Raw genomic sequence first — 115343 nt, forward strand, 5'->3', positions numbered from 1 at the left:
CTTTCTTGACAGAAGACCAAAATATCCAATTTTTGCGTTTTTCGAGTCAATAGGCGGAATCTCTCCGTCTGTTTAAGCTATTTTCTATGCTATTTACTTATTAAGCGGAATTTGTCCGTCTATTAATAAGCTTGGGTGCTTAACCTGATCCCACAACTACTAAGGAAGCACCCGAAAACGGAACCTTTTATGTTCATTTTGCCTTCGCATTTCTATTCTAATTTAGTATTCAATTGTGATGATATTTAAGGTGTTAAAACCTATTATATTTATAGCTTTATTTTGCTATTTGCACCTCAAAACAGAACCTGATAATTTTTAATGGGTTTCTTTCTTTTTTTTGAGCTATTATATGATTAACCTTTTGAAAAATTTGATATTATAAAAATATTAAAATACTCTTCTGAAAATTGAAAGGAGCCATAAAATGGTTGTTCAGCTTGAACATGTCTCTTTGAGACGCAACGGAAATTGGATCCTACAGGATATACAGTGGGATATAAAAAAAGGAGAAAACTGGGTTTTGTTTGGCTTAAATGGCTCCGGGAAGACTGCTATATTAAATTTAGTAAATGCCTACAACTTCCCAACTGAAGGAAAAATAACGATTTTAGGAATGAAATTTGGCAAAACCTATCTTAGTGAGAAGCTTCGAAAGCAGATTGGCTTTGTATCATCTTCACTGCAAGAGAAGTTTTATCCAAGTGATAATGCATTTGAGGTTGTTTTAAGCGGTGCCTTTGCTTCTATCGGTCTATACGAAACACCAACGGATGAAATCAGGAGTAAGGCTATCAGCCTTCTGGAGAATCTGGGATGTATAGAATATGCCAACAGAAATTATGAAACATTATCCCAAGGTGAAAAGCAGCGTGTTTTAATTGCCCGTGCATTGATGTCAGACCCTTTATTGCTAATACTAGATGAGCCGACAAACGGTCTGGATTTTATTGCTCGTGAGCAGCTGTTAGAATCAATTGAAAAAATGGCTAAGAGCCCGGGAGCGCCAACATTGATTTATGTCACCCATCATGTCGAAGAAATATTACCTGTGTTTAATAAAACTTTGCTGTTGAAGGATGGACAAGTTTTTGCAAAAGGAAATACAAATACCATGATCTCAAGTGAACAGCTGAGTACATTCTTCGGTCTTCCTGTTCAAGTCTTTTGGGAAAATAATCGGCCAATGCTATCAAAACTTCAAACAATAGAACAGTAAAGAAAAAAGGACTTCAAATGAGGTCCTTTTTGTTTGGTTCTGCTTTTGGTTTGGTGCCTGACACCCTTTTTACTCCTTCCAAGGTGTAAATGGTGCTTTCTCTGCCCGTTATGTGCGAGATTTTTCAAGGGCTAGTTTTAGGCCAAAACCGAGCAGGGCTATCCCGGTTATTCCTTGAACCACTTTTTGGGTGGATGGCTTTTTCATAAATGCGCTGATTTGATTGATTAAATGGATAAATAGAATGAACCAAAATAGCGTAAGCACTGTATAGGTGATGCCCATTATTAGAAATGGAAAAAAGGTGTCACTTCCTCTGTCCACAAATTGTGGTAAAAAGGTTAAAAAGAAGATCGCTACCTTTGGATTAAGGAGATTGGTGAGAAACCCTTGACGGAAACATGATTGTTTTCCGTATTTATTTTCCCCATTTGCCTCAACGCTTGCGGCAGCTTCATTGTTCTTCAATGACCATAGTGTTTTAAAGCCAATGTACGTTAAATAAATGGCACCAGCATATTTAAAAATAGAAAATAAAAATGCTGATTTTACAATAATGGCAGATAGCCCGACAACTGCGGCAAAAGTATGAATTAATAGGGCGCAGCATGTTCCAAAAAGGGTTTTCATGCCGCCAGACCTGCCCACTGCTAATGTATTCTTTGTAGTCATCGCGGTATCTGGCCCGGGTAAAATAATGAGAAGAATACACATCAGGATAAATAAATAATAATGCTGCAAACGAACAGCCCCTTTCAGATTATTTTTAAAATTCAGTTGTTACTAATTTAACATAATTGGAAGCGATTATGTATATAAAGAGATGATTTTTTACAAAAACAACTTGATTATAGGTATAATGGGAGGGAGTTTGTAAAGGGGAGAATGTGGAATATGAAATTTGCAAAAGTGCTGCTTATCGCGGTGGGAATAATTTCTTCCATGGTATTAGCCGCAGCGTGCTTAGATCCATCTGTAGAGAAACATACTGACCAGGTGAAAGTAGTATCAGAGAATAAAGATGCTAAAGTAAAAGCTAAAGAAGAGAAAGAAGGAGTAATAGAAGAAAAAGACAAAGTAGAAAAGGAGAACCGGGAGAAACAAGTAGCTTCAAAGCAGTCGCAAGAAGAATTGGCAAAGAGTATGGGGTTAGAGCTGATAACGGTTGGTAGAGTTGTCGATGGTGATACCTTTGTCACCTCTGATGGAAGGAAAGTCCGTTTAGTAGGCGTGAATACACCAGAATCAACCACAAGGCATGAGGAATATGGCAAAGAAGCAAGCAATTATACAACCTCAAAGCTGAATGGAAAACAGGTATGGATCCAAAAGGATGTATCAGAAACGGACAGGTACAGCCGCTTGCTCAGAATTGTTTGGTTAAGTGTGCCGACAAATGATATGGACGAAAATGAAATTCGTACGAAAATGTACAATGCTGATTTAGTGTTAAATGGTTACGCTGAACCCTCCACCTATCCACCTGATGTGAAATATAGCGAGTATTTTGTGAAATTTGCCCGTGAGGCAAGGACGGCCAGTAAGGGATTATGGGCCTTCGGCGAACAAGGTACAACAAAAGGTGATCTAGATTCCGGACAAAAGAGCAGCACAGGATCCTCCCCATCAAGTGGAAATACCTCTGGCGGTACAACTCCTGACAGCGGATCTTCGAACACTAGTAAAGAATCTTTTAAAAATTGCACTGAGATGAGAAAAGTATATCCAAAGGGTGTTCCATCCACACATCCCGCCTACGAATCTAGGCATGATCGTGATAAGGATAACTGGGCATGTGAACAATAATAAGTATATCGGTTAAAAGATTCATGACATGTTCATGAATCTTTTTTTATGGAAAGAAAAAACGTGAACAACTTCACAGATAAAACGATGATAGAAGGATAAAGTGAAAATAGATGTAATTATCTTGGTAGAATAACTTGAAAGGTTGGACATTACATGAAAAAAATATCTGTTTTCATCATAAGTCTTTTAATAATTTTAAGTACCGGATGTGGGGCATCGAATAATTTAAACGTAAAGCTTTCAGCATCAAAAACGTATACTCCGGGAAAACCTTACGCAATGCAAATTAAAATAAATGATAAGGAGGGTAATCCCGTTGAAGGTGCTATGGTAAGCGCTAATTTAAATATGAAAAATATGGATCATGGAACCATTTCTGTAACCGCTGAAGACATTGGTGATGGAAAATATATTGGGACAGCTGATTTACCGATGAATGGCGACTGGGTGGCTAATATCTTTGTCGAACATGACGGAGATAAATTTGAGGAAGAAAAACAGTTTTCGGTTGAGGTGAAAACCGCAGAAAATGCTCATAAGGTTTCAAAAGATGTCACGCTCCCCGATTTCAACTTAATCGATGAAAATGGGAACAAAGTGTCGAAACAGAATCTCTTGGGAAAAACAGTGGTGATGACCTTTACTTATGTAAACTGCATTGATCCTAATGCCTGCCCAATATTATTGGGCAACTTCAGTAACCTGCAGCAGGATCTCAAGTCGAAAGGTAGTAACACAGATAATCTCGTCCTTGTTTCTGTTTCACTTGATCCGGAAAACGATACGCCTGAAGCAATGAAAGAGCACGCACAGAAAATGAATTTTGATATGGCCTTTGTAAAATTGTTGACTGGGGACATGAGTGATATTCAAAAATTGACCAGTACATTAGAGGTAAATTTTGAGAAAAAGGACAATGAGGTACTACATGATAACAAAACCTTTATTTTTAATAAAAACGGGAAGTTAACACATGAATTCACTGGCAGTTATATTGACCGTAATGAATTGCTGCAGGTTGTAACTGCAAACGGATAAGGAAAACCGTTATTGTTTTTCTTCCATATCATGGATCAGGGTTTCAAGCCAAATTTAGGCGGAAATATATAAAAGCTTTTTACGGCCATTCTACACGAGGATTTTTCCCTCAGTTTGAATGGTTTTTTTCTACAAAAGAAAAACCCTTTTTATTTAAGGGTCTGTTTTTGTGAATTTTCATTCAGGGAGGCATCGTCGTTGTTCTCTTCCAGCTTTGGAGAGGGTTCATGATTTGTTAATGAGGCGGTCGAATGAGAAAAGTTGTTGCTGTCACCGTGAATATTTCCTAATCCCTGATAATGTTTTTTATTGCTCTTAAAGTCCTCAATGAAGTTATTTCCAATACTAAAGCAAGATGCTCCTTCAATGCTTCCGATTTTGATGGTACCGATATGAAATGTAGGAGAAAGAATGGGGGATGCCACGTATGATTCATCCTTCCTTCATTTTGTTTGTAATCCAAACACTTTGACTTAACTTATTTTTACTTCCTGATACGCTTCCAATGACTTCATTTACGATTGTTTCGTGATGAAATTGTTTAATGGTATTAGTTTTTCCAATGAAAACCCCTGCAGATTTCCCTATGCTTGTAATGGAGATATTCTCTAATGAAAGTTTCATCCAGTATCATCCTTTTTAATAAAAATAAAACTTGTCAACACCGTAGCCAGCCATTTTCTTATTAGTTTATTCAAATTCTTGGGCGAATGACACAAATATTTCTCTGTAATAGTCTGTCATCACAATGCAGCAAAATGCTTTGGTTTCGATAGGGGAACGGAATGTAACGGGGAAGGATGCTAACAAGAAGGTGAACCAAGCGCAAGGAAGTACGTACGGGAATCAAAATCAATTGTTATGTAATCTAAATGTAAATAACAATCATGATAGGGTGGATGCGATTATCGAGGATGGAGATGTTAAAATCGCCAATGTCAAACAGGGAAGATTATTGGCCGTTATGAAAACGGAAGCCTTTCTCCGTTTTTGTCATCTTTTGCTGTGAGGTCATGTCTTCGTCAGCTGCCTCTTTTTTCGTGTTTTCCTTGTCAATTTTCCCAAGAAGTGAAACGGCTAAGTCATCTGAGCCGGTAATATTCGTTCCAATCAGTAACTTACCGCTTAGCTCATCAATTTCGATATGATCTAAGCGAAAAATAATATTTTCTAGATGATCAATCTGAACATGTTCAAGATGAATATTCTTTCCGTTTTCAGTGGATTCCCGCGGCTGCTGTTCCAAAAGCTCAATCATCCGGTCTAATTTTTCTATAATCAGAGAGTTTATTTTTTCATCTTTTTCAATTGGTTTCTTCTTTTTTAAAGAAAAAAATTTAAACATAAACTCCCCCCTTTCGAAACTGTAGACTACCCCATTCTTAACTATATGAGAGTGAGGCAGTTCTTATTCAAGGGGCTGAACATAGTAAAAAGGAAGGCTGCTATCCAAAGATAGTGGCCTTTTTACAATGGAAAATATTGTGCCCGTAACACTGTGTTTGATATACTTTTATCAAATACATAAGAATAAGAGGTACCCATTTTGCGAAAGTCAAAATTACAATTCTGGTTGATTCAAATTTTACTTTTCTTCACCATCATTTTTGTCTCAACAAAAATTTCGTTTTTGTTTGCACCGATTGGCATCTTTTTCTCCACGATCTTCTTTCCAATATTGATTACGGGCTTTTTATTTTTCATGTTGAATCCAATTGTGAATTTTCTGGAACGTCAGAAACTACCAAGAATAGCGGCCATCCTGATCATTTATATTGTCTTTGCTGGTATCCTGGTACTAGCCTTTGGTAATTTGGTACCCGCTATTACCAAGCAGGTAACGGCTCTTGCTAATGAAATCCCGGTCTATGCTGATAAGACCATGAAGTTTTTTGACAATCTGGCGCATTCGTCGGAATTCAAACGATTCATGACCCAGCAAAGCGATTTAATTGAATCAATGCAAAAAAGGTTAATGCAGTTTGGAAACACCCTGCCAAACCGGGTTACAGGTGCAATTGGGAATATTTTTGGCGTCATTGCTAATATTGCAATTATTTTAGTCACCGTACCGTTTTTATTATTTTACATGTTTAAGGACGGGCACAAATTTCCGACAGCGGTTGGAAAATTTATTCCGAATGAGTACAGGGAAGAAAGCTTATCGATTTTAAAAGAAACGGGAGAGACGCTTTCGGCCTACATTCAAGGTCAGGTGACAGTGGCTTTGGCTGTGGGGACACTGGCATTCATTGGCTACTTGATCATTGACATGCCCTTTGCGCTCGTATTGGCTCTGACGGTGGCCTTCACCAACATCATTCCATATGTCGGTCCGATCATAGGCGGTGCACCTGCAGTACTAATCGCACTCTTCGATTCCCCGACAAAGGCTTTGCTTGTTGTGTTGGTAATAGTCATAGCACAGCAAATCGAAGGGAATGTTTTATCACCGCTGATTCTTGGAAAAACCCTGGATACCCATCCAGCAACCATCATCATTATATTGCTGGCAGCCGGAAACCTTGCTGGCGTACTAGGAATGGTATTAGCCGTCCCGACCTATGCAGTTTCGAAAACGATTGTTTTAAATGTGGTGAAATTTTTAAGGGCGAGGAAGAGGGCAGCTAATAGTATTGTTGAGGAAACATAATATTGTAGAGAGATGAAAATTCGTAATTCGAATACAATTTAGTGACTTTTATAATATTTCGGAAAATAGATTGACACGATTTAATGAAAAATGATATAAACACAATAAGATTTTAATAAATAAAAGCGTTAAAGTTAAAAAATTAGTAAAAGAGGAACAAGGGGGTTACATCATGGAACAACGCTGCAAAATATTAGATTGTACCATACGTGATGGAGGTTTGGTTAATAATTGGGATTTCAGTATCGAATTTGTTCAGGACTTATATAATGGCCTAAGTGCAGCGGGTGTTGAATACATGGAGATTGGCTATAAAAATTCGCCAAAGCTCCTTAACGCAACTGAACCCAATCCATGGAGATTTCTTGACGATAACTTTTTGAAAGAAATTATTCCTGAGAAAAAGTTCACGAAGCTATCGGCTTTAGTAGATATCGGGCGTGTAGATCCAAATGACATTCTACCAAGAGAAGAAAGTGTTTTGGATATGATTCGTGTAGCATGCTATATCCGAGAAGTGGACAAAGGCTTGGAACTTGTACAAATGTTTCATGATTTAGGGTATGAGACTTCCTTAAACATTATGGCTTTATCAAGTGTTCCAGAAAAAAAACTTATTGAAGCATTTGAATTAGTACGAAATAGTCCTGTAGATGTGGTCTATATCGTTGATTCGTTTGGAAGTTTAGATCCCGCAGATATTGAGCATCAAGTGAAAAAGTTTAAGGAAATGATCCCTAATAAACAGCTTGGAATTCACACGCATAACAACATGCAGTTAGCGTTCGCCAATACACTTTCTGCGATGAAAAACGGGGTAACTTTCTTAGATTCCTCTGTTTACGGTATGGGTCGTGCGGCTGGTAACTGTCATACAGAACTTCTCGTCAGCTATGTACCAAAAACAAGCTATGAGCTCAAGCCAGTTCTAGGTATTATTGAAAAACATATGCTTGAGATGCGTCAAAAGTGGGAATGGGGCTATATCATTCCTTATATGATTTCAGGTGTACTGAATGAACATCCACGTGTCGCCATGGCTTACCGTGAAAGCGACGATCGTGATAAATTTTTAGATTTTTATGACAAGGTTACATCACCTGAAGTTGCCTTGGCATCAGTTCGAAATAGATAGTATTGCTAAAAGTACCTTAATAGAAAAGGGTACTTTTTTTATATTCACACTATATTAGGAGATTGAATGTTACTTCATTTCAAAATGAATGTACTCGTTTAGGATGGTTTTTCAATACAAAAAGAATAAACCTCTTAAGGTCTAATGATTTTCTTTGGGTGGGTGGCATCACAATGCTAGTGCATCAATCATAATGTAATGTAATGAAAAAATGTATGGTGAAGCGTGGTGAGGAACATGAACCATTCGTTTGAATTTAAATTTGCCGGAAATATTAATGTGCAGTCTATGGAGCGGCAATCCGGCATTTTCATTGGCGAACATAATAATGCGGTGGGCTGGAGTGCCCATGGAAAGGCAAATAATGTAATTGGGGAAATTGGAGGACACTCCAATCTTCTATATCAAAATGTAAACATTTTAAATGACCCGGATTTTATTGATACCCCGATTGATGATCGTGATATCAATATTTCTGTTGAAAATCCAGGTGCAGAAAAAACATCAAACCTAACCTTTGAAAGTTTTAATGTAAATACAATGGAGCAAAATGCCGTGGTATCGATTGGGGAAGGGCATATCACGGGGATGGATGCAAACGAGAAGGTAAACCAAGCGCAAGGAGGTACCTATGGGAACCAAAATCAATCAGTATGTAATTTAAATGTAAATAATGATAATGATCTGGTGGATGCGATTATTGAGGATGCCGATGTAAAAATTGCGAGTGTAAAAAAGGTGGATTAAAGGGCGCGGTGAAAACGAAAGTCTTTCTCCGTTTTCGTCATCTTTTGTTATGAGGTCGTGTTTTCATCAGCGGCCTCATTTTTTATATTTTCTATGACTATTTTCCCAACAAGTGAAGCGGCTAAATCATCGGAGCAGCTAATGTTCGTTCCAATCAATAACTATCCGTTCAGTTTTTCTTTAATAGAAATAAACTAAACAATGGTCAAAAACAGTCCCGTCAGTATGTAGTAAATAACTGAAACAAGCCGTATATTTGATAAAAAATCGTGATATACGGCTACTTGTTATGCGTTTCGCATAGATCCGATTATTTGTGTTTACGATACACCTTGATTTTCCCTTTATACATTACCGACAACACCGCCAATATTTGGCTTAAAATCTTGATCAAAAATAACCCCATCTAACACTTCAAAGCTATCTACAATATTATTTATATTCCCTATATTTAGATTGTTAATACCATAGTTCCCCCCCATGTTTAAATTATATTTCCTGTTTGCATCCATGCCATTTACCATACCTTCTCCAACAAAAACTGCGGCGCTTGGTTGGGGAGAATTAACATTCAACAATCCTATATTAACAATACTAGGCACTCGAATTTCCCCCTATAATAATCTGTAAAATATCCTATGTTCAAAAAATAAAACATGTGAAGAAGTAACCTGAAATGTTCAAGTTTAAAGTGATACCTATCCCCCTTGACCATGGGTACCAATTTAATATTGATGCAATTTTATCTACAGTCACAGATCATACTAAATTGATTTATATCTGTTCTCTAAATAATCCAATGGAAACGACAAAATCAATCGACGGAAATTAACGGCTCTTACGATTTTCAATAATATGGTGCCAAATCTGCTGATCGACATAGTAAAATCCTGCAATACCTGGAGTGGTGTTTACTTCAAAAATCTTCGGGTTTAGATTCGTGTCGACCCCAACATCTAATCCATATTCTCTAGTTGGGTATTCGCTTGCTATTGTTTTAGAAACCTCAATGGAAACAACTCTTATTTTTTCTAAAAAACCTCTTTCCTCTTCAGGATTCAATCTAAGATGATGATTCAACAGTTCTTGTATAGATAAATTCTGTGAGCCACGGCTTCTATTTACGATTCCACTTTTCTCAAGCTGTCCAAAGCTAATCGTTCCGAGCATGCCGCTAACCTGCCAATCACCTTTGACACATTGAACATGAACACGAATAATAAAAGGTTGTCCACTTTTAGTTACGCTTTGAATCCCTTCCTGAATAATATAAGGGCTTAATCTCCCCAATCTTTCAAATGGTTGTAATTGCCTATGAATCTGTTTAATTGTGAGCTCTTGATTTATAGCCTTTCCATGGATAGAAAAACCGTCAAGGGTATGGATTTGTTTTTTCCCCTTAGTGAGCTTGAAAACCCCTCGTCCTTGGCCGGAAGTAGCGTGTTTAATATACACTACGTTAAATTTAGTTAAGAAAAGATGTAAATTTTCCAGTGAATATTCAGCAGTTGCTGGAATGTATAGGGGGTTTATTTGACTAGAGTTTAAAAGTTTATACTGTTCCAGTTTCCCTACTTTTTGAACCAACGTTTTTCACCTCTTTCACAAAAAATACTTTTTCTATTCACTTTATTCAAATTCATTTGACAGGTACGGGTTAATTGGTAATTGTTCGATAAAATAAAAAATCCCGTAAACGTTGTTAAACAACATTTACGGGATTTAACATTACGTCCCAAAGAGGATACAAACCTCCGACCTACCGTTTAAGAATGTGTTGTATCTTCAATCACATTAGTTTTTTGCGATTTCCAATACCATTTTCCCATTGGCTTTGCTGCTTACAATCTGGGTATGTGCTTTGGCCGCTTCTTCCAGCGGCAGTATTGTTCCTACGAATGGTTGTAGTCCACCCATTTTCAGAGCCGCTTCAACAGCAACTAAACTTTCATTGTATTCGTCCAATGGTGCATTCCATACGGCCATGCCGAAGATATCCGCTTCTTTGGCCATGATTAGGCGTGGATTGAAATCCAATGATCCGCGGTTGCCTACTATGACTATCCGTCCATACTTGTTGATCAGCTTTACGTCTTCTTCCAGATTTACATTGGCCAGCATCTCAATAATAACATCAACTCCTGCACCGTTTGTAATGGAAGGGATTTCCTTCAAATAATCAGCTTGATTGTGGTTAAGGACTGCATCGGCACCGGATTTTCTTACTATTTCCATATTTTCTTCTGTGCCGGCAGTTCCGATTACTTGTGCGCCAACATATTTTGCCAGTTGTAAAGCCAAGATCCCTACACCACCGGAAGCACCATGGATCAATACCGTTTCACCTGGTTTTAAATGTGCCCGGTGAAAAAGTGCGCGATAGGCAGCAGTGACAGGGATGCCAAGTGCTGCACCTTGTTCAAAGCTTAACGATTCCGGCAATTTATGCACGGCAGTGACATCACAAACTACTTTTTCCGCATATGTTCCCGTTTTTCTTTTTGCCAATGCTGAAGCGACAAATACACGGTCGCCGGTCTTGAGCCTAGTAACACCGGAACCAACCTCATCCACTACACCTGAGCCATCAAATCCGGGGATATATGGCAGCTCCGGATTGAAAAAGGCATAACCTCCTGCCCGTATATACGTTTCAGCTGGATTTACCCCGGCATAATAAAGCTTTACACGGATTTCGTTTTCTCCAGGTACTGGTTCTTCAACTTCTACCAGTTTTAACACTTCAGGTTCCCCAAAGGACGACATTTGAATAGCTTTCATTCGGCTTCCCCCTGTTTATGTAAAATCATTTCTTCTTAATGATAGACTATCTTCTTGGCAAAAAAAACCTTTTAGGCAAAATGTGAATTTGAAATTTTGGTTATTTCTTTTTTGGCTAATCAAATTGATTTTTGGAAGAACCACTCATTGTCTAAATACTTAATAAAAAAGATAGCCAACATAAAAATACTTTAACTAGCTCTTTAATTATTTTGTTATGCCCCAGCATTGCATTAATTGGTGAATGCCTTCCTCAATTTTCCCAAATGGGATGCCGCCAAACCCTAACAAAAATGTTGGATACTTATATTCTACTGGCTTTAACAGGTAATCGGTTACAGGGTAAATGGCGATAGAGCTTTCTGCCGCGATTATTTTTAACTCATTTTCACTTTTTTGCAGGGGGAGGGAAATTAAAATGTGCATCCCGGCATGGTCTCCGGTGATGATGACTTCAGAATAATACGTTTTAAAGATATGGGTCAGTTTATCAAGTTTTTTATGGTAAATTTTCCGCATGCGATTTAAGTGTTTTGAAAAATTGCCGTCTCTCATGAAGCTGGCTACAATATGCTGGTCGAATCTCGGGACAGTCGCTGAATAATAACTGAATGATTCCTTATATTTTTTCAGCAATGTTGTGGGCAAAACAAAATACGCCACTCGCAATGATGGCATTAATGACTTGGTAAAAGTACTCAGATAAATAACCTTATAGTTTTGGTCCATCCCTTGTAATGCGGGAATGGGTTTTCCGGTGTAACGGAATTCACTGTCGTAATCGTCTTCGATAATATAGCGATTTTCAGCTTTTGCTGCCCAATGCAATAGCTGTGTTCTTCTTGTTGCGGAAAGGATCGCACCGGTAGGAAATTGGTGGGAAGGCGTAATGTAAACCACATTCGCATTTGTTTCTTCAAGTTCATCCACAATCAATCCATCTTCATCAACCGGAATTGGGATCGCTTTATTTTGCAAGTGAATTCTAGGGATTGCCGAATATCCGGGATTCTCGAGGGCGAAGTTTGAATTATTTTCAAGCAGCCTTAAAATCATGGGAAGGAGTTGTTCCGTTCCCGAACCAATCACAATTTGCTCCGGCTTACACACAATCCCCCGCGATTGATAAAGGTATTTTGCTATTTCAGTCCGTAACATATATTCACCCTGGGGTTCTCCAATCTGTAACAACTCTTTTGATGGATGATCATATAAATCTTTAGCATATTTCCTCCACTGTGAAAAAGGAAAGGAGTCTGTATCGATTTTTCCGGGGTGAAAGTCAAATTTGATTATTTTGTCCTCCGAGTCCTCTACAGGCAACTCTACCTGTTCTGTATCGATATATGGTAATTCATTAATATCCTCTACAAAAAAACCAATCCGCGGTTTTGACATAATAAAGCCCTCTGCAATCAGCTGGGCATAGGCAACTTCAATAGTTGTTTGGCTGATGTTTAAAAAATCGGCTAATTTTTTTTTGGAGGGTAGTTTCGTACCAACTTCAATTTGTTTGCTCATAATAGCAGTTTTGATTCCAACATAAAGCTGTTCATACAAGGGTTTTGCTGTGTTTTTATTCAATTCAAACATAAGCATATCCATTCGGGATTCCTCCTCTCTGACCATGGTGATTTTTTAAAAAGTGACACTTTTTATATTGTCAGATTTTATTATACTAGTAATCATTAAAGAAGAGGAGATTCCTTTTTAATAAACTGAACACTAACACTTGAAATGACGAGGGGGATTTACATGTTTACGACAGAACAAAACAAAACGAGAATCCTGGTTCTCAATGCACTATTTATTACTTTAACATTCCTGGCTACAATGTTTATCAACATCAGGCTGCCGCTGATGGGAAATGGGGGCCTGATTCATTTAGGCAATGTGCCGCTTTTAATTGCCGCGTTTGTTTTTGGCAAAAAAACAGGTGCGATAGTAGGTGCCTTCGGAATGGCTCTGTTTGATATTGTTTCAGGATGGGCATTATGGGCTCCGTTTACGTTTGTTATCGTTGGTGCCATGGGATATGTAGCTGGACTTATTGCTGAAAAGATACCCGGCAAAAAGGTTTTCGTACATGTACTGGCAGTGGCTGCTGCCCTGATTATCAAAGTTGTCGGCTACTATTTTACAGAAGTCATCCTTTTTGGTAACTGGATCCAGCCGTTCGGTTCCATACCAGGTAACATCATGCAGCTCGTCATCGCCGGCATCATTGTCGTGCCACTGGCAAATGGGTTTAAGAAAAGGGTTGGGCATACTAATTCAATATAGTTTTGAAGACCGGCGCTGACCGGTCTTTTCATCTTCTACAATTTGCTATTTGCATATTTTTAACAAAAATAAAAAGCCTTGATAAGTTTTTCAAGGCTTTTTTACGTCCCGAAGAGGATTCGAACCTCCGACCTACAGTTTAGGAAACTGTTGCTCTATCCTGCTGAGCTATCGGGACACTTATTAGGAACGTTATTTATTATAATCAGTTAATCGAAAAAGGTCAATAAAAAGATGTAATTATTGGAACAGAACATCCCGGGACGCTTCCTTTTTTACAGCGGACCTCTCCCTGAAAATGACCCAAACGATTAAACCTAATGAAAGTAACAATCCTTCCATCGATACAATATACCAAGGGTATGGTCCAAGCACATCTAATAAACTTGCACTGTCAGGCTTGTGGCTTAGGAACATATAATTTCCGCCGACTAGTTTATTGATGACTATAATAATTGGCATTAATATATTCAAAAAGATAAACAATTTAAATACAGACCATATCGTTGGCCGGTAGCCTTTTGCCCACGTAAAGTAGAGCGGTACCCAAATAATCATTAAATGGGTATAAAAAAAGTGAAAGAATCGAAAATGAGGGAAGTCATAATTTAATAATGGAGTAAATAATGCCTGTGATGCGCCAAGTAAAGCGGTAAATAATAAAATTTCATATATTATTTTTTTCCTAGTTAGTAATAAAATCACTGTTAATATCAGGCTGATGCTACATAGCTCCAGTGGAATGGCATGACTAACATTCCAGCTGCCATTGATTAACATCCAAAAATGATAAGTTACTTCTATTAAAATTAACGAAATTGCAATCCCAATTTCAGCAGCCCGCCATTTTTCTGTTTTCAAATTTTCCCTAAATAAAAATAGTAAAACTGAAACCACTACACAGATTGATATAATGACAAAGTGGCTGATTGAAAACATTTCAAAATCAAAGTTTTTGTAACTGCGGCCAAACCAGCCTGTCATTTAATAACCTCCAATATTATCAGATTTTATACATTATATTCGATAAATTCTCCTCTTACTCCTTTTAAATACTCTATTGAAAAATATAACCATTTCCTTTCTTATGGAAAATATTCGATGTATGCCTGATACCATCCATGTATGATATAATAGTTTGTCGAAGATACTCGAAATGAATTTTATAGTGGAGGTCATTATGGCTGCTTACACGCCGATGATACAGCAATATTTAACCGTTAAGGCAGATTATCAAGATGCCTTTTTATTTTTTCGCTTAGGCGATTTTTATGAAATGTTTTTTGACGATGCGATTAAGGCATCGCAAGAATTGGAGATAACTTTAACAAGCCGTGATGGCGGTTCAGAGGACAAGATTCCAATGTGCGGTGTTCCGTATCATGCTGCTCCAAACTATATTGAACAACTGATTTCAAAAGGGTACAAAGTGGCGATTTGTGAGCAAATGGAAGACGCCAAACAAACCAAAGGCATGGTAAGACGCGAAGTTGTTCAGCTGATCACACCTGGAACGGTAATGGATGGCAAGGGGTTAAATGATAAAGAGAATAACTATATTGCCTCGATTACTGCATTTGACGATCAAACCTATGGTTTTGCTTATAACGACATCTCAACGGGAGAAAGCAGAGTAACCTTGCTATCAAGTAGTTTTGATGATGTATTGAATGAACTTTCGGTTTTGAATGCTAAAGAGGTAGTTGTTGCAAGCAGTTTTGACGAGGATCTGCAAAAGAAAATGCAGGAGCGTAATGTCCTCGCCATTTCAATTGAGGATAATAGTTCGCTAGATATGAATTTTTCTCATCTTCTCGAAGACCTTAATCAAGATAAATTGAAGCAAACAGCAGCAAGGCTTTTTAACTATTTATACCGGTCGCAGAAAAGAAGTCTTGACCATCTACAACCAGTTACCACCTATCAAATTCATCAATATATGAAAATTGATTATTTTTCAAAGCGCAATCTAGAATTAACCGAGACGATCCGTTCCAAAGGAAAAAAGGGCTCATTATTATGGCTGCTCGATGAGACGATGACGGCCATGGGCGGCAGGATGTTAAAGCATTGGATTGACCGCCCGTTAATTAATCAGGCCGAAATTGAGCATCGCCAAACGATCGTTGAAGTGTTGATGAATCAATATTTTGAACGTCAGGAGCTTCGGGAAAAATTAAAGGAAGTATACGATTTGGAGCGATTAGCAGGTCGGGTAGCCTTTGGAAATGTCAATGCCCGTGATTTAGTGCAATTAAAGCGCTCCTTACTGCAGGTACCATTTTTAAAAGAAATCCTGCAGCAGATGCAGAATGAAGAAGTAAAAAAAATCGCTTCAGACCTTGATCCTTGTGAAGAGGTTACCGATTTGTTAGAGCAGGCGATTGTTGAAAATCCTCCATTATCTTTAAAAGAGGGGAATATGATTCGTGATGGCTATCATGCTCAGCTTGATCAATATCGTGATGCCAGCCGAAACGGAAAGACTTGGATTGCCCAGCTTGAGCGTGAAGAGCGTGAAAAAACAGGGATTAAATCATTGAAAGTTGGTTATAACCGCGTTTTTGGCTATTATATTGAAGTTACGCGTGCAAACCTGCATCTTTTGGAAGAAGGGCAGTATGAGCGCAAGCAAACATTAACGAATGCTGAACGCTTTATTACCCCTGCTTTAAAAGAAAAAGAAGCGTTAATTTTACAGGCGGAAGAAAAATGCGGTGTGCTTGAATACGATTTGTTTACTGAAATCCGCGAGATTGTGAAGGAGCAGATTCCTCGCTTACAGGCATTGGCGAAAACAGTCAGTGAGCTGGATGTCCTGCAATGTTTTGCGCAAGTCAGTGAGGAGCGCCGCTATGTGAAACCGCAGTTTTCAATGGAACGGAGTGTAGCTATTAAGGACGGACGTCATCCTGTTGTTGAAAAAGTGTTAAACTCCCAGGAGTATGTACCCAACGACTGCCAGATGGATAGCGATCGTGAAGTCTTGCTGATTACGGGGCCGAATATGTCCGGTAAAAGTACGTACATGCGTCAGGTAGCCTTGACCGCCATTTTAGCGCAAATCGGCTGTTATGTACCAGCATCTGAAGCCGTTCTGCCGATTTTCGATCAGGTATTCACTCGGATTGGTGCGGCCGACGATTTAATTTCTGGCCAAAGTACGTTCATGGTTGAAATGTTAGAAGCAAAAAATGCGATTACGAACGCAACACAAAACAGCTTAATTTTGTTTGACGAAATTGGCAGGGGAACATCCACCTATGATGGAATGGCACTAGCGCAGGCAATAATTGAGTATATTCATGAGCGGATTGGGGCGAAAACATTATTTTCTACCCATTATCATGAGTTAACTGTATTGAATGAAGAGCTTTCAAAGTTGAAAAATATTCATGTCAGTGCCATTGAACATAATGGCAAGGTCGTCTTTCTTCATAAAATTAAAGAGGGACCAGCTGACAAGAGTTACGGAATCCATGTGGCACAGCTTGCGGAATTGCCTGCGGAATTAATCAGTAGGGCAAATGAAATTTTAACCGCATTAGAACAGTCAGATGTACCAGCTGTTCCAGCTAAAACGGCAGAAATAATCAAAGAAAAACCGCAAGAGCAGCCGGCGCAGCTGTCATTTTTTGATGAACCGAATGAGCCAAAGAAGCACGATCTCACTTCGAAAGAAAAACGAGTGTTAGAGAAAATAAAAGAATTAGATTTATTAGATGTTACTCCACTCCATGCGATTAATGTGTTGTTTGAGCTCCAGAAAAAGTTAAAGTAGGGGGTATAGGCGATGGGAAAGATAATCCAATTAGATGATGCCCTATCCAATAAAATAGCGGCGGGGGAAGTGGTTGAACGCCCCGCCTCCGTTGTAAAAGAACTTGTTGAAAATGCGATTGATGCTGGCAGTACTGTCATTGAAATTGAGGTTGAGGAAGCGGGACTTGCCAAAATTCGCATTACCGATAACGGATACGGAATTGATGAAGAGGATGTGTTAATCGCCTTCCACCGCCATGCCACTAGTAAAATCAAGGATGAAAATGATTTATTCCGCATCCGCACCCTTGGATTCCGAGGTGAGGCATTGCCAAGTATTGCATCGGTATCAAGGCTTGAAATGAAGACCTCTACGGGGGAAGGTGCCGGAAATAGAGTGGTGATTGAGGGCGGGAAGGTAGAAGTGTTTGAAAAAGCTTCGGCTAGACGCGGTACCGATCTCACAATAACCGATTTATTTTTCAATACGCCTGCACGCTTAAAGTACATGAAGACAATTCACACAGAACTTGGGAATATTACAGATGTCGTCAACCGGCTAGCCCTATCCCATCCCGAGGTGGCCTTTCGTTTAATTCATAATGAACGGAAACTGTTGCAAACAAACGGAAACGGTGATGTTCGTCAGGTTCTCGCGTCGATTTACGGGATGGCGATTGCCAAGCAGCTTGTTCCAATCCAGGGGCAGTCGCTTGATTATAAAATCAGCGGCTTTGCTTCGATGCCTGAAGTAACTAGGGCGTCAAGAAATTATATTTCGACGATGATCAATGGCCGCTTTATTAAAAATTATCCGTTGGCAAAAGCGATACAGGAAGGCTACCATACCTTGCTGCCGATTGGCAGATTTCCGATTGTGCTCCTGAATATTGAGATGGATCCACTATTAGTGGATGTAAACGTCCACCCATCGAAAATGGAGGTTCGGATTAGTAAGGAAGCAGAGCTGGATGAGCTAGTTACTACTATTATTAAGGATACTTTTAAATCGAAGATCTTAATACCGACAGCCTACACTCATATGAAAAAAGAAGAAGTCAGATCGGAACAGACATCGTTCATTTTGGATGAAGGAACTTCAAGTACGAAAGAAATTCAAAGGGAATGGTCTGTTCCCATGCAAACTGTTCGGGAATCTAGAACATTATCGGTTTCGCCAGTGGAAACGATTCCTGTAAGATCGGAAATGGATGAAGAAAGAGTGGCTTGGCAATCACCAATGCCGTTTTTTGAAACAGATGAACAAGTCGTAGAATCCAAGATGGATCCAATTGATCAAAAGCTGTCAATTAATTCAACTAGTGATCAATCTGAGAGCAGGATTCCACGTCTTTATCCAATCGGGCAAATGCACGGGACATATATTTTTGCCCAGAATGAAAATGGCTTATATATCATCGACCAGCACGCGGCACAGGAACGGATGAAGTATGAGTATTTTCGGGAAAAAGTGGGACAGGTTCAATCTGAACTACAGGAAATGCTCGTTCCGATTACGTTTGAATATTCAACAGATGAATATGTGAAAATAATGGAGAATTTAAATGAGCTTGAAAACGTCGGCGTATTTCTTGAGGAATTCGGCATGAATAGCTTCATTGTCCGCTCTCATCCCCAATGGTTTCCAAAAGGGGATGAAAAGCAGATTATTGAAGACATGATTGAGCAGCTATTATCAATGAAAAAAGTTGATATCAAAAAGCTCCGAGAAGAAGCGGCGATCATGATGAGCTGTAAAGCATCAATTAAAGCGAACCGCCATTTGCGGAACGATGAAATCCAAGCATTGCTGGACGATTTACGGAAGGCTTCTGATCCTTTTACCTGTCCGCATGGAAGACCGATCATCGTGCATTATAGTGTTTATGAAATGGAAAAGATGTTTAAACGGGTGATGTAATTAATTGTTGGTCACAAAAAGAGGCTGAAGGGCAAATGTCCCTTTCAGCCTTTTGTTATATCCTCATTATTTTACTAAAGCATGCAACTTGCTCATATATTGCAATGCTTGTCCGGTTCCAATCGCCACAGATTCTAGCGGGCTTTGTGCAAGCTGAACCGGAACTACAATTTCTTCACTAAGCCATTTTTCCATTCCATTCAATAGGGCACCGCCGCCAGTTAAAATAACACCACGGTCAACAATATCCCCGCTAAGCTCAGCAGGACAGTCTTCGAGCGTAGCCCTAATGGCTTCCAAAATTTGCAAAAGTGATTCCTTTATGGCTTTACGAATTTCGTAGGAAGATAATTTAATAGTTTTTGGCAAACCAGTTACAAGATCACGACCGCGAACATCCATGAAAAGTTCCTCATGGTCAATAAGGGCATACCCAATTTCTATTTTTATATTTTCCGCTGTTCGCTCACCGATTAACAAATTATATTCTTTGCGCACATATTGAATGATTTCATCATCGAGGCGGTCGCCGCCGACTTTAATCGAATGACAGGCCACCACACCGCCGAAGGAAATAATCGCAACCTCGGTATTGCCGCCGCCGATGTCAACCACGACATTGGCAACCGGTTCGTCAACAGGTAAGCCCGCGCCAATTGCTGCCGCTACTGGTTCTTCAATCAAGGAGATTTTTTTAGCACCAGCGTTTCTTACGGCATCATGGATGGCTCTTCGTTCCACACTTGTTGAACCTGATGGAATACATACGACCACATTCGGTTTACGAATCGCGAAGCCTGCTTTTTTAGATGCCTTTTTCATTACGTGCTTCAACATGTCAGTTGTTACATCAAAATCAGCAATGACTCCATCCTTTAAAGGGCGGATGGCCATGATTTTTTCCGGTGTTTTTCCGATCATTTCTTTTGCCTCAAGCCCAACGGCCACTACATTTTTTGTTTCTGTATCGATGGCCACAACGGATGGCTCGTTTAGGGTGATTCCTTTGTTTTTGCTATACACTAATATATTTGCTGTTCCTAAATCAATTCCAATTTCAAAAGTTGAAAGCATTTTTTCACCTTATTCCTCATTTTTATCATTCAAAATACACTACGAATAAGCCTAACATGAATGTGGGGGTGAAGAGCCGTTTGTAAATGAACCGTTATTGAATTGTAACCTTACAAGAAATATTTCACATCTTTGTGACATAAATGGATATCTAAATATATCATCAAAAACGCATAGAAAAATAAATTTTTGTCCATACTTAATTGATGTTCAACTGCTTTTTAAATTATGTGGTACGATAGAATAGTGGAGAAGGGATACTAGAACCCCAATTCGCTGAAAATGGAATAAGGCAGTGTGAAAATAGTGGATTCGAAACAAAATTTATTGGTAATCATTGGCCCGACCGCAGTAGGAAAAACAAAATTAAGTATCGAAATGGCCAAACAGTATAATGGTGAAATTATTAGCGGAGATTCGATGCAAATTTATCGGGGAATGGATATCGGGACAGCAAAGGTCACGAAGAATGAAATGGATGGGATTCCTCACTATTTAATCGATATCAAGGAGCCTTCAGAAAATTTTTCCGTTGCTGAATTTCAACATCTTGTTCGGGATAGAATAAATGAGATTGCCAAAAAGGGAAAGCTTCCCATCATTGTCGGCGGGACAGGATTGTATATCCAGTCCGTCATTTATGATTATCAATTTTCCGATGTTCCCGGAAATGAAGCATTCCGCCATAAACTAGAGGAAAAAGTAAAAGAAATAGGTAATGAAGCACTTTACAAAGAACTACAAGAGGTGGATCCAGAAAGTGCTGCCCAAATTCATCCAAATAATGTTAGAAGGGTGATTCGTGCCCTTGAAATATTCCATCTAACAGGGAAGACGATGCATGAATTCCAAAGCACACAACAGCGAGACCTTTTGTATAATACGGCACTTGTCGGCTTGACAATGGATCGGGAAAAACTTTATGAACGGATCAATACTCGTGTTGATTTGATGCTAGATGAAGGTCTTTTAAAGGAAGTAACCGGCTTGCATCAACAGGGTCTACGCGGCTGTCAATCGGTTCAAGCAATCGGGTACAAAGAAATTTATGACTATTTGGATGGGAAAATTCCATTGGAGGAAGCTGTAGAAAATTTAAAACAAAATTCAAGAAGATATGCCAAAAGGCAATTGACTTGGTTTCGGAACAAAATGGATGTACAATGGTATGACATGACGGATGTGAATAATTTCTCAAAAAAAATAGCGGAAATTTCACATTATGTTGAAGGAAAGCTTCAACTAAAATCGAATACATAGTAGTAGAGATTAAAGAGGAGGATATACAAATGAAAACAACCATTAATATTCAAGACCAATTCTTAAACCAGTGCCGTAAAGACAACACCCACGTAACGGTGTTCCTTTTAAACGGTTTTCAATTAAGAGGGCAAATTAAGGGCTTTGATAATTTTACCGTTCTTTTTGAATCAGAGGGGAAACAGCAATTGGTATTTAAGCATGCCATTTCAACCTTTGCGCCACAAAGAAATGTCCAGCTTGAATTAGATAATCAATAACCTATTCGTCTAAATCGGAGTCCACACCATGTGGACTCTTTTTATTTTTCGAAGAATGCAACTTTCACAAAAAATTCTTTTTAATGAATTTCAATATTTGTGAATACATATAGAATGAAGGATTTTGTCTAAACGAATACACTTCTGAGTAGCTTAAAACTTGCTACCTTACGTATACTGTTTGCAGAATGAGAGGTGATAGCTTTGGATCAACCATTCCGAATGAAAAGCAACGGCCAAATAAGAGTTGTTCTTAATTCACAAAAGAAAAAAACTGTAACAAAGGAGTTACCTGACTTTCAAGTTGTTCCAAAGGACATTCCTCCTGAACACGCGGCCCTAAAGGAAATCGAAGAGGAGCTTGGGTCTTTGGTTGGCATGGAAGAAATGAAACGCATGATAAAGGAAATTTATGCCTGGATTTATGTGAACAAAAAGCGCGAGGAGATGGGGTTGAAGGCACGGAAGCAAGCCCTTCATATGATGTTTAAAGGGAATCCAGGAACGGGCAAAACAACCGTAGCCAGGATAATTGGAAAGCTGTTTCAAAAAATGAATGTCTTGACAAAGGGTCATTTAATTGAAGCAGAGCGTGCCGATCTTGTTGGTGAATATATTGGTCATACAGCACAAAAGACGAGGGACTTGATTAAAAAGGCACAAGGAGGAATTCTGTTTATTGATGAGGCCTATTCATTAGGACGTGGAGGGGAAAAGGATTTTGGCAAAGAGGCCATTGATACATTGGTAAAGCATATGGAGGATAAGCAACATGAATTTATCTTAATTCTTGCTGGATATTCACGTGAAATGGATTATTTTTTAACCTTAAATCCCGGTCTTCATTCTCGCTTTCCGTTGGTGATTGATTTCCCTGACTATAATATTGAACAGTTGATGGATATTGCGGGCAGAATGTTGAATGAAAGGGAATACACGTTTAGTCATGAGGCCGAAAAAAAATTACGGGATCATTTAATTTGGGTGAAGGCTGTGTTAAATCCAAATAGTTTTTCAAATGGAAGATACGTTCGCAATGTGATTGAAAAATCAGTTCGGGCGCAGGCGATGAGGTTGTTAATGTTAAATAGCTATGACAGGCATGAATTGATGACCCTAAGAAGCAATGATTTGGTATTTGAGGAAGATTAAAAAAATCGGCGGATGAGGAATCCGTCGATTTTTTAATGTGCTCTAAGCTTTCGGGTTGGCAGCTTCCAATCAAAGGTATAAGATAGGACCCGCAAACTGGTAACTAATGCAAAGAGTGTATACATTTCCCAAGGGTGCGTGGCAATTTTAAGTCCGATTATCAAGCCAGCAAAAATTGCCCATACAGCATAAATTTCAGCCCTTAAGACAATCGGTTTTCTTCCGGCTAATAAATCACGGATAATCCCGCCGCCAATCCCAGTCATGACCGCTGCAACAATCACGGCGCTTAGCGGGTGATTCATGTTGGCAGCATACATGGCGCCTTGGATAGCGAAAGCGGATAAGCCAATGGCATCGAACAGGTTTCCCCATTTTTGCCAGTGCTTAAGAAGATTGCTTGGAAATAAAAACACAGCAGTAATCGATAACAGGGCAATTTGAAAAAATAAACCTTGTTCCCATAAGGCGGAAACCGGTACGCCGATTAACAGGTTTCGAATTGCCCCGCCGCCAAAAGCAGTGACAATGCCTAATATGTAAACTCCTAAAATATCATATTCCTCTTCCATGGCCACAATTGCGCCGCTGACGGCAAAGGCAATCGTGCCAATCATACTCAGTACTTCCCATGTCATGTTTATCTGATTTCTCCTCGTTGATCCATATAAAAACACTATAACAATAGTAAAAAACGTTTTATTACAAACATTAATATTTTAACATGTAAGTTGAAAATTACAATCACTTTTTTATGGGGAAATTAGTGATTAAGGCAGTTTTTTGATATGATGAATAGTAGAGCTCATTTGGGAAGGAAGGATGTTTTTTGGAACAAAAGGAAACGAAAGAGAAAGCGATTCTTGTTGGCTGCCAAACCAATAATAATGATGATTTACGTTTTCATTATTCGATGGAAGAGTTAGGCTCGTTAACGGAAACCGCTCAGGCCGAAGTGTTGATTTCGGTTATCCAAAAACGGGATCGGGTTCATCCGGCAACTTATATAGGAAAAGGGAAAGTGGAGGAACTAAATGCGCTGGTTGATGAACTTGATGCAGATATTGTCATTTTTAATGATGAACTTTCTCCAAGTCAAAAGCGAAATCTGTCATCCCAGGTAAATGCACGGATTATTGACCGTACCCAGCTCATATTAGATATTTTTGCTCAAAGGGCCCGTTCCAAAGAAGGGAAACTCCAAGTTGAACTTGCACAGCTGCAATACATCCTGCCGCGGCTTGCTGGTCAAGGGATTGCGTTATCACGACTTGGTGCAGGGATAGGAACAAGGGGTCCCGGGGAAACGAAGTTAGAATCGGATCGCCGGCACATCCGCCGCAGAATTGATGATATTAAAACCCAGCTATCGGTCATTGTTCAGCATCGCGATCGCTACCGGGAAAGAAGAAAGAAAAACAAAACTTTTCAAATTGCGATTGTCGGCTATACAAATGCCGGAAAATCAACCCTTTTTAATCGATTATCCGAAGCAGAATCATATGAAGAAAATCAATTGTTTGCGACCCTTGATCCGATGACACGTAAATTAATTTTACCAAGTGGATTCATCTCGTTGATTACCGATACCGTTGGTTTTATTCAAGACCTGCCAACATCACTTATAGCGGCATTTCGCTCGACGCTTGAGGAGGTAAAGGAAGCGGATTTGCTCCTCCACGTGGTCGATATGTCGAACCCGGATTATTTTCAACATGAAAAGACGGTAAAGAAGCTGCTTGATGATTTAGAAGTAAAAGATATTCCACAGTTAACCGTTTATAATAAAAAGGATCTACAGCATCCTGATTTTGTTCCAACTGCCGATACGCCGACTGCTTTTATCAGTGCTTTTGATGAAAAAGATCGTCATGCATTAAAAGAGAAGATGGAAAGGGTAATCATTGAACTAATGACTCCATTCGAGGTTCAGGTTCCTTCGACAGCAGGTAAGCTGCTCTCGCAATTAAAAAATGAAACCATCTTAAGGGAACTCACGTTTGAAGAAGAAGGTCAATGCTATCGCTGCAAAGGTTTTGCGCTGAAAGATCATCAAATTACAGGGCAATTACAGAAATTTAACATATAGATTGGAGTAACAACATGTTTCAACAGCTAAAAAATGGGGAAAAACTTCATCCGATTGTAAGTGAAGTCGAAAAACAGATCGCAAAAGTACATAAAGAAATAGATGAGAAAATTGAAATCAATCAGTTTCGGGTATTAAGAAGTTTTCAAAACAAACGGGTAAGTGATTCGCATTTTATCCCTTCAACAGGGTATGGTTATGATGATATTGGCAGAGATACATTAGAATTAGTCTATGCAGATGTGTTTGGCGGTGAGGCAGGACTTGTCAGGCAGCAAATTATTTCCGGCACGCATGCCATTTCAATTGCCTTATTCGGTGTTCTCCGCCCTGGCGATGAGCTTCTTTATATCACAGGTAAGCCTTATGATACCTTGGAAGAAATCGTGGGAATCCGCGGGAATGGGGTTGGATCATTAAAGGAATTCGGAATTTCCTATGATAGCGTCGCTCTTACCAACGATGGCGGGATCGATTGGGACACGGTCGCGAAGAAAATAAAACCAAATACGAAAATGATTGGCATTCAACGCTCCAAGGGCTATGCGACTAGACCGTCTTTTACGATAGCGCAAATTGGGGACATGATTGATTTTGTTAAAGAAATCAAGCAAGACTTGGTTGTATTTGTGGATAACTGTTACGGGGAATTTGTAGAAGAGCAGGAGCCTTGTCATGTGGGGGCGGATTTAATAGCAGGCTCCTTGATTAAGAACCCTGGAGGCGGGATTGCTAAGACTGGCGGATACATTGTGGGAAAAAAACAATGGGTGGAAGCCTGTTCGTATCGAATGACATCCCCTGGGATTGGAGCGGAAGCAGGTGCATCCCTTTATAGCCTGCAAGAAATGTATCAAGGTTTCTTCCTGGCGCCGCACGTGGTGGGTCAGGCGTTAAAAGGAGCGGTATTTACCGCCGCAATGCTGGAGAAATTAGGAATGAATTCCTCCCCCAGATGGGATGCCAAGCGGACAGATTTAATTCAATCGGTTCAATTCGATGACCGTGATAAAATGATTGCCTTTTGCCAAGCAATTCAATTTGCTTCACCAATTAATTCTTACGTCACCCCGCACCCTAGTTATATGCCGGGATACGAAGACGATGTTATTATGGCAGCAGGTACGTTTATCCAAGGTGCGAGCATTGAATTAACAGCAGACGGGCCGATCAGACCGCCATACGTTGCCTATGTTCAAGGCGGTTTAACCTATGCACATGTGAAAATGGCCATCTGTCTTGCCATAGATCATTTAGTGGAAAAAGGATTAATAGAACTGAAATAGGTGAAAAAATTCTTGGGCAACTCTAAAAAGTGTTGTCCAATTTTTTTATTAAAAACCATGTTAGAAAACCTAACATAAGATTGACATCTTTTCTAACACCAAATATAATACAAATATGAATTAACAAAAAGGAGGAGAAATTTGGTGAGTGGAAAGGAAATACGTCGTTCCATGCCGCTGTTTCCCATTGGAACTGTCATGCAGCTTACAGAATTAACAGCAAGGCAAATCCGCTATTACGAAGAACACCAATTGATTTCTCCAGCAAGAACCGAAGGGAACAGACGGCTTTTTAGTTTAATCGATATTGATAGGTTATTAGAAATCAAGGATTTAATTGACCAGGGTGTGAACATGGCAGGAATCAAGCAGCTATTCTTGGTCAAAGAACAACAGTCAAACGCTGCAGAACGACTGAAGGAAAAGGTAAAACGCGATCTTTCGGATGATCAGCTTCGAAAGCTTTTGCGGAATGAATTATTGCACTCAGGCAGACTGAATAAGTCATCGCTCCGGCAGGGTGATATCTCACGTTTTTTTCATTAAAAACTTAAGTTTTTCAAAATTGGAGGGTTTTATTATGACAAAGTATTCAAGAGAAGATATTAAACGGATGGCAACAGAAGAAAATGTAAAATTTATTCGCCTACAATTTACCGATATTCTTGGAACCATTAAAAACGTAGAGATTCCCATCAGCCAATTAGAAAAGGCGCTTGATAACAAAATGATGTTTGATGGCTCATCGATTGAAGGATTCGTTCGGATTGAAGAGTCTGATATGTATTTGTATCCGGATTTAAATACATGGGTTGTCTTCCCATGGACAGCAGAAAAAGGAAAAGTTGCCCGTCTAATTTGTGATATTCATAATTCTGACGGTTCACCATTTGGCGGTGACCCGCGTAATAACTTGAAGCGTGTGTTAAATGAAATGCGCGAAATAGGCTTTACAGATTTCAACCTCGGCCCTGAACCAGAATTCTTCCTGTTTAAACTAGATGAAAAAGGCCAGCCAACATTAGAGTTGAATGACCAAGGGGGATATTTTGACTTTGCACCAACCGATCTTGGTGAAAACTGCCGTCGAGATATCGTGCTAGAGTTAGAAGGAATGGGCTTTGAAGTTGAAGCATCTCACCACGAGGTCGCACCAGGACAGCATGAAATTGACTTTAAATACGCTGATGCTTTAACAGCTTGTGACCAAATCCAAACGTTCAAATTAGTAGTAAAGACAATCGCCCGTAAACACGGGTTGCATGCTACATTTATGCCAAAACCATTATTCGGTGTTAATGGATCCGGAATGCATATGAATCTTTCTTTATTTAAAAATGGAGAAAATGCCTTCTTCGAACCAACTGGTGATTTACAGATGAGTGACAATGCCCGCCATTTTATTGCAGGAATCCTAAAGCACGCACCGAGTTTTACAGCGGTAACCAATCCAACTGTAAACTCTTATAAGCGCCTTGTTCCAGGATATGAGGCACCATGTTATGTTGCTTGGTCTGCACAAAATCGTTCACCATTAATTCGTATCCCAGCTTCACGCGGGTTAAGTACTCGTGTTGAGGTACGAAGTGTTGACCCTGCAGCAAATCCATATTTGGCAATGGCTGTACTTCTAAAAGCAGGCTTAGAAGGAATTAAAAATAAATTAACTCCACCTGAACCGGTAGACCGAAACATTTATGTGATGAGCAAGGAGGAAAGAATTGAAGAGGGGATTATCGATCTTCCTGCTACATTAGCTCAAGCATTGGAACAATTAAAGTCAGATGAAGTGATTGTCTCAGGTCTTGGGGAGCATATCTTCGAACACTTTGTTGAAGCGAAAGAGATTGAATGGGATATGTTCCGTACGGTAGTACACCAATGGGAAAGAGATCAATATATGTCCATGTATTAAGAATAAGCCTCGGCGCTCTAAGCGTCGGGCTTTTTTAGTGTTAGTCTCTGTTTTAACTGAATTTTGATTTCACTGTGTTTGTAAATAAACGGAAAAGTTCCGTATATTTTGAGAAAAACCCCTATTTCCTTAAAAATAAAGGGAGTTTTTCCGTTAATATTATCCAAATCATTGAATTTTATCTTATTTAGAGCAGTTAATCGGAAATTCTCCGCTTATATCTGCCTCTAAGCATCCTCTATACACATTAGCCGGAAATTCTCCGCCTATGATTTCTCATACCTACACGAAAATCAACAATGAATAATAACAGAACCTAGTTTAAAAAAAGAGAGTCGGCACCCCGACTCTCTTAAGCTTAATGAATATGTCGATAAACGCCAATGACTTTACCTAGAATCGAAACATTTCTTAATATTATAGGATCCATGGTAGAATTCTCAGGCTGCAGGCGGATATAATCCTTTTCCTTGAAAAATCGTTTACATGTTGCTTCGTCTTCCTCCGTCATCGCGACAACAATATCACCGTTATTAGCAGTTTGCTGCTGCTTAACAATAACGTAGTCCCCATTAAGAATTCCTGCTTCTATCATACTTTCACCCATGATTTCGAGCATAAAGACATGTTCGTCAGCTGGTGCCATAGTCTCTGGAAGGGGAAAATATTCTTCCACGTTCTCTATTGCCGTAATGGGAAGACCTGCGGTTACTTTCCCAACTACCGGGACATTTACAACCTTGTTTCTAGGAATATGTGCTGCCTCATCTACTTCCAAAATTTCAATTGCCCTAGGTTTAGTAGGATCTCGTCTAATTAATCCCTTACTCTCCAACCTTGCCAAATGTCCGTGAACAGTAGAGCTGGATGCGAGTCCAACTGCTTCACCGATTTCCCTGACCGATGGTGGATACCCCTTACTTCTTACCTCATTCTTAATGAAATCCAGGATATCCTGCTGCCGTTTTGATATTTTTACCATGATAAAATGCACCTCGCCTGGTTAATGTTGTCTTTATTATAGCATGTTCTCCTATTTTATACAAACATAAGTTCGAAATAATAGTTGACAACAAACAGATGTTCGGATTATAATAAAATTATCCAAAAGGGAACATATATTCTTAATAGAGGTGCGGAAAGATGAAAAAGTTATGGTACAAATACTCTTATGCTATTACACTAATCATTTTAAGCTGTTCATTGGCTTTCATCCTATCATTTCAACATCATACGAACGACCGGGATCAATATGTAAAGATCACAATATCTGAAGGGGACTCATTATGGAAAATTTCAAATCAATATTCCGGTCAGCATTCCTTATCAAATGATGACTTCGTAAGCTGGGTGAAGAAGCACAATGAAAATGTCAGCGATCAAATTTTTCCGGGCGAAGAAATCGTCATTCCTGTAAGTAAAAGAACTTCAACGGCACAAACAGAACTAGCAAGTGCCCCTCAAGAATAGAAAGGAAGCTTTATGAAAGCAATTATATACTGCCGTGTTAGTACGAATAAAGACACCCAGGAAACCTCATTAAATCGTCAAGAAGAGGAATTAATCCTACTCGCCAAACAGTGCCAATTTGAAATTGATTCCATTATAAAGGAACAAGCGAGCGGATATGATTTTGAGAGAGAAGGAATACTAGAAGTATTAGAACGTATAAAAGATCCCCAGGTACAAGCATTGTTAATCCAGGACGAAACGCGGCTTGGAAGAGGGAATGCCAAAATAGCCCTTCTGCATTGTATATTGAAAGAAGGGATTAAACTTTATAGTATTTCTCATAATGGAGAATTGGAGTTATCAGAATCAGATTCCATGGTATTGAAAATCGTCAGTATGGTGGAGGAATACCAACGAAAACTTCATAATGTGAAAATTAAACGGGGAATGAAACGTGCGGTACAGCGAGGCTATAAACCGGAAATGAATTTAAAAAATCTTGGGAAAGCCTCTGGTCGAGATAAAATCGAAGTTCCTATTGAACAAATTGTCAGGTTAAGAAAAAATAACTTGACCTTTGCTGATATCGCCGCAACATTAAGAGGTTTTGGGTATAATATTTCTAAAGCAACCGTACATAGAAGATACCAAGAACACATCGAATCACAAGATGAGTAGACCTTTTGCCTTGTCAGGAGGTTCTTTTTTTAGTAAAATCAGTTATCTTAAACAGTTTGAAAGGAAGGTTCTGAAATGCTATCAAAAGAAAAAATGACACGAATAAATGAACTGGCAAGAAAAGCAAAAGCAACGGGATTAACGGAATTAGAGGCAAAAGAACAATCGAAATTGAGAAGTGAGTATTTGGCAACTTTTCGTTCAAATATGCTTGATACATTAACAAATACAAAGTTTATTGATCCGGAAGGCAAGGATGTAACACCTGAAAAGCTGAAAGCAAGAAAAAGAAATACACTACATTAAAATAGGAATACATTTTATTGTTATTCCTTTTTACATATATCTACTCTATAAAAGGTAAAATAAAAAAGTAAAAACTAAATTTTATATTTGTTTAGTAGTTGAATTAATTCCAACTGCACTATAATATAATGGTATGTTAAGTAATTGTAGACAAGAAAGGATGTAATTCATGTTTAATACTATTGATGATTTATCTGTTACCTCAATACGGACTCTAGCTATTGATGCAATCGAAAAGGCAAATTCAGGACACCCAGGAATGCCAATGGGTGCGGCACCAATGACTTATACATTATGGACGCGGATTATGAATCATAACCCAAAAAATCCGCATTGGTTTAACCGTGACCGTTTTGTCTTATCTGCAGGACATGGTTCTGCTTTGCTATACAGCATGCTTCATTTATCTGGTTACAATTTATCTATGGATGATTTGAAACAATTCCGTCAATGGGGAAGTAAAACACCTGGACACCCTGAGTATGGTCATACTGAAGGCGTAGAAGCAACAACAGGTCCACTTGGTCAAGGAATTGCGATGGCTGTCGGAATGGCAATGGCAGAACGCCATGTAGCAAGCGTTTATAACAAAGATAACTATGAACTTGTGAACCATTATACATACAGTATGTGCGGTGATGGGGATTTAATGGAGGGTGTTTCTGGAGAAGCAGCATCACTTGCAGGACATTTGAAATTAGGTCGTTTGGTTGTCCTTTACGATTCCAATGATATTTCACTTGATGGAGACTTAAATAAATCATTCTCTGAAAGTGTGAAAGATCGATTCCAAGCCTACGGCTGGCAGTACCTTCGTGTAGAAGACGGCAATAATCTTGAAGAGATTGCAAACGCACTTGAAGAAGCAAAAAATGATTTAGAACGTCCAACAATGATCGAAGTAAGAACAGTAATCGGCTATGGTTCACCTAACCGTGCTGGAACATCTGGTGTTCACGGTGCTCCACTTGGTGCCGATGAGTTAAAGCTTACAAAAGAAGCTTATAAATGGACATTTGAGGAAGATTTCCATGTACCACAGGAAGTTTATGATAACTTCCAAAAACTCATTGTCGAAAATGGTGAGAAGAAGGAAAAAGAGTGGAATGACCTTTTTGCACAGTATAAGAAAGAATACCCAGAGTTAGCAACACAGCTAGAACAAGCCTTAAATAATGAACTTCCAGAAGGCTGGGACAAAGATGTACCAGTTTATCCTGAAGGAAAGAGCCTTGCAAGCCGTGCCTCTTCTGCTGAAGCATTAAACGGAATTGCGAAAAACCTTCCTATTTTCATCGGTGGTTCTGCTGACCTTGCTGGATCAAATAAAACGACGATTAAAGGTACAAAAGACTATATGCCTGGTTCTTACGAAGGTCGTAATTTTTGGTTTGGTGTCCGTGAATTTGCAATGGGTGCCGCAATGAACGGGATTGCTCTTCATGGCGGTGTCAAAGTATTTGGCGGAACATTCTTCGTTTTCTCTGATTACTTACGTCCGGCTATTCGTTTAGCAGCGCTAATGGGATTACCGGTTACCTATGTATTCACGCATGATAGTATTGCAGTTGGCGAAGACGGCCCGACACATGAGCCAATCGAACAGCTTGCCGCATTACGTGCTATGCCGGGATTATCCATCATTCGCCCTGCGGACGGTAATGAAACAGCCGCTGCCTGGAAGCTTGCGGTTGAATCAACAAATAAACCAACAGCACTTATATTGACCCGTCAAGATCTCCCGACATTAAAAGGAACCGATACAAATGCGTATGAAGGTGTTTCTAAAGGAGCATATGTTGTTTCTCCTTCTGAAAGAGCCACTCCAGATGCATTACTATTGGCAACTGGGTCAGAAGTAAGCCTTGCTGTTGAAGCACAAAAAGTCCTTGCTGGCGAAGGTGTTCACGTTTCAGTTGTCAGCATGCCTTCATGGGATCGCTTCGAGCAGCAATCCCAAGATTACAAAGATTCTGTGCTGCCAAAGAATGTAAAAAAACGTCTTGGTTTAGAAGTAGGGGCTTCATTCGGCTGGCACAAATACACCGGTGACGAAGGTGATGTGTTAGCGATTGATAAGTTCGGAGCTTCAGCACCTGGTGAAAAAATCATGGAAGAATACGGATTTTCAGTTAATAATGTAGTTGCTCGTGTGAAGGCACTATTAGAAAAATAAGAATATATGAGCAGAGAACGGGTTTTCCGTTCTCTTTTTTGTTGTTTATTTTTATGTATGCTCACTTTTAAATGTGACTGCCTTGCCGGAAAACAGCTCGCAGGTTAATGGGAAAATACAAATCGACAAAAATAGTGAAAGTTTTTGCCGCCGTAAGACAAAAGTTTTGCTTGTATTTTTTTATAATAGATAAAAGGGGTTTCAACGAAGGAGAGAACAGTGGTGAGAAAATATCAGCTATATTTAATAGAAGATGAATTTGCCGCCCATTACTTCGGAAGAGAGCGATTATTTTTTCAGCTTTTTCAGGAACATCAAACAGCCGTCGGCGAGCTTAAATTTATAACGCAAAAACAAATTTCTTATATAACGAAAAGAGTAGAAGTCCTAAAAATCCACCAACTTATTCAAAAACAACTTGGGAAAATTAAGGGATTCAGTGCGGATCATGGTGCATATACGATTTACTTAAGCGGAAAACTAAGTACAGCAAGGGTAGAGGTGTTTCAAGATTTAATTTTAGTTGAGGCAGAGGGCAGCTATGAGGCAGAAACGGCGTTTTTTGAAGTGCTTCGAAAATGCGAATCTTCCTTCTTAGCCATTGATCTTGAACACGAGCGCTACGGCTGGTTAAAACCGATTAAAGAAAGAAAATTTATCTAATTGCAATGAGATATTGTCTTATCCCGTTTTATTTAGTACACTGTATGGTAGACAACATGAAGGAGGAAGTTGAATGGGTTATTACATTCTAGTTGGTATACTAGCATTAGCAGCTGGTGTAGCACTAGGATTTTTCATTGCTCGTAAATATATGATGAGCTACTTAAAGAAAAATCCGCCAATCAATGAACAAATGTTAAAGATGATGATGATGCAAATGGGCATGAAACCGTCGCAGAAGAAAATAAATCAAATGATGCAAGCCATGAACAAGCAGCAATCTAAATAAAGCGGACAAGCACTCATATAAAATGGGTGCTTTTTTCATGTGAATAAGCCAATCAGCGGATAAGCCTTTTTATCGGTGGATAACTCAGCCCAATCAGCGGATGGGCCTTTCCAATCGGTGAATATCTCACTTCAATCAGCGGATAACGCTCCCCATTCAGCGAATACTGTACCACCAATTTCTAAATCTTTATTATTTTATAAAAATTTGATAAAATATAACTTCGATAAGCTAAATATATGTGGGTCTTAGCAATTGAGGGGGTATTTATGAAGGTTTTTTTAGAATTAGGCTGGTTTTTTAAACAGGAGAAAAAAGCGTACATATCAGGAATTTTAATTTTATTACTAGTCGCATTTCTACAATTAGTTCCTCCTAAAGTAATTGGTATAATTGCCGACCATATTTACAATGGAACGATCACAAAAGGGATGTTAATTGAATGGATGCTTGTATTGATTGTGGTTGGACTCGCAATGTATGGGCTTAGATATTATTGGCGAATTATGATTTTTGGTTCATCCGTTAAACTTAGTAAGATTTTAAGAAATCGTTTATTTCAGCATTTTACCAATATGTCACCATCCTTTTATCAAAAAAGCCGGGTCGGCGACTTGATGGCACATGCAACAAATGACCTGGCTGCAATTCAACAAACAGCTGGAGCAGGGGTGTTAACTCTCGTTGACTCCCTATCGACAGGCGGATTTGTTATCCTCGCGATGGCATTTACGATCAGTTGGAAGTTAACCCTCATTTGTTTGATTCCGATGCCATTTATGGCATTGTTGACAAATTGGTTTGGCACCATGCTGCACAAAAGCTTTTATAAGGCACAAGAGGCGTTCTCATCACTAAATGATAAAACCCAGGAAAGCATTACCGGAATTAAAGTGATCAAAACATTTGGACAGGAAAAGGAAGATATTGAGGATTTTCGCAAGCAGTCGGCAGATGTCGTTCAAAAGAATATGGTCGTGGCGAAAATAGACTCCCTCTATGATCCTACTATTTCAATCATTACCGGTATATCCTTTTTTTTATCAATCGCCTTTGGTGCAAAATACGTCCTTAATGGCGAGTTAACGATTGGGGAATTAATTTCTTTTACCACCTATTTAGGCCTATTAATTTGGCCGATGCTGGCGTTTGGCTGGCTGTTTAATATTGTTGAACGAGGTCGTGCCTCCTATGACCGTGTTGCCAAACTTCTAAACGAAAAAATAGAAATAATGGATGATAAGAATGCATTAAATATTGTACCATGTGGGGATATCCACTATAGGATTGCGGAATTTACCTATCCGGGTGAAGAAAGACCCATCTTAACAGATATTTCGTTCTCTCTTAACCAAGGGGATACGCTCGGTATCGTTGGTAAAACCGGTTCTGGAAAAACAACGCTGTTGAAGCTGCTTATTCGAGAGTTTGAAGGCTATACTGGTCACATATTATTTGGTGGAAAAAAATTGCAAGAGTATAAGCTGGTAAATTTACGTGAAGCAATTGGCTATGTACCACAGGATCATTTTTTGTTTTCAGCTACTGTCGCCGAAAATATTGCCTTTACAGATCCAACTACCTCGATACAAAATGTTGAATTGGCTGCGAAACTAGCCAATATTCACGACGATATCCTCCAATTTACCGAAGGATACCAAACCGTTGTTGGCGAACGAGGGGTATCGTTATCAGGCGGACAAAAACAAAGAATATCAATTGCTCGTGCTCTATTAATGAATCCGGAAGTATTAGTATTAGATGATTCATTATCAGCTGTTGATGCCAAAACGGAGGAGTCAATCCTTTCATCCTTAAGGGAGAATCGCACGGGAAAAACAACCATCATTACTTCGCATCGATTAAGTGCCATTCAGCATGCCAATCACATTATTGTCCTGGAAGATGGGAAGGTCATAGAAAGAGGTACACACGAGGAACTGATGGAATTAGGCGGATGGTATAAAGAAATGTATCTGCACCAACAGCTAGAAGAACTGGTCGAGCATGGGGGACAATAATATGGTAGAGAAATTAAAGCTGTCGGATCGTGAACAAAGAAAGGTTTTATTCCGCCTTCTTTCCTATACAAAGCCGCATAAAAAAATAATTAGCTTCGCCTTTGTCCTACTGATTTTAACAACAATTGGTGACATTGTTCTGCCAATTTTAGTGAAAATCTTTATTGATAATTACTTAACACCGGGAAAGCTTGAGTATCAGCCATTATTGATTCTTGGATCAGTATATATGGGAATTCAAGTGGTAAAAGCAATCCTGATGTTTTTCCAGTTTGTGAAATTTCAAGAGATTGCCTTATATATTATCCAACAGCTGCGGATTGATGTTTTTTCAAAGGTACAATCGCTGGGTTTGAGGTATTTCGATAAGACACCTGCGGGTAGCGTTGTGTCACGGGTAACGAATGACACGGAAGCAATAAAGGATATGTTTGTTACTGTTATTGCGACCTTTATCCAAAGTGGATTTTTACTGACGGGTATCTTTATTGCCATGTTCATTTTAAATGTGAAGCTGGCGTTGTTCTGTGTGATTATTATCCCACTGTTATTATTTGTCATGAATTTGTATCGTAAATTAAGCTCGCGATTCTATCTGGATATGCGTGAAAGACTAAGCCAGCTGAATGCAAAGTTAAGTGAATCTTTGTCCGGTATGTCGATCATTCAAGTATTTCGCCAGGAAAAACGCCTGCGTAAAGAATTTGGTGACATTAATGAACAGCACTTCAATGCAGGGATGAAAAATATTAAAATTGATGGGCTGCTTTTAAGACCAGCCATTGATTTGATTTATACGTTTGCGCTGATTATTGTCCTCAGCTATTTTGGGATCACCTCCTTCGGGCATAGTGTCGAAATTGGGGTCATCTATGCGTTTATCAATTATTTAGATCGTTTTTTTGAACCTGTAAACCAAATGATGATGCGGTTGTCCCTATACCAGCAGGCGATTGTTGCCGGCTCCAGGGTATTTAAATTACTTGATGAAAAGGAATTGGCACCTGCACAAAAAGAAGAGAAAACGAGTTTAATTGAAAAGGGAAAAATTGAATTCAGAAATCTTAGTTTTTCCTATGATGGGAAACGGGATGTACTTAAAAATATTTCCTTCACCGCGAATCCTGGAGAGACGGTCGCCCTTGTCGGCCACACAGGAAGTGGCAAAAGTTCAATCATTAATCTGATGATGCGGTTTTACGAATACGAACGTGGGGAAATTTTGATTGATGGTGAATCTATTCGCAATTTTACTATGCCTGAGCTTAGGGAGAAAATGGGGCTAGTCCTGCAAGATCCATTTTTGTTTTACGGTACAGTGAAAGATAATATTCGGCTTCATAATGTATGCATGAGTGATACGCAGGTAGAAGAAGCAGCAAAGTTTGTTCAAGCCCATTTATTTATCGATAAGCTGGAGGGAAGATTTGATCATAAAGTGGTTGAGAGAGGAGCCACTTTATCTAGTGGTCAACGGCAATTGATTGCCTTTGCGAGAACGATTGCAGCCAATCCCAAAATATTGGTTTTAGATGAAGCGACTGCTAATATTGATACAGAAACGGAAGAAGCGATTCAAACGGCACTGGCGAAGATGCGAAAAGGCCGGACTACGATAGCAATTGCCCATCGACTATCAACGATCCAAGATGCAGATCTTATACTTGTTCTTCATCAAGGTGAGATTATAGAGAGAGGAACCCATCAAGAACTACTTGCACAAGAAGGTTTATATCACAAGATGTTCCTTTTGCAAAATGGAGCGGTGGAACGGGTAGAGGATGCGGTTAATTAATAGAAAAAAGCCTGGCTTAAATGGCCGGGCTTTACCTTTCTCTTGTTCGCGTAAGAAGTTAACAAGCTGATGATGAAACTTTTTTTATATATATTCTATTATATTCATTTATAAGATTATCAAGTTCCTGACTATAGCGAATTGCAACGGAGGAAGTAAAGCCGTTGGTGATGGCGACTTGAATTAATTCAGCTCGCTTTTTTTCGATTAATGCAACTAATTCTTGTTTGATCACGGCCGATAATCCTTTCCGGAGTAACTCCTAAATTTGGGAGAAATAGGTTAAAAGCTAGAAAAAATGCACTGTTTTACTAGTATAACCTATGATGTAAATAATTTCAAAGAGATTTGTCAAAGAATATCCAAAAATAAAAAGATGGGAATTCGAAAAAACGAATTTTAATTAAAGTGTGAATGAAGGTGACACAAAATATTCATGTTAACCATTATCTTTTAGTCAAAAGTTTTGTTAGAATGGAGAGGTATCGACTATAGTGGGAGTGTTAATATGTCTGATGTAAATATATTCATGGCACTTGGTGCAGGTTTTTTAAGCTTTATCTCACCATGTTGTTTACCTCTTTATCCAGCGTTTTTATCGTACATTACAGGAATGTCTGTCGGTGAATTAAAGAGCGAAAATGCCATGCTGCAAAAACGAAGTCTGTTACATACCTTATTTTTCTTAATCGGCTTCTCCATCATTTTTGTAGCGATTGGCTTTGGAACAACATTTATTGGAAGCTTTTTTCGCGAGTACAAAGATTTAATTCGTCAACTTGGGGCCATTTTTATTATTTTATTTGGTTTGATGATTGTCGGCATCTTTAAGCCAGAGTTTTTAATGAAGGATCGTAAATTTGAATTTAAAAACCGTCCATCAGGTTATATAGGCTCAATTTTAATTGGTATGGCTTTTGCTGCAGGGTGGACACCATGTACGGGTCCTATTCTTGGATTTGTCATCACGCTTGCCGGGCAGAATCCTAGCTCCGGCGTTCTATACATGGTTGCCTATTCTCTCGGTTTTGCAATTCCATTCTTTATTTTATCGTTCTTTGTTGGCCGAATGAACTGGATAAAAAAACACAGTGTGAAGATTATGAAAGTTGGCGGCTACATTATGATTGTCATGGGATTTGTTCTTTTCTTTGACTGGATGACAAAGATCATTACAATCTTTTCCGGACTGTTTGGCGATTTTACTGGATTTTAATTTCTTTTCCTTGCTTTATTTTGCTGTTAAAAATCAAATATATGTAAATATAGTAGTCTTTAAGAGTATTTCACTATTTCCTTCTTTTGTATTGATTACCTTTGCATTTCAATATTGGGAACATAAATACAATGAAAAATTGATAGCAAAATTTATCAATTGAGATATAATGGGTAAGAAAATAATTTAATAAGGGAAGAATGGATCCAATGAATTACGTTGTTATTTCTTCAATCGGAGCAGTTTTTATGGGGTTCTTTGTGCTGTTTGTTCGGATGAAGGCAGCAAAGAAACCGACAAATGTGAAAAAGATTATCATGCCGCCTATTTTTATGTCCAGTGGGGCACTCATGTATTTTGTACCGGAATTTAGACTTACCACAATGAAAATCTTAGAGGCAATGATTGTCGGTATGTTATTTTCCATCTTACTAATCAAAACCTCAAAGTTTGAAATTCGTGACAATGATATTTATTTAAAGCGTTCTAAGGCGTTTATATTTATTTTAGTCGGCTTGTTAGTTGTTCGGCTGGTTTTAAAAACAATCCTAAGCAGCACGATTGATATCGGGCAATTAAGCGGGATGTTCTTCCTGCTTGCGTTTAGTATGATTGTGCCGTGGCGCGTGGCTATGTATCGATCATATATGAAGCTATATAAAGAATTACATGGGATTAAAATGATTTAAGTAAACCGACGCTGATTCTCTTGGGAATCAGCGTTTTTATTTTTGAAAAAAGAAAAACCGTTCACGGTGAACGGTCTAGAATAAATGCTCATAGGGAGCAACATCTATTTGATTTTGAAAAAGTTTTTTTCGCAAAAATTTATGATCTCGTTTAGGTGTCGCTTGAATATACCCGCGAATCACCAGTTCTTGAGTGATTTTAGGGGCATTTTCTCGAATGGCAAGTTCGCCAATTTTTCCGGCTATTTTATGTCGGGCAACATCGCGGAACAGCTCGGGAACGGGGCTAACCAAATCCTCTAGAAGAGCCTTTTCCTCGTCATTCCACAAATGACGCGATTGATTTACATAGTGCTCTTCCCAATCCATCACCGACTTGCCGTCTTCTTTCGGCATCTTCTTTAAAAACTTGCGGAACATAAAAAATCCGCCAATTCCAAACGAGCCTACTAAAAAAACCACCCAAAAAAGGATAAACCACAAAAACCAACCTTGAAGCATATATTTTTCACCTTCAAAAAACAATATTATTCCTTATTATAGACTGTTGGGCAGGAAAATGACAAGTGTTCGCCATTCTTCCTGAGATAAGTCATAGTGTACAGACCTTAAACGAAAATAGTGAAAAATGAAAACCTTGTCGAAAAAATGACAAATCCACTGATTCTATTGATTAATACTATATTCCATTGTAATATGATTACAAATGATAGATAGGGAAATGACTGTGTAATTTTTGTCATTACACCATGATAATACAATGTTCTATGGGGCTGATTGGGGTGCTGGTGCCCTCCACAGTCTTCAAAACTGCTTGAGACCTGCGTGCCAGGTCTGGTGGGTTCGATTCCCACGCAGTCCCGCCAATTTTGTTGCTACTAATACAATTAAACCGCACTGTGAATTTTTCACTTGTGCGGTTTTTACCATTTAATGAATAAATTTGCTTTTTGACTTGTGGAACTTTTTTGTGGAACAGGATTTTTCGGGTAGTGCCAGTGTTAACTAGGGTGGTCGGCACACTCCCAAACTGAAATGGGGTGATGCCGGGTGACAGTTTTTGAATCTCTAATGTTTGCGATAGGTTTTGCTGGCTTAATCGTAACCATGCTGTCATTTAGCCGAAAAAAATAGTCCTCCCTTGAGTTAATGGCGCTCAGGTGGATTATCCCGCCAATAAACCGACCTCCATTGCGGGAACCGTTTATTGCTGACCGGACAATTTACCGCATGTTCGGTCTTTTTAATTATTCAATGTATATTCATGTTATAACTGAAATTTATAAAAGTAGAAATAAATTGCTGCCTACAACTCTTTAATAAAATTTCTTGTTTTATTTTTATGTCAAGGGCATTCATTTGTTAAAGTCATCAAAAATCATTAAACAAGGATTGTTATAGTATTTTTTATTTAATCTATGCTTTATACAATAGGTAACTTAACGGGCATTGCATTATCAAACGTAAGAGGCTATGAACTTAAAGCTAAGGGCTATTTTTTTATTTTATAAAAACAAATATCAGCATCAATATCATTTTGAGCGGAAAGCTAGAAACCCACTAGAACAATAACAAAATTAAATACTCAGCTAGAATTTATAGAATAGGTTTTCCATAAGGACCAGAAATTTATCTTCGCTATTCCATTTCTCGGAACTTTGCCCAACCCATAGTATGCATTCATTTTTGCACTATAACCCATATAATCTTTTAAAAATGATTGCCTGATCTTTAATCTCTTTTTTAAACTCCTTACTTGCAATTGATTGGTTAGTTTTTAATTGGATTAAACTATAAGATACCTCATTCATACCCGCATCTGTAATTTCTAATGGAATAATCTGACCTGAAGAGACATAAGGGTCAATTTTTAAAGAGGCTTCCGTGTAAAATCCGGTCGCAATTCCATGCGTTATTATATTTTTTGCTCCTTCCAAATTACTTGATTTGAATAGATAATTTGGTTGTCCGTATTTATTTAAAAAGTTAATGAGCGCTTTCGAAGTGCAAATAACAGGATTTTGGAATATTTCATTTAAAGAAATACTAGTTTTATTTGCAAATGGTGAATGCTTGCCAACGCACGCCATTATTTTGTTTTTAAATATTTTTTCGTATAACAAATACTTGTTAGATTCTCCATAATTAGAGAACTCCGCCAAAATACCTATGTCTACCTTCTCGTCCATTACATGTTTGATAATTTTTGGAGAATCTCCTTCCATAATTTCAAGTTCAATACTAGGATACTTTTTTTTAAATGAAATCAATGCTTTTGGCAAAATACTTTGACATATTGATGGGGCTGAAGCGATTGACAATCGTCCCGCGATTAGAGACTGTTGAAGATTTGCTGTTTCTATTAGTTCATTCATTTTGTTTAAAACCTCCTGCGCCTTGATAACAATTTCTTTTCCATGTTCTGTAAGGTGGGTCCCGATTTTGGACCGTTTAAATATCTTTATCCCCAACTCTTCTTCAAGTGAAGAAATGGCTTGACTTAAGCTAGGCTGAGAAATTTTGAGACTCTCAGCTGCCAATGTGATTGAGCCAGTTTTTGCAATCTCAACAGTATATTCAAGCTGTTCAATACGCATTATAATCACCATCCATAGGTTTTGCCTATATTAATATAAAAATAGGATATTATACATTGTAACATTCTGTATGTTTTAATAATACTAAATATTGAAAAAATTAAATTGGAGGACGCTCGCATGCCCTATGATTTTGATAAAGTTACCAATCGATTTAGCACAGCCTCTGCAAAATGGGATGAAGTAGGAAATTTGTTTGGGGAGGATGATTTACTACCTATGTGGGTGGCGGATATGGATTTTGTATCACCTGATCCCGTCATTGCAGCAATCAAACAGAGAGCTGGGCATGGTATTTTTGGCTATACGACCATACCGGGGTCATACTATGAAGCGGTTATTGAATGGATGAAGATTAGGCATAACTGGTGCATTAAAAAGGAGTGGATCTGCTATAGCCCAGGTATAGTTCCTGCATTAAGTTATATTGTTCAATCCTTTACACATCCCGGAGATAAAGTCGTGATTCAATCGCCCGTTTACTATCCATTTTCAAATGTTGTTACCGATAACGGGCGAGAAGTCGTTCATAATCCGCTTACATTCGAAGATGGCCGATATTCAATGGATTTCGATGATTTGCGGAGGAAATTAGAACCAGACGTCAAGTTGTTAATTCTTTGCAGTCCACATAACCCCTCAGGAAGAATTTGGACAAAGGAAGAGCTTACGGAACTGGGAAATATCTGCATAGAGCACAATATAATAGTCGTTTCCGATGAAATTCACTGTGACCTCATTTTAAACGGGAAAACACATACGCCATTTGCTGCTATTTCCGACCAATTTGCTCAGAACACGATTGTTTGTACCGCCCCTAGCAAAACATTTAATTTAGCGGGTTTACAAACATCTAACGTCATTATACCAAATACTAAACTGAGAGAAACTTTCCAAATGACTATGAACAAACTTGCCTTGCGTCGACCAAACACCTTTGGAATTGTAGCCACTGAAAGCGCTTACCGTTACGGCCAAGATTGGTTAGATCAGCTTCTGGATTATTTGCAGAGAAATTTGGAGTTTCTAACTGAGTATATCGAAGAAAATATTAAGGGTATCAAGGTGATTAAACCGGAAGCATCTTATCTTGTTTGGCTGGACTGTCGTGAACTTGGTCTAAGTAACGAAGAGCTTCAGCAATTTATGCTGAAGCAGGCAAAGGTAGCTTTTAACCAAGGTTTCACATATGGCCCTGGAGGGGAAGGTTTCATCCGGATGAATATTGGCTGTCCTAGGTCTTTAGTGGAGAAAGGACTAAGAAGAATGAATAATGCATTACAAAAGCTGAATTGTATAACGAAATAAGAATAAAATCAAAAAGACCTGCGAAAAATTAAACTTACAATCTACAAAGATATTTAACTTTAGTTAACTTTTATGAATTCTCACCTTTTTACTATAAAACCTCTTAATTCCATGTGTTCATAATCTAAACAGAAAAAATATACAGAAATGAGGGCTTAATAATGGAACAAGTAGAAAATACAAAGGATTGGCAATCAATAGTGAATAAGTTGTATCAGTACCTGAAAATAAAAACAATCCCTATTGGTATGAAAATGTTTGAGAAAAAAGAAGATATGGAATCAATTCCTAAAATTCGACGACCAAATAGCATTCACACGACGGATCAAATTGTTGCTCAAGCAGCACGGCTTGGTTGGACGGTAGGTATTACAGCTGAGGATTTAGTTGGAGCCCAATGCCAGGCTGTTATTGGATTACATCCTCGTAACGATGAATGGTTATCAGGCAAGAATATGGAAGGTGTTTGGTTTGAAAATCTACAAGCTTCTTCCGACCATCAACATGCTATGACAGTAGTTCCATACGGGAAGTATGAGGCAATGGCGGTTTCTCCACTCAGTTCTAATAGACTAGATAATCCTGATATTTGCTTGATATACGGCACCCCTGGTCAAATGATCCTTTTTATTAATGGATTACAGTGGAAGAATTATGAAAAGTTCGAATGGAGTGTTGTTGGAGAATCATCATGCGCTGATTCATGGGGACGGGCACTTGCTACCGGAAAGCCAAGTTTATCTATTCCTTGTTTTGCGGAGCGCCGGTATGGCGGAGTTTTGGATGACGAGATGTTAATGGCCTTATCCCCTGAGGATTTAATGAAGGCACTAGACGGTTTAGAACATTTAAGTCGTAACGGTTTACGTTATCCAGTTCCACAGTATGGAATCCAAATGGATGCAAGAGCTGGCCTTCAGGTTAGTTATGGTAAAAAATGACTAACTTAAAACAAAAGGCATCAAAGGAAGGATAAGAAGGAATGACATTTATTAACTTTTTTGAAACGCTTAAAAAGCAAGCGGAAGAGAGACCTGACCAAAGTGCCTTTATTTTTATGGATGAGTCAATTACATGGAAACAATATCACGATACTGTCAACTCAGTAGCCAATTCTATTATTCGTATAGGTTTAAAACCAGGTGATAGCATCGCTACCATTTTGCCACAATCCCCAGCATTTATGTATGTGTATATGGCTGCAGCAAAATTAGGATTAGTTATAGTTCCTTTAGACCCAAGACTCAATGCATTAGAAATGATAGCACTCTGTAAGAGAATAAAACCTAAATTACTTATTACAATTGCTACTACGGAAAGAATAAAAGAAAATGTAAACACTTTGTTAAAAGAAGTAGATATTAACCACGTTTATTCCTATTTTGGAGATCTAATTATTGAATGCGCTTTACCTTTTGAGAGCCTAATAGAATTTAGTTCAGACCACGCTTCCTATTTATATGAACCCTCTTTAGATGATCCGCTACTAATCATTTTTACTAGTGGTTCAACTGGAAAGCCTAAAGGTGCTGTAATTACACATAAGAATATTTTTTCAATTTGCAAAACAACAATTCATTCTTGGGGAATTACAAATCAAGATCGGATGTTAATTAATTTACCAAATAGCCATGTGGGGGGCCTGACTAATAGCATAGGAGTACAATTACTGGCGGGGGCGTCTGCTGTTCTAGTTCCTGCTTTTAACCCAGAAGAAACCCTGCACCTTATTCAAAAATATAAAATAACCGTAACTGGGGGAGTCCCCACAATGTACCGAATAATGTTTAGAAGCTGTAGTGTTAGGAACTTTGATGTAAGTTCTATAAGAGTATTAAGAGTAAGTGGAGAGCCGTCTTCTGCAGAACTAATCAATGAAATAAAAAGGAATTTTGTAAATGTCACGATAGCAACTAGCTGGGGGATGACCGAAACGTCAGGATTTTTCACCTTTACTAAGCCTAATGATGATATAAATATTGTGGCGAATACAGTGGGTGCACCCGGTGATGGATACCAAATGAAAATTCTAAAAACTAATGATACATGGGCTCAAACGGCCGAAATAGGTGAAATCCTTGTAAAGGGAGATAGCGTAATTTCAGGTTATTTGAACGAAGAAGATAATAAAAATTCCTTTTACAATGGTTGGTTAAAGACAGGAGACCTCGGTTATTTGGATGAAAATAATTATTTACATTTCGCAGGCCGCTTAAAAGAAATGTATATTAGTGGCGGTTATAACGTTTATCCTTTGGAAATTGAATCATTTTTAAATAAATACCCCGGTGTAAGTGCCTCCGTAATAATAGCTATTCCAGATGAAATATGGGGTGAGGTTGGCTGCGCGTTCATAATACCGCACGATAACACAAATCTTGATATAGAAAGCTTAAAAGAGTATTGCAAAAAAGGTCTTGCAGATTATAAACAACCTAAAAAATTTATTATAGAAAGAAATCTTCCTAAAACGGCTATTGGTAAAATTGCAAAGCAAGAAATTAAAAGGTATTTGGAAAAATACATCGATTGAGGATATAAAAGAGGAGATTTTAGCTAGTTGAGGGATGTATCGATTCACTATTTCGATTAGAATATCTTTTTAAAACGTTGGAAAATGTTAGGAGGATTCTAGATTGGGGCTTAGAAGTAAATAAAGGAAGCAGGTGCCTTAAGATAGAGGGGATATGGATGAATGAAGCAATTGTGAATCATATAAAAACGAATGTAAAGTTTTTAACTGCTGAGGACGCCATCAGACTAATTTCGCCCGCAGCAACGATGATGGCAGGCGGATTTGGTCTAGCTGGTATACCAGAATATCTGCTCCAGGCTGTTGTTGAAAGGTCTGATCTTCGAGACTTGACGATGATTACCAATAGCATAACTGTGGGCTCACCTCTTGATAAGCTGTGTTTACAAAATCGCATTAAGAAGGTAATCGGCACCTATTTCACGACCAATAAAGAAATTGTTAAAGCACATCGTGAGGGACGTTTGGAAATTGAATTATTACCACTTGGAACCTTCGTAGAGGCAATTCGTTTAGGTGGAGCGGGAATTCCTGCATTTTATACACCGACTGCAGCGGGAACCGATCTGGGTAAGGGAAAAGAAACGAGGATCATGAATGGGCGCGAACATGTACTAGAGCATTCGTTATTTGCCGATGTAGCCTTGATTAAGGCTCATAAGGCAGATAAAGCTGGCAATCTTATTTTTCATAAAACGGCGCGTAATTTCAATTCATTAATGGTTACTGCAGCCAATCTTACCATTGTCGAAGTAGAAGAGATCGTAGAGATTGGGGAATTTAACCCCGAGTCAATTGTTACTCCCTTTATCTATGTTGATATTATTGTGATTAGGGGTGCGACAAAATGAGCAATGAATCGATAAAACATGACATTGCCTGGCGTTGTGCCCGGGAATTGACATCAGGAGTAGTTAATTTAGGGATAGGCATTCCTTCCCTAGTAAGCAACTATCTTCCACAAGGTATGGTTACCTTACATTCTGAGAACGGAGTACTTGGCGTGGGTCCTTTAGCTACTGAAGATAATATCGATCCTGAATTAGTAAATGCAGGAAGATTGCCAATTACACTTCTCCCCCACGCCTCTATTTTCGACATTTCCATGTCACTTGGAATGATGCGAGGGGGGCATTTAGATGCTACTGTTATCGGTGCATTGCAGGTAGCCGAAAACGGAGATCTTGCCAGTTGGGCGATTGCAGGTAAGGATGTTCTTGGTGTGGGAGGTGCTATGGATTTGGTGGTTGGAGCAAGACGGGTAATCGTGGCGATGACTCACTTGACTGATAAGGGAGAGGCGAAAATACTGCCAAACTGTACACAACCGCTGACGGCAAAGAAAAGAGTGGATACAATCGTCACTCAATATGCTGTCTTCAAAATTCGCGAAGGTACGCTTTGGCTAGTGGAAATGGTTGAAGGAATTTCGTTTGATCAACTAAAAGCCATGACACCGGCATCCTACGAAATAGCCCCAGATTTTAAAATAATGAATCGAATGCGTGGAAAGCATGTGGTGTAATTAACTATGAGGTTAGCAAGTTTTCCGAGAAGGCATTATACGTCTTACCGAACACCGATTGAAAAATTAGAGAGGTTCTCTGAATCACTTGGTGGTCCAACCATCTACATCAAAAGGGATGATCAGCTTGGACTTACCTTAGGAGGAAATAAAACTAGAAAATTAGAGTTTCTAGTTGCAGATGCATTGGAAAAGGGAGCTGATACACTCATAACTTGTGGAGCTATACAATCAAATCATTGTAGGCTTACACTTTCCGCAGCGGTAAAGGAAGGATTGAAATGTCATCTCATCTTAAAAAAAGCGGTTCCACAAAGCTATCCTACCGAAGAGAGCGGAAATTATTTGCTTTATCATCTCCTTGGTGCCGAAAATACTACGGTTGTCACTGAAGATAGTGATATGCAGATGGAAATGCAGAAGGTTGCTGACAAATTGGCTGAGGAAGGAAGAACAGGGTATATGATCCCTGCTGGTGGGTCAAATGAAACCGGAATGTTGGGCTATATTGCATGTGCGCAGGAAATACTTGAACAAGCATATAATTTGGGTGTTCGTTTTGACCATGTTGTAGCAGCTAGTGGAAGCGGCGGAACACATGCAGGTTTAGTCCTTGGTTTTGAAGGATTCAACAGCCATATCCCTGTCATTGGTATTAACGTAGGAAATAATAAAAAAATGCAAGAACAAAAGGTATATAAATTGGTCAAAAATACTGCCACTTATATCGGATTATCAAATGAAATATCTAGAAAAGTGGTCACTTGTTTTGATGATTACGTTGGGCCTGGGTATTCCCATCCTACCTTAGAAATGATAGAAGCCGTGAAACTCCTAGGGCAAACAGAAGGGATATTACTTGATCCTGTCTACACAGGAAAAGCTATGGCAGGACTTATTGATTTGATTCGAAAACAGTATTTTAAGAAAGAGGATCATGTCTTATTTATTCATACCGGCGGAACTCCAGCACTTTACGCTTTTACCTCAACTTTCTTAAAAAAGGATTTTGAAGAACGCAAAAAGGTATAAGTATATTATTTTGGGGATTAATAATAAATTTTACAAAATATGGGGGCTTGGTAACAATGAAAACTAAAAAACGGGGATTATTTATTGTAATTTTGGTGTTAATGCTAGCGATGGTAGGATGTAGTTCTGGGACATCCGAATCTACTAGTAAAAAAGATGAGGGAGATAGTTCTCAACAAACTGGTGGTGAGATTAGGGTTGCATACAATGCTCAACCGTCTACTCTGGATCCGCATATGAATAATTCAACAGCAACAAAATATGTAGCTAACCATATCTTTGAAACCCTTGTGACTTTTAATTCCAAATATGAGCCGGTACCGATGTTAGCAGAGTCGGTGGAAAAGAGTGAAGATGGAAAAACATATACCTTTCATTTAAGGAAAGGTGTAACGTTTCATAACGGTAAAGAGATGACAGCAGAAGACGTAGTCGCATCTATGAATCGATGGACACAAAAGTTTTTAGCATCAGAATCACTTCTAGGCAAGGGAGCAACATTCGAACAAATAGATAAATATACTGTCGTGTTGAAACTGCAAGAGCCTTACCGACTTGCCTTGACAGCATTGGCAACTGCAGCACAGTTTCCAGCAATTATGCCTAAAGAAATAATTGAATCGGCAGGTAATTTAGGAGTTACAGAGATTATTGGTACTGGTCCTTTTAAATTTGTAGATTGGAAAAAAGATCAATATATTCATATTACAAAATACGAAGATTACAAGCCTTTGAATACTCCTGCTGACGGGTGGTCTGGTAAAAAAGAGGCATTGGTCAAAGATATTTATTTTGATATAGTGACGGATGCCCAAACCCGAGTAGCTGGTATTCAGACTGGGCAATACGATGTTGCTTTATCCCTGCCGAATGATAGTTATGAGCAAATAAAAGCAGACCAAAATTTAAAAGCTGTTGGTGATTTCTATGGAAGTCTTTATGTTTATTTTAATAGAAAGCAGGGACTATTCACAGACATCAAAATGAGACAAGCCGTTAATGCAGCGCTTGATGCAAAAGAAATTTTACTAGCATCTTTTTCAAATAAAGATCTATACAAGCTAAGTCATCAGTATATGATTCAAGAAAAATGGGCTGCGGAGGCAGGAAAGGAAGAGTATAACCAAAGGGATTTAGAAAAAGTAAAAGGATTGTTACAAGAAGCTGGATATAATGGTCAAGAAATTAGGCTCATTACCACCAAAGATTATTCTTATTTCTATAATGAAGGAGTAGTAATAGCTGAGCAACTTAAAAAGGCTGGATTGAACGTGAAATTAGATGTTAATGATTACCCAACATTAGCAGAAAAACGGAATGATCCAACGAAATGGGAGATATCGGTTGCTGCTATTGTTAAAAGGGCGACACCCCTTGAATTAGAAATTCTTCAACCTGCAACGTTCGGATCCGTAGAAAATCCTCAATTGGCTGAAATGCTTGGTGCTGTCAATACAGCAAGTTCCGATGAAGAAATGAAAAGAAAATGGGATGAAGCACAGGGATATATTTGGGAGTACCTGCCTGGTGTTAAATTCGGTGATTATTCTGGGTTCGATGCAACTACTAATAAGCTAAAAGGAATTGTAAATTTTGAAGGAATTAATCTTTGGAATACAACGGTTTCAAAATAAGTTGTACTGTACAGTTGAATATCGACCTAGCTCTTACTAGATCAGGTCGATATTCAACATTATGTTGATATCCTTCAACAAATAGGAGGAGTTTTTATTGAAATTATACGTTTTAAAGCGCTTATTCGTACTCATCCCTGTACTGTTTGTCGTATCAACTGTTGTATTTTTAATTATTCATTTATCACCCGGTGATCCAGCTTCCGCCATGCTAGGGGATAACGTAACGAAAGAACAAGTCGATGAATTACGTCAGGAACTTGGACTTAATCTCCCTCTATACCAACAGTATTTTAACTGGCTATTCGGTGTATTACAAGGAGATTTGGGAAATTCTCTGTTTATGAAACAACCGGTGATGGGGGCGATAATTGGACACTTGGGACCAACTATTTCTCTCTCCATTTTGGGGCTGCTTTTGGCGATGGTTATTGGCATTCCTGTGGGTATCATTGCTGCAAAACGAAGGGGTTCTGCAGCGGATCAGTCGCTTATGGGGCTTTCTTATTTGGGGATTTCCGTTCCGAATTTTTTGGTCAGTTTATTTTTAATGTTGCTATTTGCAGTAACCTTAAAATGGCTCCCAGTAGCAGGTTTCAAACCATTAAGTGAGGGGCTGTGGAATCATTTGCAATATCTTATAATGCCTACAATCGCATTGGGAATGTTTCATGCGGCACTAATTGCCCGTATGACAAGATCTTCAATGTTAGAAGTTCTTAATTCCGCTTTTATAAAAGCAGCGCGATCCAAAGGTGTGAAAGAACGGCAAGTCGTTTATAAACACGCGTTGCGAAACGCTTTTCTTCCTATCCTAACTGTGATTGGCCAGTCTTTTGGAGGTTTGGTTGCAGGGACTATCGTGGTTGAAACGATTTTTGGTATCCCAGGAATCGGTCAATTAGTGATTAATTCAATCGCACATCGTGATTTTCCTATGATCCAAGGGGTTGTGCTATTTGTTACGGTATCCTATGTGTTTATTAACTTGACAGTTGATTTGTTATATGGGGTTATCGATCCACGAGTAAGATTGAATCACAAATAGAGAGGAGATGGATTATGGAGGTAATCCAAAGAAACCTTGAAGAAAATCCAGAACTGTTCAGTATAAGAAAAGAACTCAAAAAACGGCAACGAAGTTTATTGTTCCGGCGTTTTTTTTCCAACAAATCAATGCTAATTGGAAGTATCATTATAATGCTTTTATCGATAGTTGTTTTTTTTGCACCATTAATCGCACCCCAAGGGGCAAATGAGATGGTAGTTACGGAACGTCTTCAAGCACCTAGTGGGCTACATCTGTTGGGGACGGATAATTTTGGTCGAGACTTGTTAAGCAGAATCGTTTATGGTTCACAAGTATCGATGGGGGTTGGTTTATCAGTTGCCATATTTGCTTCTTTGTTAGGGTTGGTAATTGGATTGTATGCAAGTTACTACCGAGTGTTAGATGGCGTGCTAATGAGAATATGTGATGGGTTAATGGCTTTTCCAGGTATCTTGTTAGCCATTGCCCTAATGGCTGCTTTTGGGGCGAAGACGGAAAATGTGGTGATTGCATTAAGTATTGTTTTTACTCCCTATATCGCTCGGGTTGTGCGATCAGCTGCTTTAACGGTAAGGGAACAGACCTATATTGAGGCGATGATGGCGATGGGTGCCAAATCTTGGCGAATCATTTGGTTACATATTGCCCCCAATACGTTATCTCCTTTAATTGTTCAAGGTACTTTTATTTTTGCGGAAGCCATTATTGTCGAAGCTGCGCTTAGCTTTTTAGGAGTAGGAGTTCCAGCGCCAGATCCTAGTTGGGGTAATATCCTCTCTGATGGGAAAATGGTCATCTTTCAAGCTTGGTGGATGACAGCGTTTCCAGGTATCGCCCTTATCCTATCTGTACTTGGATTGAATCTATTTGGAGATGGATTGCGAGACTTTTTGGATCCACATACTAATCATGTGAAAAAGTAATAGGAAACAAGCAAGATAACCCTTCTAAAGAAATTAAGGGAATATCAAAGGGGGATTCTATGAAAAACCAACATCTACTGGAAGTCAAAGAGCTGAAAACACATTTTAACACAGAAAGTGGAAGAGTTACTGCAGTTGATGGGATCAGCTTTCATTTGGAAAGGGGCGAAATTTTAGGTGTTGTCGGTGAATCAGGATGTGGAAAAAGTGTCACATCACAGTCGATTCTTAGATTGTTTGACGAAAAACATACAGTTAAATACGATGGTGAAATCCTCTATAAAGGGCAAAACCTATTAAACCTACCAAACTCAAAAATGCAACAGATCAGGGGCAATGACATTTCTATGATTTTTCAAGATCCATTAAGTTCGTTAAATCCAGTTTATACGGTCGGCTACCAAATCGCTGAAGCAGTAATGCTCCATCAAAAACTCTCCAAAAAAGCAGCTTATGAAAGAGCAGTTGAAATGTTGAGGGTTACAGGTATCCCAGTCCCTGAAAAGAGAGTAAATGAGTATCCACATGAATTATCGGGGGGCATGAGACAGCGTGTGATGATTGCAATGGCACTAGCTTGTGAGCCAAGTCTATTAATCGCCGATGAACCAACGACTGCATTAGATGTCACGATTCAAGCCCAGATCTTAGAATTAATTTTAGAGTTAAATCAAAAAATTGGAATGAGCGTCATTTTTATCACTCACGATCTCGGTGTGGTAGCAGAAGTCTGCACTCGCGTTGTTGTCATGTATCTTGGCCAAATCGTTGAAGAAGCAGACGTTGAGATACTATTTGCAAGACCGCTACACCCATATACAAAAGGCTTAATGAAATCTATTCCCCAGATGGACGGCGACCGATCACAAAGTTTGCATGTAATTGAAGGAACGATGCCTTCCTTGCATGAAATGCCAAAGGGTTGTCGTTTTGCATCTAGATGTCCTTTTGCTGATGAAGTGTGCAGGGAAGAAATGCCTGAATTAAAAACTTTTCAATCGACACATAAAGTTCGCTGTTGGCATTTTGAAAGAATTGCCGAAAAGGAGGAGTTGAGTTATGCCAGTAACAATTAAAAACATTGAATCCACAGAACCTTTAATAGAATCTATGAAACCGTTACTAGAAGTGAAGGGATTAAAAAAGCATTTCCCTGTAAGAAATCCACTTGGCCGTACAGAGGCACTAGTTAAGGCTGTTAACGATGTTTCTTTCCAATTATATGAGGGGAAAACGTATGGGTTAGTAGGAGAATCAGGCTGTGGTAAAAGTACAACAGGTCGAACGCTTTTAAGATTGATAGAACCAACGGCTGGTGAAGCTTTTTATCAGGGCAAAGATATCTTTCAGTTAAAAAGAGACGAGTTTCAGAAGATTAGAAAGCAGATGCAAATGGTATTTCAGGATCCTTATGCTTCTCTTAATCCTCGAAAAAGAATTGGAAACACGCTAGAGGAACCGCTTAAGATCCACGGTATCGGTACAAAAGAGGAACGTATTGAACGTGTAATGAGTATCCTTGATAAAGTGGGTCTGGGCATGGAGCATTTCTACAGGTATCCACATGAATTTTCGGGGGGTCAACGTCAGCGTATTGGTTTAGCACGGGCACTCATTATCAATCCGAAGCTAGTTATTTGCGACGAGCCAGTATCAGCCTTAGACGTCTCAATTCAATCACAGATTATTAATTTATTACGTCGGTTGCAGGAGGATTTAAACCTTGCATTTTTATTTATTGCCCATGATATTAGTGTTGTTCGACATATCTCCGACAGAATCGGGGTAATGTATTTGGGACAGATGGTGGAAGATGCACCGACTGATAACTTGTTTGCCGAACCTCTACATCCATATACCCAAGCTCTTTTATCCGTGGTTCCGATTCCGAATCCTAAATTCAAAAGAGAAAGAATTATTTTAAAAGGAGAAATTCCTTCGCCTTTGAACCCGCCGTCAGGATGTATTTTTCATACGAGGTGTCCACATGTAATGAAAATATGTAAGACGGAACCTCCAGTGAAGAAAGAAATTGCCACCGATCACTTTGTTAGTTGCCATTTATACTAATTACCTGAGGATGCCCAGAAGAAATAGAAGCTTTCAAAATACTTGAATTTATTAAAGAAGGAAAAAAACTAATTCTAGCTGGTAGGATGTGCAAGATGGTCTTCAGTTCAGTTATGGGAAAAAAGTGAAATTATAAATTTCGGAGGTAAATTTATATGAAGAAAGTCCAATTAGGAATGAAAGCACCTGAATTTACATTCAATACACCTTGGTTAGAATCTAATCAGCTATATGATGTTTTAGAAAATAAAAAAACAATTTTAATGTTTTTAAGATATTATGGTTGCAGCCTTTGCCAATTGGATATTGCAACACTTATATCAGGATATGAAAAAATAAAAGGAAATAATGCTCAAGTCCTTGTGGTTTTACAGACGGAACCTGCCTTAATCAGTGAGCAAGTCAACCATGAGAAAATGCCTTTGACGATCGTATGTGATCCAGAACGTGTGTTTTTTAATCTTTACGGTGTGGAACCAGGGAAAAGTGAAAGTGACCTCCTTTCCGAAGAAGTGCTTGAAAAACTTAAAACTGCCAAAGAAAGGGGAATTAGCAAAATTGATAACGGAGGAAAGCAAAACGAATTACAATTACCAGCAACTTTTATTATAAACCCTGATGGAAACATTGTTTATGCCCATTACGGTACACATGCAGCAGATATACCTAACGTTAATGACTTAATTATATTAACCTCTGGTCAGTGAAAGGCGTATAGAAAATGCTTCTATAACTCTCCTAAATTATAACTTTAATTCTTGAATTCTTGAATTGTTGAAGAAAGAGTAAATAAGAACTATGTTGTTATCATTTTATTATACGGCATTTAACGGGTAGGAATGGGAGGAGAACGTGTTGTTTGAGGAGATTACTAAGGTAAACCGCGTAGCTATTGGCGATATCATTCGTAGGGCTGCAAGCCGTTATAAAGATAAAACAGCGCTTGTTGAAGAAGATAAAATAATATCTTACGAAGAGCTCGACCATGGAGCAAATCGTTTTGCAAATTATTTAATTGAGATTGGTTTTAAAAAAGGAGAAACAATTGCAACAATCTGTAGTAATTCTATCGATTTTGTAATTGCAATGTTCGGCATTCAAAAAGCTGGTCTTATCTGGGTACCAATCAATCCCGGTATTTCCATTTCAGAAAAAAATTATATTTTAACTAAAGTAGCCGCCAAGATGATTATTGCCGATTACAATTTTGTTCAACATAATATTTCCGAATTTGAAGAATATCCCGTGATTATCATTGGACAAAAAACTCAAATGATTGGAAAGCCATTTTCGGAGACACTTATAGGACAATCAGATGAGGAGCCTGATGTCCCTATTCAAGATAGGGACGTTGCCCAAATTATGTTTACAAGTGGGACAACAGGAAATCCGAAAGGAATAAAGATTAGCCATTTGGCAGTTTACTTTGCAAGTCTAAGTAACATTATCGAATTTAATTTTAAGGCAAGTGACGTCGCAGCCGCATTGATGCCAATGTTTCACTGTGCACAACATACATTTTTAGCGTCTTTTCTAAATGTGGGGGCAAGAATTGTAATAATAAAAAAGTTTGAGCCAGAGAATTTTATGCATCTTATCGAACAAGAGGAGATTACATTTATGTTTGCGCTTCCAATGATGTATCGAGCAATTATTCATCATTCAAAACAAAAAAGTTACCATTTAGATTCGCTCCAAACTTGTATGTATGCGATGGCACCAATGGACAGAAATACCTTGGAAAAGGGGATTAATGAGATTGGGGCTAATTTTTTGCTTGGGACAGGACAAACGGAAATATATCCAGCGACAATGCAATTTAAACCCGAAGAGCAATTAAGAAGATTCGGTTCTTATTGGGGAACAACTGCAATCATAAATGATACAGCAGTGATGGATGAAAATGGAAATATTTTGCCAAAAGGTCAGATCGGAGAAATCGTTCACCGTGGGCCAAATGTCATGAATGGCTATCTCAATGACGAAAAAGCAACAATAGAAACCCGCTTATTTGGTTGGCACCATACCGGCGATCTTGGTTATTGGGATGAAGACGGACAAATGGTATTCGTTGATCGAAAGAAAGATATCATTAAAACCGGTGGAGAGAATGTTGCCTCAATTAAGGTTGAACAAACACTATTAAATCATGAAAAAATTGAGAACGCTGTTGTTGTTGGATTGCCACATGACAGGTGGATAGAAGCAGTAACTGCTTTTGTCATCCCTAAGGCTGACAGTGATGTAATAGAAGAAGAAATAATTACTTATTGCAAACAACATTTGGGTGGCTTCCAAGTCCCAAAGAAAATTATATTTATCGATGAGTTTCCAATGACAACAACAGGAAAAATCCAAAAACATAAATTACGCAAGCAGTTTGAAAGTTTGTATTCCCTAGAACACCCTGAAAATATTCATTAAATTATAAAATCACTAATAAAGGAGAAAAAAAATCGAAATGTGAAGGAGAAATAAAAGTGAGGAAAATTCGCTACGTCACTACTGCCTTAAACACAATGACTAATGATGAAATTTTACAGTTGCGTGAAACAAAATTGCTTAATCAAATGAAATACTGTTATAGGAACTCTGAATATTACCAAAATAAGTTCAAGGAAATTGGTGTATATCCTCAAGAAATCAAATCTATCGAAGAATTTCGTAAACTTCCGATTATGATGAACAAAAATCTAGAAAGAAGTAGTCAACAAGAGTCCATGGATAGACACGGTCACCCGTTCGGTATGCACTTTTGCTGTTCCCCTGATGATGTATTCCTTACTGCTACTACGAGTGGAACAACAGGTATACCGACTTTTTCTTATACATTGGCTCAACAAGATATAAATAACCTCTCAAAAGCCGTTTCCTACATGTTGGAATATGCCAGAGTTAGTCCCGGTGATCGGATATTGTTTAGTCATGCATTAGGAATTTATGCGACTTCAGCTGTTTTACCAGGTATTCGACATGCGGGTGTTTTACCAATAGATGTAGATGTAAGAGCAGGGACTGCAGCCATCTTACAATATGCAAGGCTAACCAAACCAACTGCAGCAATGATGACCCCTTCATTAGCGGAACATTTGATACAAAAAGCCCCAGAAATCATAGGTACACAGGTTAGTGATTTTAATCTCTCTGCATTACTTACCGTTGGAGAAATTGCAATTGGCATCCCCGAAGTAAAGCAAAAAATTGAAGAGGCATATGGTTGCCGGGTCTACGATTGGATAGGGCCAATAGGAGGATCATTAGCATTTTCATGTGACTCTGATGAGTATTATGGTATGCACTGTGTGACCCCTGATTTCGATCTATATCCTTATGATTTAGTAGACCCGGATACAAAGCAATCTATTGATATGTTTGATGGTGTTATAGGTGAGGCGATTTATACTTCATTAGACCGCATAGCGGTCCCGATGTTGCGGATGGCTTCGGGAGACATCGTTCAAGTGTTTACCAAGGAATGTCCTGGTTGTGGATTTAAAGGATTGAGGGTTAAAGTTGTTGGGCGTTCAGATGACATGTTAATCGTTAAAGGAGCAAATGTGTATCCTGCAGCAATTAAACAAGTAATTACTACCTTTAGACCAGATGTAACAGGAGAAATAAGAATTGTTCTTGATCAAGCGCCACCTCGAGTAACTCCGCCATTAAAAGTGAAAGTGGAATACGGTGCTAACATGGATTCTAGTAATCTTTTTGAATTGGAAGAAAAAATTAAAGAAAAGCTTAGGCAAGAAGTAAGAGTTACTCCTGAAATCATTTGGTGTCCTTCTGGAACGTTAGAAAAGTCGATGGCTAAAACACCTGTCTTCGAAAAAAATTACTAAATTAATAAAAAATAAGGAGGCTGTTTTAGATGTCAGTTGATTTAAAAATAAACGAAAACTATCATCCAGAGCTTAAAAGATTCCTCAAAGATGTCTATGAATTAGTTCAGCAAAACCATAATGAAAAAACAATTACTAGAGAAGTAGGAAATTTATTAAAGCCGCTTTTGCAGGTGGAAGGTTTTCTTGATGAAAGATTCAGGGAACCGAATAGTGAAAGAAGTAAAGTTTACAATGTATACGTAGCGCCAGATAAAAGTTTTTCAATTGCTTCAGCAGTTTGGAACCCAGGACAAGGTACCCCAATTCATGATCATTGTACTTGGGGGATTATTGGAGTTGTACAAGGTGTAGAAATTGAAACCCACTATCACCAGCCTGATGGGTATAAAAAAGAACCGCTCAAGTGTAAAGAGGTTCATATATTACAAAAAGGTGAAGTATTAGTTTGTTGTACAACAGATCAAGATATTCACGATGTGCGTGGTGGTTACTCTGGAGAACCATGTGTAGGTTTCCATGTATACGGAGGGGATTTAGCGGAAATTGACAGGCATGTATATAATCCGTTGACCGGGGAGCGCAAAGCGATGAAGACGGCTTGGGAATATCCGCAAGCTTAAAAAATATCTGGTTGTAGTAATCGGATACTCAAAAAGGATTATTGGAAGCAAATCGCTCGTATTCAAACCAATAGGATATATATATATCCCTATGGAAATAATTTTAGGCAGGAGTGAAAATTCATGATGAATAAAGTTACCCAGGATATGGTTTTAAAGTTAATTAAATCAAAGGATATTTTGTATTCTCTAATTGATGTAAGAGAAAGGACGGAATATAACAAGAAACAAATTCTATTTGCAATAAATATTCCAAAGAGCCAAGTAGAATTTAGAATCTCAAAATTAGTCCCAGTGAAAGACACCCAAATTATTCTCTATGATAATGATGAAAGTAGATCAACTTTAGTTGCAAAAACACTTGGAGAATTAGGATACACGAATGTTGATATTCTTAAAGGCGGGTTAAATCAATGGGAAGGACATAACGAATACTTGATTAATGGAGTTAATGTTCCGAGTAAAGCTTTTGCAGAAATTGTTTATGAGGAAGAACATGTACCAGATATAGAAGCGCATAAACTATATGAACGGATGCAAAAGGGTGAAAATGATTTCACAGTTATTGAAATACGACCTAGAGAAGAAGTAAACATTACAGGTAGCATTCCGGGAGCTATCAACATTACTGGTGTAGATATTATTCATAGTATCCACGATTATGTAGATAATGAAAAAGACTTAATCATTACTTGTGCTGGTCGAACTCGAGGGATAATCGGAACCCAGATATTAAGAAAGATGGGATTTCAAAATGTTTATAATTTGAGAAATGGTACTATGGGTTGGCTTTTGGCAAATCAAGAATTGGACGATAATATCCCTCTGGTAAAATTATCATGTAAAAGTAATTCTTCAAAATTAGATAGTTTTATTAATCAGGTAATTGATGAAAATAATATAGAGTTAATTTCCTTGGACTGTTATCAAGATTTACGGAATGCATCAGATCATCAAACGCTGTTTGAGATTGATGTCCGTACACCGCTTGAATACGAGGAAGGACATATACCTGGAACCTATAAACTTCCAGGGGGGCAAGTTATACAGGCCACGGATGATCATATTGGTGTTAGAAATGGCAATATTGTGTTAATCAGCAATTCTAGACACCGTGCAGTTATAACCGCTTATTGGCTTAAAGAAAGTGGTTATCCAAAAGTTATGGTACTAGATGGAGGTATTGAACTATGGAAAAATTCTAATCTCCCAATTGAAAAGGGAGAGGTTCAAGATGATGTTCCACTTGGGTATAATACAAGTTATAAAAAAGGGAATCGTATAGTTGCAAGTGAACTAAAAGAAAGATTAGAGTCTGATTCAAAATTAATCGTAATCGATATTGATACAAGTAAAGGGTACCAAAAGGGGCATATACCAAATTCGTTATGGTTATCTAGAAGCTGGCTTGAATTTAATATTCGTGAGGTGGCAAAAGAATCGGATATGGTTATCCTAACCGATAGAAATGGTTATAGTTCTACCTTAAGTGCTAAGACTTTAAAAGAATTAGGATATGAGGATGTATATGTTCTTGAGGGTGGTAAGAAGGCTTGGTCTGAAGCGGGATACACCTTTGAGAATGGAAAGAAAGGCATTATAAAAGAACCTGATGATATTGCATATCATCCATATGAGATTAGTGAAAAAGCAATGATTGATTATTTGGAATGGGAAATAGGTTTGGAAGAACAGTTTAAGCCATTAAGGGCAATTTATCATCCTCTACAAGACTTTGGGGGTATAATGAACAAAAAGTGAGTCGATTGATTGCTACAATGCCAATGACCATGGGGAAAAGCGAATTAACCTTATTTAAGGATAATATCTTTAGGTTTACTATTGATATAGCTTAGGAAGATGAAGAAATTCTCTATTGCTGGACAAAGGAAATTTGCGAATACAGTCTTCATGATCATTTTTAACGTATGGGAATAACTCCGGTAAGTGTTAAGAAAACGGTAGCAAAATTCTATGAGATTCTAGGGGCCTATAATATTAGGCTCTTTTTGTTATTGCCGCATACTTTCGTAATAAACAAAATGGGGAAGCCGAATTAAAAGAAACAAGTGATTACGAAGGTTATAAAAAAGCATACAGAAAATCCTGTAAAGCGTTTAACTTATTGGAAATCTGTCAAACAAGCTTTTGAAGAAATGATGCTACATGATATTTTACCGTTGCAAAAGAGATAGATAAAACAAGGTTAGATTCAAAGAATGCTGTAAACGTGAATTTACAACAAAAGAAGCCTACCTATTTTGAAAAAAATATTAAACAAAATAGGTAGGTTTTGCTTTTAGAAAGTCGGATTTTTACTGGCAAAAAAAGCACCCATTTTCATGGCTCTGTCAGGAATATTTATTGATGGAATAGAGGTTTTTTGGCGATTGGGTAATTTTTTTAATAGAAAAATATAAATATTTAATCTATCATAAAAGCTATAGAGGTTGAGGGAAAACAGTCCAAAAAACTATCAAGAGACTGTCGTGACCCTTTGATATGACCGGGGAATTTGAAGCTGATTTGACCACTGTCCCCATTCACAGTCTTCAAAACTGCTTGAGACCTGCGTGCCAGGTCAGGTGGGTTCGATTCCCACGCAGTCCCGCAAACATCATTATATCAAGGATTCTAATAAATTCTTATAGCACATAGACCAGAGGGTACTCGGTCTGTTTTTATTATGCATTTTGCAGTATTAAGTAGAATTTTTAAATCATGGAACAATTTCAAAAACAGTACCTTGGTTAAAATCAGTCACTTTCATAGATCCGTTAACTCCTAAATATAGTTTGGTTTGATCCAGATTCGTTCCCAAACTAACATAATAAGCTGATTGAGACCCAAAATGATAATCGGTTTCAATCATACTAAAATCATTTAGTTTACCATCTGTTCTTACCCTGGTATAGGCTAAAACTCCTCTAACCGGAGGTCGAGATTCTTCACGTCTTGCAAGATCAGTAAACACAACGTTTCTAGTTAACGCGGGGATTCCAGTCCCCATATAGGCTTGCACTCCTGTAAGTGAAGTTCCTCCAAACTTATCGTGGCGAGGGTCTTGATGAAAATAACTAGTTAGAGGCTGAAGTCGCAGCACTGAAGTTTTTAAAGCTTCATTGTAATAAGCTATTGTTTTCTCATCCGAATTCGGATTTGTAGAGCAGTCCCTAATAATCGAAGTGGGAAATGCACCTTCCCATCCTCGCCAGCCGAAATTAATAAAACCTTCTTGGTTAGGATTGGTGTTTCTTAAAGAAGCTTGAATTAGCTGCGTAACCGGTATAGGTTTATAATAAACGAATGAAAAAATGGACTCTACCAAATCTTGTCCGACATTTCCCACATATTTGATATACTGATTATAATACCTTTGATATGAAATGCCTGTTATATTGCGAACCCCTTTGGCAATGACCGTAAGCGTTTCTTGTATTGGTACGGGAAGTTCATTAAAACGTGTGACTACAGGTGGATTATAGATATTTGTATTTTTATCTACATCTATTTCAACTATTTTACCAGCGACTTCCATATCGTCTTGGCTTAAATTAAAGGGATCATAGCCAGATCCACCATCCCCCGTTGTTAAAACAAGTTTTCCTGTTTCAGGTGAAAAGTTTAGGCTATTGACACCATTGTGATTAAAAAATGGTCTTCTTAAGTTAAGTAATGTCCTTCGTTTTTGTGGTTTGCTATTCGATTGTAAAATCCATTCTTCAATTGAATCAATATGATCATATTTAGTTTCTCTATTTGCCCACCTTAGGCTTAATGTTCGGGGCTCACACGGGTTAGGCTTAAAATGTTCAGAAAGAGCACCTGGGCCTTGTGTTCCAGCTACTGAATAATGAAGATAAAACAAACCGTTATTATAAAATTTCGGATGAAACGCAAGCCCTAGTAATCCCCGTTCATCATATCCACCACTAGAAACACCTTGTTCAGAAGCACCTAGTTTTATGATTCGCGTGCGAATATCTAAAAAAGTCCGTATCACTCCATTGTCTATGTAAAAGATCTCACCTACCTGGGTTGCAATAAATAATTTTTCCATTGTGTCACCGGGAAGTATAGCTGTTTTCAAAACAGTGGGCAAATTGATCTTACTAACAATGGGACGTAAACGAACCTTAACTTTTATCACCTAACTTTCCACTCCTTCTTATTGTTTTCTTTTAAAAGAATATGAGTAGAATTGTTCTATTAGTACCAAATTAGGCTGGAACTGATTATTGAGTTATAGTATTGGGGCGATATATAAAAATGACTATAAATATAAAAAGGAGCATTCCTATGTCAAGTACAAATCAAAAAATCGTTCCGCATTTATGGTATGACAAGGAGGCAAAAGAAGCGGCCGAGTTTTATGCTGCCATATTCCCGGACTCCAAAATTACAGATGTTACAACAATCCACGACACACCCTCAGGCGACTCCGATATAGTCTCTTTTGAGCTATGGGGGCAGAAGTTCATGGCAATCAGCGCGGGACCTTTTTTCAAGATCAATCCTTCGGTTTCTTTCATTGTTAATTTTGACCCATCGCGAGAAAAAGACACAAGAGAAAAAATAAATGAGGTTTGGAACAAATTGTCTGAAGGTGGCACAGTGTTAATGCCACTTGATCAGTATCCGTTCAGTGAGAGATATGGCTGGATTCAGGACAAGTATGGTTTGTCTTGGCAGTTACTCCTAACGAATCCAGAAGGTGAAGAGCGACCTGCAATCCTGCCATCACTTTTGTTTGTCGGTGAGAATTGCGGTAAAGCCGAAGAGGCGATTCATTTTTATTTATCAATATTTAAGAATGCAAAGCAAGGACTTTTCGCCCGCTATCCTAAAGGCATGGAGCCTGACAAAGAAGGTACGATCATGTTCTCTGATTTTAGCTTAGAAAATCAATGGTTTTCCGCAATGGATAGCGCGCACGAGCATAAATTCAATTTTAACGAGGCAATCTCATTTATGGTGTATTGCGACACACAAGAAGAGATTGATTATTACTGGGAACAACTTTCTGCGGTTCCTGAAGCCGAGCAATGTGGATGGCTGAAAGATAAGTTTGGTATATCCTGGCAGATTGTGCCAGATGAGATGGACGAGATGATGAGTAAGGGCACACCTGAGCAACTTGCGCGTGTAACGAAAGCATTTCTTAAAATGAAGAAATTTGATCTTGTGGAACTACAGAAAGCATACAAGGGATAAAGAGAATAGAGCCTAAGACTGACCTAAAAATATATAAATTTTAAATCTGCACAGTGATTTTTTCGCTTGTGCGGTTTTTTGTTTATTTTAGTGCAATTTCAAACTTCTGTGGCGATCGTTTTGATTCATTTGCAGTCTATTATTATTTTGAAAAAATATCATTTACCTTCAATACCTGAACTAGTTTATAATATAAGGATGTCCAAAATGACAATAAGAGTATGTAAGCAGGTGAGTTCAATCGACATCATTGAAACACGGGTGAGGGGTTTTATAGCTGATATTCAACACCCTAACAAAAAAAAGAAAATAAATAGTAATGATTTAGAAATTCAGTTGCGTAAGCTTTTGGAGGATTATTTTGAAATGGACGGTTATTCATTGTTTTATCGTGCCATTGAAACATTGCAGGCTGAGGGACAACTGATCCCTGTTCAAAATAATCAATATAATGGTAGAACACCAGCGCTGCCCCTATATTACTGGGTAAATATAAAAGAGAAGGCAAACAAATGGGATCGTCTTGAGATGATGAAATTAGGTAATCAATTTGATTTTTCCTTTTATGAACGGCATCCCGAATGGCAAACGAAGGAAGAATGGGAGCGAATCCAGAATGTATATGCTTTTTTAAAGTCCAGTCAGGAACGGAAAATGGTGTCAGTCGAAGAAAGAAGTCTGGAGCTATTTGGCCATGAAAAATTCTTACTAGACACTGATAGCTTTCCTGAGGGAAAAGGATTTTTGTGTAGAATTGGAGTATCAGAAGAGCAGCTAAAAATGGTGAATTACGGGGAGCCCTTTGTATTTTGGATAAAACAAGGGAAAGAAATAAAAGATATTCAAAGGGTATTAATTGTCGAGAATCTATCTTTCTTCCATACTTCCATTAAGTTAGTAGAAGCAAATAAACTTGACTATGAACCTGAACTGATTATTTATGGTGAAGGGACAAAAATTGAAAGGAGCTTTTCCTTTTTCTTTCGAATGTTTCCACTGAAGCCCTACCTTTTCTATTATGCAGGTGATTTGGATGCCGCAGGATACGGGATTCTCATTCGGTTGATCGAAAAATACCCGGAATGCTGTATTCAGCCTGCCTTAAAAATTTATTGCAAAATGCTTGAATGCCTAGAACAAAAGAATAACCAGAAACAAGGTCAACTATCAACTCTTAAACTTCGTGATGCATTCTTTCAATGGTTTACGGAAGATGAGCAAGCCCTATTAATGCAATTATGGCAGGAAAATAAGCGGATCCCTCAAGAGGTTTTAACAATAGAAACATGGAGGAGATGGCAGTGAACGAATCATGGGAAGGCTTTGGCAAGCGAGTGCAACGATTAAATCCACTGTTTGAGCTTGGGAGGGGAATGGAAGTTGGTGAGCTGAAGCCACATATTCAAACCATTCTCATGCAAGTACTCCTTAGCATTTTTTATAGAGAATTAAATGATGATGATAGTAGACGCAAATCAGATATCAAATATATGGTAGAAGACTCAGTTAAACAAATGAAACTTTTAGCAGACGATAAGCAAATTGAACGGATGACAAGCGGGCTTTTATATCAGGGGAAAGAGGAGTATAGTAAACCGTTTGAAGCCCTATATTACGATGAAATAAGACAATCCTGGGAGACTCAGGTCTTTCGCTATGTCACAATGGATGAATTATATACGAATTTAGAAATCGGCGGATCCATTGTTTATAAACTCACAGATGTGTCTCAGGAAATGATTTTTATGAGCAGGGAAATGGCTGAGGAATTCTCGATTACGATTGAACAACTCTACAGTATGCAGCTGATTAAAAACGGTAATTTTAGAAAAGCTACACGAAACCTTGATCACCTCATTTCACGAGTAAACCGCTTAATGGCAAATGAATTCACCTTTCAAAAGGAAATGATCAACAATCCTAAAATCTTATTGATTGAAGAGGAATGGCAAAGGGCAGACAATCGTGTTGAAATTGAAAAGCAATTTGAAGAGGAAAAAAATCACTTCCGTACCATTACTAGTATGATAGATAAGACGAAACGAAGGAACGAAGAAGATGATTATATTCAGAAAGAATTGATTCTTCTCCAAGAAAAAATTGGCCATACAAGGCAGTTGCATGATCGTTTTGCGAAGCTAGTCATTCAAAATATTTCCTATGAGATGAAATTAAAAGCGGAAAACCCCTCCTTGTTTTGGGAAAATAGCTTGGTTTCATTTCGCGAGCATATTTATGAAAATTGGTTTATGAAGGAAGGCGTTCATCATTTTACGGATATAGAAAGAGTCCTTTCTCCTTTATTTTCACCGAAGAATGAATTTATTTTGCCGCTAGATTGGATTTGGGGTGAACAAGAATTCGATGAAAAACCATTAACGGAAGCTGTTATTGAAGAAGAGGCTGAAGAAAGCATTACTCGTCAGCACGTGACGAACTGGAATTCTGTTATTAAGGCATGGAGTTATGTATTTCAATTTTTACAAACAAATAAAGAGTTTTCGTTAACGGATTTAAAGTCAATGCCATTAGAAGTGCAGGATTTATGGTTTGAGGAATCTGAAACAATTGATTTGTGGATGATGTTCGATAAAAAGCCGCTAATGGTTCAAGTTCTGCATCGGAAGGAAGAAACATTAAGCGATGAAAGGGAAATTCTTCTTTATAAACTAATGAAGGAATATCCACAATTCGAACTGTTTGAAGGCTTGAAGATTTTTACCATGTTTGATCATCGTGCGGAGCCGCATCATTGGTATCAAATGAAAATGACCCCTTTTAAAATCTGTGTACAGGAGGAGAAATGATGAATGCCGAAAACATAAAAAAAGCATCTGCTGTCTATTTTACACTATTAAAAAATAAAGTAATCGACGAAAATAGTGAACACTTCCAGACTTATTTTGATCCGGAAGTAAGACAGACGGTTCTTTTATTAGCAGACGAATCAGGTACATATATCATTGAATCGCCTAAACGCATCCACTTAGTGGTCCAGCCAACTGGCTCCGTGTTCGCTACCAATTTTACCCATTTGAAAGAAAAGCATCGGCAAGTGGAAACGAAAAAACACTTCCATCTGATTAGTGTTGTCATAATGTCCTTTTTAGCAGCCATCGATCGCAACCAGGCTGCAAAAATCCGTACGAAGCGGGAAGGGATTAGCTACTACGCATTAGAGCGGCAAGTGAACGACCTCATACTAAAATGGGATAGCATTCTTAAAGCAAAACCGACCTTCGGAGACGAAGAACGAATTGATATGAAGGATGTGGTAACCACATGGAAATACATGGAGGTTGACACGGACGATTATGGGTTAAAAAAAGGCAATAGACGAACGAGAATCGGTTTAATTGCCGGTGCTATGCGTTTGTTAGACACAGAGGGGCTAATCGTCATTCTTGATCGCGACGATATTCCCAAGGTGATTCCAAAACAAGAGCTATTTGAGCGTATTGAATACTTGTATCACGATTATGATCGTTATGAAGTTTTGAAAAAATTAATGACAACAGAGGAGGATCAGCATGCCGAAAATCCATCGCATTAGAATTGTCGGCCTGAAGTATGATGGCATGCAAAAGCAATATAAAGATACCACGTTTAATTTCCATAATGATGAGACATCAACAAATGGTCTCATTGCGATGATGAACGGTGGCGGGAAAGGTGTGTTCCTTCAGACCATTTTCCAAATACTTAAACCTGGAACTTCGTGGGGAAAACAGAACAATCGGTATTATCAGCAGTTTTTCTTTAATAATAAAGAGCAATTTATTCCCTATACCTTCCATGTTCTTATTCAGTGGGAATTGGACGGTGCCGATAGCAGGCATCTGATAACCGGAGGAATGTTCTCGGCCGAACAGCGGATTTCCATGAGTGATGAAAGTGGTAATGAAAGTAAAACACTGGAACAGGAAGCTAAGATCCTCCCTAACATTACATTTTATACAAGAGAATTTGAGCGGAAAGAAGAGGCAGCACTTGAGCATATCCCACTCTTTGAAAATGATGAGGTTGCTGAAACGGAAAGTTTGAAGGACTATTTAAAATGGAATGGATTTGACGTTTACCGAGATACGAAGAAGCACTATCGCATCCTTGATACATATGGAATTAACCGTAAGGACTGGGATATTATGAAGGACATTAACAAGGACGAAGGCGGCGTGGGGAAATATTTTGAAGGAGCTGAGGATGATCATTCGCTGTTCCAAAAACGAATCATTCCTACTGTCAGTCAAGTCTTGCAGCGAACTGAACATCAAAAGAATGATCTTGTTGAAATTTTCAAGAGCCAGGCAAGTATCGCGAAGGATCTGCCCGTTCTCTTAAAAAGAGAACAAGCCCATAAAGAGTTTTTAGAAGACATTCTCCCATTTGAAGAGCACCTATCTAAAGGAGTAAAGCATAAAGAAATTGCTCTTGCAAGTATACAGGCAGGGAGACAACTGCTTGGCGCTTTAGAGCATTTGAAGCAATCGGAAGAGGAAACACTGCTTACTATAGAGAAAGACATGGAAAAATTAACTATAAGGCAAGCAGATTTACGGTATCAAAAGGATAATTTAGAGTTTGCAAATGCTCACAGAGAGGTCATGAATTGGGATAAGAAATTAGTGGCAGAAAGGGAAAAACATACTTCTTTACAAGCGATTGTTAAAGAGAAACAGGAACGAAAAGAACAGCTTGCCTTTCAGTTATTAGTAAAAGAGTGGAGTGAAAACGAACAAAGTATTCGCTCTCTTTCACAGCAGATTGCGACATTAGAACAAAATAGCGGCTTAGAGCAAGTGAATCAAAGAATGGATGAAATTAAACTAGAAGCAAGAAAGCAATGGGAGCATGCCCTTTTATCGATAAAAGAAGGTATAAAACAGTATTTAGGATATCAAAAGTTTTTAAATAAAAAAGCAATAGAGCTGTCGCAGCAGGATAAAAAAATGACAAAAGACATTGCTAAGCTTAGTTCCGAAATTGATTTTCTTTATACGCAAATGCATACGTTTGAGTCTAAGGAAGCAGCACTCATCCAAGAATTTGGCGACCGCTTAACCTATGATTTAAAGGGTTTAACCGAGAGTTTTTTAAAACAAATTGAAGACAAAGAAGCTAGGTTAGTAGAGTTGCAAGCAAAAGACAAAGAATCCATTGAAAAGCAAAATCAACTTGCCAATTCACATGGTACGCACGTTCAATCAATTCAGTTTTCAGAAGAAAAATGTGAAGAATTAAAGGCAGCAAATGATGTGCAAAAGCAAAAAGAAGCAAAACTATTAGATAAGCTTCTTGGTTTACTAGATGATGTTACAGCGCCGTTTACTCACTCTTCCTTATCAAAGTATGCGATACAAATAGAAGAAATAATGGGCAATAATCGTCAACAAGCTGAACAGATTAAAAAAGAACTTTGGGAAACACAACTCGACCATTCCTTAAACAATGAGCCCTTCTGGATTGCAAATAAAGATGTGAAAGAATTAAAGGAATGGATCGATGAAAAGACGGGGATTGATGTGTTTTATGGAACTCAATTTCTCCAATCATTAAGTACAGAGGAAATGGTGAACTCCCTTATGACCGATCCGCTTCTTCCATACGGTTTGGTTGTAAACGGGCAGCAATGGCAAAAGATTAATCAACAGGTTCTTACAGGAAGAATGTATAAAAGTCCTGTTCCGATTTTCTTGCGTGAGGAAATGAACAGCCAAAAACACCAGTCATCCTTTGTGATTATTAACGGAACCGAGAAAGAGCTTTTAAGTGATAAAAATCAATTCACCAGTTGGAAAATAAAGATTGCTAAGCAAATAGAAGAAAAAAAAGATACTCTTATAGAAATTGAAAAAACGGAAACCTCCTTACGTCATATTCTAAAAGAACTCGACCGTTTTTTATCAAGTGAGCTTTCTAGTGATATCGAAAAAGCTTTCTCTCAGGAACAAAACGTTCTTTTTTCTCTGCAAACCAAATTACAGGAAGTCAAAACACAAATAGAAAAAGAGAAAGAAACAGAGCTGCAGCTAAAAGAACAGCTGGAAAAGACGAAAAGTAAAGTTGAAAAGCTTACAAGCAATGTGGAAACATTAGAAGACTTTATTCAAGAAAAAACGCTTCATCAAGAAAACAAACGGGTGAAACTGGAGAAAGAGAAACAAAGGGAAACTTTTGATTCAGAGCAGCAAGAAATAGGAATAGAACACCAAAGTACAGTTGAACTGCAAAACCAGTGGAATCAAACGTATGTAGAATGGAAGCTTACAACCGAACAAAATATAAAGGAGATCTCCTTCTTTATTAAAGAAGCGGTTTTTCCTACTGATAATAAAGCAGACCATTGTGAAGAGACTTCACATCTTTCACTACATTTATTACAAGAGATAAACGGAAGTATTGAAGAGCTTAAACTGCTTCAAAAATCAAAGGAAGAGCAGGCTAGGGAATTACTCGTTATTCAAGCGACAAAAGAATCCGAACAAAAGCAGCAAAAGAAGCTAGAGAAAAAGCTTGCTACTTATGATCAGGATTGGAATCAAGCTCCAGAACCAGATGAACCCATCGGTATATTAGAAAATATGCTGCAAACCGCACAGAGGGAAGCAAAGACAGCGGAAAAAGAAGAACGGGAACAAGGAACTGCTGTAACAGTAGCAGAAACCACCTTAAAGCATGCGAACGAACAGCGTGACAAGTCGGGAAAAAAGATAGCAAAGCATGAGAAACTGCCTGAAGAATGGGAAGACCTTGACTTAGAAGTTAAGGCTGTAGAAATTAAGGATCAAATGAAAATAACGAATGAGGAGGTAAAGCAGGCCGAGAAACGGCATAAAGAAACAGAAACGAATATAGCGGTCTTCGAAGGAGATTTGTTAACCTTATCCGTTATTCTTAAGGAGGAAGCGGCAGCATTCACGAATGATGATATAGAAAAAATTAAGAGTCAGGGAAAAACATGTATCTTATCCTGGAGTGAAGAACATCAAGCTAATCAGGAGGAAGGCCAAGAAAAGCATGCGAAAATCGATCAATCATTAAGAAATTTAAAGCTCACGATTGAAGGCAAAGATTGGGAGATTCGGTTTAAAAATGAAGTAATAACAACACTAGACCATATGGATACAAGGCATTATACACATATTCAAAGCATTGTTAAAAATATGAAGCGTTTTTCACAAAGTGGATTGGAACAATTAGAACGCGACAAAGAAAGGGCGGAAAAGGCTCAAAATTTCTGGGCCAGCCGTGCCAGCATGAAAGTCATGAGCATTTCAGAGGCGATTCGTTCCATGATTGCGAAAATGAAACTGAAAAATGAACGAGGATCCTTTCCGCTCGTCCAGCTCAAGGAAGATATCTTACCAAAAAAGGCTGAAGATATCGAACCACTGCTTAGGCAGCATTTTGTATCTGCCATTAACAAAATTACTAAACAATTTGATATGATTGATAATCATAATCAAGCATTAGACCAAGAAATAAAACAACTCATTAGTGATGAGCAAATTTTGTTTGTATCACTAAGAAATCGATATCCTGAGTTGCTTGTCTATAATATGCGAACCGATAATGCCTTTATGTACGGTAAACCGCAAAAAGAGCATTATTCAACCTGGCGGACTATTAATCAAGGTTCAAAGACAAAATCGGATGGAAGTGGTGGACAGAAGCTATCAGCACGAATGGTGATGATGATGATGTTATTATCAGTTAAGAGCGAAACAGATCAAAGCTGGGTACCTTTAGTCTGTGATAACCCATTCGGACAAGCTGCTTCGGCACATGTCCTTGACCCGATCTTCGCAGTTGCTGAAAAACTAAAGTTCCAATTCATCGTCGTCACTCCTCCTGAACTGGTGAAAACGGAAATCAGCCAAAGATTTGCCGCCTATTATAAATTGGACTTCATCCGTGAAAAAGGTAAAGAAATTGTTTCGGACACGATTGTTCCAGCCTTTCGGATTTACCAGGGAGAGGAAGTCGTTCATTAATTCCACCATAGGGGCGGTTCTAATGGCTTTTTGATTAAGTTTAAATCAATCAAATGCCAGGAGAACCGTCCCTTTGATTTCAATTATGACAATTTTTTTGTTTATGATAATAGGACTTTTTGATTAAAATGCAAGGAAATTGTTGGTTTTTAGAAGAAAAAGAAGGATTTTAATTTTTCATAATGAATATATAATACAATTGATTCACTAATCAGAAAATAAAGGATCGGAACCATTTTACTCATCCATCCCAATCTATTTATGAAAGAGGTATGCGGTATGAACGAAAATTTTTTTGCGGACTATAAAAAGTTTATTGTTACACCGGTCGATGAAAAGACAAATGGAATAGAAGTATTTGATCCGAAAAATTTTGCCTCGCATTATATCTTGACACTGTCTATTTATAATTCTCGATTGTCGAACTGGAGGGATGCTAGTAAATATGATATAGATGTTGAAAAAAGTATCAAAACGGTTCTGAAAGAATTCAATCAAAAGCAGTCTGAAAGGTACCATCTTGAATTACTTGAATTAGATAGGTTTAATAATTATTTTGTATTGGCCCTTTCGTCAAAAGTAAAATTTGAAACAAAGGAAGAAAATGACGGTATATCTTATATTGTTGATAGAATGCTGACGAATCCATTTTATGTTGGACAAGGATGGTTCAATTTAATTGGGGAAAAGGGAAGAGTTGAACGTAAGCTATTTTGTTGTTCTTTTAAAAAATATGAAATAGGGAACCGTGAACATCAAAAAAAAGACAATAAATTTGAAAACATTACTGAACTAATTCCTAAAAATGGTGAGATTAAGCTAATTAAAACGCTCTGAACATAAACCACATGCACAAAATAAGTGAAAATAAATGTATAAAGTAAAAAGGACTTAACACGAGGGTTAAGTCCTAATAAGTTTAATCTCCATATAGAGAATGTAATTTTTAGCCAAATTCCTTTCCTTATTTTTTTGAAAATTATTCAATCGAAAGAGATGAACCATTCCATCTCTTAATTTCGATTACTTAGTATGAAGTTGTATAGTCCATTATGGACAAATCTCATCAACACCCCCTCATGTATAAAATGGTACGGTTCTGATCACCTGGACCAATAAAGTCTAATGCGGCAGGAGAAAAAACTGCAACTTTTCTTTTAACGCCCTCCAAAGAAATTCGGATTGGCTTAATAACTACATGATCCTGAAAGATATTGCCTCCCGAGCGTATCTTCTTTTTGGCAGTTTTTCCAAGGACAGTCTTATTTTTTTTACTAAAAGAGGTAACTGCACCATTATCTATTTTTTTCTCTTTTCGTTGTACAGCTTCCTTCTCTGTTTGTAAAACTTCTACTTCGATTGAGGCCACTATTCCGATTTCACGTTTATCCACCATTAAGATGAAGTCATATCCAGTTTTCGTTTTCTTTTGAACAATTTCTACTTCATCCGTAATAACAGTGACGAAATCTAGGGGTTCTATTGCTTGTGAGTTTTGAAAGGCTTCCTTTTGCTTGATGACCCGATAAGATGCTTTTGCTCCAATTCCTTCATCTGTAAAATCAAACGGTATTATACTCTTTGTACGAATAAAGTATAATTGATCAAACTTTTCTTTACTGTTTAATTGGACACATAAGGCAACTTCTTCCTTCACCGCTTTTCCCTCACCGCTCGAGAGCATAGGGACATTCATTTTCATTCCTGGAAATTGAACGAAGATGTAGCTGAAGTTTTTCTTAGGCTGCACATCCGAAAGTCTCATAAACTCACAACCTTTCCGATTTGGTACAAGGTTAATTACCCTGTAGGAATATAATTCAATATTGTTTCTCACATTCCTGTTTATGTATGAAGGGTTTTCATCGTCACTTTCTTATGAATTGTGATAGTTCCTACCATTTGTTGCCTAATTACGAGGAAATCTACTAGCGAAATATGGCATCGATTACAAATGACTTTTTACAAAAGTGCTTTAAAAGTCAATTCTGTTGACAATATTCTGATAAAGATGTACTGTTATATGAATACGTGGGAATTTGAATCTTCGAAATTAATTGAATATTGGAATATCAATGAAAATACAAAAGATTTCACGATTTGATTTTAAGAGTACTATAATAATATCAACTAGAAAGAAGTGTAATGATGCAAAAAATTAGAAAATCCTTCAAAGAACTTGTAAAGGAGAATACAGAAGAATTACTGAAAGATAAAAAAGAACTAGAAAAAATTGAAAAGCGAATTGAAAAGCGGCATGAATTGGTAAAGTTGGCATAACTCAAAACAGAAGACATCTTTCTGCGCAATCTGTTTTCCAATATTCGGTTAGTTCGGTTTTAATAGAAATTTGCAAATTCGACATTTTACTACTATAATTTACCTATATGTTTCACTGGTTATAAAAAACTAAATACACCTACAAGAGTAATCGCTCCTTATGTCATGTTTGTATAAGGGGTGGTTACTTTTTTATTTTTACAAAATTATAAAAAGTGGCAGGAGATAAAAATATGTGAATTGGAGTGCATGTATTAAATATTTTAATGGATAAAGAGATTAGTTTTTAAGTATATTAAAAGGATGTGTTCTTATGGCTAAGGGTCAAATGTATGATATTAATGGAAATCTGATTACCAATAATGATTTGCAAAATAAAGGTGCATGGTGTGAGCATGGCGTAAGAAAAGAATACGTTTTTGTTGAAAAATATGGTCATGAGTTAGGCTTAATGATCAATCCCGAAAAGGAAACCAATAAATATGCTCCAGACCTCTGTCAATTTTTATCTACCGAATTATCTGATTTAAAGACCCAAAATACGCCCTTTTTCACAGCTAGAAAATATGGATATACTCCACAATATACAGTTACCTTTAACAAGAACGATGCGGACAGATATAGAAGTGATTACCCGAAGATTGATATTTATTTTTGGGTAGATTGGGTAGCTGTAAGATACTTTAGGAAAAGTACTGATTCAAGGTATTCTGATACGGATATACGGGTCAACCCCATGTATGGAGTTTGGAAAGTTTCGTTTAAAGATTTAGATCAAATTATTAAAAAATCTCCACTACATGCATATCAAGAAAGAATATATGACAACCAAGGTAATGCTAAAGAAAGTTATTTAATAAATTTAAAAGATTCTCGAATTAAACATGTATTATAACTAATCATTTTCAAATAAATAACCTAAAAAGAGTATAAAAGTAATGTGTGACCTGGAAAAAGTCATCATAGGCTACTTGACCCCTGCATTTCCTATTATAGGGGGTGGTTTGGATGAAAGATCGTGTAGAACGCAATCAATCGTACATAAATAGCCAAAAGGTGGGGGTCGTTCAGTATACGAATACGAGAAAATTAGTATTAGGCTCCGTTTTAGCGGCAATTGCAGCTCTGTTTCAGTCAGCCGGAGTTTTCGTTGGGATTGGCTATGCATTTAGTATCTTGGCTACACTTCCGATTGTCCTTTCTGCGATGATTTCGTTAAGAATTGGTATTATGTCCTATATCATTACGATTTTATTGTTGACCATTTTGCAGCCAAGTGAGCTATTTGTTTTTCCGTTTACTACTGGATTACTTGGAATTACACTGGGAGCTGCTTTTAAATGGTGGAACAATTGGATGATGGTTTCACTTGCCGGGGGAATTGGATTAACGCTGGGGATTATGATTTTATTATACGGTCTTCAATTTCCTGTTTTAGGACCTTCTGTTTCCCATACATTTGATTTCAAAATTGGAGCCCTCATCCTATTATTTTCCTTGTTTTATAGTTCGATTTGGACGGGGTTGAGTAAAAAGGTTTATAAATTATTATTTCGAGAAAAAGTTATATCAAATTGTTAGGGAATAATTTTTTTAGATAAGATAATCATAAGCTTTGGACAGAATCATAAGGATGTAGGGATTTGTCTAAAAAGGTATAAACGGAGGAACAGTTAATGCAATTAGCAGGGCACGAGTTTCATGAATTAAGTGAATTAGTGATGAGTTGTTACAACACGATTACCTGTATGTCCAGCTTTATTGAACAAGCACAGGATCCGGAATTAAAGCAATTGTTGCAGGGGCATTTTCCTAAACATGTCGCAGATTATAATTTGAAGGCGGAATTTTTACAAAGCAATACAACACCCGATATCACAAAGTTTGTTCCTACTGAGCTGCATCCAAAATTATCTTCATATACGCAGCCGCCGGCGCCAAATTTTCCACCAGTAGAGGTTAGGCTTTATGCCCAGCAGCATAACGACAGGGAAATTGCTACCAGCTATTTATTAAATCAAAAATCTGCTGCCAAAAATTATGCGTCCGCATCGCTGGAAAGTGCTAATCCTGATTTAAGGACATTTTTTGAAAATGCCTTTTTAAATAGCAGCCGCCATGCTTATGATATTTGGCAATATATGGTGAAAAAGGGGTACTATCCATTAACCCCTGCTCCAGCGGCAGATATTCAAAGCGTGGGAAGCATTTATCCAATTGTGAATCAATAATGAAAAAGTCTTAAGTACTCAAATTTTTTTGAGTGCTTTTTTGGTACCTAGAAAAGGCCGTTGAATGGCTTTTTCTATTTTATAGGATTGGATTTGTGATTCTACGTGACCGAAAATGCGAACAGAAGAGGCAAACGGTCATGTAGCAGGGCTCTACGTGACCGAAAATACGAACAGAAGAGGCAAACGTTCACGTAGCAGGGCTCTACGTGACCGAAAATGCGAATAGAAGAGGAAAAAGGTCACGTAACCACCGTGCTCAGGCTCCACTCATTTACTTAAAGGGGAAAGTGGAAATAACCGGATAAAATATATAACGAATTTAACAACTTAAGGTTTTCTTAAGGTTATCCCAATAAAATGGGAAACAGTTAATGTTAATAGTTGAATTCGGAGGAATAATTATGAAAAAGAATTATACAAAAATTGTCCTGGATTTGTTGATGGCCATCACTTTTGTTTTGCTAATGAATCCCAGAGTTTTAAACGGATTACCGTTTCATGAAATTGCTGGTCTGGTAATAGGGGTAGCTATTCTGGTACACATCGGCTTGAACTATCGATGGGTGATCAATACAACCAAAAAGATTGTTGACGCTAAACTACCCCCAAAAACCCGATTTAGTTACTTATTAAATATACTGCTATTAATTTCGATGGCAGCCGTCATTATTACAGGTATTTTAATTTCAAAGGTAGTTTTGCCAAGTTTCGCCGTTCAAGAGGGTCATTCGATTCGTGGACTTCACGGATTCACTGCTGATGCAACGCTTGCGTTAGTTGGTCTTCATATTGGGGTGCATTGGCAATGGGTTTTGAGTATTTGTAAAAAGGCGTTTAAATCAAAAGAAGGAAAACTTAGAATGGCTGTTATTACATCAGTTGTCTTTTCACTTGCCATTTTGGCAGGTGGCTTGCAATGGTATTCAGCAACAGCTTCTTCTAATCTTGGTCCTTTTAATTCTAAGCCAATGCTGCAAATTGACGGAGGACGATCATTTCAAAATGGGAACACAGGGAATATTACGAATACAGATCAAGAATCACTAAAAGGAGATTTCCGTGAAGGGAGATTTCATGGAAAGGATGGACATGGTGGCAGCAGTAACCCATTTCTTGTTGTACTTAACTATTTTGCGATTTGGGCGGCAATCATCATTCCTACCTGTTTTCTGGAAAGGCGATTCTTAAGGAATAAACAAAAAGCAAAACTTACTCATCCTAAGCATTTATGAATAGATTTTTATTTCAAAAAGTTAAATGGAACTTAAAACAACGACCACTTATTTTTTTTAAATAAGTGGTCGTTTCCTATTTCTCTAATTTACTCTAAAAAGGTATTTCCCTAAAATATCTCAAAAGTTGTTTAAAATACACCGAATATGGAGAAGTTTATTTAGGTGTGGATAATTTTTACATGAAAAGTGACTTACTAAAGGAGGCCTAGCATGTTACTCGTACCACGTGAGATTGATAAGCTCATGATTGTTGTCGCAGCAGATCTTGCTAGAAGAAGAAGAGAACGAGGTTTGAAACTAAATTATCCTGAAGCAGTGGCTTTCATCACGTATGAAGTGCTGGAAGGTGCACGGGATGGAAGAACGGTAGCGGAATTGATGGAATATGGCACTACCATCTTAACACGCGATGATGTCATGGAAGGTATTGCTGATATTGTTGATGACATACAAGTAGAGGCTACTTTTCCGGATGGAACAAAACTAGTGACCGTGCACGATCCAATCCGATAGGAAGTATGGGAGGGAAATACGAATGGAAATGGAACCAGGCCAATTGTTCTTAAAAGAGGAACCCATCATTTGTAATGAGGGAAGAGATTTATACAAGGTCAAGGTGACGAATACAGGGGATCGTCCAGTTCAAATTGGATCACACTTTCATTTCTATGAGGTGAATGAGTCCCTAAAATTTAATAGGGATGAGGCATTTGGAAAACGTTTAAATATCCCTGCCGGTGCGGCCGTGCGCTTTGAACCGGGTGATGAGAAAGAAGTGGAATTAGTTAGCTATGCTGGCGAGCGCAAAGTGTATGGATTTAACAATAAAACGGATGGATCTGTTGAAGGAGGACCCCGCAAGTGAGTTTTAAAATGACAAGAAAACAATATGCCCAAATGTACGGACCCACAACAGGGGACTCAATCCGTTTAGCGGATACAAATTTATTTATCCAAATTGAAAAGGATTTTACTACATATGGGGAAGAAGTCGTCTTTGGAGGCGGAAAAGTTATACGTGACGGAATGGGGCAGCATCCACTAGTAACCAGAGGGGATGGCATCCCGGATGTAGTTATCACGAATGCAGTTATTTTAGATTATACAGGGATTGTCAAAGCAGATATTGCCATCCGTGATGGGAAAATCGCTGCAATTGGAAAAGCCGGTAATCCATTGGTCATGGATGGTGTAGATATTGTCATCGGTGCTTCAACCGAAATCATTGCCGGTGAAGGTATGATTGTCACTGCGGGAGGAATCGATACGCATGTCCATTTCATTAACCCGGCACAGGTTGAAGTTGCGCTTACAGCCGGTTTTACTACTTTAATTGGTGGTGGCACAGGACCAACAGCGGGATCACGGGCGACGACAGTGACACCGGGTGAATGGAATATGCACCGTATGCTTGAAGCGATTGAGGGATTGCCTATTAATGTTGGTTTAACTGGTAAAGGGCAAGCCGCTACAGAAGAACCGTTAGCAGAGCAAATACGGGCAGGGGCTATTGGCTTAAAAGTCCATGAAGACTGGGGGGCAACACCTTCAGCTCTTGACTATTCATTGAGAGTTGCGGACAAATATGATGTCCAAGTTGCCCTTCATGCAGACACCTTAAATGAAGCAGGTTTTGTTGAAAATACGATGGCTGCTATTAAAGACCGGGTTATTCACATGTACCATACGGAAGGGGCAGGCGGCGGACATGCTCCAGATTTAATCAAATCAGCAAGCTTTATGAATGTCCTCCCATCTTCTACTAATCCAACCATGCCGTATACCGTTAATACTGTTGATGAACATTTAGATATGCTTATGGTTTGTCACCATTTAAATCCTTCAGTACCTGAGGATATTGCCTTTGCCGATTCACGAATAAGAAAAGAAACGATTGCAGCTGAGGATATCCTCCAGGATATGGGGATTTTCAGTATGACCAGTTCAGATGCACAGGCCATGGGGCGTGTGGGTGAGGTCGGTATTCGAACATGGCAGGTAGCGGATAAAATGAAACACCAAAGAGGTTCAATGGAAGGAGACAAGAAGCTGTCTGATAATAATCGTGCCAAACGATATATCGCAAAGTATACAATTAATCCAGCGATTACGCATGGAATTGCCGATTATATTGGCTCCATTGAAGTAGGGAAAATTGCGGACTTAGTCCTTTGGTCACCGGCATTTTTTGCTGTGAAACCTGAATTGGTTTTAAAAAGTGGATTTATTGTTCATGGAATGATGGGAGATGCCAATGCATCCATTCCAACTCCGCAGCCTGTTATTAGCCGTCATATGTATGCGGCTACTGGAAAAGCTTTGCAAAAAAGTTCAATAACTTTTGTTTCTCAAGCTTTTTATGAAGCTAAGGTTCATGAACAGCTGGGGTTAGAAAAAATAATCCTTCCAGTGCATGGAATCCGGAATTTAACGAAGAAGGATATGAAGCTTAATTCTGAAACACCTGAACTGTCAGTAGATCCGCAAACCTATGAGGTTCGGGTCAACGGGGAGCTAATTACATGTGATCCGGTCGACAAGGTGCCAATGGGTCAACGATATTTTCTATTTTGAGGTGAGATATATGTTAATTGAAAGAATCGAAACGAATATAGAGAATATGGAAAAGGAAGAAATATTCCGACGTCATATTGAAAAGGTGTACCTTGAAAGTGATCTTCTGGTTAAACGGATTCAAAGGGTTACAACGGATCATGGTAGAGAAATTGGAATCCGTTTAAAGGATCCTCGTGATCTTGTTGCCGGGGATGTATTGTTTATGGATGAAAAAAATATGATTGTGATTGATGTTGTCGCAGATGATTTATTAGTGATTTGCCCGCGTAGTATTAAGGAAATGGGGACGATTGCCCATCAGTTGGGCAACAGACACCTCCCGGCACAATTTGAAGAAGATGTGATGATGGTACAATTTGACTATCTTGTGGAAGAATTATTGAAGGAACTTGAAATCCCTTATATACGGGAAGACCGAAAAGTTAAGCAGGCGTTTCGTCATATTGGTCACAGTCATGGATCATAAAATACTTTCATTATTCCAGTTATGTGATTCAAACTTTCCAACAGGTGCCTTTAGTCATTCATTTGGATTAGAGAGTTATATTCAAGAGGAACTGGTACATAATCACGAAACTTTTTCTGAGTGGCTTAAAGTGTATATCGAAGAGCAGCTCGTCAATACAGATGGGCTGGCGAGTAAACTTGTGTATCAAGCATTAGAAGAGGAAAATTTCCAGATGGTATGGAAATTAGATCGATTATTGATGGTACAAAATTTGCCTCGAGAAACAAGAGAGGGTTCCCAAAGAATGGGGGAGCGAATGCTAGAGCTCGTCCAGTCTTTATTTCAGATCCCGATTCTTTCTACCTACAGAAAAAGGATAGATGCGAAGCAATCTTTCGGACACCCTTCTATAGTTTTTACTATAGTTGCCCATGATCTTGATGTACCTAAATCCACGGCAATCTTGTTCTACCTATATTCTGTCGTGTCAAGTCTTGTCCAAAATGCTGTCCGTGGAATTCCTTTGGGACAGACTGCTGGTCAGAAAATCATTCGTGATATCCAACCTCAATTAGTGAACGCTGTAGAAACGATTCTACAGCTGGATGAAGAGGAGTTTGGCATTGTTTCACCAGGCCTTGAGTTATCGCAGATGAGGCATGAACGCGTAAATATTCGGATTTTTATGTCGTAAAAAAAGAAGAAAGGAAGTAAAAGCTATGGGACCAATCAAAATTGGCGTGGGTGGACCTGTTGGTGCAGGAAAAACCATGTTAGTTGAAAAACTAACTAGACATTTAAATGATGATATAAGTATGGCAGTCGTAACAAACGATATATATACAAAAGAGGATGCAAAGTTTCTAATGCAAAATGGCGTTCTTCCAGCTGACAGAATTATTGGTGTGGAAACAGGCGGTTGTCCGCATACCGCCATACGCGAGGATGCATCCATGAATTTTGCAGCAATTAATGAATTACAAGAGAAGCATCCAGACGTTGAGCTGATTTTTGTGGAAAGCGGCGGGGATAATCTTGCTGCTACCTTCAGCCCGGAATTAGTTGATTTCTCCATTTACATTATCGATGTGGCACAGGGGGAAAAAATCCCGCGAAAAGGTGGCCAGGGAATGATTAAGTCCGATTTGTTTATCATAAATAAAACTGATTTAGCTCCCCATGTTGGTGCAAGTCTGGAAGTTATGGAATCGGATACGAAGGTCTTTCGCGGAGAAAAACCATTTGCCTTTACCAATTTAAAAGATAATACTGGGTTGGATAGCGTAATCGACTGGTTAAAGCAGAATGCATTATTAAAAGGGCTGGCTTAATATGAGTGACTGGACAGGTGTTCTGCATTTAGATGCTGAAGACAGGAAAGGGAAAACGGTCGCAAAAAAAGTCTATTACCAGGGCGCATTTAAAGTTATGCGCCCTATTTATCATGATAATTCCGGTCAGGCCTGTTATTATTTATTAAATCCGGGCGGCGGCTATTTAGATGGTGACAGTTATCAAATGAAGATCTCATTAGCGGAGAATGCAAGAATGACTTTAACCACTCAGGGAGCGACAAAAGTTTATAAAACACCAAATAAATATGCCTATCAGGAATCGGATATTTCCCTTAAGGCCGGGAGTTATCTCGAGTACATTCCCGATCCGCTAATCGCCTACCAAAATGCGCGTTACAAGCAAAAGAACGTGATACGAATGGATCAGACGGCAACATTCCTTTATTCGGATATTCTTACCCCCGGGTGGTCACCGGAAGGAGAAAGGTTTAGTTATACGACGGTTCAATTATTAAATGAAATCTATATGGATGATGAACTAGTGGTGTTTGATCATATCAAATTACAGCCTTCGGAGCAAAATATTAGGGGACTTGGTTTCATGGAAGGATATTCCCATTTAGGATCAATGATTGTGGTCAGCGAGCAATCGAATAGTTCCTTTCTCGATCAGCTATATTCCACACTTTCAAAGAGTACTTATGAATGTAAAGTGGGACTATCTTTACTTTCGGTACCGGGATTTACGATTAGAGTGTTAGCAAATTCGACTCAAATGATTGAAAAAATTTTTTCCGAAATACACCAAATGATTAGTCGGGAATGGTTTCAAATAATACCAAGCTCGCTAAGAAAATATTAGAAGGAGGCAGGATTATGTTTGATAACTTTGAGATATTTCAAGTTCAAGAAGGATCTGCGCATGAACAATCTCATTTTTCCTTGAGTATTGAAGGTAATGAGTATAAGGGAATGGTACATAGTGGGAAAATTCATTGGTACAACCCTCATCCAAAGCAAAATCTTGAAGAAGAGCATTTAAGTGCCGTTGAAACCAAGGTATTTGATATGATGAGTGAACATCTGGAATCATAAAAGAAAGCGTCCACGGTCTGAGGCTGTGGATGCTTTCTTTGTATCTTATTAGAAGGAGGGTAGAACTTTTCTTGCCCCAAGGAATAGCCAAGTGCAAAATACAAAGGGCATAGTAAGCGGCGGAAGACCATACGGCAAAAGCCAAGTAACAACGCTTGCTGTAATTGGAACTGTAATACATGCAGCAAGCGTTCCAAATAAGAGTCCAGTCTTATGGTTCTCGTTAAAAACAAGTGAAACCGCAATAATGGTTAAAATGGCATTATATCCGTAAAGTCCCATGAAAATTAAATTGTACTCACCGCCAAGACCATATGACGTTAATAATGCAGAAAAATTCCCTATTAAAGCGTAAAGTCCAATCTTCCAACCTGCCCAAAATAGAGCAATAAATAGCAGGATCCCGGAAATATTATTATCGAGAAAGAAAACTTGACCGATTCCATTGACAGCCCCATCAAGCCAGTTTGTCTCTCCTTTAATATCTAGTGTCCAATTCGATAATGATTGTGGCTTAAGCTCAGGGCTTATTTTGAAAGTTGTTAATCTATATGTGGTTAACAGCAAAAACCAAGTTAGAATAATATATGGAAACGTAAGAATGGGGATGCCTGTTTTCCTCATGAAATGAATCATCGCAGCTGTAAAGAATGCCGTAATAGCAGCTCCGATAATGGCGATTAACCAACGGTCATCACCGCTTAAAAACAAGAAAAGAGCCATTCCTGTTAACAAGGAGTTATATCCAAACAATCCCTGACTGACAGATGTATTATCTGCCCCACCTATTTTCCCTATTAACGTTCCGATGATAACTGAGAATAGGGCAATGACACCTAAAGAATAGGACGCAATCGTAATAGCTGTCAAAATGAAAAACCCAGAGACAGCATTTTCAATCAATATTACTTGAGAAATTCCTTTTAAAGAAGATACAATCAACCAAATTATTGCATCCTTACTAATTAAAGTGCTTATATTCTTTTGAATTATAATCTCTCCCTTACCGGTTAAAATTGTACTATTGGAATTAAATCGTTTGTGGTTATTCATTCATATCTTATCTCTTTTATAAATTTCCCAAGAGAATGTAAAAGTATGATTGTTTTTTCTTGTTTTATGGTTATAAAACCATTACGTTAAAAATATAAATATATTCTGATAGGTTTATAGAAAAATGCTAGTATAAAAACACGTGTAAGAGAACATGAAGTAGGGGAAATGGATTGTATGAATGAGGAGCTAAAAATAAATTCTGAAGAATGCTATCGGGTAGCTGAGCAGAGGGCTGCTCATTATTTTAAATCACTTCATGTGCAAGTCTCACAAAAAACCTATATTCCTACCCTAACGAAAGATTTCCAATCATGGAAACATAATCATATTCATCATCATCCGGTCATATCCTTCTTTTTGCGGGGAAAGGGAAAACCTGATTCCCAAGGATATCATAATTATATCCAATGGTTGAATTATACCGGCAAGTTAGATAACTATCTAGATCGCAGCATCTCTTATATTTATATGAGGGATTTGGGCAAAGACCTTGACTCAACTGACACACAGATCAGGATTCGGCGTGTGGTTGACAGTTTGAAAAATCATCTGACAACTGAACCTGGAGAAAAAACAGAACTCTTCGGCATGGCAGGGATGTACAGGTGGGCTCAGAAGGAAGGAATTGAATCCACAATCATCTGGCTAATAAATAAATTAAGGACAGTATCTTCCCAAATTCCAACGGGAATGGATGCAGACCAAGCACAGCGAAAACTGATCAAGATCATTGCTGGAGTAGTGTTCCATGTGATGGAAGAGATGGACGAGGACATATCACCTGATGAACGTGCGCAGAAACTTGCTGAAGCTATTAGGCTGGGATATTCTTATGGTCTGACCTATCCCTTCATTGACGATCTTCTGGATTCAGATGTCTTATCCGATAAAGAGAAGAAACAATATTCCCATTTGATCCGTGCCACGCTAACCACGGGATCTGTGCCGGAATTGGGTAAGTGGTCAGGAAGTAACGCAAATCTGATTAAAGATATCCATTCGGAACTCAAAGAGGCATTTAAGTATATGAAGGTTCAGCAACGACCGGAGACAAGAAAGAGTTTTTTTGAGGATGCCTATGTGTTTTATCACTCGCAGGAAGTGGACCGTTTAAAGGAGTTATCCAATGCGAATTACACCAATGAGGAACTTTACATCCCAATCATATTAAAATCCTCTTCTTCCCGCTTAATTGTCCGTTCGGTAATCAACGCTCCTGAAGATGATGGTTTTAACAGCCGAACATTCTATTATGGCATTTATAACCAGCTGGCGGATGATTTTACTGATATGTTTGATGACATGAAGGCTAATGCTGTGACCCCGTATACGTACTATATAAAATATCATGAAATACGTACTGATCTAATCAATCCCTTTGAATTATATTGGACGGTCATCTCCCACTTGATCCATCACGTATATCACTCAGATACCAAGGCCAGTGAGGTAATTTTGGACCGTGCCATTAATGGTCTTAAACGGTTTAAAGAACGCATGGGAACGGAAAAATATAACGATGTGATGAAGCTATTTACTACAGGAAATTCAAACTTCAATCAACTGATCCAAAATATGGTTCGAAAAGCAGATGATGTCGATTTCTTTGATAAACTGCTTCGGGATCACGTCATTACCAATCTGAAAAATGAACGGAAGGAGCAGGAGGAATTTTCAAATTTGGTTGAATCTGTACGGACTCAGATCAACAACATCTTGAAAATTCCTAAAAGCCGAAATGATAGTTTAATGAATGAATCTATAATAGATGCGGCAAATTATAGTTTGGAAGGTGATGGAAAGCGATTGCGCCCAATCGTGACTTGGGTCATGGGGGTTAACGGATATGGATTAAATCGGTTTGCAATCGTCCCACTTCTGAGATCATTGGAATATATGCATACCGCCTCGTTAATTTTCGATGATCTGCCGTCCCAGGATAATGCGTCCACCCGCAGAGGGCGTCAAACCCTGCATATGGTATACAACACAGCCATAGCGGAATTAACAGGACTCTTTCTGACACAGAAGGCGATTGAGGAACAAGCATTACTAAATCAGTTCGATTCGAATACGGTGCTTCGTTTGATCCATTATTCTGCACAATTGACAGCGGATATGTGTAAGGGACAGGCAATGGACTTAGATTCGAAGGGAAAACAGCTGACACTCGAAGAGTTAAATAGTATGTGCTTTTATAAAACGGGAATAGCATTCGAAGCTTCCCTCATCATGCCCGCCATTCTTGCCAATGCAAGTGAATTCGAAATGGAAGCTTTGAAGAAATTCGCCCGCCATGCCGGCATTGCCTTTCAGATTAGGGATGACCTGCTTGACGTAGAAGGTGATCTAATCCTACTCGGGAAACCCATTGGCCAAGATGCTGAAAACAAAAATTCTACTTTTGTGTCAACCCTGGGTGTTGCGGATGCTCGAAAAGAGATGTGGGAACATTACTGTCTGGCAATGGAGGCATTGCAAGCTGTACCACGGAGTACCACTTTTCTGAAACATTTATTGAATTATTTTGTGAATCGGGACAAATGAGACCTAAATTAATTTTTACATTTCTTTTTGCTTAATGCATAAATACTGCCGCCAAGTGTAAGTACGGATATAAACTTACTGGCAATTATTAAATAACTAGTGGTTTGAGAATCCAGAGTGATGTGCGGGAGTTTAATGAGGCCGAGAACGATAAGTATGCTAAAAATAAGTATGGAATAATAATATTGATAGGCTTTGTTAATAATCATATTGCCTTTATCATCATCATTTTCTTGAATGAAAATGATGATTGCATATGACAAGACTAGAATTGTGACATATGTTAATAAAACAATTGCGATTCCGATGTTCATAATTGTTTCCTCCTTTCCTAAGGGAGTCAATAGTGAATAAAACTAACAAAGTTGGAAGTTTTAATCCAGCTTCGTTAGCTTTTTTTTTCTTATTTACATTCCCGTGTTTTTATTCTGTTCAGTTTGTTCTTTAGGGATGGATGTAGGTTGCTTTTTAACCATCTTCCTATTTTCCCAACGAAACAGCTTATTTAAAAGTTTATAAATATTTTTAGATTCTTTTGTTAAAAGCGGGCCAATAATCGCTAAGATTAAAACATAAACGGCTGTAAATGGTTTCAATATCGGCATTAAGCCTCCGGCAAGTCCCAAATTAGCAACGATGATCGAAAATTCCCCCCGAGAAACGATTGTTAATCCGATATTAGAAGAGGCTTTATAAGACAAACCTGCCTTTCTTCCGGAAATCATTCCCGCTACAAAGTTGCTAATAATTGTTAGAATAACTGCACCTAACGCTAACCAAACGGCACCGCCCAAGCTAAAGGGATTAATACTTAAACCAAAACTGAAGAAAAATAGGGCTCCAAAGAAATCTCGAAACGGGATGACTAAATGTTCAATGCGCGCACGATGCTCCGTTTCTGAAAAGACTAATCCCAGTAATAAGGCACCGATGGCTTCGGCAACATGAAGTTTTTCTGAAAAACCGGCAACAAAAAATAATGAAGCAAAAATAACGAGGATAAAAATCTCATTAGACTTGATGTTTAATAGTTTATTAAGGATGGAAGTGCCTTTTCGGGCGATAATAAAAAATAAAATCATATAACCAAGAGAAATTAGAACGGAAGTAATCGTACCCATAATCGTCGTGGCACCGCCTAATAATAGGCCAGACATAATAGAGAGGAATAGAGCCAGGAAAATATCATCAAATAAGATAATCCCCAAGATTAATTCCGTTTCAGAATTCGCGGTTCTTTTTAAATCAACCAAAACTTTAGCGACAATGGCGGTTGAGGAGACACTTACGAGGCCGGCAATAATTAACGTTTCCATAATAGGAAGGCCTACCGCAAACCCATAAATTAATCCCAAGCTAAAATTAAGTGCTACATAAATCGTCCCGCCTACAACGATTGAACGCCCGGAACGTATTAATTTACCTACAGAGAATTCTAGACCAAGATAAAACAATAAAAACAAAACACCGATGCGTCCAAAAAACTCAATAATTTCGGAGCTTTCTATGAATCTAAGATCAATGAATCCAAAATGCGGCGCATGAGGGCCAACTGCCATTCCTAAAAGAATCAGAAATGGGATTATCGAGAATTTCAACCTTCCAGCCAATAAAGCTGCGAGAGCGACTAAAACCAATGCTGTACCTACTTCAAAGACTAAGTGATTTGTCATATATTATCACCCATCCCTTCTAGAAAGAATTTCTTTTACGATGGTTTTAACTTGATTACGCTGTCCGGATACAATGACTGTATCGCCAACCTCCAAAAGAGTTTCAGGTCCAGGGGTATGAATTTTTTTATGATTGCGTCGTTTGATAATTGCGATAATGTTAACTTCATAGGATTGACGAATATTGAGGTTTCCGATCGTTTGATTTTCTGCTTTAGCTCCAGCCTCTACTTTAGACCATTCAATCACTAAATCATCAAAAGCCATTTCAATTGTTTCCAATGCCTTTGGCGCGTATGTCATCCCGCCAATGATGGCGGCAATCTGTCTTGCTTCAGAGTCATCCATGGTGGTACTGGCAATGGATTCCTCATAATCTTCTTGATCAAAATAATAAAGATCTCTCCTGCCATCGTCGTGAATAATCACCACGATTTTGTCCTCGCTTTTAGTGATGATTTCGTATTTTTTCCCAATTCCGGGAAGTTCGATTTCACGTATTTTCATTCTCGTTTCCTCCACTTTGAATTTTTCATAGATTAAGAAGTTTATTAAAGGTTCACATCAATTTCTGTTTTAATATTTTCTTCTTTGGAAATTCCAAGATATTTAAGCGTTTCGGAAGGGGTTGAATGATTGAAATGCTTTTGCAGCAGGGAAATGGCTATCCCTCGTTTATAGGCATGGAAACCAAAGGTTTTGCGCATAGAGTTGGTACCGATTTTTCCTTCGATGCCAACCGATTCTGCTGCATGATGAATAATCCGGTAGGCTTGCTGGCGGGTAATTGGTTTATCCGTTTTGGAGGATTTAAATAAATAGTCTTCCGTTATTAACTGCTGCTGCTGAACATAATGAAGAATGGCCTGTTTAACTTTATGGTTAAGATAAACTTCCTTCATTATTTCCTTATGTGGAAACAAGTAGAAATTCTTCATTCTGCCTTCATTTTCTATCACATCGCCAACTTTAATTTCCAGCATTTCTGTTATTTTTAACCCCGTGTTAATTCCAAAGATAAACAGGACATAATCACGCTCAGATTGCTTTTTTAGATATTTCTTAATTGAATTAATCTGCTTAATGTCCCTAAGAGCCTCAACATATTCCATTTAATATTACTCCTTAATCCATGTTACTTAATTATATCCTAACATATAGTTATGTAACATTCAAATTTTCTTCCTAAAAAGCAAAATGGTTGTAATTTTGTCTAATTGGGAAATGTTCGCTAATTGTTCATTGATTGTTCATATTTAACAGTTATGATAGATGTTAGAGTATTTGGTTTCAATCTCATATTTAATTGCATCTATTATTAGCTCATAATAGAGTGCTAGAAGGTGGTGCGGAAATGAATAATATATTTCAAAAGGGTCAAGGTATTTTTAATAAATATATTGGCTTTTTCTTTTTGACTGTAATCTTCTTATGGATCAAAACATATATCGTTCAATTAACCCAGTTTGATTTAGGAATAGAGAATTCCTTACAGAAGATCCTTTTATTTATCAATCCGTTAGGTTCGGCCTTACTTTTTCTAGGTATATCATTCTTTTTTAAGGGCCGGAAAAAGTATATTTCGCTTATTGTGATTGATTTTCTGTTGTCTTTTCTATTATTTGCGAATAGTATATTTTACCGCTTTTTTAATGATTTTATAACGTTACCAACTTTAACGCAGACGCAGAATTTTGGTGATGTCAGCGGTAGTGTTGTTTCACTTTTAAAGCCTTATGACTTTTTATTCTTCGTGGATATCATTGTTTTGATTGCCTTATTGGCATTTCGTTTTGTTAAAATTGAGCGGAAGGAAATGGGTCGCGCGAAGGTGTCTGTTTTATTTTCGTTAGCGCTGGCTATTTCTTGTGCCAACCTATCATTAGCAGAAATTGACCGACCTCAATTATTAACAAGAGGCTTTGACCGAAATTATATCGTGAAATATTTGGGAATGTATAATTACACCATTTATGATGCAGTAAAAAGTACACATGCCTCCGCGCAAAGGGTCATGGCAAATAGTGATGATGTGACAGAGGTAATTAACTATACAAAATCTAATTACGCTGAGCCCAACCCAGCTTATTTCGGTGCCGGAAAAGGCATGAATGTCATCTATTTACATCTAGAGTCGCTGCAAAATTTCGTGATAAATTACAAGTTAAATGGGGAAGAAGTCACACCGTTTTTAAATTCATTGACAAACGATGAAAATACCCTATATTTTGATAACTTTTTCCATCAAACAGCGCAAGGAAAAACATCTGATGCTGAATTTATGCTGGAGAATTCCTTATTTGGCTTGCCGCAAGGTTCAGCTTTTACCACGAAAGGATTAAATACGTACCAGGCTGCTCCGGCAATATTGGGTCAACAGGGTTATACTTCAGCGGTGTTCCACGGGAATTCGGGAAGCTTCTGGAATCGAAATGAGATTTATAAATCATTTGGCTTTAACAAATTTTTTGATTCCAACTACTATCAAATAAACACTGCGGAGCAAGCAGAATATGGGCTGATGGATAAACCTTTCTATGAGCAATCCATTCCACTATTGGAATCCTTGCCGCAGCCATTTTATACGAAGTTTATTACGGTATCGAACCATTATCCGTATTCGATTAATCAAGAGGATACAACTATTGCACCGGCTACAACGGGTGATAAATCTGTTGATGGATATTTCCAGACGGCTCGTTATGCGGACGAAGCCCTGAAGCAATTCTTTGAATATTTAAAGCAATCAGGCCTTTATGACCATTCGATTATTGTCATGTACGGAGATCACTACGGAATTTCAGAAAATCATAATAAAGCAATGGAACAGGTGCTCGGAAAGAAAATTACTCCATATGAAAGTGCAGGCCTGCAGCGTGTACCATTATTCATTCGGGTGCCGGGTATGGAGGGTGGCGTCAACCACGAATATGGTGGACAAGTCGACATACTTCCAACGCTGCTTCACTTGCTTGGTACGGATACAAAAGATTATATTCAATTTGGAACAGACCTCTTATCTGAACAGCATGATGATCTTGTTGCCTTCCGTAATGGTGACTATGTCAGTCCAACCATTACAACCGTTAATGGTAAGTATTATGATTCCACTACCGGAATGAAATTAGCTGAGGACAAAATGGAAGAGGCGCAGAAATTCAAGGAAATTGTCCAACAAAAATTGATCTATTCGGATAAAGTCGTGAATGGAGATTTATTGCGTTTCTACACTCCTGAAAACTTTATTCCTGTCGACAGGACAACATATAATTATAATAAAGATTCTGAAAGTGTTTTAAAAAGTAAATAATGCTATTTAAGTGGGTGGTATTTAATACTGCCCATTTTTTTATACACAAAATTACACCCCCTACATAAGATAATTCAGTAATAGCTGGGAGGTGGATTTAATGAGTGGTGCAGTAGGCGTAGGTGGCTTTGGAAACGGTTTTGCGTTAATTGTGGTTTTATTCATCCTGCTTATTATCATCGGTGCGAGCTTTGTCGGTTGCGGTGGGTTTTACTAAGTAACTAATTAGTTATTTCTCAAATGATAATGGATTGGGATTGCTGCTGGCAATCCCTATTTATTTTTCTCTCTTGCCCATTTTTGAATTTTCACGTGGAATTGGTGAAAAGATAAAGGAAATGTATGCAAGGCTAAGGATGGGGAAAAAGTGGGTAAAATTTGGCGTATTTACAAAACGGATTGGAAAAATATTTTTAGTGTTCCTACTGTGGCATTGTTAATCGGTGCCCTAATGCTGCTTCCATCCGCCTATGCATGGGTGAATATTAAGTCGATGTGGGATCCCTATAGTAATACATCAGGGATAAAAGTAGCCGTAGCAAATGAGGATGCAGGGGCAGAAATTCAAGGTAAAAATATTAATGTCGGAAATGATACCGTGAAAAGTCTAAAAAAGAACCATAAACTCGGCTGGGTGTTTGTAACCAGAAGTGATGCTGTTAAAGGGGTAGAGAAGGGAAAGTATTATGCCTACTTAATCATCCCCAAGGATTTTTCAAAGAAATTAACGAGCATCTTGGAAATAAACCCGCAAAAACCGAAAATTGTATTTGGAGTTAATGAAAAAATTAATGCTGTTGCTCCGAAAATTACAAGTTCAGGTGCATCCAGTATCACAACTCAAATAAGCCAGGCTTTCGTTAAAACGGTAGGGGATGCCCTTTTCTAAGGATTTTTTAAGGCTGGGATTGAATTAGAGAAAGCACTGCCATCGATTCATAATGTAGAAAGACAAATTTTTGAACTAGAAAAGGCTCTGCCAGAGATTGAGGAGATGGGGAAAAAGGCGATTGAACTTGAGGGCAAACTACCAGAAATCCGGGAAAAGGGACAAAAAATAACCGAGCTGGAACAAAGAATTCCGGACATTCACCAAGCTGGGAACAGTATCTTGTCGGTGGAAGCAAATTTACCACATATAAAGGAAGCGGGAGATAAGGTATTAACGGTGCAAACAAAACTAGCAGACTTGCACCATGTCAATGAAATCATCTCGGACGTTATCACAAATTTGAATGAAATTGAAACCAATATTCAACAAGGGATAGCTAGCGCTAAAGAAGCGGATACTGATCAGTCAAATACTACAAAAAATCAAAAGGAGTTAACACAGCTTAACGAGGAGCTAGTGAATATTCATAATCAAGTAAATCAAACTCTCCTTTCACTTCAACAAAAAGGGGCTGAAGGGGAAAAAATAATTAATACAGCAGGGGACTTCTTTCAAAATGAAATGCCTGTTGTTGAACAAAAAATACATATGGCGGCTGATTTTGTCCGCAAAAACTTGCCCGCAATTGAGGGGGACATTCAAAAAGCGTCTAATCTCATTCAAACAAAGCTGCCAGAACTTGAGAAGGCAGTTCACAAAGCGGCTGATTTAGCGCGAAATGATTTACCAGGCTTTGAATCGCAAATAAGGAATGCTGCGGATAAAATCAGGAAGTTCGAAGGCAGTGTGAATGTGAACGAATTAATCCAATTTTTGAAGCATGATCCGAAAAAGGAAAGTAATTTTTTATCAAGCCCCGTTCTTTTAGAAACAAAGCGGATCTTTCCGATTCCAAACTATGGCTCAGCGATGTCACCGTTTTATACGATGCTGGCGCTTTGGGTTGGTGCAACCTTCTTGATTGCTTCCCTTCGGGTGGATGTTGAAAATCCGGACAATGTTTACAAGGGCTATCATCTCTATTTAGGAAGACTTCTAACATTTCTAACGATTGGGATCTTTCAAGCAGCGATAGCGTCGCTAGGAGATTTGTATTTAATTCATACTTACGTGGTAGACAAACTATGGTTTGTATTATTGTGTATTTTCATTAGTATGGTGTTTGTTATTATCACTTTTACGCTATGCTCGGTGTTCGGAAATATTGGAAAAGGTTTAGCGATTATCTTTTTGGTGCTGCAAATCTCTAGCTCAGGGGCAACATTTCCGGTAAGTACCACTTCCTCATTTTTTCAAATGATCTACCCGTTTATGCCATTTACCTATGCGGTGAGCATGCTCCGTGAAACGGTTGGAGGGATGGTAACGGAAGTTGTCATAAAGGATGTGTTATCATTGCTTGTCTTTGCTGCTGCTAGCTTTGTTTTAGCTCTACTCTTGAAAAAGCCGTTAAGCAAGCGGATTCAACAAACGGCAGAAAGGGCAAGGTCAACTAAAATCATTCCATAAATGAAACGGCATCCGAGCGGATGCTTTTTCTATTTTCTTGACGAAAAAAATATTTTATGATATTAAAGTAATGGTTAGCACTCATGCACATAGAGTGCTAAAATAAATAACGAAATGATATGCTGAAGGAGAGGTCTTAATGGAAACAAAACAATTTAAAGCCGAATCAAAACGATTATTAGACATGATGATCAACTCCATCTATACTCATCGGGAGATATTTTTGAGAGAGTTGCTATCAAATGCCAGTGACGCGATTGACAAGATTTATTACAAAGCATTAACAGATGATTCATTAACTTTTGATAAAGATAGTTACTTTATAAAGGTTACGGCTGATAAAGAAAATAGAATCTTGAAAATCATCGATACCGGTATTGGAATGACTAAAGAAGATCTTGAAAATAATCTGGGAACGATTGCTAAGAGCGGCTCCTTAGCATTTAAAAGTGAAAATGAGTTAAAAGATGGTCACGATATCATCGGCCAATTTGGTGTCGGTTTTTATTCAGCCTTTATGGTGGCAGATGAAGTCACAGTCATCAGTAGAGCAATTGGCAGTGATGAAGCATTTAAATGGGAATCTAAAGGGGCAGAAGGCTATACGATTGTCCCATGTGAAAAGGATTCAATTGGTTCCGAGATCATTTTGAAAATCAAAGATAATACCGAAGATGAGAGCTATGACGAGTATTTGGAAGAATATCGCTTAAAGGGTATCATCAAAAAGTATTCTGATTTTATTCGCTACCCAATTAAAATGGATGTCACTGAGAGTAAGCTTAAAGAAGGCAGCGAAGATGAATACGAGGATGTTCAAGAGGAACAAACGATTAATAGTATGGTGCCAATCTGGCGGAAAAACAAAAAGGATCTGACAACAGAGGATTACGAACAATTTTATGCGGAAAAACATTACGGATTCGATAAGCCAATCAAACATATTCATATCAGTGTCGACGGTGCTGTAAGATATAATGCCATTTTATATATTCCGGAAAAAATTCCATTTGATTACTACTCTCAGGAATTTGAAAAAGGGTTGGAGCTTTATTCTAATGGTGTTTTAATTATGAATAAATGCGCTGACTTACTTCCTGATTATTTCAGTTTTGTAAAGGGAATGGTGGATTCGGAGGATCTTTCTTTGAATATCTCTAGAGAGATGCTGCAGCATGATCGCCAATTAAAGCTAATCGCGAAAAATATTAATAAAAAAATCAAAAGTGAATTAGTCAATATTTTGAAAAATGAACGTGAAAAATATGAAGAGTTTTATCAATCCTTTGGCAGACAGCTAAAATATGGAGTATATAGTGACTATGGCATGCATAAAGAAGAATTACAGGATTTATTGATGTTCTATTCTTCTAAAGAGAAGAAATTGGTCACTTTGGACGAGTATGTGGCAAGAATGCCGGAAGAGCAAAAATATATTTATTATGCGACAGGGGAAACAACCGAAAGAATCGATAAACTTCCGCAAACAGAAATGGTCGCAGATAAAGGCTATGAAATTTTATATTTCACCGAAGAAATTGACGAGTTTGCCATTCGAATGGTCATGGCCTACAAAGAAAAAGAATTCAAATCAGTATCAAGCGGTGATTTGGGGTTTGACGCAGATGTGGACAATGAAACTGAGTCAGAAGAGAAGGAAAACAAAGACCTCTTTGATTATATGAAAGATATCCTTAATGGCAAAGTGAAGGATGTCAGAGTATCGAAACGGTTAAAATCGCATCCTGTATGTTTAGCAACCGACGGGGCTGTATCGATTGAAATGGAAAAGATATTAAATGCAATGCCGAACAATCAGAACGTGAAAGCGGACAAGGTATTAGAAATTAATGTCCACCACGATGTTTTTGAAGCATTAAAATCCGCGTTTGAACAAGATAAAGAAAAGGTAAGGTTATATACTAACTTGTTATACAGCCAAGCCTTGTTAATCGAAGGCTTGCCAATCGAGGATCCAGTAGAGTTTACCAATGATATTTGCAAAATGATGGTTTAATACAAAACTAAAAGGATTGCAGCATTTATGCCGGCAATCTTTTTTTTTCGTTCAAAAGATGAACTAAAGTTCATCTTTTGAACGAAAATATGATATAATACTAGTAACGACGTAATAAAATTCTTTTCTTAAAAGAAAAATAATATAAAAGTAGATTAAATAAAAGGAGTGTTTTAATGACTGAAGTAATAAAAGAAAACATTCAACACCGCAAGCTGCCTCTCACAAGGGTTATTATTCGCGTTATCGCTATAACCATTGGGGCGATTCTAATGGCTACGGGCCTGGAAATATTTTTAGTGCCAAACCATGTTGTTGATGGAGGAATTACTGGGATTTCCATCATGCTTTCACATATAACAGGTTGGAAATTGGGGATCTTCCTTTTCCTATTAAATCTACCGTTTGTTTATATGGGTTATAAACAAATGGGAAAGACATTTGCTTTTTCCACTGTATACGGAATTATCGTTTTATCTATCTTTACCTCATTCTTTCACCCAATCCCTGCATTTACTGATGATATTCTCTTAGCAACCCTTTTCGGTGGAATGATAGTAGGTATTGGGGTAGGCCTCGTTATTCGTAATGGTGGTGCGTTAGACGGAACTGAAATACTAGCACTTGTGGTCAACAAAAAAGTACCTTTTTCCGTTGGGCAAATTATCATGTTTATGAATATTTTTATTTTAGGTGCAGCAGGATTTGTCTTTAGCTGGGATCGTGCCATGTATTCGCTGTTGGCCTATGTTATCGCTTCTAAAGCGATTGATGCTGTAGTGGCCGGCCTAGAAGAAACAAAATCGGTTTGGATTATTAGTGATGATGCTGAAGAAATAGGGAATGCCGTTAATGCCCGCTTAGGCAGAGGGGTAACGTATTTAAAAGGCCAAGGTGCCTTTACAGGTGATAATAAAAAGGTGATTTTTAGTATCATTTCCAGATTGGAAGAATCTAAATTAACAACCATCGTCGAAGATATTGATCCATCAGCATTCCTCGCTATAGCGGACATTTCCGAAGTGCGCGGCGGGAGGTTTAAGAAACGGGATATTCATTAGGGCGATAAAAAAAGGATCTGCAACAAGGCAGATCCTTTAGAGAAATTTTTAATGACCTAATTCGGCATCATCTACATGCTTAACATGCCTATTGTTGATTAAAATAAATAGAACAGAAATTAGGACAAAACTGCCTCCAACTATGAATGGGACAGAAGGGTTAAAAATCTCCGCTAGTTTTCCAGCCATAAATGGGGCAATGGCACCACCAATAAAGCGGAGAAAGCTGTAGGCAGCTGATGCGGTAGAGCGTTCAACTGGTGCCGCATTCATGACAGCAGTTGTAATCAAGGTATTATTATTCCCAAGTAATGCCCCTGCAGCAATAACAGCGGCAATGACCACCCATTGTGTTGACGTCCAAATGCCCATGGCGAAAAGTAGCAAGGCAAACAATATTAACATCGCGCACATCGATTTAATTGTTCCAAACCGTTGCTGTAGTTTGGGAGCCATGAAAACAGAAGTAATGGCTAGTAATATGCCCCAGCCAAGGAATACAAAGCCGAGCCCGTGTTCATCTAACCCCATAACAAAGGGTGCATAGGCAAGCAAGGTGAAAAAGCCAATATTGTATAGGGCGGCTGTGATACCAAAAATAAGAAGCGACCGATGTTTCAGGGCACGGAACGGGTCTAATAATGACGTTTTTGATTGTTTACTTTTTTGTTGTACAGCTTTAGGCATTAATAAATATAACCCGATAAAGGCAACAACCATCAGAGTGGCAACGCCAAGAAACGGGCCTCTCCATGACATGGCACCTAACCAGCCTCCAAGTAACGGTCCTACGGATATGCCTAGACCAATTGCTGCTTCATACAAAATTATCGCTTTTGCTGTACCGCTATTTGAAAGAGAGACAATGGCCGCTAATGCTGTTGCCACAAATAAAGCATTACCTAATCCCCAGCCGCCTCTAAGGCTTACAAGTGTCCAAATCCCATTTGATAACCCTCCAAGTGCTGAAAATACAGCAATAATGACAATTCCCGTAAGCAATGTCCATTTAATACCTAATCTAGATGAAATCATTCCCGTAATAAGCATCGCAACGGCCATTACGGCATTATAGCTAGTAAAAAGTAAGGTAACTTCGCTGTGGGATGCGTGCAATTTTTCGGCAATTGCCGGTAAAATCGGGTCAACAAGACCAATCCCCATAAAGGCAATAATACAGGCAAAAAATACGGCCCATATCGCTTTGGGCTGTGCTAATAAGCTTCCATTTATTTCTGAAGATGAAGTAATCTTCGACGCTGCTGAAGTTGATTTTGACGACATACACATTCCCCTTTTTTATTTTTTAAAAATAGTTGTATAATGAAAGTATATAATTGTATTATACAACTGTTTTCCACTACGTCAACAGTGTTTTGTTCGGGGGGGATGACCTTTTTATAAAATTAATGCTGATTGTGGTATTATAGTTTTTGAAATAGATTAACAGTGAGGTAATAATGGAATGCATAAACAATCTTTGGAGATGATTGAACTAGAATTGGCCATTCTTATAAGACGAGTAACGTCAGGTACAACGAATAAGAAACTTTGGAATCTTGACCGGTCAGCTTATTTATTGCTCCACCGCATTGCAACAAAAGGGGCTGCCGGCGTTAAAGTATTAGCTGGTGAGTTTCAATTAGATATTTCCACGGTTAGCAGACAAGCTTCTGCTTTAGAGCAAAAGGGTTATTTATATAAAATACCTGATCCGTTAGATGGAAGGGCATATTCTTTCGAAATAACGGAACAGGGAACAAAGGAATTGAACGATTATAAACGGGCTCGTATAGAAAGAGTTACTGAACTATTAAATGATTGGACAGAAGAGGAAAAGAAAGTATTTGGCGAACTTTTAAAAAGGTTTAATCAAGCTCACTTTTATTTGCGATAGATAATTAAAAAGAGGTGAGATAAAATCCCTGTTTTAGATTTTATCTCACCTTTTCAATTAATGTCCCTTCAATGATGGTAATAGCTCAATAAACCTCTCAAATGGCAGCTCGCATGCAGGGTATTTTTCTAATAAATCAAGCATCGAAATATTTTTCTTGAAAAGGTTTAACTCATATTCCTGATCCTTGAGAAGCATTTCTAATTCCCTTTTATGCGGAGGACAGACGGTAAACTCCGCAAGTTCATGAAGCTGTGATTGTGTGACAGTTTTCTGTAAGTCCACACTATACTTTAGTAAATCCCATGTACGTACAGGAAAATTCAGCGGGAGATGGGTAATTGCTTCACGGTCTCCGCAAATGATTAATTGTTCATTTTGCTCTAAAGCAAAGTGCTTTAATACACGCTCTACTAACTCAGATGAATTCTGTGCCAGAACTTTAGAGATGACAACCTTATAGGAAGCCTCGGCTACTGAAGCATTCTCATGACCTTCAGTTACGAATTGAACCGTTAACGAATTACCAGTGTGATTAGTACGATCATTATTTTCTAAAAGGAAAGCATCCAATACAACTGGCCATAACAGGTCATGCCAATCTTCAAACTGCTTTTCAAAGTCACTGCTTGCATCACCTTGTCCTTTTTGCACTAGGCGGTCAGCCCCCTTTTCAGCCAGCTTTTCATCAATGAAGTTAGGAATGCTTTGATAGGTGCTTGCCCAATTCGTATCCCCACAGCCAAAAACGGCGTACTTCACTCCATTTAGGGCTTCCGTATCTCCCTCTTTTAGCCACTTTATAAATTTACGGGCATTTTTTGGCGCGTTTCCATTATATGATGCCGTAATGATGAAAACAGCTCCTTCCTTTGGAAGTTTGGCTGCATATTCATCAAGCGGTGCTACTTCACATTGGAAACCCTTGAACCTTGCTGTCATGGCAATGTCTCTAGCAATCCCCTTAGCTGTACCCATGTTTGATCCATATAACACAAGAAGTGGTGTGTTATGGGCATTTACGACTGTTTGATTCATTTGTAATGATTGTTTTCCGTGCAAATCCACCGCTGCGCTTCTTTCATCCTGCGATAATGGAACAGAAGAATGGGACTCACGTGGACGAACTTGCATCGTTAGTTTATCTGGTTTAAACGTTAGCGTTTCTTTTATCTTAAGTTGGTAATTTGTATGATCTACCAATTCAAAATGTTTTAAAATCATTCCGAGTAAAAGCGTTGCCTCGTGCATGGCAAATTGTTGGCCGATACAGGCGCGCTGGCCATTGCCAAATGGTTTATATGCATGGTGAGGTACCTTTTTTGGATCCATGAATCTTTCTGGCTTAAAGTCTTCTGCATCATCACCCCATACATTCGTATCACGATGCAGTTTAGGAAGCAGGATATTGACAACATCTCTTCTTTTAAGTGGATATTTACCCGCCAATACGGTGTCCTCTTTTGCGTACAAGGAGAAGAGTGGTGCAGTTGGCCAAAGTCTTAGAGATTCATTTAGGATCATCCGGACGTATTTTAATTGGCGCACCTGCTGGTAAGTTGGAATCGGCCCTGTTAAGACACGGTCAACTTCTTCGTAGGCATTTGCTAATTTTTCAGGATGCTTCATAAGAAAATAGAGGGCGAATGAAAGTAATCCGCTTGTTGTTTCATGTCCGGCAATCAAAAAGGTAATAATTTGGTAGCGGATGTTTTCGTCACTTAACTTTTCACCGGTGATTGGATCTGCACAATCAAGCATCCGGGATAGAAGATCTTCTCCATCATGGTCATCACTTGATTTTCGTTCTTCAATGATGCGGTCGACAAGCGAAAACATGTATTGTATATCACGATTAAACTGGCGTCTTTTCTTCACCATCAGCTTATCTTGAACTCCGAGGCGATTGCTCTGGTTCATTGCCTCATCAAGGGCACGACCCATAGATTTAATAAAACGGTGGGGTTTTTCCCGGTAAAAGCTGTTAAAACGATAATTGAAACCGCATAATCCAATCGTATCTAACGTAAGCCTTGTCATATCCTCCGGGACATCAATACTTTCGTCAGAGTTTAACCGTGACCATTTTTGGATGAGCTGAAGGGCAATGTCTACCATCATCGAATGATAACCTTTCATGGCACTTTGGCTAAAGCTGGGCAGAAGAATATTATGAGCTTTTTGCCAATTGTCTTCTTTCGTCCAGCTTGTAAAGAGACCATCCCCTGAGAAAGAGCGGACCTTCTGTAAGGGGGCGTTGACAAGCTTATCAAAACGGGATTCATCTGATGCATCTTCCACTAATTCAGCTGAGGAAATAAAAATTCCTGTACCAGTAGGAAATTTAAGCTTAAAAATTGGTCCATATTCATAGGCAAGTTTCATGATCGACTGCGATGGTTGTTCTAGGTCTAGTTGTGGAAGATTGCCGAGGGGGCCATATGTTTTTGGTTGTGGTATGGTATCAATGGCTGTTGTCAACATGTAATTATTATTCCTTCCTTTCGTAACCCAATCCTTTAGTTTTTTAAAATTTACAATATTGAAATAATATTTGTAAATGATTATAACATGTATATGGTATTAATATAAGATAGTGGAAGATTAAATGATTAGACAAAATTCTACAATTTATTCATATTCAACAAAATTAAACAGGATTCTAATCTAGAAACCCTGTGAAGGCGGTTGCAAATAAATGCAAGTTTTGCCGCGGGGAGTAAACATATTACATTTTTATTTAAATATTCAAGGAACAAATATTAAGGATTATTATTTTAACAGAGTAATTTGGCTGTTTCGTAATGAAAAAATAGTGAAAGGGGAGACAGAGCAGAATATAACTGCTATTATTTTGTATGAGCATCATTGTTTTTCAATAAAAGGGTGGGAGACGAAGCTAATGGACACAATAAGAATTGAACAAGACTTTTTAGGAAAGAAAGAGATCCCGTCAGATGTGTATTACGGAATTCAAACATTAAGGGCGGTTGAAAATTTCCCTATAACAGGCTATCGAATTAATGAAGAGTTAATTAAAGCTCTCGCAATGGTAAAAAAAGCAGCGGCAATTGCCAATATGAATACAACTCGCTTGTATAGCGGACTTGGAAATGTCATGTGCCAGGCAGCCGATGAAATAATAGAAGGAAAGTGGCACGACCAATTCATTGTTGATCCAATCCAAGGCGGGGCAGGAACATCGATGAACATGAATGCAAATGAAGTGATTGCGAATCGTGCTCTTGAATTGCTTGGGCATGAAAAAGGTGCCTACAATCATTTAAGCCCAAATAGTCATGTAAATATGTCACAATCGACAAATGATGTATTTCCAACTGCTATTCATATTGCCACACTAACGTTACTTAAGAAATTACTTAAGACAATGGATGATATGCATAAGGTTTTTAAAGAAAAGGCGAAACAGTTTGAAAACGTTATCAAAATGGGGCGTACTCATCTCCAAGATGCGGTTCCAATCCGCCTAGGGCAAGAGTTTGAAGCATACTCAAGGGTGTTAGAACGTGATATGAAGCGTATTTCGCAATCTAGGTTCCATTTATATGAGGTAAATATGGGGGCAACAGCGGTTGGAACCGGTTTAAATGCAGACCCGAAATATATTAAAGATGTCGTCATTCAGTTAGCGGAAATAAGCGGGCTGCCATTGGTGAATGCTGAACATCTTGTCGATGCAACACAAAATACAGATGCATATACGGAAGTTTCGGCCACACTTAAGGTTTGTATGATGAATATGTCAAAAATAGCGAACGACCTCCGGATGATGGCATCTGGCCCACGTGCAGGTTTAGGGGAAATTTCCCTTCCGGCACGTCAACCTGGTTCGTCCATCATGCCTGGTAAAGTGAATCCTGTTATGCCAGAGCTTATTAATCAAATTGCCTTTCAGGTAATAGGAAATGATCATACCATTTGCCTTGCCTCTGAAGCAGGCCAGCTTGAATTAAATGTAATGGAACCTGTTTTAGTGTTTAACTTGCTGCAATCAATTAGTATTATGAACAACGGTTTCCGATCATTTACCGATTTCTGTTTGGCAGGAATCGAGGCAAATGAAGCTCGTCTAAAAGAATATGTAGAAAAGAGTGTCGGCATTATCACGGCTGTCAATCCCCACTTAGGTTACGAAGTTGCGGCACGAATTGCAAGGGAAGCCATCATCAGTGGCAAATCAGTTCGTGAACTATGTCTTCAGCATGACGTTCTTACTGAAGAAGAGCTGGATCTTATTTTAAATATTTATGAAATGACCAAGCCTGGAATTGCTGGTGCTGCTCTTTTAGATCGGGACTAATATTAATAATAGAAAAAGGGCAAATATTTGCCCTTTTTCAATATATAAGTTCCTATTTCTTTTCCTTCTTTTTATCGCTCTTTCCTTCTTTAAGGGAACGGTATATTTGTGTATACATACTCCCTTGAACGATGTTATCAAGGAAAAAAGAACCAATTAGTTCTAGATATTCTTCGTCTTCAAACATTTTTTTGTTTTGTAATTCCATTTCTGCTAAACCCTCGTAGGTAGAAAGCAGTGCATATGTATGATCCTCACCGGAAATAGGTGTCAAAATCTCCAACTTATGATCATAATTATCATTTCGGAATTTTTTTAATTCCTTTAAATTTTCAATTCCCTCCTTAAATTTCTCCTGTTTTATGACAAACGTCTGATAAACATAAACAGACATTTTCGCACCTCCCTAAATAGAACAAATCTATTTCATACTATTTGCTTATTCCTAAAATTTATTCGTAGTCCAAACCGACAATTTTTTATGTTTCCATTTATTAAATAAAATATATGTGACTTTTTTACAGGGGCAAAGTGATAAAATAAACAATGATGAACTTTATCCTAATTTTTTGCAGGAAAATGGAAATAAAAATGGAATAGAATAGGAGAATGATGTGAAACGAAATTCTCTTTGAAATCGTCCAATAGGATATTAAATAAAAATGAGAAAAGTTGGGGAATTATGATAATGTTTACTAGATTTATTATCATTTTATTAGCAGGTAGTGTAATCGGGTTAACGGGGTGTGCGGAACAATCAACGAAAGAAAAGGAAGCAAAAGCCAAAACATCAGAGCATGAACAAATCATTGAAAAAGAGAAAAAGGAAATGGAAGAAAAGAAAAGGGAAGAAGAGAGAAGAAAACAGGAAGAAGCAAAGCCCATTATCGTCAATATTATTGACCCAAACACTAAAAGCATTATTAAAACTTTTAATACCAAGGAATTAGGATTTGGAAAGGATCCCGAAAAATATAAAGCGGAATTAGCAAAATTGACAAGGGAGCTCGCTCGAGGAACGAATGATACACCGGGTTATGACAAAAGGATGATGCTTGATAAACTGGATGGAAATGGACAAGTCATTCAAGGTACACCACAAACGATGCTCGATGAATCAGAGTTGTCTGAGATGATTCTCAAGGCTTCTGCCAAAGGAGGGGATGTTGAGATTCCCTTATATGTTACCGCTAGCGGCTATAAGCCTGAGGAGGCAGCGCAACTTGGAGAGGTTGTGGTCGCTTCATTTACGACCTACTTTAAAAGCGGTGTGGCAGGAAGAAACAGAAATATAGCGTTATCAGCAGAAGCAATAAATAATATTATAATCGGTGTGGGAGATTCATTTTCTTTTAATACAACCGTCGGACCAAGCGACCGGGAGCATGGCTACCAGCCAGCACAAGAAATAGTTGATGGTAAATTGGTTGATGGGATTGGTGGAGGGATCTGCCAGACATCATCGACCCTTTTTAATGCTATTGACAAATTAGCAGTTAGTTATATTGAAAGGAATCATCACTCACTGCCGGTAGGCTATGTACCAACCGGAAGAGATGCAACTGTTTCGTACGGCGGTAAGGATTTTAGATTCAAAAATACAGCAGGAGTTCCAGTGCTGTTAAAAGCAATTGTAAATAAAAGTTCCCTTACAGTAGAGATTAGAACCTCCAAAGCCAATCAAAGTCTGATCAAAAAGAGTTAATTATAAAAAATCCCTTCAAATGAAGGGATTTTCTTAAAAGATAAGAAAGTATAAATTTCGACTTTGAGAATTATCCAGCTCCAGCACCCTAGCGGCTAGTGTCCTTCGCTCTCCGCCCTACAATAAGTCAACATCGGTTCACTACGTTCACCGTGTTTCCTTTATCTTAGTTGGAGCGCTCCAGGCCATACGCCGCTGACCAGGGCGCTTGCGCTTTTCTTATTGCATCTCTTCCCAATCCGTATAATGGCCGCTGCCTTGACATCCCGGACATTCGAACGAATTATAGTAGGCAAATTCATTATAAGGATACACGGTATAACCCCGCCCCTGACAATCAGGGCATTTGCCTTGATCCTTCATATTTGTCAAATGATTTTGGTATCTTGTCTCTTTCCATTGATTAAATGAGTTGAGTAGTCCCACTTTCTTCACCTCATCTTTTTTTCTTAGTATGGGGGAAAAATGGAATATTTATGCTTGTATCTTTCATTTTTATAAAGGGGAATGTGTTTACAGGTGAAAGCATTTTTGAGGAAAAATATTATTATGTGATAATATTTTATGATAAATAACGAGATTTTGTGTGCAATTGTTTGGAAATATTGATAAAAAATATGGGGGATAAACGTAAAGATAACAATAGATACTTATTAAAAAGGGGTGATCTTTTAATGGGTAAATGGAATGAGCAAGCTGCACCAAATAATAATTTGCCGCCGAAGACAATTAAGTCCGGTGAATTAGTGGGAAATGAGGCAAAGCAGGAATTTTCAGAAGAATTATCTGATGGGTGTGAGCGTGATCAATATATCGAAAGACAAAAGAACAATCTGAAAATGAAATAATCTAAAGTGGATAGAGAGGCAGAATAACTTCTGGCCATTCTATCCATTTTTTCTCTTTTCATCTATGGACCATTATTTAATTACTCTTCGGCCCGTAACATAATGAGTGTCATACCATGGGACAAACAAGACCCTTGAGACTATTCCTTTCGTGGGGTTTGTAAGAAGAAACTTCTGATTTCCTGCATATATGGCAGCAATGGTTGGTGTCGTTCCACCGGCAGTAGAGGCAAAGAAAATTAGGTCACCCTTTTTTAGATTGGTTCTAGATACGTAGGATCCTTTAGTTGCAAGTTCACTAACACTATTTGCACCAAGTGTAATCCCATTTTGCTCGTAAATGTAGTTCACTAACCCGTTATTTGTAAAAGTATTTGTCGAAGGGTTATTAACAGTATTGCTTATCTTCACATTCCCCATCAACGTATAAGCACTGTTTACAATCTTATCCTCTGTAGTAAGGGGATTAGACGGCATATAGCTGGGGATAACACGCCTTGCTCCGACAAAGTTCTCAGTATAGTAAGGTTTCGCTGTCATATCCGAAATAACAATGTTTTGCCCAGGATCAGCCATGTGAAGAAGCTTGTTATTCCCAATATATATTCCAATATGATCAGATGGATTGTTATCAGATTTGTCCACATCAAAGAAAAATAAGTCACCTCTTTTGATCTGTTCCATTGGGACGGATACCCCTAGTTTTAACATATAGTCTTCATTATACGTCGCTAAATCGACTCCATTTTGTTTGAAAATATAATCAATAAAAGTTGCACATGAAAATTTATATGGATAGGTCGTTTTGTATTCAGTGCGACTGTAGGTGGCTTTGCCGATTAAACTAATCCCAGTTTTAATAATCGCAGTGGCAACCTGGTCTTCTGTTTGGTTTGGTCCGATAATTGGAGCAGCAGACACTTTATCCTTTTTAAATGGGGTGCTAAAAGTTCCAACAGTTAGCAAGAATATCCCCACTATAATAATCATGAACTTTTTCAAAGCAACATCCTCCTATTAATTTTGATTGACCCGTTTATTGTGCAGCAAGTAGTTGCCTGTTATACAAGTCAGAAATAGGCGAAATGCTTTTTCAAAGTGGACAGTTTTCTGGATTGAAATAGATTCCTCTAAAGTGTCAATTCATTGGTTATTCCATAAGTTAATTATACAAACAAATATCAATATACTAAACTTCTGTCCGTTTCAAATGGTTTAGTAATTGAATGTAATGTAAAAGGTTTTAAAGATTGGATAAAGGAGCTTATACAATGACATTGATAGGAATGTTACATCATCGTAAAGACCCCAAAACTGTCATAAAGTCTTATGCCTATGCGGCGGTTGCTAAAGCAGAAGGAGCAAAGTTTTTCTACTTTTCTCCTGGATCAGTGAATTTTGTTAACAATACCATAAGAGGTCAAGTGTATGAAAACGGCAAATGGATGGAGAGAATTATGCCTTTCCCAGATGTCATCTACAATGCAGGGAGTCCTGAAAAACTTGCCAATTCAAAGGAAATTATTCAAAGGTTAAAAGAAAAGATCCCCTTTACTACTCATTCGATTGGTAATAAGTGGAACATAAACGAGCGATTAAAAGAGGCTAAAGAATTCGCAAACTATTTAATTCCGACAGAAATTGTAATAAATACAGAGCATTTCTTCAAATTTGTAACAGCATTTGAAAAGGTGGTATTTAAACCGATCGATGGCAGAAAAGGTAAAGGGATCTTTTTCATTTCCGTAAGTGAAAATGGCTTTTTAGTTAAGAAGGACTCCGATAGTATTTTCTACTCTAAACAACAACTAAATGATCTTATAGGGTCAAAACTTTCAACAGGAACCTATATTGTTCAACCTTATATCCAATCGACCACTAAATCCGGCCAAGTATTCGACTTCAGACTGCATGTTCAAAAAGATGGTGAAGGAAAATGGGTGATTACCACCATCTATCCGCGAGTTGCTCCAATGGGATCCATTATTGCCAACATTAACAATGGTGGCTTCACCAATTATTTAGAACCCTTTTTACAACAAGAGTTTAAAGAAGAGGCGTTTAATATTAAACGAACACTCGAGCATTTTTCCTTATCATTAGCCAATCATTTGGATGAGCTTCAAATGATCCACTATGGGGAAGTCATTGATGAAATTGGCGTGGATGTTGGATTAGATGAGAACTCTAAAATATGGATATATGAGGTAAATTGGCGGCCAGGTTGTCCACCTGCCTTTTATTTGGAGTTAGATGTAGTGATTAACACGATTAAATATGCCATGTTTCTAGCAAAGAACCAAAATACAATTACAAAAACTATAAAAGCATTAAAGCAGAAAAAAATGGAGGAAAAAAAGGAAATCCCCATTATCGCCATAACAGGGAGTGCCGGAAAGACAACGACTAAAGCCTTCGTTGCATCGATTTTAGCAAAGAAATGGAATATATTTGAATCAAAGGATTATTGGAATACAACAGAACATACGAAAAAACATGCTGCTGAAATCAATCCAGCCCATGAAGCAATTGTGTTAGAGTATGGGATGGCCTATCCCGGTGTCATTACTGAACATTGCAGCATCATTCAGCCTAATATCAGTATTGTAACAAATATTGGCCTTGCACATGTGGGAAACTTTGATGGTGATATTACAAAAGTCGCCCATGCTAAATCTGAATTAATTCACGGGATGGATCAAAATGGTGTTCTATTTCTAAACAAGGATGATCCTAATTCAACCTTTTTAGAAACCCAAAATTTCAAAGGGAAGATTATCACAATTGGTGTCAATTCATCCGCTGACTATAGAGCCTATGATGTTAAATATAATGATACTGGAATGAATTTCAAGATGAAGCTTCAAGGGCAGGAAATATCACTTTTCATTCCTATTTTAGGGGAGCATCATGTATACAATGCCTTAAATGCCATTGCTGTTGCGGATTATTTAGGTTTCACGCCAATGGAAATTAAATTGGGGCTGCTCTTTAGAAAACCACCTAGAAGACTAACTATATATAACTGTCGTGACAATATTACACTGATAGATGATACCGTTCACTCCCACCCTCAAGGGGTAAGAGCTGCAATTGATGTACTTTCCAATATTGGAAAACATCGAAAAATAGCGATTATTGGACAAATGAGGGAATTAGGTGGCTTAAGAGAGGAAGAATATCGTAAAGTTGGGGAATATGTATTTGATAAAGAAATTGATGTTTTAATCACATACGGATTTCGGACAGAAGAAATGGGAGCACAGGCAAAAGCAAAAGGTTTCCCTGCTAAAAATGTTTACCATTTCACTAACAAGGATGAATTAAATGCGTTGTTAGTAAAGATTATTAAGAAAGATGACACCATTTTAGTCAAAGGAGCCAGTAAGACGAATATGTTTGATATCGTGAAGTTCTTAGATCAAACGTTTAGTTAATTTCTCTTACAGTAAACAACAGAAGAAAGGCACTGTACAATTTCTATTGTACAGTGCCTTTCTTCTGTTATTTTTGCTGCTTACGCAGCTAAGGTTATTTACCACTTCACTTTGATTTTGTGATTGTTCTATATTTATTTGGTACTAATCTAATTTTTTGATGACAATAGAAGCGTTTACGTTTGCTTGAGTGCCTCCTATCGGAGTTGCAAGTCCTACTGCTGCAGCAGAAGAATGATTTCGAAGAGTAAGAACATCACCGGCTCCTATCGTGAATATAGCTTGTCCGTTGTTTTGCTGAGTTCCTGCACCTGAAGCATATATGGTTCCCGGAACCAGGTTTCCATTTAAAAATAACGCAAATTGATTCGGTTCTGTACCTGACACAGAGAAAGTAACCTCATAAATACCAGCATCAGTAATTAGAATCGAAGGGGAACCGGGAGCATGCGTAATTCCAGCTGTGAGAAAGCCATTTGTATCAAAATTAACATCCGCCTCTATCGCAACAGTTTGAGCAGCTAAGTTGTAAATATAGGCTAATTCGGATAAACAGTCACAAGGAATAATAATACCCATTATTTCACCTCCTTTTTTCTTTAATAATAAAGAATATTAATGAATTGGCATTTTGGCTTGTACTAATTAATTAAATTGATGAAAAAATTATTAAGTTTCAAAAGAACTGATTTTCATTAGTTACTGTTCATTGGTAAGAATTTCAAACTTCCGATATTGGAATGAAAATGTTACAACCTCATGAATTTTTGCGGGAGAGGGATTCTCAGTATTTATATTATTGACCGGGATCAGGAGGGCATTAACCTGTAGTGAACTTCTATATGTCCTGCTTGACAGTTGTATTAATTATTTTTGATATTGCATTCAAAATCTATGATTTCTTCGAGGATAAAAGATAGTGAACAAAACGTTAACTAATAATGTTAAAAAGCCACAATTTTTATATAAAAAACGTGGCTTTTATTTGTTTATTTAATTGATGAAATTGATGAAATTGATGTGATTTCTGATGCTATTTTTAACTTTTGTCTCCCAGCAGAGAACCCGTTACACATTACCGAAGTCCCTTTTTTGACTTGGGATAATCGTAATTCCGTTTTATTCTTCCACTAGATGGAACTTAATCTCGCTTGCAGCATTTTTTGCAAGATTTTTAGCTTCCTCCATACTTGCCCCTTTTGCAATCACATAGGCATATCTATGACCCATTGATAATGGCGGGGTTAACTTAGTTCCCTTTCTAGGCTTTACATAAACTTTAACTACACCCGGGGAGCTTAGTGCCTTCTTTTTTCCAGTAATTTTTTCTAATATACCCTTTTTCGAAACGATGAGGTGCTGCGTAAATACGTAATTCGTAAACCTTGGCATTAACGACGGACTTTCTCCTAAATATAATTTAAGGGTTTCTTCCACTAAACTAAACCCAAATGCAGCTAAAATCATTTCATTCATTGCACCACCTGAAATTCTCGGGTTGATTTCAATGAGTTTCCAGCCATCTTTTTTCAAACGTATTTCAAGATGAAGGGCACCATTCTCAATTCCGAATTGTGAGATGATAGATTGCAGGACCTGTTCAATTCCTACTTTTATCTGATTGGGAACATTCGCAAGCACACCATAACCTGTAATAATAAATCGTTTACCCTGTGTAATTTCTTGTTCGATAATTCCAGCAATCATTATCTTCTTGTTATATATGAGTGCCTCGACTAAATATTGGTTTCCATCAATATATTCTTCAATAATAATGGTTTCATCTGGATTCTTTTCTTGCAATCTTACTATCTGTTTTTCTAATTGTTCTTTTGTTTCCACGAATAGAACGTCTTTAGAACCGGTCGATTTCGGAGATTTTACGATGACTGGAAACGTAAGCTCTGAGCCTATCGTTTCGGAGGAAATTGGCTCATTTGGTTTAATACTGAAAAATTTTGGAGTATAAGGCTGATCCTTTAGAGAAACCCTGGTTTCCTCTTTATCTTCCATTATTTTAATGGCATTGGAAGATGTATAACTTTGACAAAATTCTTCACAAAGAATGGACGCACTATAAACATTTGAATCAATAAAACTGACAATGGTCTTTATTTCCTTACCCTTAAACCGTAACTTTTTAATTTCTTCTTTCATCATAGAAAGATTATTCGTATCAACAAAAATCATTTCATGAACATCCATATAGTCTTCCCTTTGTTGCATTTGCTTTAAATTATTTGTGAAAACAACCGTAAAGTAACCAAGCCGTTCCGCTGCTTTAACTGCTTCTCTACTTGAGCCAGATTTATTTGTACCTATAAAGATAATCGTTTTCAAACAGTTCCACTCCCTACATAAACTTCGATCAAACAACCTGTTATATATTTATGAACCAGACCACTTTTGGTATGGTTATGTATCATGTAAGAGGGAATTAAATACAATAAAAGCGGCGTTAATCCATTTCCCAGAAAAGTAATTATTATGGCGTAACACCAAAATGATCCTACTTATGGTTAATAGTACAAGCAACAAGTGTAATAAAATCATAATATGTCTAAAGTGAAAGGAGTGTAAAATCACAATGAAGCCCCTCTCTGTTAGACAAATAAGATCAATCCTTGCCGGTGAATTGATTCAAGGGTCTGATCATGTGATTATTCATTTTGGTGCCTATCGTCTTAAACAAATAAAGAAACAAAATACCATTCTTTTTTCAAATAAGAAGATTACTAATTGGGATGCTCTAAAGAAATATTTCCCTTTGGTACTTGTAACAGACCAGGAATTTAGGAAAAATGGACAATTAGAGGAATTGACTGTATTAAAAGTAAAAGATATAGAAGAAGCATATTGGAAATTTGTGAATTATTACCGCAGCCTGTTCCAAATTCCTGTTGTTGCGGTTACAGGGACTTCTGGAAAGACAACGACAAAAGAAATGATTAGGCATATTCTCTCAGCAGAAAAAAACGTTTCTTCTACAAACAGCAGTAATAATTCACGAACAGCTCATTTATATTACCTTCTAAGCATTGATGATGATACAGAAGCAGCTGTCTTTGAAACAGCCGTTGGTGAACCAGGGGATATATTAAAAGCAGGTGAATATTTCAAACCGACAATCGGAATTATTACGAATATCGGTGCGCACCACTTGAATTATTGCAAAACGCTGGAAGCCTATATTAATGCAAAGGGAGAAATGGCAAAAATACTTGATCATTCTAGTGTACTTATTATTAATTCAGAAGATCATAACACGAAAAAAATAGATTTATCCAATTATCTTGGACGGATCATAAAAGTTGGCGTCGATCCATCCTGTCACTTTAAGGCGGAAGATATTAAATATGGTAAAAATGGAATGCAATTTAGTGTCCAGCATTTAGAGAAAAATTACGCTGTTTTCGTTCCAGGTTATGGTGCACATCAAGTGTATAATGCACTTGCTGCACTTGCCGCTGTTCACGAAATCGGAATGGATCTTTCTAAAGCGATCGAGATTTTAAAAACATATAAAAATCTAAACAAGCATCTCCAAGTACATGAAGGACTTAATGGCGCTACCATTATTGATGACACATGGAGCTTAACAACCACTTCATTAGAAGCCGCATTAAACGTATTAAGTGATGTTGGCAAAGCGAAGAAAAAGGTGGCTATAGTAGGAACGATTACGGATTTGGGATCCTGGGGATATGTTATACATGAACAGGCAGGGGAAATTATTAGCGAGTCAGATGTGGATATTCTCATTACGATCGGTTTCCACGCCCGGATCATGGCTGATCACTTATTAAAAATAGGAACGAATGCAACAGTCCATTCATTTAACAATAGTACTCTTGTTTTTGACCTATTAAAAGAAATCGTTGACGAAAATACAATTGTTCTGATTAAAGGAGATATGTACAGTCAGCCAATAATCGAATTGGCATCTAAATTACGGAAGAAGCAATAATTTTCCATATTTATTCGTTGTTAAAGGAAAAATCCAGCCTTTTTGTAAAAATAGTTTCATTTATTGGACAAACACAGTGCCACAATACTCATGCTATTAATATAGTAAATTATTCTACTAGAAAGGTGGGAATATAAATGGGTGTTATTTGTCCTTGTGGCGTGCTTGTAAATGCTGTCTCAACAAATAATAATGTAAAATTCACAGGCCAGACAGGAACAGTTAAAGGTGACTTGACTTACCTGGCTAATGTTTGTGTCACCACTCTTGGTACGTCTACACTATCCTTATCATTTGTAGACACAGAAACTCCAGGTGCAAACAACTTCACTTTTACTGCAAATGCCATCACTTCTGTTACCTGTAAGCGGGAAGGGCAGAATTGTGTAGTTACTGTTGATGGTACGGGATTAGTGAACGGTGTACAATTTCCTTTTGAAGCTGTGTTTAGAGACCAGGTTGCTACAGCTGCAAATGATAACGTACAAAGTTTTGTCATTACAGGTTTCTTTGATCAAAATGGTGCTGCACCAGTTCCTCAAGGTTCTATTATTGCACTAGGCTGTCAGTAATGTAAGGGTAATCGCTTCGGAACTCCCGGCCGTTAAAGCCGGGGGTTTTTATTAAATTCCAAACTATCCAAGAAAAAATACTCTACCTGAATAGAATATCTTAAGAACATTTTTAAGGAGTAGTGAACGTTGAAGGCCAGCCGCGGACGAATAGGCCAGTATCGTATATTAAAGTCTGAAGAAAGTATATCTAAGCATCTGCTAGAAACAGAACTATTTTCAAAGACGACCTTGTTTGCGTTTTTAGACAAGTATACATCCGTTGTCATTAAACCTGTATTTGGCTCTGAGGAGATTTATGTTTCTTCTAAAGACCATACCTTTCAGATTACTTCAAATGACAACGTAATGACAGTGAATGAGAAAGAAGATCTGTATCATCATCTAGTCTGCCATGAGATTAAACAGAAATATCATATTATCCAACCAAGATTGCTTCGTAGTCCCTTTCAATGCTACATTACCGTTCACCGTTCAGTAGAATCAGATGAATGGTCTTTAAAATCTGTAACAGGGAAGTCCCATTCCAAACTTGGGAAATTCTTTTATCTATATTTGTATAAAATGATCAAAACCGTTGTGATTCGATCTGCACAAAAGCTCGGGGGATTCTTTCTTCATTGCAATACAATTGTATTTGACATTTTATTCATAAATAGGGGAATATGGATAGCGGATTCTGTGCTCCATTTTCCTGTCAGTAAATGGAGTCAATATCAGGAGCTTACTACAATAGCATCTCTTTCTCGCTATATCCCGGTTACAGAATTATTAACGGAAGTCACTTTGAAGAATTTTCTTAACCAATATAACGAAGTGATCATGAAGCCTTGTAACGGCCAACATGGAATCGGTGTAGTACAGATTACGAAAAAAGATTCCAGAATGTATGAAGTGCATTCGGGAAGAAAGAAGCTGACAAAATCAAATTTTGGCGAAATCTATTGTTATATGAAAGAAAACTATCTTTCTAAGAAAGATTATCTTATTCAGCAGAAATTACCATTAGCTAGTATTGACGGCTGCCCAATGGATGTTAGGGTCATTACGCAAAAATGTAATTCAGAATGGATCGTAACGGGCAAGCTTGTGAAAGTTGCCGCTAAGGATTTTATCATTACAAACGCAGCACAAAAATTGTTAACATATGAAGATGCAATCAAGGACCTAGACATCTCTCAGTTCAATAACAACAAGCTTGAACAGAAAATCGACAGGATTTGTATCACCGCTTCTAGGCAGCTTGAACATAATAATGAAGAGATTCATATCATTGGATTTGATATTGGGGTTACCCGTCAGGGACTTATCTGGGTGATTGAAGGGAATTACAAGCCTGACCTCTCTATGTT

Annotated in this window: 104 protein-coding genes, 2 tRNA genes and 1 pseudogene (1 of these 107 running past the window's edge); 77 read left to right on the forward strand and 30 right to left on the reverse strand. The window is 38.1% G+C overall.

Going from position 1 to position 115343, the window contains the following annotated elements:
• Positions 1–427: 427 nt before the first annotated feature.
• The gene (locus BABA_RS04035) at positions 428–1219 is read left to right on the forward strand and encodes an ABC transporter ATP-binding protein (protein ID WP_007083857.1); all 792 of its coding nucleotides are present in this window, start codon (positions 428–430) and stop codon (positions 1217–1219) included.
• Between the two features lie 108 nt (positions 1220–1327).
• On the opposite strand, the gene BABA_RS04040 is transcribed toward BABA_RS04035, so the two are convergent.
• Positions 1328–1960: a LysE family translocator gene (locus tag BABA_RS04040; protein WP_007083858.1), complete on the reverse strand. Its 633-nt coding sequence runs from the start codon at positions 1958–1960 to the stop codon at positions 1328–1330.
• 153 nt (positions 1961–2113) lie between these two features.
• Here BABA_RS04040 and BABA_RS25940 point away from each other — a divergent pair, with 153 nt between their 5' ends.
• Complete coding sequence (locus tag BABA_RS25940; RefSeq protein WP_007083859.1) at positions 2114–3025, forward strand: thermonuclease family protein; 912 nt, start codon at positions 2114–2116, stop codon at positions 3023–3025.
• A gap of 156 nt (positions 3026–3181) precedes the next feature.
• Positions 3182–4066 carry an SCO family protein gene (locus BABA_RS25945; protein WP_007083860.1) on the forward strand — a complete coding sequence of 295 codons (885 nt, stop codon included), beginning with the start codon at positions 3182–3184 and terminating at the stop codon, positions 4064–4066.
• A gap of 149 nt (positions 4067–4215) precedes the next feature.
• Here the strand turns inward: BABA_RS25945 and BABA_RS04060 are convergent, their stop codons facing one another.
• From BABA_RS04060 to BABA_RS04070, 3 genes are all read right to left on the reverse strand, one after another.
• Positions 4216–4491, reverse strand: coding sequence for a hypothetical protein (locus tag BABA_RS04060; protein WP_007083861.1), 276 nt, complete (start codon positions 4489–4491; stop codon positions 4216–4218).
• A 7-nt stretch (positions 4492–4498) separates the two neighbouring features.
• Complete coding sequence (locus BABA_RS04065; RefSeq protein ID WP_007083862.1) at positions 4499–4690, reverse strand: hypothetical protein; 192 nt, start codon at positions 4688–4690, stop codon at positions 4499–4501.
• A gap of 328 nt (positions 4691–5018) precedes the next feature.
• Entirely contained in the window at positions 5019–5411 is a 393-nt protein-coding gene (locus tag BABA_RS04070) for a hypothetical protein (protein ID WP_007083863.1), read from the reverse strand.
• A gap of 201 nt (positions 5412–5612) precedes the next feature.
• On the opposite strand from BABA_RS04070, the gene BABA_RS04075 reads away from it, so the two are divergent.
• From BABA_RS04075 to BABA_RS27965, 3 genes are all read left to right on the forward strand, one after another.
• A complete protein-coding gene (locus tag BABA_RS04075; protein ID WP_007083864.1) occupies positions 5613–6719 on the forward strand; it encodes an AI-2E family transporter in 1107 nt (368 codons plus the stop codon).
• A 172-nt stretch (positions 6720–6891) separates the two neighbouring features.
• Positions 6892–7854 carry an aldolase catalytic domain-containing protein gene (locus tag BABA_RS04080; RefSeq protein WP_007083865.1) on the forward strand — a complete coding sequence of 321 codons (963 nt, stop codon included), beginning with the start codon at positions 6892–6894 and terminating at the stop codon, positions 7852–7854.
• A 237-nt stretch (positions 7855–8091) separates the two neighbouring features.
• Positions 8092–8601 carry a hypothetical protein gene (locus BABA_RS27965; RefSeq protein WP_007083866.1) on the forward strand — a complete coding sequence of 170 codons (510 nt, stop codon included), beginning with the start codon at positions 8092–8094 and terminating at the stop codon, positions 8599–8601.
• Between the two features lie 344 nt (positions 8602–8945).
• Here BABA_RS27965 and BABA_RS04090 read toward each other — a convergent pair whose 3' ends face one another.
• The 4 genes from BABA_RS04090 to pdxR form a co-directional block, all read right to left on the reverse strand.
• A complete protein-coding gene (locus BABA_RS04090; protein ID WP_007083867.1) occupies positions 8946–9203 on the reverse strand; it encodes a hypothetical protein in 258 nt (85 codons plus the stop codon).
• A 226-nt stretch (positions 9204–9429) separates the two neighbouring features.
• Positions 9430–10188: a YheC/YheD family protein gene (locus BABA_RS04095; RefSeq protein ID WP_007083869.1), complete on the reverse strand. Its 759-nt coding sequence runs from the start codon at positions 10186–10188 to the stop codon at positions 9430–9432.
• A 207-nt stretch (positions 10189–10395) separates the two neighbouring features.
• Positions 10396–11382, reverse strand: a complete 987-nt coding sequence (locus BABA_RS04100) for an NADPH:quinone reductase (protein ID WP_007083870.1) — start codon at positions 11380–11382, stop codon at positions 10396–10398.
• Between the two features lie 207 nt (positions 11383–11589).
• Positions 11590–12987, reverse strand: a complete 1398-nt coding sequence (pdxR, locus tag BABA_RS04105) for a MocR-like pyridoxine biosynthesis transcription factor PdxR (RefSeq protein ID WP_007083871.1) — start codon at positions 12985–12987, stop codon at positions 11590–11592.
• A gap of 150 nt (positions 12988–13137) precedes the next feature.
• On the opposite strand from pdxR, the gene BABA_RS04110 reads away from it, so the two are divergent.
• Positions 13138–13665, forward strand: a complete 528-nt coding sequence (locus BABA_RS04110) for an ECF transporter S component (protein ID WP_007083872.1) — start codon at positions 13138–13140, stop codon at positions 13663–13665.
• 104 nt (positions 13666–13769) lie between these two features.
• Here BABA_RS04110 and BABA_RS04115 read toward each other — a convergent pair.
• A tRNA-Arg gene (locus tag BABA_RS04115) sits at positions 13770–13843 on the reverse strand.
• A 62-nt stretch (positions 13844–13905) separates the two neighbouring features.
• Positions 13906–14649, reverse strand: a complete 744-nt coding sequence (locus tag BABA_RS04120; RefSeq protein WP_007083873.1) for a YwaF family protein — start codon at positions 14647–14649, stop codon at positions 13906–13908.
• 196 nt (positions 14650–14845) lie between these two features.
• On the opposite strand from BABA_RS04120, the gene mutS reads away from it, so the two are divergent.
• Both mutS and mutL read left to right on the forward strand, forming a co-directional pair.
• The gene (gene mutS / locus BABA_RS04125; RefSeq protein ID WP_007083874.1) at positions 14846–17446 is read left to right on the forward strand and encodes a DNA mismatch repair protein MutS; all 2601 of its coding nucleotides are present in this window, start codon (positions 14846–14848) and stop codon (positions 17444–17446) included.
• A 12-nt stretch (positions 17447–17458) separates the two neighbouring features.
• Entirely contained in the window at positions 17459–19348 is a 1890-nt protein-coding gene (gene mutL / locus BABA_RS04130; protein WP_007083875.1) for a DNA mismatch repair endonuclease MutL, read from the forward strand.
• 66 nt (positions 19349–19414) lie between these two features.
• On the opposite strand, the gene mreBH is transcribed toward mutL, so the two are convergent.
• The gene (gene mreBH / locus BABA_RS04135; RefSeq protein WP_007083876.1) at positions 19415–20422 is read right to left on the reverse strand and encodes a rod-share determining protein MreBH; all 1008 of its coding nucleotides are present in this window, start codon (positions 20420–20422) and stop codon (positions 19415–19417) included.
• A 306-nt stretch (positions 20423–20728) separates the two neighbouring features.
• On the opposite strand from mreBH, the gene miaA reads away from it, so the two are divergent.
• From miaA to spoVK, 3 genes are all read left to right on the forward strand, one after another.
• Complete coding sequence (gene miaA / locus BABA_RS04140) at positions 20729–21682, forward strand: tRNA (adenosine(37)-N6)-dimethylallyltransferase MiaA (protein WP_007083877.1); 954 nt, start codon at positions 20729–20731, stop codon at positions 21680–21682.
• A 29-nt stretch (positions 21683–21711) separates the two neighbouring features.
• Complete coding sequence (gene hfq, locus BABA_RS04145) at positions 21712–21942, forward strand: RNA chaperone Hfq (protein ID WP_007083878.1); 231 nt, start codon at positions 21712–21714, stop codon at positions 21940–21942.
• Positions 21943–22146: 204 nt separating this feature from the next.
• Positions 22147–23094: a stage V sporulation protein K gene (gene spoVK, locus BABA_RS04150; RefSeq protein ID WP_007083879.1), complete on the forward strand. Its 948-nt coding sequence runs from the start codon at positions 22147–22149 to the stop codon at positions 23092–23094.
• 32 nt (positions 23095–23126) lie between these two features.
• Here the strand turns inward: spoVK and BABA_RS04155 are convergent, their stop codons facing one another.
• Positions 23127–23732: a trimeric intracellular cation channel family protein gene (locus BABA_RS04155; RefSeq protein WP_007083880.1), complete on the reverse strand. Its 606-nt coding sequence runs from the start codon at positions 23730–23732 to the stop codon at positions 23127–23129.
• 191 nt (positions 23733–23923) lie between these two features.
• Between BABA_RS04155 and hflX the strand changes: the two genes are divergently transcribed.
• From hflX to glnA, 4 genes are all read left to right on the forward strand, one after another.
• On the forward strand, positions 23924–25183 hold the full coding sequence (gene hflX / locus BABA_RS04160) for a GTPase HflX (RefSeq protein WP_007083881.1): 1260 nt from the start codon (positions 23924–23926) through the stop codon (positions 25181–25183).
• 14 nt (positions 25184–25197) lie between these two features.
• Entirely contained in the window at positions 25198–26469 is a 1272-nt protein-coding gene (locus tag BABA_RS04165; RefSeq protein WP_007083882.1) for a methionine gamma-lyase family protein, read from the forward strand.
• A gap of 144 nt (positions 26470–26613) precedes the next feature.
• Positions 26614–27015 carry a MerR family transcriptional regulator gene (locus BABA_RS04170; protein WP_007083883.1) on the forward strand — a complete coding sequence of 134 codons (402 nt, stop codon included), beginning with the start codon at positions 26614–26616 and terminating at the stop codon, positions 27013–27015.
• Between the two features lie 34 nt (positions 27016–27049).
• Positions 27050–28384, forward strand: coding sequence for a type I glutamate--ammonia ligase (glnA, locus tag BABA_RS04175; RefSeq protein WP_007083884.1), 1335 nt, complete (start codon positions 27050–27052; stop codon positions 28382–28384).
• Between the two features lie 358 nt (positions 28385–28742).
• On the opposite strand, the gene lexA is transcribed toward glnA, so the two are convergent.
• Positions 28743–29366, reverse strand: coding sequence for a transcriptional repressor LexA (gene lexA, locus BABA_RS04180; RefSeq protein WP_007083885.1), 624 nt, complete (start codon positions 29364–29366; stop codon positions 28743–28745).
• Between the two features lie 161 nt (positions 29367–29527).
• On the opposite strand from lexA, the gene yneA reads away from it, so the two are divergent.
• From yneA to BABA_RS04220, 8 genes are all read left to right on the forward strand, one after another.
• Positions 29528–29854, forward strand: a complete 327-nt coding sequence (gene yneA, locus BABA_RS04185) for a cell division suppressor protein YneA (RefSeq protein ID WP_007083886.1) — start codon at positions 29528–29530, stop codon at positions 29852–29854.
• Between the two features lie 12 nt (positions 29855–29866).
• Positions 29867–30514 (forward strand): YneB family resolvase-like protein, encoded by a 648-nt coding sequence (locus BABA_RS04190; RefSeq protein ID WP_007083887.1) that lies wholly within the window; start codon positions 29867–29869, stop codon positions 30512–30514.
• A gap of 75 nt (positions 30515–30589) precedes the next feature.
• Positions 30590–30820, forward strand: a complete 231-nt coding sequence (locus tag BABA_RS04195) for a DUF896 domain-containing protein (protein ID WP_007083888.1) — start codon at positions 30590–30592, stop codon at positions 30818–30820.
• Between the two features lie 169 nt (positions 30821–30989).
• Complete coding sequence (tkt, locus tag BABA_RS04200; RefSeq protein ID WP_007083889.1) at positions 30990–32996, forward strand: transketolase; 2007 nt, start codon at positions 30990–30992, stop codon at positions 32994–32996.
• 222 nt (positions 32997–33218) lie between these two features.
• A complete protein-coding gene (gene sirA, locus BABA_RS04205; protein WP_007083890.1) occupies positions 33219–33659 on the forward strand; it encodes a sporulation inhibitor of replication protein SirA in 441 nt (146 codons plus the stop codon).
• Positions 33660–33732: 73 nt separating this feature from the next.
• On the forward strand, positions 33733–33948 hold the full coding sequence (locus BABA_RS04210) for a YneF family protein (protein WP_007083891.1): 216 nt from the start codon (positions 33733–33735) through the stop codon (positions 33946–33948).
• 269 nt (positions 33949–34217) lie between these two features.
• The gene (locus BABA_RS04215) at positions 34218–35969 is read left to right on the forward strand and encodes an ABC transporter transmembrane domain-containing protein (RefSeq protein ID WP_007083892.1); all 1752 of its coding nucleotides are present in this window, start codon (positions 34218–34220) and stop codon (positions 35967–35969) included.
• A gap of 1 nt (position 35970) precedes the next feature.
• Positions 35971–37764 carry an ABC transporter ATP-binding protein gene (locus BABA_RS04220; RefSeq protein ID WP_007083893.1) on the forward strand — a complete coding sequence of 598 codons (1794 nt, stop codon included), beginning with the start codon at positions 35971–35973 and terminating at the stop codon, positions 37762–37764.
• Positions 37765–37822: 58 nt separating this feature from the next.
• Here BABA_RS04220 and BABA_RS04225 read toward each other — a convergent pair whose 3' ends face one another.
• Positions 37823–37999 (reverse strand): aspartyl-phosphate phosphatase Spo0E family protein, encoded by a 177-nt coding sequence (locus BABA_RS04225; RefSeq protein ID WP_007083894.1) that lies wholly within the window; start codon positions 37997–37999, stop codon positions 37823–37825.
• Positions 38000–38272: 273 nt separating this feature from the next.
• Here BABA_RS04225 and BABA_RS04230 point away from each other — a divergent pair, with 273 nt between their 5' ends.
• Both BABA_RS04230 and BABA_RS04235 read left to right on the forward strand, forming a co-directional pair.
• On the forward strand, positions 38273–38980 hold the full coding sequence (locus BABA_RS04230) for a cytochrome c biogenesis CcdA family protein (protein ID WP_007083895.1): 708 nt from the start codon (positions 38273–38275) through the stop codon (positions 38978–38980).
• Between the two features lie 209 nt (positions 38981–39189).
• Positions 39190–39669: a CcdC family protein gene (locus tag BABA_RS04235; RefSeq protein ID WP_007083896.1), complete on the forward strand. Its 480-nt coding sequence runs from the start codon at positions 39190–39192 to the stop codon at positions 39667–39669.
• A gap of 75 nt (positions 39670–39744) precedes the next feature.
• Here BABA_RS04235 and BABA_RS04240 read toward each other — a convergent pair whose 3' ends face one another.
• On the reverse strand, positions 39745–40170 hold the full coding sequence (locus BABA_RS04240) for a DUF2621 domain-containing protein (RefSeq protein WP_007083897.1): 426 nt from the start codon (positions 40168–40170) through the stop codon (positions 39745–39747).
• Positions 40171–40438: 268 nt separating this feature from the next.
• Between BABA_RS04240 and BABA_RS27155 the strand changes: the two genes are divergently transcribed.
• A tRNA-Sec gene (locus tag BABA_RS27155) sits at positions 40439–40535 on the forward strand.
• An 825-nt stretch (positions 40536–41360) separates the two neighbouring features.
• On the opposite strand, the gene BABA_RS04250 is transcribed toward BABA_RS27155, so the two are convergent.
• Entirely contained in the window at positions 41361–42266 is a 906-nt protein-coding gene (locus tag BABA_RS04250; protein WP_007083899.1) for a LysR family transcriptional regulator, read from the reverse strand.
• 120 nt (positions 42267–42386) lie between these two features.
• Here BABA_RS04250 and BABA_RS04255 point away from each other — a divergent pair, with 120 nt between their 5' ends.
• The 16 genes from BABA_RS04255 to BABA_RS04330 all read left to right on the forward strand — a co-directional run bounded on the left by BABA_RS04255 (position 42387) and on the right by BABA_RS04330 (position 60568).
• Positions 42387–43574, forward strand: a complete 1188-nt coding sequence (locus BABA_RS04255; protein WP_007083900.1) for a MalY/PatB family protein — start codon at positions 42387–42389, stop codon at positions 43572–43574.
• Positions 43575–43735: 161 nt separating this feature from the next.
• A complete protein-coding gene (locus BABA_RS04260) occupies positions 43736–44515 on the forward strand; it encodes a DUF169 domain-containing protein (RefSeq protein ID WP_007083901.1) in 780 nt (259 codons plus the stop codon).
• Between the two features lie 41 nt (positions 44516–44556).
• Positions 44557–46107 (forward strand): class I adenylate-forming enzyme family protein, encoded by a 1551-nt coding sequence (locus BABA_RS04265; protein WP_007083902.1) that lies wholly within the window; start codon positions 44557–44559, stop codon positions 46105–46107.
• 158 nt (positions 46108–46265) lie between these two features.
• On the forward strand, positions 46266–46958 hold the full coding sequence (locus tag BABA_RS04270; RefSeq protein ID WP_007083903.1) for a CoA transferase subunit A: 693 nt from the start codon (positions 46266–46268) through the stop codon (positions 46956–46958).
• Positions 46955–47632: a 3-oxoacid CoA-transferase subunit B gene (locus BABA_RS04275; RefSeq protein WP_007083904.1), complete on the forward strand. Its 678-nt coding sequence runs from the start codon at positions 46955–46957 to the stop codon at positions 47630–47632. Before BABA_RS04270 ends, BABA_RS04275 begins: the two co-directional genes overlap by 4 nt.
• A gap of 6 nt (positions 47633–47638) precedes the next feature.
• Positions 47639–48664 (forward strand): D-cysteate sulfo-lyase, encoded by a 1026-nt coding sequence (cuyA, locus tag BABA_RS04280; RefSeq protein WP_007083905.1) that lies wholly within the window; start codon positions 47639–47641, stop codon positions 48662–48664.
• A 56-nt stretch (positions 48665–48720) separates the two neighbouring features.
• Positions 48721–50298, forward strand: a complete 1578-nt coding sequence (locus BABA_RS04285) for an ABC transporter substrate-binding protein (protein ID WP_007083906.1) — start codon at positions 48721–48723, stop codon at positions 50296–50298.
• 97 nt (positions 50299–50395) lie between these two features.
• Positions 50396–51346 (forward strand): ABC transporter permease, encoded by a 951-nt coding sequence (locus BABA_RS04290; RefSeq protein ID WP_007083907.1) that lies wholly within the window; start codon positions 50396–50398, stop codon positions 51344–51346.
• Between the two features lie 14 nt (positions 51347–51360).
• Positions 51361–52272 carry an ABC transporter permease gene (locus BABA_RS04295; RefSeq protein WP_007083908.1) on the forward strand — a complete coding sequence of 304 codons (912 nt, stop codon included), beginning with the start codon at positions 51361–51363 and terminating at the stop codon, positions 52270–52272.
• A 59-nt stretch (positions 52273–52331) separates the two neighbouring features.
• Positions 52332–53348, forward strand: coding sequence for an ABC transporter ATP-binding protein (locus tag BABA_RS04300; RefSeq protein ID WP_007083909.1), 1017 nt, complete (start codon positions 52332–52334; stop codon positions 53346–53348).
• On the forward strand, positions 53332–54342 hold the full coding sequence (locus BABA_RS04305) for an ABC transporter ATP-binding protein (RefSeq protein WP_007083910.1): 1011 nt from the start codon (positions 53332–53334) through the stop codon (positions 54340–54342). Before BABA_RS04300 ends, BABA_RS04305 begins: the two co-directional genes overlap by 17 nt.
• A 155-nt stretch (positions 54343–54497) precedes the next feature.
• Positions 54498–55049 carry a redoxin domain-containing protein gene (locus BABA_RS04310; protein WP_007083911.1) on the forward strand — a complete coding sequence of 184 codons (552 nt, stop codon included), beginning with the start codon at positions 54498–54500 and terminating at the stop codon, positions 55047–55049.
• A 145-nt stretch (positions 55050–55194) separates the two neighbouring features.
• On the forward strand, positions 55195–56766 hold the full coding sequence (locus BABA_RS04315; protein WP_420805977.1) for a class I adenylate-forming enzyme family protein: 1572 nt from the start codon (positions 55195–55197) through the stop codon (positions 56764–56766).
• 56 nt (positions 56767–56822) lie between these two features.
• Positions 56823–58184 carry a phenylacetate--CoA ligase family protein gene (locus BABA_RS04320; RefSeq protein ID WP_007083913.1) on the forward strand — a complete coding sequence of 454 codons (1362 nt, stop codon included), beginning with the start codon at positions 56823–56825 and terminating at the stop codon, positions 58182–58184.
• Positions 58185–58213: 29 nt separating this feature from the next.
• Positions 58214–58807, forward strand: coding sequence for a cysteine dioxygenase family protein (locus BABA_RS04325; RefSeq protein WP_007083914.1), 594 nt, complete (start codon positions 58214–58216; stop codon positions 58805–58807).
• Positions 58808–58930: 123 nt separating this feature from the next.
• Entirely contained in the window at positions 58931–60568 is a 1638-nt protein-coding gene (locus BABA_RS04330; RefSeq protein ID WP_007083915.1) for a rhodanese-like domain-containing protein, read from the forward strand.
• Positions 60569–61526: 958 nt separating this feature from the next.
• Here the strand turns inward: BABA_RS04330 and BABA_RS04335 are convergent.
• The gene (locus BABA_RS04335; protein ID WP_007083916.1) at positions 61527–62957 is read right to left on the reverse strand and encodes a PQQ-dependent sugar dehydrogenase; all 1431 of its coding nucleotides are present in this window, start codon (positions 62955–62957) and stop codon (positions 61527–61529) included.
• A gap of 149 nt (positions 62958–63106) precedes the next feature.
• Between BABA_RS04335 and BABA_RS04340 the strand changes: the two genes are divergently transcribed.
• The 6 genes from BABA_RS04340 (at position 63107) to BABA_RS04365 (ending at position 72852) form a co-directional block, all read left to right on the forward strand.
• Positions 63107–64021 carry a VOC family protein gene (locus BABA_RS04340; protein ID WP_007083917.1) on the forward strand — a complete coding sequence of 305 codons (915 nt, stop codon included), beginning with the start codon at positions 63107–63109 and terminating at the stop codon, positions 64019–64021.
• A gap of 207 nt (positions 64022–64228) precedes the next feature.
• Entirely contained in the window at positions 64229–65326 is a 1098-nt protein-coding gene (locus BABA_RS04345; RefSeq protein ID WP_007083918.1) for a Wadjet anti-phage system protein JetD domain-containing protein, read from the forward strand.
• Entirely contained in the window at positions 65317–66828 is a 1512-nt protein-coding gene (locus BABA_RS04350; RefSeq protein ID WP_235749571.1) for a hypothetical protein, read from the forward strand. Before BABA_RS04345 ends, BABA_RS04350 begins: the two co-directional genes overlap by 10 nt.
• On the forward strand, positions 66828–67574 hold the full coding sequence (locus BABA_RS04355) for a DUF6063 family protein (protein WP_007083920.1): 747 nt from the start codon (positions 66828–66830) through the stop codon (positions 67572–67574). Before BABA_RS04350 ends, BABA_RS04355 begins: the two co-directional genes overlap by 1 nt.
• Positions 67552–72015, forward strand: coding sequence for a coiled-coil domain-containing protein (locus BABA_RS04360; protein ID WP_007083921.1), 4464 nt, complete (start codon positions 67552–67554; stop codon positions 72013–72015). Before BABA_RS04355 ends, BABA_RS04360 begins: the two co-directional genes overlap by 23 nt.
• 279 nt (positions 72016–72294) lie before the next feature.
• Positions 72295–72852 (forward strand): hypothetical protein, encoded by a 558-nt coding sequence (locus tag BABA_RS04365; RefSeq protein WP_007083922.1) that lies wholly within the window; start codon positions 72295–72297, stop codon positions 72850–72852.
• Between the two features lie 229 nt (positions 72853–73081).
• On the opposite strand, the gene BABA_RS04370 is transcribed toward BABA_RS04365, so the two are convergent.
• Positions 73082–73780: a hypothetical protein gene (locus tag BABA_RS04370; RefSeq protein WP_007083923.1), complete on the reverse strand. Its 699-nt coding sequence runs from the start codon at positions 73778–73780 to the stop codon at positions 73082–73084.
• Positions 73781–74160: 380 nt separating this feature from the next.
• Between BABA_RS04370 and BABA_RS26350 the strand changes: the two genes are divergently transcribed.
• The 13 genes from BABA_RS26350 to BABA_RS04430 all read left to right on the forward strand — a co-directional run bounded on the left by BABA_RS26350 (position 74161) and on the right by BABA_RS04430 (position 83179).
• Positions 74161–74295 (forward strand): FbpB family small basic protein, encoded by a 135-nt coding sequence (locus tag BABA_RS26350; protein WP_162829831.1) that lies wholly within the window; start codon positions 74161–74163, stop codon positions 74293–74295.
• A gap of 313 nt (positions 74296–74608) precedes the next feature.
• Positions 74609–75190 carry a hypothetical protein gene (locus BABA_RS04375; protein WP_007083925.1) on the forward strand — a complete coding sequence of 194 codons (582 nt, stop codon included), beginning with the start codon at positions 74609–74611 and terminating at the stop codon, positions 75188–75190.
• 113 nt (positions 75191–75303) lie between these two features.
• A complete protein-coding gene (locus tag BABA_RS04380) occupies positions 75304–75876 on the forward strand; it encodes a YybS family protein (RefSeq protein WP_007083926.1) in 573 nt (190 codons plus the stop codon).
• A gap of 95 nt (positions 75877–75971) precedes the next feature.
• Positions 75972–76526, forward strand: coding sequence for a spore coat protein (locus BABA_RS04385; RefSeq protein ID WP_007083927.1), 555 nt, complete (start codon positions 75972–75974; stop codon positions 76524–76526).
• Positions 76527–76930: 404 nt separating this feature from the next.
• Positions 76931–77761 (forward strand): DUF4405 domain-containing protein, encoded by an 831-nt coding sequence (locus tag BABA_RS04390; RefSeq protein WP_007083928.1) that lies wholly within the window; start codon positions 76931–76933, stop codon positions 77759–77761.
• A 213-nt stretch (positions 77762–77974) separates the two neighbouring features.
• On the forward strand, positions 77975–78277 hold the full coding sequence (locus tag BABA_RS04395) for an urease subunit gamma (RefSeq protein ID WP_007083929.1): 303 nt from the start codon (positions 77975–77977) through the stop codon (positions 78275–78277).
• Between the two features lie 28 nt (positions 78278–78305).
• On the forward strand, positions 78306–78629 hold the full coding sequence (gene ureB / locus BABA_RS04400) for an urease subunit beta (protein ID WP_040345247.1): 324 nt from the start codon (positions 78306–78308) through the stop codon (positions 78627–78629).
• The gene (gene ureC, locus BABA_RS04405) at positions 78626–80338 is read left to right on the forward strand and encodes an urease subunit alpha (RefSeq protein ID WP_007083931.1); all 1713 of its coding nucleotides are present in this window, start codon (positions 78626–78628) and stop codon (positions 80336–80338) included. Before ureB ends, ureC begins: the two co-directional genes overlap by 4 nt.
• Positions 80339–80348: 10 nt before the next feature.
• Positions 80349–80807 (forward strand): urease accessory protein UreE, encoded by a 459-nt coding sequence (ureE, locus tag BABA_RS04410; protein ID WP_007083932.1) that lies wholly within the window; start codon positions 80349–80351, stop codon positions 80805–80807.
• Positions 80797–81483, forward strand: coding sequence for an urease accessory protein UreF (locus BABA_RS04415; RefSeq protein ID WP_040345250.1), 687 nt, complete (start codon positions 80797–80799; stop codon positions 81481–81483). Before ureE ends, BABA_RS04415 begins: the two co-directional genes overlap by 11 nt.
• A gap of 25 nt (positions 81484–81508) precedes the next feature.
• Entirely contained in the window at positions 81509–82120 is a 612-nt protein-coding gene (ureG, locus tag BABA_RS04420; RefSeq protein WP_007083934.1) for an urease accessory protein UreG, read from the forward strand.
• A 1-nt stretch (position 82121) separates the two neighbouring features.
• Complete coding sequence (locus tag BABA_RS04425; protein ID WP_007083935.1) at positions 82122–82946, forward strand: urease accessory protein UreD; 825 nt, start codon at positions 82122–82124, stop codon at positions 82944–82946.
• A gap of 14 nt (positions 82947–82960) precedes the next feature.
• A complete protein-coding gene (locus BABA_RS04430) occupies positions 82961–83179 on the forward strand; it encodes a hypothetical protein (RefSeq protein WP_007083936.1) in 219 nt (72 codons plus the stop codon).
• Between the two features lie 48 nt (positions 83180–83227).
• On the opposite strand, the gene BABA_RS04435 is transcribed toward BABA_RS04430, so the two are convergent.
• Entirely contained in the window at positions 83228–84121 is an 894-nt protein-coding gene (locus tag BABA_RS04435; RefSeq protein ID WP_235749573.1) for an urea transporter, read from the reverse strand.
• A gap of 279 nt (positions 84122–84400) precedes the next feature.
• On the opposite strand from BABA_RS04435, the gene BABA_RS04440 reads away from it, so the two are divergent.
• The gene (locus tag BABA_RS04440) at positions 84401–86782 is read left to right on the forward strand and encodes a polyprenyl synthetase family protein (protein ID WP_040345186.1); all 2382 of its coding nucleotides are present in this window, start codon (positions 84401–84403) and stop codon (positions 86780–86782) included.
• 8 nt (positions 86783–86790) lie between these two features.
• Here the strand turns inward: BABA_RS04440 and BABA_RS04445 are convergent, their stop codons facing one another.
• The 4 genes from BABA_RS04445 to BABA_RS04460 all read right to left on the reverse strand — a co-directional run bounded on the left by BABA_RS04445 (position 86791) and on the right by BABA_RS04460 (position 89567).
• Positions 86791–87096, reverse strand: a complete 306-nt coding sequence (locus BABA_RS04445) for a hypothetical protein (protein ID WP_007083939.1) — start codon at positions 87094–87096, stop codon at positions 86791–86793.
• A 93-nt stretch (positions 87097–87189) separates the two neighbouring features.
• On the reverse strand, positions 87190–88455 hold the full coding sequence (locus BABA_RS04450) for a cation:proton antiporter (protein WP_007083940.1): 1266 nt from the start codon (positions 88453–88455) through the stop codon (positions 87190–87192).
• A gap of 6 nt (positions 88456–88461) precedes the next feature.
• A complete protein-coding gene (locus BABA_RS04455) occupies positions 88462–88962 on the reverse strand; it encodes a cation:proton antiporter regulatory subunit (protein ID WP_007083941.1) in 501 nt (166 codons plus the stop codon).
• Between the two features lie 44 nt (positions 88963–89006).
• The gene (locus tag BABA_RS04460; protein WP_007083942.1) at positions 89007–89567 is read right to left on the reverse strand and encodes a tyrosine-type recombinase/integrase; all 561 of its coding nucleotides are present in this window, start codon (positions 89565–89567) and stop codon (positions 89007–89009) included.
• 242 nt (positions 89568–89809) lie between these two features.
• On the opposite strand from BABA_RS04460, the gene ltaS reads away from it, so the two are divergent.
• The 6 genes from ltaS (at position 89810) to BABA_RS04485 (ending at position 97244) form a co-directional block, all read left to right on the forward strand.
• Positions 89810–91765: a lipoteichoic acid synthase gene (gene ltaS / locus BABA_RS04465; protein ID WP_007083943.1), complete on the forward strand. Its 1956-nt coding sequence runs from the start codon at positions 89810–89812 to the stop codon at positions 91763–91765.
• A gap of 100 nt (positions 91766–91865) precedes the next feature.
• On the forward strand, positions 91866–91982 hold the full coding sequence (locus BABA_RS26355; RefSeq protein WP_040345189.1) for a YjcZ family sporulation protein: 117 nt from the start codon (positions 91866–91868) through the stop codon (positions 91980–91982).
• Between the two features lie 150 nt (positions 91983–92132).
• Entirely contained in the window at positions 92133–92654 is a 522-nt protein-coding gene (locus BABA_RS28400; protein WP_051186000.1) for a YhgE/Pip family protein, read from the forward strand.
• 105 nt (positions 92655–92759) lie between these two features.
• Positions 92760–94166 (forward strand): YhgE/Pip family protein, encoded by a 1407-nt coding sequence (locus BABA_RS04475; RefSeq protein WP_051186001.1) that lies wholly within the window; start codon positions 92760–92762, stop codon positions 94164–94166.
• Positions 94167–94305: 139 nt separating this feature from the next.
• Positions 94306–96183: a molecular chaperone HtpG gene (gene htpG / locus BABA_RS04480; RefSeq protein ID WP_007083944.1), complete on the forward strand. Its 1878-nt coding sequence runs from the start codon at positions 94306–94308 to the stop codon at positions 96181–96183.
• Between the two features lie 176 nt (positions 96184–96359).
• The gene (locus tag BABA_RS04485; protein ID WP_007083945.1) at positions 96360–97244 is read left to right on the forward strand and encodes a YitT family protein; all 885 of its coding nucleotides are present in this window, start codon (positions 96360–96362) and stop codon (positions 97242–97244) included.
• A gap of 48 nt (positions 97245–97292) precedes the next feature.
• Here the strand turns inward: BABA_RS04485 and BABA_RS04490 are convergent, their stop codons facing one another.
• Entirely contained in the window at positions 97293–98528 is a 1236-nt protein-coding gene (locus tag BABA_RS04490) for an MFS transporter (RefSeq protein WP_007083946.1), read from the reverse strand.
• 181 nt (positions 98529–98709) lie between these two features.
• Between BABA_RS04490 and BABA_RS04495 the strand changes: the two genes are divergently transcribed.
• Positions 98710–99141, forward strand: a complete 432-nt coding sequence (locus BABA_RS04495; RefSeq protein WP_007083947.1) for a MarR family winged helix-turn-helix transcriptional regulator — start codon at positions 98710–98712, stop codon at positions 99139–99141.
• Positions 99142–99207: 66 nt separating this feature from the next.
• On the opposite strand, the pseudogene BABA_RS04500 reads toward BABA_RS04495, so the two are convergent.
• A pseudogene (locus tag BABA_RS04500) lies at positions 99208–101625 on the reverse strand (cytochrome P450); the annotation flags it as partial.
• Positions 101626–102043: 418 nt separating this feature from the next.
• Between BABA_RS04500 and aspA the strand changes: the two are divergent.
• On the forward strand, positions 102044–103462 hold the full coding sequence (gene aspA, locus BABA_RS04505; protein WP_040345263.1) for an aspartate ammonia-lyase: 1419 nt from the start codon (positions 102044–102046) through the stop codon (positions 103460–103462).
• A gap of 52 nt (positions 103463–103514) precedes the next feature.
• Here aspA and BABA_RS04510 read toward each other — a convergent pair whose 3' ends face one another.
• Positions 103515–103856, reverse strand: a complete 342-nt coding sequence (locus tag BABA_RS04510; RefSeq protein ID WP_007083950.1) for a hypothetical protein — start codon at positions 103854–103856, stop codon at positions 103515–103517.
• 294 nt (positions 103857–104150) lie between these two features.
• Here BABA_RS04510 and BABA_RS04515 point away from each other — a divergent pair, with 294 nt between their 5' ends.
• Positions 104151–105167: a VanW family protein gene (locus BABA_RS04515; protein WP_007083951.1), complete on the forward strand. Its 1017-nt coding sequence runs from the start codon at positions 104151–104153 to the stop codon at positions 105165–105167.
• A gap of 219 nt (positions 105168–105386) precedes the next feature.
• On the opposite strand, the gene BABA_RS26360 is transcribed toward BABA_RS04515, so the two are convergent.
• Positions 105387–105593: a methionine aminopeptidase gene (locus BABA_RS26360; RefSeq protein WP_083865276.1), complete on the reverse strand. Its 207-nt coding sequence runs from the start codon at positions 105591–105593 to the stop codon at positions 105387–105389.
• A gap of 248 nt (positions 105594–105841) precedes the next feature.
• On the opposite strand from BABA_RS26360, the gene BABA_RS27660 reads away from it, so the two are divergent.
• Positions 105842–106015 carry a hypothetical protein gene (locus BABA_RS27660; RefSeq protein WP_162829832.1) on the forward strand — a complete coding sequence of 58 codons (174 nt, stop codon included), beginning with the start codon at positions 105842–105844 and terminating at the stop codon, positions 106013–106015.
• 72 nt (positions 106016–106087) lie between these two features.
• Here BABA_RS27660 and BABA_RS04520 read toward each other — a convergent pair whose 3' ends face one another.
• Positions 106088–107017, reverse strand: a complete 930-nt coding sequence (locus BABA_RS04520) for a C40 family peptidase (protein ID WP_007083952.1) — start codon at positions 107015–107017, stop codon at positions 106088–106090.
• A gap of 269 nt (positions 107018–107286) precedes the next feature.
• Between BABA_RS04520 and BABA_RS26365 the strand changes: the two genes are divergently transcribed.
• Positions 107287–109452 carry a YheC/YheD family protein gene (locus BABA_RS26365; RefSeq protein ID WP_007083953.1) on the forward strand — a complete coding sequence of 722 codons (2166 nt, stop codon included), beginning with the start codon at positions 107287–107289 and terminating at the stop codon, positions 109450–109452.
• A 144-nt stretch (positions 109453–109596) separates the two neighbouring features.
• Here the strand turns inward: BABA_RS26365 and BABA_RS04530 are convergent, their stop codons facing one another.
• Both BABA_RS04530 and BABA_RS04535 read right to left on the reverse strand, forming a co-directional pair.
• Positions 109597–110031: a BclA C-terminal domain-containing protein gene (locus BABA_RS04530; RefSeq protein WP_007083954.1), complete on the reverse strand. Its 435-nt coding sequence runs from the start codon at positions 110029–110031 to the stop codon at positions 109597–109599.
• 540 nt (positions 110032–110571) lie between these two features.
• Positions 110572–111792 carry an ATP-grasp domain-containing protein gene (locus BABA_RS04535; RefSeq protein ID WP_007083955.1) on the reverse strand — a complete coding sequence of 407 codons (1221 nt, stop codon included), beginning with the start codon at positions 111790–111792 and terminating at the stop codon, positions 110572–110574.
• Positions 111793–112039: 247 nt separating this feature from the next.
• Here BABA_RS04535 and BABA_RS04540 point away from each other — a divergent pair, with 247 nt between their 5' ends.
• The 3 genes from BABA_RS04540 to BABA_RS04550 form a co-directional block, all read left to right on the forward strand.
• Positions 112040–113419 (forward strand): Mur ligase family protein, encoded by a 1380-nt coding sequence (locus BABA_RS04540; RefSeq protein WP_007083956.1) that lies wholly within the window; start codon positions 112040–112042, stop codon positions 113417–113419.
• Positions 113420–113556: 137 nt separating this feature from the next.
• Complete coding sequence (locus BABA_RS04545) at positions 113557–113991, forward strand: hypothetical protein (protein ID WP_007083957.1); 435 nt, start codon at positions 113557–113559, stop codon at positions 113989–113991.
• A 129-nt stretch (positions 113992–114120) separates the two neighbouring features.
• Positions 114121–115343 carry the 5' portion of a YheC/YheD family protein gene (locus BABA_RS04550; RefSeq protein ID WP_007083958.1) on the forward strand. It continues 58 nt past the right edge of the window, so the window shows 1223 of its 1281 coding nt (coding positions 1–1223); it begins with the start codon at positions 114121–114123; its stop codon lies beyond the right edge, outside the window.

Source organism: Neobacillus bataviensis LMG 21833, assembly GCF_000307875.1.
Taxonomy (GTDB): domain Bacteria; phylum Bacillota; class Bacilli; order Bacillales; family Cytobacillaceae; genus Neobacillus; species Neobacillus bataviensis.

Excerpts from the sequence above, each read along its gene's own strand:
- BABA_RS04110 (WP_007083872.1), top strand. The coding sequence starts at position 13,138 with ATGTTTACGACAGAACAAAACAAAACGAGAATCCTGGTTCTCAATGCA.
- BABA_RS04100 (WP_007083870.1), bottom strand. The coding sequence starts at position 11,382 with ATGAAAGCTATTCAAATGTCGTCCTTTGGGGAACCTGAAGTGTTAAAA.
- BABA_RS04070 (WP_007083863.1), bottom strand. The coding sequence starts at position 5,411 with ATGTTTAAATTTTTTTCTTTAAAAAAGAAGAAACCAATTGAAAAAGAT.
- BABA_RS04380 (WP_007083926.1), top strand. The coding sequence starts at position 75,304 with ATGAAAGATCGTGTAGAACGCAATCAATCGTACATAAATAGCCAAAAG.
- BABA_RS04270 (WP_007083903.1), top strand. The coding sequence starts at position 46,266 with ATGAATGAAGCAATTGTGAATCATATAAAAACGAATGTAAAGTTTTTA.
- htpG (WP_007083944.1), top strand. The coding sequence starts at position 94,306 with ATGGAAACAAAACAATTTAAAGCCGAATCAAAACGATTATTAGACATG.
- BABA_RS04545 (WP_007083957.1), top strand. The coding sequence starts at position 113,557 with ATGGGTGTTATTTGTCCTTGTGGCGTGCTTGTAAATGCTGTCTCAACA.
- BABA_RS04265 (WP_007083902.1), top strand. The coding sequence starts at position 44,557 with ATGACATTTATTAACTTTTTTGAAACGCTTAAAAAGCAAGCGGAAGAG.
- BABA_RS27965 (WP_007083866.1), top strand. The coding sequence starts at position 8,092 with ATGAACCATTCGTTTGAATTTAAATTTGCCGGAAATATTAATGTGCAG.
- glnA (WP_007083884.1), top strand. The coding sequence starts at position 27,050 with ATGACAAAGTATTCAAGAGAAGATATTAAACGGATGGCAACAGAAGAA.
- pdxR (WP_007083871.1), bottom strand. The coding sequence starts at position 12,987 with ATGGATATGCTTATGTTTGAATTGAATAAAAACACAGCAAAACCCTTG.
- BABA_RS25940 (WP_007083859.1), top strand. The coding sequence starts at position 2,114 with ATGAAATTTGCAAAAGTGCTGCTTATCGCGGTGGGAATAATTTCTTCC.
- tkt (WP_007083889.1), top strand. The coding sequence starts at position 30,990 with ATGTTTAATACTATTGATGATTTATCTGTTACCTCAATACGGACTCTA.
- hfq (WP_007083878.1), top strand. The coding sequence starts at position 21,712 with ATGAAAACAACCATTAATATTCAAGACCAATTCTTAAACCAGTGCCGT.
- BABA_RS04120 (WP_007083873.1), bottom strand. The coding sequence starts at position 14,649 with ATGACAGGCTGGTTTGGCCGCAGTTACAAAAACTTTGATTTTGAAATG.
- BABA_RS04440 (WP_040345186.1), top strand. The coding sequence starts at position 84,401 with ATGGATTGTATGAATGAGGAGCTAAAAATAAATTCTGAAGAATGCTAT.
- BABA_RS04165 (WP_007083882.1), top strand. The coding sequence starts at position 25,198 with ATGTTTCAACAGCTAAAAAATGGGGAAAAACTTCATCCGATTGTAAGT.
- BABA_RS04495 (WP_007083947.1), top strand. The coding sequence starts at position 98,710 with ATGCATAAACAATCTTTGGAGATGATTGAACTAGAATTGGCCATTCTT.
- BABA_RS04475 (WP_051186001.1), top strand. The coding sequence starts at position 92,760 with ATGGGGAAAAAGGCGATTGAACTTGAGGGCAAACTACCAGAAATCCGG.
- BABA_RS04155 (WP_007083880.1), bottom strand. The coding sequence starts at position 23,732 with ATGACATGGGAAGTACTGAGTATGATTGGCACGATTGCCTTTGCCGTC.
- BABA_RS04515 (WP_007083951.1), top strand. The coding sequence starts at position 104,151 with ATGTTTACTAGATTTATTATCATTTTATTAGCAGGTAGTGTAATCGGG.
- BABA_RS04220 (WP_007083893.1), top strand. The coding sequence starts at position 35,971 with ATGGTAGAGAAATTAAAGCTGTCGGATCGTGAACAAAGAAAGGTTTTA.
- lexA (WP_007083885.1), bottom strand. The coding sequence starts at position 29,366 with ATGGTAAAAATATCAAAACGGCAGCAGGATATCCTGGATTTCATTAAG.
- BABA_RS04260 (WP_007083901.1), top strand. The coding sequence starts at position 43,736 with ATGGAACAAGTAGAAAATACAAAGGATTGGCAATCAATAGTGAATAAG.
- ureE (WP_007083932.1), top strand. The coding sequence starts at position 80,349 with ATGTTAATTGAAAGAATCGAAACGAATATAGAGAATATGGAAAAGGAA.
- BABA_RS04235 (WP_007083896.1), top strand. The coding sequence starts at position 39,190 with ATGAATTACGTTGTTATTTCTTCAATCGGAGCAGTTTTTATGGGGTTC.
- BABA_RS04370 (WP_007083923.1), bottom strand. The coding sequence starts at position 73,780 with ATGAGACTTTCGGATGTGCAGCCTAAGAAAAACTTCAGCTACATCTTC.
- BABA_RS04275 (WP_007083904.1), top strand. The coding sequence starts at position 46,955 with ATGAGCAATGAATCGATAAAACATGACATTGCCTGGCGTTGTGCCCGG.
- yneA (WP_007083886.1), top strand. The coding sequence starts at position 29,528 with ATGAAAAAGTTATGGTACAAATACTCTTATGCTATTACACTAATCATT.
- BABA_RS04510 (WP_007083950.1), bottom strand. The coding sequence starts at position 103,856 with ATGTCTGTTTATGTTTATCAGACGTTTGTCATAAAACAGGAGAAATTT.
- BABA_RS04430 (WP_007083936.1), top strand. The coding sequence starts at position 82,961 with ATGTTTGATAACTTTGAGATATTTCAAGTTCAAGAAGGATCTGCGCAT.
- BABA_RS04305 (WP_007083910.1), top strand. The coding sequence starts at position 53,332 with ATGCCAGTAACAATTAAAAACATTGAATCCACAGAACCTTTAATAGAA.
- BABA_RS04390 (WP_007083928.1), top strand. The coding sequence starts at position 76,931 with ATGAAAAAGAATTATACAAAAATTGTCCTGGATTTGTTGATGGCCATC.
- BABA_RS26355 (WP_040345189.1), top strand. The coding sequence starts at position 91,866 with ATGAGTGGTGCAGTAGGCGTAGGTGGCTTTGGAAACGGTTTTGCGTTA.
- ureB (WP_040345247.1), top strand. The coding sequence starts at position 78,306 with ATGGAACCAGGCCAATTGTTCTTAAAAGAGGAACCCATCATTTGTAAT.
- BABA_RS04340 (WP_007083917.1), top strand. The coding sequence starts at position 63,107 with ATGTCAAGTACAAATCAAAAAATCGTTCCGCATTTATGGTATGACAAG.
- BABA_RS04460 (WP_007083942.1), bottom strand. The coding sequence starts at position 89,567 with ATGGAATATGTTGAGGCTCTTAGGGACATTAAGCAGATTAATTCAATT.
- BABA_RS04190 (WP_007083887.1), top strand. The coding sequence starts at position 29,867 with ATGAAAGCAATTATATACTGCCGTGTTAGTACGAATAAAGACACCCAG.
- BABA_RS04485 (WP_007083945.1), top strand. The coding sequence starts at position 96,360 with ATGACTGAAGTAATAAAAGAAAACATTCAACACCGCAAGCTGCCTCTC.
- BABA_RS04345 (WP_007083918.1), top strand. The coding sequence starts at position 64,229 with ATGACAATAAGAGTATGTAAGCAGGTGAGTTCAATCGACATCATTGAA.
- BABA_RS04065 (WP_007083862.1), bottom strand. The coding sequence starts at position 4,690 with ATGAAACTTTCATTAGAGAATATCTCCATTACAAGCATAGGGAAATCT.
- BABA_RS04195 (WP_007083888.1), top strand. The coding sequence starts at position 30,590 with ATGCTATCAAAAGAAAAAATGACACGAATAAATGAACTGGCAAGAAAA.
- BABA_RS04350 (WP_235749571.1), top strand. The coding sequence starts at position 65,317 with ATGGCAGTGAACGAATCATGGGAAGGCTTTGGCAAGCGAGTGCAACGA.
- BABA_RS04445 (WP_007083939.1), bottom strand. The coding sequence starts at position 87,096 with ATGAACATCGGAATCGCAATTGTTTTATTAACATATGTCACAATTCTA.
- mreBH (WP_007083876.1), bottom strand. The coding sequence starts at position 20,422 with ATGCTTTCAACTTTTGAAATTGGAATTGATTTAGGAACAGCAAATATA.
- BABA_RS04415 (WP_040345250.1), top strand. The coding sequence starts at position 80,797 with ATGGATCATAAAATACTTTCATTATTCCAGTTATGTGATTCAAACTTT.
- BABA_RS04240 (WP_007083897.1), bottom strand. The coding sequence starts at position 40,170 with ATGCTTCAAGGTTGGTTTTTGTGGTTTATCCTTTTTTGGGTGGTTTTT.
- BABA_RS04455 (WP_007083941.1), bottom strand. The coding sequence starts at position 88,962 with ATGAAAATACGTGAAATCGAACTTCCCGGAATTGGGAAAAAATACGAA.
- BABA_RS04395 (WP_007083929.1), top strand. The coding sequence starts at position 77,975 with ATGTTACTCGTACCACGTGAGATTGATAAGCTCATGATTGTTGTCGCA.
- BABA_RS04310 (WP_007083911.1), top strand. The coding sequence starts at position 54,498 with ATGAAGAAAGTCCAATTAGGAATGAAAGCACCTGAATTTACATTCAAT.
- BABA_RS25945 (WP_007083860.1), top strand. The coding sequence starts at position 3,182 with ATGAAAAAAATATCTGTTTTCATCATAAGTCTTTTAATAATTTTAAGT.
- BABA_RS27660 (WP_162829832.1), top strand. The coding sequence starts at position 105,842 with ATGGGTAAATGGAATGAGCAAGCTGCACCAAATAATAATTTGCCGCCG.
- BABA_RS04080 (WP_007083865.1), top strand. The coding sequence starts at position 6,892 with ATGGAACAACGCTGCAAAATATTAGATTGTACCATACGTGATGGAGGT.
- aspA (WP_040345263.1), top strand. The coding sequence starts at position 102,044 with ATGGACACAATAAGAATTGAACAAGACTTTTTAGGAAAGAAAGAGATC.
- BABA_RS04210 (WP_007083891.1), top strand. The coding sequence starts at position 33,733 with ATGGGTTATTACATTCTAGTTGGTATACTAGCATTAGCAGCTGGTGTA.
- BABA_RS04355 (WP_007083920.1), top strand. The coding sequence starts at position 66,828 with ATGAATGCCGAAAACATAAAAAAAGCATCTGCTGTCTATTTTACACTA.
- BABA_RS04295 (WP_007083908.1), top strand. The coding sequence starts at position 51,361 with ATGGAGGTAATCCAAAGAAACCTTGAAGAAAATCCAGAACTGTTCAGT.
- BABA_RS04365 (WP_007083922.1), top strand. The coding sequence starts at position 72,295 with ATGAACGAAAATTTTTTTGCGGACTATAAAAAGTTTATTGTTACACCG.
- BABA_RS04490 (WP_007083946.1), bottom strand. The coding sequence starts at position 98,528 with ATGTCGTCAAAATCAACTTCAGCAGCGTCGAAGATTACTTCATCTTCA.
- BABA_RS04540 (WP_007083956.1), top strand. The coding sequence starts at position 112,040 with ATGAAGCCCCTCTCTGTTAGACAAATAAGATCAATCCTTGCCGGTGAA.
- BABA_RS04230 (WP_007083895.1), top strand. The coding sequence starts at position 38,273 with ATGTCTGATGTAAATATATTCATGGCACTTGGTGCAGGTTTTTTAAGC.
- BABA_RS04300 (WP_007083909.1), top strand. The coding sequence starts at position 52,332 with ATGAAAAACCAACATCTACTGGAAGTCAAAGAGCTGAAAACACATTTT.
- ltaS (WP_007083943.1), top strand. The coding sequence starts at position 89,810 with ATGAATAATATATTTCAAAAGGGTCAAGGTATTTTTAATAAATATATT.
- mutS (WP_007083874.1), top strand. The coding sequence starts at position 14,846 with ATGGCTGCTTACACGCCGATGATACAGCAATATTTAACCGTTAAGGCA.
- BABA_RS04035 (WP_007083857.1), top strand. The coding sequence starts at position 428 with ATGGTTGTTCAGCTTGAACATGTCTCTTTGAGACGCAACGGAAATTGG.
- BABA_RS04360 (WP_007083921.1), top strand. The coding sequence starts at position 67,552 with ATGCCGAAAATCCATCGCATTAGAATTGTCGGCCTGAAGTATGATGGC.
- BABA_RS04330 (WP_007083915.1), top strand. The coding sequence starts at position 58,931 with ATGATGAATAAAGTTACCCAGGATATGGTTTTAAAGTTAATTAAATCA.
- BABA_RS04215 (WP_007083892.1), top strand. The coding sequence starts at position 34,218 with ATGAAGGTTTTTTTAGAATTAGGCTGGTTTTTTAAACAGGAGAAAAAA.
- BABA_RS04255 (WP_007083900.1), top strand. The coding sequence starts at position 42,387 with ATGCCCTATGATTTTGATAAAGTTACCAATCGATTTAGCACAGCCTCT.
- BABA_RS04325 (WP_007083914.1), top strand. The coding sequence starts at position 58,214 with ATGTCAGTTGATTTAAAAATAAACGAAAACTATCATCCAGAGCTTAAA.
- BABA_RS04285 (WP_007083906.1), top strand. The coding sequence starts at position 48,721 with ATGAAAACTAAAAAACGGGGATTATTTATTGTAATTTTGGTGTTAATG.
- BABA_RS04385 (WP_007083927.1), top strand. The coding sequence starts at position 75,972 with ATGCAATTAGCAGGGCACGAGTTTCATGAATTAAGTGAATTAGTGATG.
- BABA_RS04425 (WP_007083935.1), top strand. The coding sequence starts at position 82,122 with ATGAGTGACTGGACAGGTGTTCTGCATTTAGATGCTGAAGACAGGAAA.
- BABA_RS26350 (WP_162829831.1), top strand. The coding sequence starts at position 74,161 with ATGATGCAAAAAATTAGAAAATCCTTCAAAGAACTTGTAAAGGAGAAT.
- BABA_RS26365 (WP_007083953.1), top strand. The coding sequence starts at position 107,287 with ATGACATTGATAGGAATGTTACATCATCGTAAAGACCCCAAAACTGTC.
- BABA_RS04450 (WP_007083940.1), bottom strand. The coding sequence starts at position 88,455 with ATGACAAATCACTTAGTCTTTGAAGTAGGTACAGCATTGGTTTTAGTC.
- BABA_RS04250 (WP_007083899.1), bottom strand. The coding sequence starts at position 42,266 with ATGCGTATTGAACAGCTTGAATATACTGTTGAGATTGCAAAAACTGGC.
- cuyA (WP_007083905.1), top strand. The coding sequence starts at position 47,639 with ATGAGGTTAGCAAGTTTTCCGAGAAGGCATTATACGTCTTACCGAACA.
- BABA_RS04375 (WP_007083925.1), top strand. The coding sequence starts at position 74,609 with ATGGCTAAGGGTCAAATGTATGATATTAATGGAAATCTGATTACCAAT.
- mutL (WP_007083875.1), top strand. The coding sequence starts at position 17,459 with ATGGGAAAGATAATCCAATTAGATGATGCCCTATCCAATAAAATAGCG.
- BABA_RS04530 (WP_007083954.1), bottom strand. The coding sequence starts at position 110,031 with ATGGGTATTATTATTCCTTGTGACTGTTTATCCGAATTAGCCTATATT.
- ureG (WP_007083934.1), top strand. The coding sequence starts at position 81,509 with ATGGGACCAATCAAAATTGGCGTGGGTGGACCTGTTGGTGCAGGAAAA.